This is a genomic window from Pigmentiphaga kullae (assembly GCF_004216695.1).
GTDB lineage: Bacteria > Pseudomonadota > Gammaproteobacteria > Burkholderiales > Burkholderiaceae_B > Pigmentiphaga > Pigmentiphaga kullae.
Genome location: NZ_SGXC01000001.1, coordinates 1,451,735 through 1,564,648, shown reverse-complemented (window position 1 = coordinate 1,564,648; position 112,914 = coordinate 1,451,735). Strand labels below are relative to the sequence as shown.

107 protein-coding genes and 4 tRNA genes (2 of these 111 only partly in view) are annotated in these 112,914 nt (G+C 68.0%); 58 read left to right on the top strand and 53 right to left on the bottom strand.

Annotated elements, in window-relative coordinates:
* On the top strand, positions 1-1,046 hold the 3' portion of the coding sequence (locus EV675_RS07695; RefSeq protein WP_165404489.1) for a class I adenylate-forming enzyme family protein. Its footprint begins 547 nt before the window's first position; the window shows 1,046 of its 1,593 coding nt (coding positions 548-1,593); its start codon lies off the left edge, out of view; it ends in the stop codon at positions 1,044-1,046.
* A gap of 12 nt (positions 1,047-1,058) precedes the next feature.
* Here EV675_RS07695 and gcvA (EV675_RS07690) read toward each other — a convergent pair whose 3' ends face one another.
* The 6 genes from gcvA (EV675_RS07690) to EV675_RS07665 form a co-directional block, all read right to left on the bottom strand.
* On the bottom strand, positions 1,059-1,988 hold the full coding sequence (gene gcvA / locus EV675_RS07690) for a transcriptional regulator GcvA (protein ID WP_278044757.1): 930 nt from the start codon (positions 1,986-1,988) through the stop codon (positions 1,059-1,061).
* A gap of 64 nt (positions 1,989-2,052) precedes the next feature.
* The gene (locus tag EV675_RS07685) at positions 2,053-3,030 is read right to left on the bottom strand and encodes a Bug family tripartite tricarboxylate transporter substrate binding protein (RefSeq protein ID WP_130356711.1); all 978 of its coding nucleotides are present in this window, start codon (positions 3,028-3,030) and stop codon (positions 2,053-2,055) included.
* Between the two features lie 70 nt (positions 3,031-3,100).
* Positions 3,101-3,871: an SDR family NAD(P)-dependent oxidoreductase gene (locus EV675_RS07680; RefSeq protein ID WP_165404487.1), complete on the bottom strand. Its 771-nt coding sequence runs from the start codon at positions 3,869-3,871 to the stop codon at positions 3,101-3,103.
* A gap of 40 nt (positions 3,872-3,911) precedes the next feature.
* Positions 3,912-4,724, bottom strand: coding sequence for an SDR family NAD(P)-dependent oxidoreductase (locus tag EV675_RS07675; RefSeq protein ID WP_130356709.1), 813 nt, complete (start codon positions 4,722-4,724; stop codon positions 3,912-3,914).
* Positions 4,725-4,749: 25 nt separating this feature from the next.
* A complete protein-coding gene (locus EV675_RS07670) occupies positions 4,750-5,859 on the bottom strand; it encodes a nitrilase-related carbon-nitrogen hydrolase (RefSeq protein ID WP_165404486.1) in 1,110 nt (369 codons plus the stop codon).
* A 144-nt stretch (positions 5,860-6,003) separates the two neighbouring features.
* Complete coding sequence (locus EV675_RS07665) at positions 6,004-7,020, bottom strand: isopenicillin N synthase family dioxygenase (protein ID WP_130356707.1); 1,017 nt, start codon at positions 7,018-7,020, stop codon at positions 6,004-6,006.
* Between the two features lie 583 nt (positions 7,021-7,603).
* On the opposite strand from EV675_RS07665, the gene EV675_RS07660 reads away from it, so the two are divergent.
* Positions 7,604-8,632 carry an ABC transporter substrate-binding protein gene (locus tag EV675_RS07660; RefSeq protein ID WP_130356706.1) on the top strand — a complete coding sequence of 343 codons (1,029 nt, stop codon included), beginning with the start codon at positions 7,604-7,606 and terminating at the stop codon, positions 8,630-8,632.
* Positions 8,629-9,135: a nucleoside deaminase gene (locus tag EV675_RS07655; protein WP_130356705.1), complete on the top strand. Its 507-nt coding sequence runs from the start codon at positions 8,629-8,631 to the stop codon at positions 9,133-9,135. The genes EV675_RS07660 and EV675_RS07655 overlap by 4 nt, the downstream gene beginning before the upstream one ends.
* Before the next feature lie 114 nt (positions 9,136-9,249).
* On the opposite strand, the gene rpoC is transcribed toward EV675_RS07655, so the two are convergent.
* From rpoC to EV675_RS07590, 13 genes are all read right to left on the bottom strand, one after another.
* Positions 9,250-13,509 (bottom strand): DNA-directed RNA polymerase subunit beta', encoded by a 4,260-nt coding sequence (gene rpoC / locus EV675_RS07650; RefSeq protein ID WP_242621356.1) that lies wholly within the window; start codon positions 13,507-13,509, stop codon positions 9,250-9,252.
* Positions 13,510-13,520: 11 nt separating this feature from the next.
* Positions 13,521-17,633, bottom strand: a complete 4,113-nt coding sequence (gene rpoB / locus EV675_RS07645; protein WP_130356704.1) for a DNA-directed RNA polymerase subunit beta — start codon at positions 17,631-17,633, stop codon at positions 13,521-13,523.
* 305 nt (positions 17,634-17,938) lie between these two features.
* Positions 17,939-18,322 carry a 50S ribosomal protein L7/L12 gene (gene rplL / locus EV675_RS07640; protein ID WP_087838384.1) on the bottom strand — a complete coding sequence of 128 codons (384 nt, stop codon included), beginning with the start codon at positions 18,320-18,322 and terminating at the stop codon, positions 17,939-17,941.
* A gap of 87 nt (positions 18,323-18,409) precedes the next feature.
* Positions 18,410-18,931: a 50S ribosomal protein L10 gene (rplJ, locus tag EV675_RS07635; RefSeq protein ID WP_130356703.1), complete on the bottom strand. Its 522-nt coding sequence runs from the start codon at positions 18,929-18,931 to the stop codon at positions 18,410-18,412.
* Between the two features lie 292 nt (positions 18,932-19,223).
* Positions 19,224-19,928 carry a 50S ribosomal protein L1 gene (gene rplA, locus EV675_RS07630; protein ID WP_130356702.1) on the bottom strand — a complete coding sequence of 235 codons (705 nt, stop codon included), beginning with the start codon at positions 19,926-19,928 and terminating at the stop codon, positions 19,224-19,226.
* 2 nt (positions 19,929-19,930) lie between these two features.
* Positions 19,931-20,362, bottom strand: coding sequence for a 50S ribosomal protein L11 (gene rplK / locus EV675_RS07625; RefSeq protein WP_124687572.1), 432 nt, complete (start codon positions 20,360-20,362; stop codon positions 19,931-19,933).
* Between the two features lie 134 nt (positions 20,363-20,496).
* Positions 20,497-21,030: a transcription termination/antitermination protein NusG gene (gene nusG, locus EV675_RS07620; RefSeq protein WP_087838388.1), complete on the bottom strand. Its 534-nt coding sequence runs from the start codon at positions 21,028-21,030 to the stop codon at positions 20,497-20,499.
* A gap of 18 nt (positions 21,031-21,048) precedes the next feature.
* Positions 21,049-21,429: a preprotein translocase subunit SecE gene (gene secE / locus EV675_RS07615; protein WP_130356701.1), complete on the bottom strand. Its 381-nt coding sequence runs from the start codon at positions 21,427-21,429 to the stop codon at positions 21,049-21,051.
* Positions 21,430-21,552: 123 nt separating this feature from the next.
* Positions 21,553-21,628: transfer RNA gene (locus tag EV675_RS07610), tRNA-Trp, on the bottom strand.
* Positions 21,629-21,734: 106 nt separating this feature from the next.
* Positions 21,735-22,925, bottom strand: a complete 1,191-nt coding sequence (tuf, locus tag EV675_RS07605; protein ID WP_130356700.1) for an elongation factor Tu — start codon at positions 22,923-22,925, stop codon at positions 21,735-21,737.
* A 52-nt stretch (positions 22,926-22,977) separates the two neighbouring features.
* A tRNA-Thr gene (locus tag EV675_RS07600) sits at positions 22,978-23,052 on the bottom strand.
* 69 nt (positions 23,053-23,121) lie between these two features.
* Positions 23,122-23,195 (bottom strand) — tRNA-Gly (locus tag EV675_RS07595).
* Between the two features lie 128 nt (positions 23,196-23,323).
* Positions 23,324-23,410, bottom strand: a tRNA-Tyr gene (locus EV675_RS07590).
* Between the two features lie 169 nt (positions 23,411-23,579).
* On the opposite strand from EV675_RS07590, the gene EV675_RS07585 reads away from it, so the two are divergent.
* The 6 genes from EV675_RS07585 to EV675_RS07560 are packed head-to-tail and all read left to right on the top strand — an operon-like array spanning position 23,580 to position 29,083.
* The gene (locus EV675_RS07585) at positions 23,580-24,545 is read left to right on the top strand and encodes a Bug family tripartite tricarboxylate transporter substrate binding protein (protein WP_165404485.1); all 966 of its coding nucleotides are present in this window, start codon (positions 23,580-23,582) and stop codon (positions 24,543-24,545) included.
* 13 nt (positions 24,546-24,558) lie between these two features.
* On the top strand, positions 24,559-25,335 hold the full coding sequence (locus EV675_RS07580; RefSeq protein ID WP_130356698.1) for an enoyl-CoA hydratase/isomerase family protein: 777 nt from the start codon (positions 24,559-24,561) through the stop codon (positions 25,333-25,335).
* A gap of 16 nt (positions 25,336-25,351) precedes the next feature.
* Positions 25,352-26,482: a thiolase C-terminal domain-containing protein gene (locus EV675_RS07575; RefSeq protein ID WP_130356697.1), complete on the top strand. Its 1,131-nt coding sequence runs from the start codon at positions 25,352-25,354 to the stop codon at positions 26,480-26,482.
* The gene (locus tag EV675_RS07570; protein WP_130356696.1) at positions 26,479-26,889 is read left to right on the top strand and encodes a Zn-ribbon domain-containing OB-fold protein; all 411 of its coding nucleotides are present in this window, start codon (positions 26,479-26,481) and stop codon (positions 26,887-26,889) included. The genes EV675_RS07575 and EV675_RS07570 overlap by 4 nt, the downstream gene beginning before the upstream one ends.
* Positions 26,886-28,085: a CaiB/BaiF CoA transferase family protein gene (locus EV675_RS07565; RefSeq protein WP_130356695.1), complete on the top strand. Its 1,200-nt coding sequence runs from the start codon at positions 26,886-26,888 to the stop codon at positions 28,083-28,085. The genes EV675_RS07570 and EV675_RS07565 overlap by 4 nt, the downstream gene beginning before the upstream one ends.
* 23 nt (positions 28,086-28,108) lie before the next feature.
* Entirely contained in the window at positions 28,109-29,083 is a 975-nt protein-coding gene (locus EV675_RS07560) for an NAD(P)H-quinone oxidoreductase (protein WP_130356694.1), read from the top strand.
* Between the two features lie 7 nt (positions 29,084-29,090).
* Here the strand turns inward: EV675_RS07560 and EV675_RS07555 are convergent, their stop codons facing one another.
* Both EV675_RS07555 and EV675_RS07550 read right to left on the bottom strand, forming a co-directional pair.
* Entirely contained in the window at positions 29,091-29,879 is a 789-nt protein-coding gene (locus tag EV675_RS07555; protein WP_130356693.1) for a GntR family transcriptional regulator, read from the bottom strand.
* Between the two features lie 21 nt (positions 29,880-29,900).
* Complete coding sequence (locus EV675_RS07550; RefSeq protein ID WP_130356692.1) at positions 29,901-30,392, bottom strand: Lrp/AsnC family transcriptional regulator; 492 nt, start codon at positions 30,390-30,392, stop codon at positions 29,901-29,903.
* Between the two features lie 152 nt (positions 30,393-30,544).
* Here EV675_RS07550 and hppD point away from each other — a divergent pair, with 152 nt between their 5' ends.
* A complete protein-coding gene (gene hppD / locus EV675_RS07545) occupies positions 30,545-31,648 on the top strand; it encodes a 4-hydroxyphenylpyruvate dioxygenase (RefSeq protein ID WP_130356691.1) in 1,104 nt (367 codons plus the stop codon).
* A gap of 181 nt (positions 31,649-31,829) precedes the next feature.
* Here hppD and EV675_RS07540 read toward each other — a convergent pair whose 3' ends face one another.
* Positions 31,830-32,267 carry a hypothetical protein gene (locus EV675_RS07540; protein ID WP_165404484.1) on the bottom strand — a complete coding sequence of 146 codons (438 nt, stop codon included), beginning with the start codon at positions 32,265-32,267 and terminating at the stop codon, positions 31,830-31,832.
* Positions 32,268-32,414: 147 nt separating this feature from the next.
* Between EV675_RS07540 and gspG the strand changes: the two genes are divergently transcribed.
* From gspG to EV675_RS07455, 17 genes are all read left to right on the top strand, one after another.
* The gene (gene gspG / locus EV675_RS07535; protein ID WP_165404483.1) at positions 32,415-32,858 is read left to right on the top strand and encodes a type II secretion system major pseudopilin GspG; all 444 of its coding nucleotides are present in this window, start codon (positions 32,415-32,417) and stop codon (positions 32,856-32,858) included.
* Positions 32,830-33,381 carry a prepilin-type N-terminal cleavage/methylation domain-containing protein gene (locus tag EV675_RS07530; RefSeq protein WP_130356690.1) on the top strand — a complete coding sequence of 184 codons (552 nt, stop codon included), beginning with the start codon at positions 32,830-32,832 and terminating at the stop codon, positions 33,379-33,381. Before gspG ends, EV675_RS07530 begins: the two co-directional genes overlap by 29 nt.
* Positions 33,368-33,739 (top strand): type II secretion system minor pseudopilin GspI, encoded by a 372-nt coding sequence (gene gspI / locus EV675_RS07525; RefSeq protein WP_130356689.1) that lies wholly within the window; start codon positions 33,368-33,370, stop codon positions 33,737-33,739. Before EV675_RS07530 ends, gspI begins: the two co-directional genes overlap by 14 nt.
* The gene (locus tag EV675_RS07520) at positions 33,736-34,350 is read left to right on the top strand and encodes a PulJ/GspJ family protein (protein ID WP_130356688.1); all 615 of its coding nucleotides are present in this window, start codon (positions 33,736-33,738) and stop codon (positions 34,348-34,350) included. The genes gspI and EV675_RS07520 overlap by 4 nt, the downstream gene beginning before the upstream one ends.
* Positions 34,347-35,375 (top strand): type II secretion system minor pseudopilin GspK, encoded by a 1,029-nt coding sequence (gene gspK / locus EV675_RS07515; RefSeq protein ID WP_130356687.1) that lies wholly within the window; start codon positions 34,347-34,349, stop codon positions 35,373-35,375. Before EV675_RS07520 ends, gspK begins: the two co-directional genes overlap by 4 nt.
* Positions 35,372-36,769, top strand: coding sequence for a type II secretion system protein GspL (gene gspL, locus EV675_RS07510; RefSeq protein ID WP_130356686.1), 1,398 nt, complete (start codon positions 35,372-35,374; stop codon positions 36,767-36,769). Before gspK ends, gspL begins: the two co-directional genes overlap by 4 nt.
* Positions 36,766-37,347 (top strand): type II secretion system protein GspM, encoded by a 582-nt coding sequence (gene gspM, locus EV675_RS07505; RefSeq protein ID WP_130356685.1) that lies wholly within the window; start codon positions 36,766-36,768, stop codon positions 37,345-37,347. Before gspL ends, gspM begins: the two co-directional genes overlap by 4 nt.
* Complete coding sequence (gene gspN, locus EV675_RS07500) at positions 37,347-38,090, top strand: type II secretion system protein N (RefSeq protein ID WP_130356684.1); 744 nt, start codon at positions 37,347-37,349, stop codon at positions 38,088-38,090. Before gspM ends, gspN begins: the two co-directional genes overlap by 1 nt.
* 10 nt (positions 38,091-38,100) lie before the next feature.
* Positions 38,101-40,599: a type II secretion system secretin GspD gene (gene gspD / locus EV675_RS07495; RefSeq protein WP_130356683.1), complete on the top strand. Its 2,499-nt coding sequence runs from the start codon at positions 38,101-38,103 to the stop codon at positions 40,597-40,599.
* Positions 40,596-42,020, top strand: a complete 1,425-nt coding sequence (gene gspE / locus EV675_RS07490; protein ID WP_130356682.1) for a type II secretion system ATPase GspE — start codon at positions 40,596-40,598, stop codon at positions 42,018-42,020. Before gspD ends, gspE begins: the two co-directional genes overlap by 4 nt.
* A gap of 14 nt (positions 42,021-42,034) precedes the next feature.
* Positions 42,035-43,249, top strand: a complete 1,215-nt coding sequence (gene gspF, locus EV675_RS07485; protein ID WP_130356681.1) for a type II secretion system inner membrane protein GspF — start codon at positions 42,035-42,037, stop codon at positions 43,247-43,249.
* A gap of 52 nt (positions 43,250-43,301) precedes the next feature.
* Positions 43,302-43,838, top strand: a complete 537-nt coding sequence (locus tag EV675_RS07480; RefSeq protein ID WP_130356680.1) for a MarR family winged helix-turn-helix transcriptional regulator — start codon at positions 43,302-43,304, stop codon at positions 43,836-43,838.
* 112 nt (positions 43,839-43,950) lie between these two features.
* The gene (locus EV675_RS07475; RefSeq protein ID WP_130356679.1) at positions 43,951-44,907 is read left to right on the top strand and encodes a fumarylacetoacetate hydrolase family protein; all 957 of its coding nucleotides are present in this window, start codon (positions 43,951-43,953) and stop codon (positions 44,905-44,907) included.
* Between the two features lie 29 nt (positions 44,908-44,936).
* Complete coding sequence (locus EV675_RS07470; RefSeq protein WP_130356678.1) at positions 44,937-45,464, top strand: VOC family protein; 528 nt, start codon at positions 44,937-44,939, stop codon at positions 45,462-45,464.
* Positions 45,465-45,504: 40 nt separating this feature from the next.
* A complete protein-coding gene (locus EV675_RS07465; RefSeq protein WP_242621355.1) occupies positions 45,505-46,566 on the top strand; it encodes an amidohydrolase family protein in 1,062 nt (353 codons plus the stop codon).
* 1 nt (position 46,567) lies between these two features.
* The gene (locus tag EV675_RS07460; RefSeq protein ID WP_130356677.1) at positions 46,568-47,530 is read left to right on the top strand and encodes a Bug family tripartite tricarboxylate transporter substrate binding protein; all 963 of its coding nucleotides are present in this window, start codon (positions 46,568-46,570) and stop codon (positions 47,528-47,530) included.
* A 116-nt stretch (positions 47,531-47,646) separates the two neighbouring features.
* Positions 47,647-48,141 carry a glutathione peroxidase gene (locus EV675_RS07455; RefSeq protein WP_130356676.1) on the top strand — a complete coding sequence of 165 codons (495 nt, stop codon included), beginning with the start codon at positions 47,647-47,649 and terminating at the stop codon, positions 48,139-48,141.
* On the opposite strand, the gene EV675_RS07450 is transcribed toward EV675_RS07455, so the two are convergent.
* Genes EV675_RS07450 through EV675_RS07425 form a run of 6 tightly spaced genes read right to left on the bottom strand, consistent with a single transcriptional unit; the run spans position 48,127 to position 54,140 of the window.
* Positions 48,127-49,041, bottom strand: a complete 915-nt coding sequence (locus EV675_RS07450; protein WP_130356675.1) for a LysR family transcriptional regulator — start codon at positions 49,039-49,041, stop codon at positions 48,127-48,129. The genes EV675_RS07455 and EV675_RS07450 overlap by 15 nt on opposite strands.
* 51 nt (positions 49,042-49,092) lie before the next feature.
* Positions 49,093-49,995, bottom strand: coding sequence for a polysaccharide deacetylase family protein (locus EV675_RS07445; RefSeq protein WP_130356674.1), 903 nt, complete (start codon positions 49,993-49,995; stop codon positions 49,093-49,095).
* On the bottom strand, positions 49,992-50,696 hold the full coding sequence (locus EV675_RS07440; protein ID WP_130356673.1) for an isochorismatase family protein: 705 nt from the start codon (positions 50,694-50,696) through the stop codon (positions 49,992-49,994). Before EV675_RS07440 ends, EV675_RS07445 begins: the two co-directional genes overlap by 4 nt.
* A 13-nt stretch (positions 50,697-50,709) precedes the next feature.
* Positions 50,710-52,332, bottom strand: coding sequence for an FAD-dependent monooxygenase (locus EV675_RS07435; protein WP_130356672.1), 1,623 nt, complete (start codon positions 52,330-52,332; stop codon positions 50,710-50,712).
* A gap of 4 nt (positions 52,333-52,336) precedes the next feature.
* On the bottom strand, positions 52,337-53,329 hold the full coding sequence (locus EV675_RS07430) for a Bug family tripartite tricarboxylate transporter substrate binding protein (RefSeq protein ID WP_130356671.1): 993 nt from the start codon (positions 53,327-53,329) through the stop codon (positions 52,337-52,339).
* Positions 53,330-53,372: 43 nt separating this feature from the next.
* A complete protein-coding gene (locus EV675_RS07425; RefSeq protein WP_130356670.1) occupies positions 53,373-54,140 on the bottom strand; it encodes a maleate cis-trans isomerase family protein in 768 nt (255 codons plus the stop codon).
* 160 nt (positions 54,141-54,300) lie between these two features.
* On the opposite strand from EV675_RS07425, the gene EV675_RS07420 reads away from it, so the two are divergent.
* Positions 54,301-54,678 carry a RidA family protein gene (locus EV675_RS07420; protein ID WP_130356669.1) on the top strand — a complete coding sequence of 126 codons (378 nt, stop codon included), beginning with the start codon at positions 54,301-54,303 and terminating at the stop codon, positions 54,676-54,678.
* A gap of 6 nt (positions 54,679-54,684) precedes the next feature.
* Here EV675_RS07420 and EV675_RS07415 read toward each other — a convergent pair whose 3' ends face one another.
* Positions 54,685-55,158: an Lrp/AsnC family transcriptional regulator gene (locus tag EV675_RS07415; RefSeq protein ID WP_130357943.1), complete on the bottom strand. Its 474-nt coding sequence runs from the start codon at positions 55,156-55,158 to the stop codon at positions 54,685-54,687.
* Positions 55,159-55,289: 131 nt separating this feature from the next.
* Between EV675_RS07415 and kynB the strand changes: the two genes are divergently transcribed.
* The 3 genes from kynB to EV675_RS07400 all read left to right on the top strand — a co-directional run bounded on the left by kynB (position 55,290) and on the right by EV675_RS07400 (position 58,070).
* Positions 55,290-55,916 carry an arylformamidase gene (gene kynB, locus EV675_RS07410; RefSeq protein ID WP_130356668.1) on the top strand — a complete coding sequence of 209 codons (627 nt, stop codon included), beginning with the start codon at positions 55,290-55,292 and terminating at the stop codon, positions 55,914-55,916.
* Between the two features lie 42 nt (positions 55,917-55,958).
* Complete coding sequence (kynA, locus tag EV675_RS07405) at positions 55,959-56,813, top strand: tryptophan 2,3-dioxygenase (protein WP_130356667.1); 855 nt, start codon at positions 55,959-55,961, stop codon at positions 56,811-56,813.
* Between the two features lie 66 nt (positions 56,814-56,879).
* Positions 56,880-58,070 carry an amino acid aminotransferase gene (locus EV675_RS07400; protein ID WP_130356666.1) on the top strand — a complete coding sequence of 397 codons (1,191 nt, stop codon included), beginning with the start codon at positions 56,880-56,882 and terminating at the stop codon, positions 58,068-58,070.
* Positions 58,071-58,202: 132 nt separating this feature from the next.
* Here EV675_RS07400 and EV675_RS07395 read toward each other — a convergent pair whose 3' ends face one another.
* The 5 genes from EV675_RS07395 to EV675_RS07375 form a co-directional block, all read right to left on the bottom strand.
* Entirely contained in the window at positions 58,203-58,835 is a 633-nt protein-coding gene (locus EV675_RS07395; protein WP_130356665.1) for a tripartite tricarboxylate transporter substrate-binding protein, read from the bottom strand.
* On the bottom strand, positions 58,804-59,619 hold the full coding sequence (locus EV675_RS07390; RefSeq protein WP_130356664.1) for an alpha/beta fold hydrolase: 816 nt from the start codon (positions 59,617-59,619) through the stop codon (positions 58,804-58,806). Before EV675_RS07390 ends, EV675_RS07395 begins: the two co-directional genes overlap by 32 nt.
* A 105-nt stretch (positions 59,620-59,724) precedes the next feature.
* The gene (locus tag EV675_RS07385; RefSeq protein WP_130356663.1) at positions 59,725-61,065 is read right to left on the bottom strand and encodes a protoporphyrinogen/coproporphyrinogen oxidase; all 1,341 of its coding nucleotides are present in this window, start codon (positions 61,063-61,065) and stop codon (positions 59,725-59,727) included.
* Entirely contained in the window at positions 61,062-62,714 is a 1,653-nt protein-coding gene (locus tag EV675_RS07380) for a thiamine pyrophosphate-dependent enzyme (RefSeq protein WP_165404482.1), read from the bottom strand. The genes EV675_RS07385 and EV675_RS07380 overlap by 4 nt, the downstream gene beginning before the upstream one ends.
* Before the next feature lie 46 nt (positions 62,715-62,760).
* On the bottom strand, positions 62,761-63,897 hold the full coding sequence (locus EV675_RS07375) for a porin (RefSeq protein ID WP_130356661.1): 1,137 nt from the start codon (positions 63,895-63,897) through the stop codon (positions 62,761-62,763).
* Positions 63,898-64,247: 350 nt separating this feature from the next.
* Here EV675_RS07375 and EV675_RS07370 point away from each other — a divergent pair, with 350 nt between their 5' ends.
* The 3 genes from EV675_RS07370 to EV675_RS07360 are packed head-to-tail and all read left to right on the top strand — an operon-like array spanning position 64,248 to position 66,956.
* The gene (locus EV675_RS07370) at positions 64,248-65,237 is read left to right on the top strand and encodes an ABC transporter substrate-binding protein (protein ID WP_130356660.1); all 990 of its coding nucleotides are present in this window, start codon (positions 64,248-64,250) and stop codon (positions 65,235-65,237) included.
* A 26-nt stretch (positions 65,238-65,263) separates the two neighbouring features.
* Positions 65,264-66,040: an ABC transporter ATP-binding protein gene (locus EV675_RS07365; RefSeq protein ID WP_130356659.1), complete on the top strand. Its 777-nt coding sequence runs from the start codon at positions 65,264-65,266 to the stop codon at positions 66,038-66,040.
* Positions 66,041-66,044: 4 nt separating this feature from the next.
* Entirely contained in the window at positions 66,045-66,956 is a 912-nt protein-coding gene (locus tag EV675_RS07360) for an ABC transporter permease (protein ID WP_130356658.1), read from the top strand.
* Between the two features lie 106 nt (positions 66,957-67,062).
* On the opposite strand, the gene EV675_RS07355 is transcribed toward EV675_RS07360, so the two are convergent.
* The 7 genes from EV675_RS07355 to EV675_RS07325 all read right to left on the bottom strand — a co-directional run bounded on the left by EV675_RS07355 (position 67,063) and on the right by EV675_RS07325 (position 77,114).
* Positions 67,063-68,394, bottom strand: a complete 1,332-nt coding sequence (locus EV675_RS07355; RefSeq protein WP_130356657.1) for a UbiD family decarboxylase — start codon at positions 68,392-68,394, stop codon at positions 67,063-67,065.
* 24 nt (positions 68,395-68,418) lie between these two features.
* Positions 68,419-69,708, bottom strand: coding sequence for a TRAP transporter large permease (locus EV675_RS07350; RefSeq protein ID WP_130356656.1), 1,290 nt, complete (start codon positions 69,706-69,708; stop codon positions 68,419-68,421).
* 8 nt (positions 69,709-69,716) lie between these two features.
* Complete coding sequence (locus tag EV675_RS07345) at positions 69,717-70,244, bottom strand: TRAP transporter small permease subunit (RefSeq protein WP_130356655.1); 528 nt, start codon at positions 70,242-70,244, stop codon at positions 69,717-69,719.
* Positions 70,241-71,245: a TRAP transporter substrate-binding protein gene (locus tag EV675_RS07340; protein ID WP_130356654.1), complete on the bottom strand. Its 1,005-nt coding sequence runs from the start codon at positions 71,243-71,245 to the stop codon at positions 70,241-70,243. The genes EV675_RS07345 and EV675_RS07340 overlap by 4 nt, the downstream gene beginning before the upstream one ends.
* A gap of 27 nt (positions 71,246-71,272) precedes the next feature.
* Positions 71,273-75,004 carry a hydantoinase B/oxoprolinase family protein gene (locus EV675_RS29960; protein WP_130356653.1) on the bottom strand — a complete coding sequence of 1,244 codons (3,732 nt, stop codon included), beginning with the start codon at positions 75,002-75,004 and terminating at the stop codon, positions 71,273-71,275.
* A gap of 14 nt (positions 75,005-75,018) precedes the next feature.
* Positions 75,019-75,699: a GntR family transcriptional regulator gene (locus EV675_RS07330; protein WP_165404481.1), complete on the bottom strand. Its 681-nt coding sequence runs from the start codon at positions 75,697-75,699 to the stop codon at positions 75,019-75,021.
* A 74-nt stretch (positions 75,700-75,773) separates the two neighbouring features.
* A complete protein-coding gene (locus EV675_RS07325) occupies positions 75,774-77,114 on the bottom strand; it encodes a UbiD family decarboxylase (protein WP_130356651.1) in 1,341 nt (446 codons plus the stop codon).
* A gap of 204 nt (positions 77,115-77,318) precedes the next feature.
* Between EV675_RS07325 and EV675_RS07320 the strand changes: the two genes are divergently transcribed.
* The 4 genes from EV675_RS07320 to EV675_RS07305 all read left to right on the top strand — a co-directional run bounded on the left by EV675_RS07320 (position 77,319) and on the right by EV675_RS07305 (position 81,774).
* Complete coding sequence (locus tag EV675_RS07320) at positions 77,319-78,437, top strand: helix-turn-helix transcriptional regulator (RefSeq protein WP_130356650.1); 1,119 nt, start codon at positions 77,319-77,321, stop codon at positions 78,435-78,437.
* Positions 78,438-78,582: 145 nt separating this feature from the next.
* Positions 78,583-80,001, top strand: coding sequence for an aldehyde dehydrogenase family protein (locus EV675_RS07315; RefSeq protein ID WP_242621354.1), 1,419 nt, complete (start codon positions 78,583-78,585; stop codon positions 79,999-80,001).
* A 64-nt stretch (positions 80,002-80,065) separates the two neighbouring features.
* Entirely contained in the window at positions 80,066-81,040 is a 975-nt protein-coding gene (locus tag EV675_RS07310; protein ID WP_130356648.1) for an ABC transporter substrate-binding protein, read from the top strand.
* 5 nt (positions 81,041-81,045) lie between these two features.
* Positions 81,046-81,774 carry an aspartate/glutamate racemase family protein gene (locus tag EV675_RS07305; protein ID WP_130356647.1) on the top strand — a complete coding sequence of 243 codons (729 nt, stop codon included), beginning with the start codon at positions 81,046-81,048 and terminating at the stop codon, positions 81,772-81,774.
* On the opposite strand, the gene EV675_RS07300 is transcribed toward EV675_RS07305, so the two are convergent.
* The 3 genes from EV675_RS07300 to EV675_RS07290 form a co-directional block, all read right to left on the bottom strand.
* On the bottom strand, positions 81,746-83,332 hold the full coding sequence (locus tag EV675_RS07300) for a CYTH and CHAD domain-containing protein (protein WP_130356646.1): 1,587 nt from the start codon (positions 83,330-83,332) through the stop codon (positions 81,746-81,748). The genes EV675_RS07305 and EV675_RS07300 overlap by 29 nt on opposite strands.
* Before the next feature lie 123 nt (positions 83,333-83,455).
* A complete protein-coding gene (locus tag EV675_RS07295; protein WP_130356645.1) occupies positions 83,456-84,361 on the bottom strand; it encodes a cell division protein FtsX in 906 nt (301 codons plus the stop codon).
* The gene (locus tag EV675_RS07290; RefSeq protein WP_130357942.1) at positions 84,358-85,053 is read right to left on the bottom strand and encodes a cell division ATP-binding protein FtsE; all 696 of its coding nucleotides are present in this window, start codon (positions 85,051-85,053) and stop codon (positions 84,358-84,360) included. The genes EV675_RS07295 and EV675_RS07290 overlap by 4 nt, the downstream gene beginning before the upstream one ends.
* A gap of 145 nt (positions 85,054-85,198) precedes the next feature.
* On the opposite strand from EV675_RS07290, the gene EV675_RS07285 reads away from it, so the two are divergent.
* From EV675_RS07285 to EV675_RS07245, 9 genes are all read left to right on the top strand, one after another.
* Positions 85,199-86,218 carry an amino acid ABC transporter substrate-binding protein gene (locus tag EV675_RS07285; RefSeq protein WP_130356644.1) on the top strand — a complete coding sequence of 340 codons (1,020 nt, stop codon included), beginning with the start codon at positions 85,199-85,201 and terminating at the stop codon, positions 86,216-86,218.
* Positions 86,219-86,225: 7 nt separating this feature from the next.
* Complete coding sequence (locus EV675_RS07280) at positions 86,226-87,380, top strand: amino acid ABC transporter permease (protein WP_130356643.1); 1,155 nt, start codon at positions 86,226-86,228, stop codon at positions 87,378-87,380.
* A 17-nt stretch (positions 87,381-87,397) separates the two neighbouring features.
* Positions 87,398-88,510 carry an amino acid ABC transporter permease gene (locus EV675_RS07275; RefSeq protein ID WP_423213218.1) on the top strand — a complete coding sequence of 371 codons (1,113 nt, stop codon included), beginning with the start codon at positions 87,398-87,400 and terminating at the stop codon, positions 88,508-88,510.
* A gap of 44 nt (positions 88,511-88,554) precedes the next feature.
* Entirely contained in the window at positions 88,555-89,301 is a 747-nt protein-coding gene (locus tag EV675_RS07270; RefSeq protein ID WP_130356641.1) for an amino acid ABC transporter ATP-binding protein, read from the top strand.
* Positions 89,302-89,401: 100 nt separating this feature from the next.
* On the top strand, positions 89,402-90,313 hold the full coding sequence (locus EV675_RS07265) for a LysR family transcriptional regulator (RefSeq protein WP_124687505.1): 912 nt from the start codon (positions 89,402-89,404) through the stop codon (positions 90,311-90,313).
* A gap of 202 nt (positions 90,314-90,515) precedes the next feature.
* Positions 90,516-91,499: a Bug family tripartite tricarboxylate transporter substrate binding protein gene (locus EV675_RS07260; protein ID WP_130356640.1), complete on the top strand. Its 984-nt coding sequence runs from the start codon at positions 90,516-90,518 to the stop codon at positions 91,497-91,499.
* A 2-nt stretch (positions 91,500-91,501) separates the two neighbouring features.
* A complete protein-coding gene (locus tag EV675_RS07255; RefSeq protein ID WP_130356639.1) occupies positions 91,502-92,452 on the top strand; it encodes a M14 family metallopeptidase in 951 nt (316 codons plus the stop codon).
* 207 nt (positions 92,453-92,659) lie between these two features.
* Complete coding sequence (locus EV675_RS07250; RefSeq protein WP_130356638.1) at positions 92,660-93,199, top strand: cupin domain-containing protein; 540 nt, start codon at positions 92,660-92,662, stop codon at positions 93,197-93,199.
* Between the two features lie 75 nt (positions 93,200-93,274).
* The gene (locus EV675_RS07245) at positions 93,275-94,231 is read left to right on the top strand and encodes a tripartite tricarboxylate transporter substrate binding protein (protein WP_130357941.1); all 957 of its coding nucleotides are present in this window, start codon (positions 93,275-93,277) and stop codon (positions 94,229-94,231) included.
* Positions 94,232-94,282: 51 nt separating this feature from the next.
* Here the strand turns inward: EV675_RS07245 and EV675_RS07240 are convergent, their stop codons facing one another.
* On the bottom strand, positions 94,283-95,707 hold the full coding sequence (locus EV675_RS07240; protein ID WP_165404480.1) for an aldehyde dehydrogenase family protein: 1,425 nt from the start codon (positions 95,705-95,707) through the stop codon (positions 94,283-94,285).
* Between the two features lie 180 nt (positions 95,708-95,887).
* On the opposite strand from EV675_RS07240, the gene EV675_RS07235 reads away from it, so the two are divergent.
* The 3 genes from EV675_RS07235 to EV675_RS07225 all read left to right on the top strand — a co-directional run bounded on the left by EV675_RS07235 (position 95,888) and on the right by EV675_RS07225 (position 97,792).
* Positions 95,888-96,574, top strand: a complete 687-nt coding sequence (locus tag EV675_RS07235) for a TetR/AcrR family transcriptional regulator (RefSeq protein WP_130356636.1) — start codon at positions 95,888-95,890, stop codon at positions 96,572-96,574.
* 126 nt (positions 96,575-96,700) lie between these two features.
* A complete protein-coding gene (locus EV675_RS07230) occupies positions 96,701-97,240 on the top strand; it encodes a cupin domain-containing protein (protein WP_130356635.1) in 540 nt (179 codons plus the stop codon).
* Positions 97,241-97,264: 24 nt separating this feature from the next.
* Entirely contained in the window at positions 97,265-97,792 is a 528-nt protein-coding gene (locus EV675_RS07225) for an SRPBCC family protein (protein WP_130356634.1), read from the top strand.
* Positions 97,793-97,843: 51 nt separating this feature from the next.
* Here EV675_RS07225 and EV675_RS07220 read toward each other — a convergent pair whose 3' ends face one another.
* The 6 genes from EV675_RS07220 to gcvA (EV675_RS07195) form a co-directional block, all read right to left on the bottom strand.
* Positions 97,844-98,839, bottom strand: a complete 996-nt coding sequence (locus tag EV675_RS07220) for a Bug family tripartite tricarboxylate transporter substrate binding protein (protein WP_130356633.1) — start codon at positions 98,837-98,839, stop codon at positions 97,844-97,846.
* A 79-nt stretch (positions 98,840-98,918) separates the two neighbouring features.
* A complete protein-coding gene (locus EV675_RS07215; protein ID WP_130356632.1) occupies positions 98,919-101,276 on the bottom strand; it encodes a xanthine dehydrogenase family protein molybdopterin-binding subunit in 2,358 nt (785 codons plus the stop codon).
* Positions 101,263-101,769 (bottom strand): (2Fe-2S)-binding protein, encoded by a 507-nt coding sequence (locus EV675_RS07210; RefSeq protein WP_130356631.1) that lies wholly within the window; start codon positions 101,767-101,769, stop codon positions 101,263-101,265. Before EV675_RS07210 ends, EV675_RS07215 begins: the two co-directional genes overlap by 14 nt.
* Complete coding sequence (locus EV675_RS07205; protein WP_130356630.1) at positions 101,766-102,650, bottom strand: FAD binding domain-containing protein; 885 nt, start codon at positions 102,648-102,650, stop codon at positions 101,766-101,768. Before EV675_RS07205 ends, EV675_RS07210 begins: the two co-directional genes overlap by 4 nt.
* Positions 102,651-102,661: 11 nt before the next feature.
* On the bottom strand, positions 102,662-103,654 hold the full coding sequence (locus EV675_RS07200) for a substrate-binding domain-containing protein (protein ID WP_130356629.1): 993 nt from the start codon (positions 103,652-103,654) through the stop codon (positions 102,662-102,664).
* A 173-nt stretch (positions 103,655-103,827) separates the two neighbouring features.
* Positions 103,828-104,709, bottom strand: a complete 882-nt coding sequence (gene gcvA / locus EV675_RS07195) for a transcriptional regulator GcvA (protein ID WP_130356628.1) — start codon at positions 104,707-104,709, stop codon at positions 103,828-103,830.
* A gap of 105 nt (positions 104,710-104,814) precedes the next feature.
* On the opposite strand from gcvA (EV675_RS07195), the gene EV675_RS07190 reads away from it, so the two are divergent.
* From EV675_RS07190 to EV675_RS07180, 3 genes are read left to right on the top strand one after another with little or no spacing between them, the layout of a single operon-like run.
* Positions 104,815-105,612 (top strand): aspartate dehydrogenase, encoded by a 798-nt coding sequence (locus EV675_RS07190; RefSeq protein WP_130356627.1) that lies wholly within the window; start codon positions 104,815-104,817, stop codon positions 105,610-105,612.
* Positions 105,613-105,672: 60 nt separating this feature from the next.
* Positions 105,673-106,641, top strand: a complete 969-nt coding sequence (locus EV675_RS07185) for a tripartite tricarboxylate transporter substrate binding protein (RefSeq protein WP_130356626.1) — start codon at positions 105,673-105,675, stop codon at positions 106,639-106,641.
* A gap of 1 nt (position 106,642) precedes the next feature.
* A complete protein-coding gene (locus tag EV675_RS07180) occupies positions 106,643-107,551 on the top strand; it encodes an alpha/beta hydrolase (protein ID WP_130356625.1) in 909 nt (302 codons plus the stop codon).
* Between the two features lie 19 nt (positions 107,552-107,570).
* Here EV675_RS07180 and ftsY read toward each other — a convergent pair whose 3' ends face one another.
* Positions 107,571-108,767 carry a signal recognition particle-docking protein FtsY gene (gene ftsY / locus EV675_RS07175; RefSeq protein ID WP_130356624.1) on the bottom strand — a complete coding sequence of 399 codons (1,197 nt, stop codon included), beginning with the start codon at positions 108,765-108,767 and terminating at the stop codon, positions 107,571-107,573.
* A gap of 114 nt (positions 108,768-108,881) precedes the next feature.
* On the opposite strand from ftsY, the gene rsmD reads away from it, so the two are divergent.
* The 3 genes from rsmD to EV675_RS07160 all read left to right on the top strand — a co-directional run bounded on the left by rsmD (position 108,882) and on the right by EV675_RS07160 (position 110,448).
* The gene (rsmD, locus tag EV675_RS07170; RefSeq protein WP_130356623.1) at positions 108,882-109,484 is read left to right on the top strand and encodes a 16S rRNA (guanine(966)-N(2))-methyltransferase RsmD; all 603 of its coding nucleotides are present in this window, start codon (positions 108,882-108,884) and stop codon (positions 109,482-109,484) included.
* A 176-nt stretch (positions 109,485-109,660) separates the two neighbouring features.
* Positions 109,661-110,161, top strand: coding sequence for a pantetheine-phosphate adenylyltransferase (gene coaD, locus EV675_RS07165; RefSeq protein ID WP_087838434.1), 501 nt, complete (start codon positions 109,661-109,663; stop codon positions 110,159-110,161).
* 26 nt (positions 110,162-110,187) lie between these two features.
* Positions 110,188-110,448 carry a YfhL family 4Fe-4S dicluster ferredoxin gene (locus EV675_RS07160; protein WP_124687476.1) on the top strand — a complete coding sequence of 87 codons (261 nt, stop codon included), beginning with the start codon at positions 110,188-110,190 and terminating at the stop codon, positions 110,446-110,448.
* 16 nt (positions 110,449-110,464) lie between these two features.
* Here the strand turns inward: EV675_RS07160 and EV675_RS07155 are convergent, their stop codons facing one another.
* Positions 110,465-111,562 carry a maleylacetate reductase gene (locus tag EV675_RS07155; protein WP_242621353.1) on the bottom strand — a complete coding sequence of 366 codons (1,098 nt, stop codon included), beginning with the start codon at positions 111,560-111,562 and terminating at the stop codon, positions 110,465-110,467.
* Positions 111,563-111,800: 238 nt separating this feature from the next.
* Here EV675_RS07155 and EV675_RS07150 point away from each other — a divergent pair, with 238 nt between their 5' ends.
* Positions 111,801-112,763: a VOC family protein gene (locus EV675_RS07150; protein WP_130356622.1), complete on the top strand. Its 963-nt coding sequence runs from the start codon at positions 111,801-111,803 to the stop codon at positions 112,761-112,763.
* Positions 112,764-112,804: 41 nt separating this feature from the next.
* Positions 112,805-112,914 carry the 5' portion of an alpha/beta fold hydrolase gene (locus EV675_RS07145; RefSeq protein WP_130356621.1) on the top strand. 679 nt of this gene lie beyond the right edge of the window, so the window shows 110 of its 789 coding nt (coding positions 1-110); its start codon is at positions 112,805-112,807; its stop codon lies off the right edge, out of view.

Sequence of the window (112,914 nt, the reverse complement as noted above, 5' to 3'; positions counted from 1 at the left end):
TCGTCGCCAACGCGCTGCAGCTCGCCCGCGTGATGGCCCCCGCACCGGAGGACATCTATCTCCATGTCTCGCCCATGTATCACTCGACGGATCTCAAGGCGACCGTGGTCAGCATGTTCGGGGGCTCGCACGTCTACCTGAAGGATGCCTCGCCCGAGGACGTGCTCGATGCCATCGAGCGTCATCGCGTCACCATCGCGAGCCTGCTGCCTGACATGATCGCCCGCATCCTCAAGGAAACCTCGGTCAGCCGCTACGATCTGCGCAGCCTGCGCCTGATCAGCTATGGCACCTCGCCGCTGGACGAGTCCACCCTGCGGGCCGCGATGGCCGCCTTCCCTCGCGCCGGTTTCCACCAGTGCTACGGCCTGACCGAAACCTCGCCCTACATTGCCATCCTGGACGAAGAGGCGCACCGCCGAGCCGTGACGGATCGCCCCGAACTGCTCAAGGCGGCTGGACGGGTCCTGCCCGGCACGCGGCTCGCGCTGCTCGACGACGCCGGCAGCGAAGTGCCGGCGGGGGGGACTGGCGAAATCGTCGTATCGGGGCCGCAGGTCACCGATGGCTATCTCGGCCTTCCCGAGGAAGAGGCCCGGGTTTTCCGCCAGGGAGCATTCCATACCGGCGATATCGGCCGCATCGACGACGACGGCTTTCTCTACATCCTGGACCGCAAGGTGGAAGTGGTCGCGGCGCGCGGCGCGAACGTCTATACCAAGACGGTCGAGGACATCCTGCGCCAGTGCCCCGGCATTGCCGAGGCCGCGGTGGTAGGCGTGCCCGACCCGTTCTCGGGAGAAGCGCTGCTCGCCGTGCTTGTCCCCGACGGCCCCGCTCCACCCCTGGCCGCCATCGTCGAGTTCTGCCACGGCCGCCTGCCGGCCGGCCAGATCCCGGGCCAGTTCATGTTCGTGGACGGTCTGCCCCGCACGCCGCTGGGGAAGGTAAAGAAGCAGGAACTTCAGGAAGCCTACCGCTCGCAGCTGGAAGCCCACGGCGCTGGCGGGCGGGCCCGGCGTCGCGCGCGCCCGGGAAGAGCCTGACCGCGGCGCCGGTCAGGCGCTCCAGCCTCGCGACCGCATCCACGCCGCCAGCGATTGCTCGGTATCGGCTCCCTCGCTGGCCAGCCACTCGCAAAAGGTACGCACCGCCCGGCTCTCCGCGGGAGGATGGGGATGGCTGGCATAGTAAGTCCGCCGCTTGACCGGCGGCGTATCGAGCGGCACCGCCAGCCTGCCCGCGATGATGTCGTCGATGACGAGGAATAGCGGCACCAGCATGACGCCCAGGCCTTCCATAGTCGCCTGCAGCGAGAAGTACATCTGCTCGAAACTCAGGATGCTCGCGGGCCGGATGTGGTCGCACCCCACTCCATGGAGCCATTCCGACCAGGAGTACGACTCCGTGGCATAGCTCAGCAGGGTATGCCGCGCCAGGTCTTCCGGCCGTTCCAGCCCCGGCCATTCCAGCAGGTCGACGTGGCAGACGGGCACGACCATCTCGCTCACCACGGGGATCGAATTGCAGTTGGGCAGCGGCGCATGGGCGCTGCGTATGGCGAGATCGTAGCCGTGCTCCTGGAAGTTGACCGGCGCGATCGACGTGGTCAGGCGCACGTCGATTTCCGGCCGCCGCCGCTGGAAGCGCGAGAGCCTGGGGATCAGCCAGCGCATCATGAAGGTAGGCGGCGCATTGATGCGCAAGCCGGCCCTGGCCGACCGCTGCCGGGCCTGCATCGAGGCAACGGCGATCAGGTCCAGCCCCATCGTCACCTGCTCGAGATAGTCCCGGCCGGCCTCGGTCAATGCCAGTTGGGACGCCGATCGCAAGAAAAGCGGCACGCCCAGCCAGGCTTCGAGCAGCGCCACCTGCCGGCTGACCGCGCCATGCGTGACGTGCAACTCTTCGGCCGCCTTGGTGAAATTGACATGCCGCGCGGCAACCTCGAACACCCTGACGGCATTCATCGGAGGCAATTTTCTCATGGTCGCCGGATATTGCCATGAGCGGCCGCCGCAGCCAATCCGCGTCATCGCCTATCCCGGCGCCTCAATTGCCTATTCGCAGGTTCAGGTCATTGATCACTTTGGTCCAGCGGGACAGCTCGTCGCGCTGGAATGCGGCGAACTCGGCCGGCGGCATGAGCGGACTCATTTCGTAGCCGACCGCCACGCAGCCCTCCTTGAACTTCTCCGAGGCCAGCACCCTGGAGGCGGCGCGATACAGCTTGTCGGCAATCGCGGAAGGCGTTCCGGCGGGAGCGTAGAGACCGATCCACGAAGCGCTTTCGAAATCCACGCCTTGCTCGATCACCGTTGGAACGTCCTTGACGAAACCGCTGCGCTCCTTGCCCGTCACCGCCAACGGGCGCAGCTTGCCGGCCCGGATCTGCGGCAACGCATCCGACACCGAGGACACCAGGACCTGGACCTCGCCCGAGACCGCGGCCAGGATGGCCGGACCAGAGCCCTTGTACGGCACCTGCTGGATGTCGATTCCGGTCTTCTGCTTGAAAGCTTCGAACGCCACCTGGTGCGGCGACGACGGCGACGCGTAGAAAAGGCGGCCCGGCCTGGACTTGGCGAGCTTGACCAGATCGGTCAGCGAATGGACGGGCAGGCTCCGGGGCACCGAGAACAGCAGTTGGCTGTACCCGATCATCGTGATCGGCACGAAGTCCTTCGCCGGGTCGTAGGTGAGTGCCGGCTTCAGGCCCGGGTTGTAGGCCATCATGCCGCTGGACCCGCTCAACAACGTGTAGCCGTCGGGAACCGATTTGGCCACGAACTGCGCCGCAATGGCGCCGTCGGCACCCGCCTTGTTCTCGACCACCACGGGCTGGCCCAGTTCGGCCCGCAGGTGCTCGGCAAGCAGTCTGCCCATGACGTCGTTGCCGCCGCCGGGCGCGAAACCTATCACGAGCGTCACGGGCTTGCTTGGGTAGTCCTGTCCGGCGGCCCAAGCCGCCGTCGTCACGCAAAGCGCCAGCACCCCGCAAGCGCCTGTCCATCGCCGGTTGCCATTCATGATCGTCTCCAACGGTGTAGTTATGCGTCCGGCCCCGGTCGTCGTCCGGGTCGTGCCGGCCGTGGCCGGATCAACTCATCGCGCCTCCGCCGTCGACGGGCAGCGCCACGCCGGTTATGTACGAATTCTCGGGCGCCACCAGAAACAGGGCCGCCCGCGCCATTTCCTCGGGGATCCCGAGCCGCTTGATCGGCCGTACCTGCCGGTTCATCTCGGCATACGAATCGGCGACGATGTCGGGATTGCGCGCCAGCACGCCCTGCCAGAGAGGGGTGCTGTCGATCGGACCGGGACAGATCGCGTTCACCCGGATGCCATCCCGGGCATGCTCGACGGCCAGCGCCCGCGCCAGCATCAGCAGGCCCGCCTTCGACGCCGAGTAGGCCGGAGATTGCCGGGACGGCCGCAACCCCAGTCCGGACGCCGTGAAGAGAATGGAGCCGCCTCCCGCGCGCCGCAGGTGCGGCAGCGCGTACTTGGCACCGAAGAACCCTGCCTTCAGATGTATGTCCATGACTTGGTCATATTGCGCCTCGGTCGTGTGCTCGAGCAGGCCAGGCCCGGCCACGCCGGCATTGTGGAAGAATACGTCCAGGCAGCCATGGCGGCGGACGGTCTCGTCCACGGCATCGGCGATCCGCGCGGTCCGGCGCAGGTCGCACTCCACGAAGAATGCCTGGCCCCCCTCCTTTTCTATGTCCTCCACGGTGCGTTCGGCATCGGGCCGGTTGATGTCGGCAATGGCGATCCGGGCTCCCTCGCGCGCGAAAAGCAACGCGCTGGCCCGTCCGATGCCGGTGGCGGCACCGGTGATAAGGGCGACCTTCGAATGCAGCAGCATCAGTGGCTCCATTCCGTCATAAAACGGCTCGCGCGGCGCATCAGCCGGCTATGTCCCGAAAGGCGGGCCGGCCATCCCGCGTCATCCACATCTGGCCGCCGGCGCAGTCCATCACCGTTCCATTGACGAAGGCGGCGGCATCCGAGGCCAGGTAAAGCGCCATGTCGGCCACCTCGTCGACGGTTCCCATGCGCGCCAGCGGCACGTTGGACAGCAACTGATCCAGTTGCTCGGGTCGCCGGTTCAACGAAGTGCGAGGCGTCTCTATCAAGCCCGGGGCCAGCGCATTGACCCGTACGTGAGGCGCCAGCTCCATGGCGAGCGACCGGGTCAGGCTGATGACGGCCGCCTTGGCCGCCGAATACGCCGGCATCCCGGGGAACGGAAACTGCCCCGTCAGCGAAGCCATGTTGACGATGCAGCCATGCCGCTGCTCGAGCATCAGCGGCGCCACCGCTCGCGTGCACAGGAAGACGCTCTTCACGTTGGCCGCGAAGGTATCGTCCCAATCCCGCTCGCTCAGCTTGCAGACGCGTCCTATCCTGAATGCCGGTCCACTCGCACCGCCGGCGTTGTTGACCAGCACGTCGATACGACCGAAGGCATCGCGCGCGGCCAACGCCATGCGTTCGACCGCCTCGGGGCGCGTGACATCGGCCTGTACGGCCACCGCCTCCCCCCCGAGAGCCCGGATCTCGGCGCCGACCGACTCCGCGCGGTCCACGCCCATGTCCGCGACGCAGACCTTGCCGCCCAGCCTGCCCAGGCCCAGGGCGATCGCCCGGCCTATGCCGCTGCCCCCGCCCGTCACGACGGCCGTCCTGCCGCGAAATGACAGTTCCGACAATCTCATCTGCGTCTCCTTGGCCCCTGCGCCGTCAGGCGGCGTCGCCGCGCGGACGGATGTAGATGCCCTCGTCGACGAAGCGCTGGATGGGCTGCGCGCGCGAGCGGTCCGCCTGGTCGGTGGGAAGCCGGTCCGCGTACATGTTGACCGGATACAGCGGCTTGTCGTACATATGGCGGAAAGCCTCGCTGCGCACCTGCGTCAGCCAGTTGTGGCGCGGATCCATGCGCCGGCGGCGCAGCGCCTCGAGGCTGATCTGCGCGGCGGTCACGGTCTCGCCCGGGTAGTTCACGTGCTGCACGATCGCGCCGTGGTAATCGATCACCATCGACCCGCCGGGATAGGAATTGGCCGGATTGCCGCGCACGATCAGGTTGCCCGGCGCGCAGGCGGCCACGTACATGGTGTTGAACGCGGCGTGGGCGCGATTGGTGACTTCCCACAGGTCCTGCGGCGGCGAGCCGTCCGGCTCGGCCATGCCGCTGGACCTGATCATGACCTCGCAGCCCTGCAGGGCCATGGCTCGCGAGTGCTCCGGGTAGAACGCCTCGTTGCAGATCAGGTAGCCCAGCTTGCCGATGTCGGTCTCGACGACGGGGAACATACAGCTCAGCACGTCCCCCTTCTTGCGGCCGTACTTGCCGTCCATGGCCTCGATGTAGCGGTCCCATACGTCGTGCGGGCTGACGTCGTCGCGCCCGCTGTAGGGCAGGTAGGGACAATATTTGTGGCGCTTGTAGATCACCTCGCCGCTGGGATCGATGATGAACGCGGCGTTGAACGCGAACTCCGTGCTGATCTCCGGGATCACCTCGTGCGCGCTGCCGGCGATGTAGGTCTTGTACTTGCGCGCCTGCTCGGCCAGGAGTTCGATTTCGTCGCCGGGAATCCGTATCGCCATGTCCTTGGCGACCTTGGTGAACAGGTTCGAGTAGGGTTCCGGATTGTTGTTCCAGCCCTGCATGAAAACCTCCGGCAGCACCACCAGCTTGAGCGGCGCGTACTCGCGGAACGCCAGCCGCGTCGGCCCATAGCCGAAGATCTCGATGATGCGGTCGAGGTTGGCCTTGCGGATATCGCGCCGATGGTCGATGCCCACACGGTTGGTCTGCATCAGGACGATGGAATACAGGTCGCTCACTGTCGCTCCTTTGGATGCTCCGGGAGCCCGGTCCATGCCGGCTCCGCGGTTTCTCTTCTGTAGACGCAGTGTGCATGGCCGGCCTTGGGCCGGCCAATCGAGATATTTTTAGGGACCTTCAGGAAAACTCACAGCGCGCGTCCGTCAGTACCGGTTCGAAAAGTTCGCCGATATGCGCTGCTTCAGATATTCGGCGGCGGTGACGGGCGGATACTTGCGGGCGGGCCCTTCGATCACCACGTCCTCGTTGGCCTGGCAGAAGAACGCAAGGCTGTAGCGGGCGCCCTGGTACTCGTGCGGCTGCGGGTTGCGCACGCGGTGGAAGTTCGACGGCAGCGCGTCGTCGCTCCAGCGCATCAGCATGTCGCCGATATTGCAGGTAATCACTCCCTCGACCGGCGCGACCGGCGTCCAGGCGCGGCTCTCGGCGTCCTTGCCCGGCAGCACCTGCAAGCCCGCCTGGCCCGCGCGCTGGAACAGCAGTGTCAGGCAGTCGTAATCGGTGTGGGCGCCGGCGCGCCACAGGCCCAGCTCGTCCTCGAGGGCGGGATCGACGGCGAAGTAGTGCAACATGCGCAAGGTGCTCTGGTAGGCAGCGGGAGCGGGATCATGGGCCTGGGTGAAGAAGTCGGGCGCGAAGCCCAGCTTCAGCGCAAAGCAGGACAGCAGCCGCATCCCGACCTCCCAGCACTGGCGCTCGAACCGCAGGGTGGCCTCCTTGAAGCCCGGCAGTTCGGCCTCGGCCGGCCACAGGCCGTCCATGCGCGGACGCGTCACCTGGTAGGACTCCTTCTGGTCCGGCGTACGGGTGGAGGGCCGGATCTGGGCCTTGTGCTCCCAACCGGCGTTGCGGGTCAACGGCCATTGCGCCTTGGTCTCGCGCGGCAGGGCGAAGAAGCGCTCGGCGCGCACGAATGCGGCCTCGATATCCGACGGCGGGATGCCATGGTTCTTGACCTGGAAGAAGCCGATCTCGGTCGCGGCGCGCCAGATCTCGTCGGCGATCTCGGCATGCCTGCGTTCGAAATCGGCCACGTCGACGATGCGGATCTCGCGCTGGGTCTCTTGCCCCATGCCCCCCATGCGGGATTCTTTCTCGAGTTCTCCCAGGCCATAGCCGGAAGGAGTCTGGGGGGACGGCGTGGCACGCGTGGCTTTCATGATGACATCCTCGTCGAAGAACAAGGGACACCGACCACTACCGGGCATCGAGCGGGGCGGTCGTGTCGCACTTGAAGGTTGGCATGGCCGGCCGCGGCGCGATGTCCGCGACGGCCTCTTCAAGAGCAATGACCCGCCAATCGCCCCCGGGACGATTGCGCTGAACGCTTCTACTCTTTCGGTAGGCGGCCATGCAAGAACCGCACCAGGCGCATCGACCCGCGCGCCGCCCTGGAACGTCTTACCTCGTGGCCACCGCGTTCACCAACTTTGTGCAGGGACACCGCACCAGGAAGCCTCTTTGCACCAATCGAAAGCAGCGGCATGACGACCGGCCCGTTGCGTGCCGGCCTGCCGCCCCTGGTGTCCCGTCCCGAAGAAAAGGCACGATGCCGGGTCCGCGCCCGAAGTCTTTCCGACCGATGGCACACCCCTTGCTTGATCGCTTGCAGAGTAGAAGCGTTCAGCGTCGGCGCGCGGCATTCCGCGCGCCGACGCCCGGAAATTGCTCGAGTCGCGCCGGACAGGCTTGCCACAGGCATGTCCGGGAATTCTCCATTCCACGACACGGGATCTCCATCAGATGAACCGCCGCCAGTTCCTCGCCACGCTGTCCGCTTCCGCCCTTGCCGGGGCATATGCCCACCCGATTTCCGCCCAGCCGCGCAGCCTCACTCCGATCAAGTTCACGCTCGATTTCCGCGTCACCAGCCAGACCTCGCCCTTCTTCCTGGCGCTGGCCAAGGGCTACTACAAGGAAGCCGGGCTCGACGTGAGCATCGACGTCGGTTCCGGGTCGGTTGCCTCGATCACCCGCGTCGCCAGCGGCGCCTACGATCTGGGCCTGGGCGACATCAGCTCGCTGGTCGAATTCCACGCACAGAACGTCGGCGCGCCGGTCCAGGGCGTCTACCAGTACTACAACCGCGCACCCTTCGTCATCATCGGCCGCAAGGACCGCGGCATCACGACAGACTTCGCCAGCCTCCGGGGCAAGCGCGTCGCCGCCGCGGCGGTCGAGTCCACGCGCCGATGCTGGCCCATGGCGGCGCGCCAACTGGGCATCGCGCCCGACCTGTTCCAGTGGATCACCACCGATTTCAGCACCCGCGACAACGTCATGGTCCGCGGCGACGTGGACGCGGCCACCTATTTCCACGACTCCGCCGTCTCGCTGTTCGCCCGCATCCCGCAGCAGGAACTCGCGGTGCTCGAATACGCCAGGACCGGGCTGAGCCTGTACGGCAACGCGGTGTTGGCCAGCCGCCGGCTCATCGCCGAGAAGCCCGAGGCGATCAAGGCCTTCCTGGCCGCAAGCAATCGGGCGCTGGTCGAAACGCTGGCCGACCCGAACCCCGCCCTGGCCGCCATCAAGTCTCGCGAAGCCATCATCGACCTGAAGGTCGAGCGCGAGCGCTGGGACATCACGCGCCGCTACCTCGCCACCGACGAGACGCGCGCCCACGGCCTGGGCAGCGTGCGGACCGACGTGCTGCAACGGCAGATCGACGAAGTGGTGGCCGTCTTCGACCTGCCGGCCAAGCCCTCGATCGGCCAGATTTTCGATGACGGCCTGCTACCGCCCGCCCCGCAGCGCAAGGTGCCGGCGTGACACCCACGCTGCCCGCCGAACAGGCGCTCGATGAAACGGACGGCATCCATCTGCGCCGCGCCATCGAACTGGCGAACGTCGCCCGGTCGCGCGGCAACCGCCCATTCGGCTCGGTGATCGTCGGCGCCGATGGCGCGGTGCTGGCCGAAGCCTGGAATCGCAACGGCGAAACCGGGGATTGCACCGCGCATGCGGAAACCGAGGCCCTCCGTATCGCCAGCCCCCGCCATTCGCGCGACGAACTGGCGGGCGCGACGATCTACGCTTCGGGCGAGCCGTGCGTGATGTGCGCGGGCGCGATCTACTGGTCCAACATCCGGCGCGTGGTGTTCGGCATCGACGCGGAGCGGCTGCGCGTTTTCCGCGGCGACCGGCTGGACCAGCGCGACGCGGAACTGTCGTGCCGCGACGTGTTCGACGCCTCGCCGACAGGCATCGAATGCATCGGTCCGGCGTTGCTGGAGGAAGCCGCGGCCTCTCACGAAGGCGGCTGGAAGACCTGAGCGGAAAACCGCCCGCGGCGGAAAAATAAAAAGGCCTGGGCCCGGTGCAATACCGGACCCAGGCCTTCAACGCTTCGGACGGGCGAGGTCCCGAGGGCCCTCGCCGTACGCCGCCTACTCCTGGCTGCCGCCTTCCGGCTCGTCTCCCGACGGCGTCGAGGTGACGCTTTCGGCCGGCGTATTGAAGATTTCGCTCTCGTCGAAGGTGTTGCCCACGTCGGCGAATACCACTTCGCGCTCGGCGGCCTCCTGGGCTTCCTTCTCCTTGCGGGCGCCATGGTAGGCCATGCCGGTACCCGCGGGGATCAGGCGACCCACGATGACGTTTTCCTTCAAGCCGCGCAGGTCGTCGCGCTTGCCCATGATGGCGGCTTCGGTCAGGACACGCGTGGTTTCCTGGAACGAAGCGGCCGAGATGAACGAGTCGGTCGACAGCGAAGCCTTCGTGATACCCAGCAGCACGTTCTCGTACGAGGCCGGACGCTGGTTGTCGGCGTTGACGCGGTCGTTCTCGTTCAGCATCTCGGCGCGTTCGACCTGCTCGCCCGGGATGAACGAAGTGTCGCCCGGGTCCACGATGTTCACGCGGCGCAGCATCTGGCGCACGATCACTTCGATGTGCTTGTCGTTGATCTTCACGCCTTGCAGACGGTAGACGTCCTGCACTTCGTCGACGATGTAGATCGCCAGCTTCTCGATGCCTTGCAGGCGCAGGATGTCATGGGGATCGGCCGGGCCGTCCACGATCATTTCGCCCTTGTTCACCACCTGGCCGTCGTGCACCAGCACCTGCTTTTCCTTCGGAATCAGGAACTCGTGGCTGACGCCGTCCAGGTCAGTGATGACCAGGCGCTGCTTGCCCTTGGTGTCCTTGCCGAACGAGACCGTGCCGGTGACGTCGGCGAGCATGCCGGCATCCTTGGGCGAACGGGCTTCGAACAGCTCGGCCACGCGCGGCAGACCGCCGGTAATGTCGCGGGTCTTCTGCGATTCCTGCGGAATACGCGCCAGCACCTCGCCCACGCCGACCTGCTGGCCGTCGCGAACGGTGATCAGCGCGCCCACCGGGAAGGAGATGCTGACCGAGTGATCGGTACCGGCGATCTTGACTTCCTCGTTGGCGGCGTCGAGCAGCTTGACCTGCGGACGCACGGTCTGCTTGGCGCTGCCGCGCGTCTTGGGCGTGATCGCGACCAGGGTCGACAGGCCGGTGACTTCGTCGAGCTGACGGGCCACCGTGACGCCTTCTTCCACGTTCTCGAACTTGATCGTGCCACCGTACTCGGTGATGATCGGACGAGTCAGCGGATCCCAGCTGGCCAGTTGCGCACCGGCCTTGACCGCCGCGCCGTCGCCGTGCAGCAGGATCGCGCCGTACGGCACCTTGTGGCGCTCGCGCTCGCGGCCGTTGTCGTCGACGATCAGGATTTCTCCCGAACGCGAGATGGCGACCTGCTCGCCCTTGCCGTTGGTCACATAGCGCATGGCGCTGGTGAAGCGCACCGTGCCGTTGGACTTGGTTTCCACGCCCGAGGCCAGCGCCGCGCGCGAGGCCGCGCCACCGATGTGGAACGTACGCATCGTCAGCTGCGTGCCGGGTTCGCCGATGGACTGGGCGGCGATGACGCCGACCGCCTCGCCCACGTTGACCAGCGAGCCGCGGCCCAGGTCGCGGCCGTAGCACGCGGCGCACAGGCCATGGCGGGTCTCGCAGGTCAGGGCCGAGCGGACCTTCACTTCGTCGATGCCCAGGCGCTCGATCGCGTCCACCGCGTCTTCGTCCAGCAGCGTGCCGGCCTCGAACACGGTTTCCTGCGTGTCGGGATCGACCACGTCGGCGGCCGCGGTACGGCCGAGGATACGGTCGCGCAGCGGTTCGATCACTTCACCGCCCTCGACCAGCGCCTTCATGGCGAAGCCGAAGGTCGTGCCGCAATCGTCCTCGGTGATGACCAGGTCCTGCGTCACGTCCACCAGGCGGCGGGTCAGGTAACCCGAGTTCGCCGTCTTCAGCGCCGTGTCGGCCAGGCCCTTACGCGCACCGTGGGTCGAGATGAAGTACTGCAGTACGTTCAGGCCCTCGCGGAAGTTCGCGGTAATGGGCGTCTCGATGATGGAGCCGTCGGGCTTGGCCATCAGGCCCCGCATGCCGGCCAGCTGGCGGATCTGGGCCGCGGAACCGCGGGCGCCGGAGTCGGCCATCATGTAGATCGAGTTGAACGATTCCTGGCGGGTGGCGGTGCCGTGGCGGTCGACGACGGGCTCGGTCGAGAGCTGTTCCATCATCGCCTTGCCCACGCGATCGCCGGCCTTGCCCCAGATGTCCACCACGTTGTTGTAGCGTTCCTGGGACGTGACCAGACCCGACGAGTACTGCTTGTCGATTTCCTTGACCTCTTTGCTGGCCTCGGCCAGGATGCCTTCCTTGGCGGACGGGATCAGCATGTCGTCCATGCAGATCGAGATACCGCCGCGGGTGGCCAGGCGGAAGCCCGACTGCATCAGCTGGTCGGCGAAGATCACCGTGTCGCGCAGGCCGCAGCGGCGGAACGACTGGTTGATCAGGCGCGAGATTTCCTTCTTCTTCAGGGGCTTGTTCAGCACCGAGAAGGGCAGGCCCTTGGGCAGGATTTCCGACAGGATGGCGCGGCCGACGGTGGTCTCGAAGCGGCGCAGCACCGGCTGGTATTCGCCGTTCTCGTCACGCTCGTACTCGTTCAGGCGCACGGTGATGCGCGACTGCAGCTCGACCGCCTTGTTCTCGTAGGCGCGCATCACTTCGGACACGTCCACGAAGTGCAGGCCTTCGCCGGCACCGTTCACGCGTTCGCGCGTGGCGTAGTACAGGCCCAGCACGATGTCCTGCGAGGGAACGATCGAGGGCTCGCCGTTGGCCGGGAACAGCACGTTGTTGGAGGCCAGCATCAGCGTGCGGGCTTCCAGCTGGGCTTCCAGCGACAGCGGAACGTGGACGGCCATCTGGTCGCCGTCGAAGTCGGCGTTGAACGCCGCGCAAACCAGCGGGTGCAGCTGGATGGCCTTGCCTTCGATCAGCACCGGCTCGAACGCCTGGATACCCAGGCGGTGCAGCGTCGGGGCGCGGTTCAGCATGACCGGATGCTCGCGGATCACCTCTTCGAGGATGTCCCACACCACCGGTTCCTGCGTTTCCACCAGCTTCTTGGCCGCCTTGATGGTCGTGGCCAGACCCATCATTTCCAGGCGGTTGAAGATGAAGGGCTTGAACAGTTCCAGCGCCATCAGCTTGGGCAGGCCGCACTGGTGCAGCTTGAGCTGCGGGCCCACCACGATGACCGAACGGCCCGAGTAGTCGACGCGCTTGCCCAGGAGGTTCTGGCGGAAGCGGCCGCTCTTGCCCTTGATCATGTCGGCCAGCGACTTGAGCGGACGCTTGTTGGCGCCGGTCATGGCCTTGCCCCGGCGGCCGTTGTCCAGCAGCGAGTCGACGGCTTCCTGCAGCATGCGCTTTTCGTTGCGCACGATGATCTCGGGAGCCTTCAGTTCGAGCAGGCGCTTCAGGCGGTTGTTGCGGTTGATGACCCGGCGATACAGGTCGTTCAGGTCGGACGTGGCGAAGCGGCCGCCGTCCAGCGGCACCAGCGGGCGCAGCTCGGGCGGCAGCACGGGCAGCACTTCCAGGATCATCCAGTCGGGCTTGATGCCGGACTTCTGGAAGCCCTCCAGCACCTTCAGGCGCTTGGAGATCTTCTTGATCTTGGCGTCCGAGCTGGTGGCCTGGAGGTCGGCGCGCAGCGTCTCGATCTCGCGGTTGATGTCGATCGTGCGCAGCAGTTCGCGCACGGCCTCGGCACCCATCACCGCCCGGAAATCGTCACCGTACTCTTCGGTCTTGGCCAGGAAGTCGTCTTCCGACATGATCTGGGCGCGCTTGAGCGGCGTCATGCCCGGATCGATGACGCAGTAGGCTTCGAAGTACAGCACGCGTTCGATGTCGCGCAGCGTCATGTCCAGGACCATGCCCAGGCGCGACGGCAGCGACTTCAGGAACCAGATATGAGCGACCGGGCTGGCCAGCTCGATATGGCCCATGCGCTCGCGGCGAACCTTGGCCAGCGTGACTTCCACGCCGCACTTCTCGCAGATCACGCCGCGGTGCTTCAGGCGCTTGTACTTGCCGCACAAGCACTCGTAGTCCTTGATCGGCCCGAAGATCTTGGCGCAGAACAGCCCGTCGCGTTCGGGCTTGAACGTGCGATAGTTGATCGTCTCCGGCTTCTTGACTTCGCCGAACGACCACGACCGGATCTTCTCCGGCGACGCGATGCCAATGCGAATGGCGTCGAACTGTTCTTCCTGCGTAACCTGCTTGAACAGATCCAATAGCGCTTTCATGGCGACTCCTATCAGTTACGCTCGAGGTCCATGTCGATCCCGAGCGACCGGATTTCCTTGACCAGCACGTTGAACGACTCGGGCATGCCGGCGTCGATCACGTGGTCGCCCTTGACGATGTTCTCGTACACCTTGGTACGGCCATTCACGTCGTCGGACTTCACGGTCAGCATTTCTTGCAGCACGTACGAAGCACCATAGGCCTCCAGCGCCCACACTTCCATTTCCCCGAAGCGCTGGCCACCGAACTGCGCCTTGCCGCCCAGCGGCTGCTGGGTCACCAGCGAGTACGGGCCGGTCGAACGGGCGTGCATCTTGTCGTCGACCAGGTGGTGCAGCTTCAGCATGTGCATGTAGCCGACCGTGACCGGACGCTCGAACATCTCGCCGGTGCGGCCGTCGTACAGGTAGGCCTGGGTCTTGGAGTTGGTCAGCTTCAGGCTCTCGGCCAGTTCGTCCGGATAGGCCAGGTCGAGCATCGCGCGGATGTCGTTTTCCGAAGCGCCGTCGAACACCGGCGTCGCGAACGGCACGCCGTTGCGCAGATTCTGCGCCAGTTCGATCACCGCGTCGTCATCCAGCTCTTCCAGGCGGGCGGCCGTGCCGGTGGTGTTGTAGACCTTGCCGACGAACTCGCGCACCTTGGCCACTTCGACCTTGCGCGCTTCGGCCAGCATTTCGTTGAAGCGCTGGCCCAGGCCCTTGGCGGCCCAGCCCAGGTGCACTTCCAGAACCTGGCCCACGTTCATCCGCGAGGGCACGCCCAGCGGGTTCAGCACGATGTCGACGGGGGTGCCGTCGGCCATGTGCGGCATGTCTTCCACCGGGGTGATCTTCGAGACCACGCCCTTGTTGCCGTGACGGCCAGCCATCTTGTCGCCGGGCTGCAGGCGGCGCTTGACGGCCAGGTAGACCTTGACCATCTTGAGCACGCCCGGGGGCAGCTCGTCGCCCTGGGTCAGCTTCTTGCGCTTCTCTTCGAAGGCGAGGTCGAACTGGTGGCGCTTCTGCTCGATCGACTCCTTGGCCTGCTCGAGCGCGGTAGCGGCGCCCTCGTCGGCCAGGCGGATGTCGAACCACTGCCAGCGGTCCAGCTCGGCCAGGTAGGACTTGGCGATCGCCGCGCCCTTGGCCAGCTTGCGCGGGCCGCCGTTGACGACCTTGCCGACCAGCGACTTCTCGATACGGTCGAAGGTATCGTTTTCCACGATACGCAGCTGGTCGTTCAGGTCCTGGCGATAGCGCTTGAGTTCATCGTCGATGATGGACTGGGCGCGCTTGTCGCGCACGATGCCTTCGCGCGTGAACACCTGCACGTCGATGACGGTGCCGACCATGCCCGAGGGCACGCGCAGCGAGGTGTCCTTCACGTCGGAGGCTTTTTCGCCGAAGATCGCGCGCAGCAGCTTCTCTTCCGGGGTCAGCTGGGTCTCGCCCTTGGGCGTGACCTTGCCGACCAGCACGTCGCCCGCCTCGACTTCGGCGCCGATGTAGACGATGCCGGATTCGTCCAGGCGGTTCAGCTGGCCTTCGGACAGGTTGCTGATGTCGCGCGTGATTTCTTCCGAGCCCAGCTTGGTGTCGCGGGCGACGACCGTCAGTTCCTCGATGTGGATCGAGGTGTAGCGGTCATTGGCGACCACACGCTCGGACATCAGGATCGAGTCCTCGAAGTTGTAGCCGTTCCAGGGCATGAACGCGACCAGCATGTTCTGGCCCAGGGCGAGTTCGCCCAGGTCGCTGGAGGCGCCATCGGCGAGCACGTCGCCCCGGGCGATGATGTCGCCGCGGCGCACGATGGGGCGCTGGTTGATGTTGGTGTTCTGGTTGGAACGGGTGTACTTGATCAGGTTGTAGATGTCGACGCCGACTTCACCCGCGGCGTTTTCATCGTCGTTGACCCGGATCACGACGCGTTCGGCGTCGACGTAGTCGACCAGGCCGCCGCGCAGCGCCTGCACGGTGGTGCCGGAGTCGACCGCCACGGTGCGTTCGATGCCGGTGCCGACCACGGGCTTCTCGGGACGCAGGCAGGGCACGGCCTGGCGCTGCATGTTCGAGCCCATCAGCGCGCGGTTCGCGTCGTCATGCTCGAGGAACGGGATCAGCGAAGCGGCCACGGACACGATCTGCGACGGCGCCACGTCCATGTAGTGGACGTTCTCGGCGGCGGTCAGCATCGTTTCGCCGGCCTGGCGGCACGCCACCAGGTCGTCCACGAAATGGCCTTCGGCGTCGAGCGTGGCGTTCGCCTGCGCGATCACGTAGCGGCTTTCCTCGATGGCCGACAGGTACTCGATCTGGTCGCTGACCTTGCTGTCCACGACCTTGCGGTACGGCGTCTCGAGGAAGCCGTACTCGTTCAGGCGGGCATACAGGGCCATCGAGTTGATCAGGCCGATGTTCGGACCTTCGGGCGTCTCGATCGGGCAGACGCGGCCGTAGTGGGTCGGGTGCACGTCGCGCACCTCGAAGCCGGCGCGCTCGCGGGTCAGACCGCCGGGGCCCAGGGCCGAGACGCGGCGCTTGTGCGTGATCTCGGACAGCGGGTTGGTCTGGTCCATGAACAGCGACAGCTGGCTCGAACCGAAGAACTCCTTGATGGCGGCCGAGATCGGCTTGGAGTTGATCAGGTCGTGCGGCATCAGGTTCTCGGCCTCGGCCTGGCCCAGGCGCTCCTTGACGGCGCGCTCGACGCGCACCAGGCCCGCGCGGAACTGGTTCTCGGCCAGTTCGCCCACGCAGCGCACGCGGCGGTTGCCCAGGTGGTCGATGTCGTCGATCTCGCCACGGCCGTTGCGCAGCTCGACCAGCACCTTGATGGTGTCGAGGATGTCCTCGTTGCTGAGCGTCATCGCGCCGGTGATGTCGTTGCCGCGACCCAGGCGGCTGTTGACCTTCATGCGGCCCACGCGCGACAGATCGTAGGTTTCCTCGCTGAAGAACAGGCGCTGGAACAGGGCTTCGACGGCTTCCTCGGTGGGAGGCTCGCCGGGGCGCATCATGCGGTAGATCGCCACGCGCGCGGCGGTCTGGTCGGTGGTCTCGTCCACGCGCAGCGTCTGCGAGATGTACGGGCCCTGGTCCAGATCGTTCGTGTAGAGCGTCTGGATCTCGCGCACGTTGTTCTCGCGCAGCTTGTTCAGCAGCGACTCGGTCAGCTCTTCGTTGGCATGCGCCACGATCTCGCCGGTTTCCGGATCGACGACGTTGCGGGCCAGCGCGCGGCCCAGCAGGAAGTCTTCCGGCACCGAGATGCGCTTGGTCTCCGCGGCCACCAGGTCGCGGATGTGCTTGGCGTTGATGCGCTTGTCCTTGGCGACGATGACGTTGCCGGACTTGTCATTGATGTCGAAGCGCGCGACTTCGCCCTTCCAGCGCTCGGGCACGAACTCCATCAGGCCGCCTTCGCTCGCCAGCTCGAAGCTGTCGAACGCGAAGAAGTGCGCCAGGATGCTCTCGGGCGTCATCCCGATGGCCTTGAGCAGGATGGTCACGGGCATCTTGCGGCGGCGGTCGACGCGGAAGAACAGGATGTCCTTGGGGTCGAACTCGAAGTCCAGCCACGAGCCACGGTAGGGAATCACGCGGGCCGAGAACAGCAGCTTGCCGGAGCTGTGGGTCTTGCCGCGGTCGTGCTCGAAGAACACGCCGGGCGAACGGTGCAGCTGCGAGACGATGACCCGCTCGGTACCGTTGATGACGAACGATCCGGTGGAAGTCATGAGCGGGATCTCGCCCATGTAGACTTCCTGCTCCTTCACTTCCTTGACGGTGGGTTTGCTGGCCTCGCGATCGAGCAGGACCAGGCGCACCTTGGCGCGCAGGGGCGATGCGAAGGTCAGCCCACGCTGCTGGCATTCGCGCACGTCGAAGGCGGGTTCGCCCAGCACGTAGCTGACGAATTCCAGCCTGGCCATCTGGTTATGGCTGACGATGGGGAAGATCGAGGAGAATGCGGCTTGCAGCCCTTCTTCCTTGCGCTGCAGGGGTGCGGTATCCGACTGCAGGAAGGTACGATAGGACTCGAGCTGGGTTGCCAGCAGGAAAGGAACGGTTTGCACGTCCTCACGCTTGGCGAAGCTCTTGCGGATGCGCTTCTTTTCGGTGAACGAGTAGGGCATGAGCACTCCGACTCAGGTTGCACGAACCACGGGTAATGGTCCTAAAATACGACTTCGAAATCTCAATGGGGCCACCCGCCGGCTGGGCCGGTGCCCCTCTTCCGGGCTCGCCCGGCACGGGTTTCGGGTCCGAAGGCGGCATCATCCCCACCTGCGCACCGGAAATCCGTCGGCCGATCCGTGCGCGCAAAGCCACGCGAACCGGCGGTACTGCCACGGAAAACAGGCTTTAAAAGCCCTTTTCCAAAAACGCAAAAACCCGGAGGCCGTTTTTTAGCGGCCACCGGGTACCGGCAAGGATCGAATTACTTGACTTCGACCTTGGCACCGGCTTCTTCGAGCTTCTTCTTGGCGGCTTCGGCATCGGCCTTGGCAACGCCTTCCTTGACGGGCTTCGGAGCGCCGTCGACCAGGTCCTTGGCTTCCTTCAGGCCCAGGCCGGTCAGTTCGCGCACGGCCTTGATGACGTTGACCTTGTTGGCGCCGACTTCGGCCAGGATCACGTTGAACTCGGTCTGCTCTTCAGCAGCGGCGGCAGCGCCACCAGCAGCGGCGGGAGCGGCGACAGCCACGGCGGCGGCAGCAGCCGACACGCCGAACTTCTCTTCCAGGTCCTTGATCAGTTCCGACAGTTCCAGGACGGTCAGGCCGGCGATGGCGTCGATGATTTCAGCTTTGCTAAGTGCCATTTTGTTTAAAACTCCAATGAATTTGATACCAGGTATTGGGTGTCGCTTCGTGTCACGAGATTCCGGGGGAAAACACCCCCAAGCGGCTTAGGCAGCCTGCTTATCGCGCACGGCCGCGAGGCCACGCACGAACTTGGTCGGAACTTCGTTGAGCGTACGCACAAACTGTGCAACGGGTGCCTGCATGGTGCCCAGCAACTTCGCCAGCAACTCTTCGCGCGACGGCAGCGAGGCCAGAGCCTTGACGCCTTCGACGGACATGACGCCGTTCGGCAGGGCACCGCCCTTCAGAACGAGCTTGTCGTTGGATTTGGCAAAGTCGGACAGGACCTTGGCGGCCGCGACCGGATCGGCGCTGATGGCGTACATCAGCGGACCGGTCAACTGCGACGACAGGCCCTCGAAGGGGGTGCCGGTCACAGCGCGGCGAGCCAGCGTGTTCTTCAGAACACGCAGGTAAACGCCCGATTCACGTGCTTGCTTGCGCAGTACGGTGACGGAAGCGACGTCCAGACCACGATATTCGGCGATAACGATCGATTGAGCCTTGGCGACTTGGGCCGAGATCTCTTCGACGACCACCGTTTTCTCTTGACGATTGAGACTCACGGTTTGAACACTCCATCATAAGACGCTCGGGATACCACCCCTTGCGTCAACCGAATGCGGCGAACCTGGTCGACTTCTTTGGATAAAGAATTCTTCCTGGGAGCGCCGTCTGCGCTGGATCCGTGCTTGGGCGGGCAGCATTGCATGCCTGCCCGCGAGTCGCGGTTTTAAGATTCGCCGGGTACCTGGCGGACCAGGGATTCCGGTTTCACTCCAGCGGTCTTTGACAGCAGCACCGCGCGTCCGGCTTTCGCCTCGCACCCGGTGCAGCCCAAAGTCTGTTGCCCTGCGATTACTGCTGGCTGGCCGTCAGAGAGGCCTGGTCCACACGGACACCGCCACCCATGGTGGACGACACCGCCAGCTTGCGCAGGTAAATACCCTTGGCCGTCGCCGGACGGGCCTTGTTCAGCGCATCGACCAGCGCGAGCAGGTTGCTCTGCAGCTGTTCGACGTTGAACGAGGCACGGCCGATCGTGGCGTGAATGATCCCGGCCTTGTCGGTACGGTACTGGACCTGACCGGCCTTGGCGTTCTTGACGGCGGTGGCGACATCGGGCGTCACGGTGCCGACCTTGGGGTTCGGCATCAGGCCGCGCGGACCCAGGATCTGACCCAGCGCGCCGACGACACGCATCGTGTCGGGCGAGGCGATGACCACGTCGAAGTCGATCTGGCCAGCCTTGATGCGCTCGGCCAGGTCTTCCATGCCGACGATGTCGGCGCCGGCGGCCTTCGCAGCCTCGGCCTTGTCGCCCTGGGCGAACACGGCCACGCGCACCGACTTGCCGGTACCGGCGGGCAGCACCACCGAGCCACGGACCAGCTGGTCGGACTTCTTGGCGTCGATGCCCAGTTGCACGGCCAGGTCGATGGACTCATCGAACTTGGCGGTCGCGGTTTCCTTCACCAGCGCCAGCGCTTCGGCGACGGGATACAGCTTGCTGCGGTCGATCTTGGCGCGCAGCGCGGCTACACGTTTGGTCATGCGTGCCATGATTACAGGCCCTCCACCGTGATGCCCATGCTACGGGCGCTGCCAGCGATCGTACGGACCGCGGCGTCCATGTCGGCAGCCGTCAGATCGGCTTGCTTGGTCTTGACGATTTCTTCGACCTGGGCGCGCGTCAGCGTGCCGACCTTGTCGGTATGGGGCTTGGGCGAACCCTTCTGGATGCCGGCAGCCTTCTTGATGAGGATGGTCGCGGGGGGCGACTTCATCACGAAGGTGAAGCTCTTGTCGGCAAAGGCGGTGATCACCACGGGAATCGGCAGACCGGGCTCCAGGCCCTGGGTCTTGGCGTTGAACGCCTTGCAGAATTCCATGATGTTCAGGCCGCGCTGACCCAGCGCCGGACCGATCGGGGGAGAGGGATTGGCTTTACCAGCTGGCACTTGCAGCTTGATGAAGCCGACGATTTTCTTCGCCATGCTTGACTCCTTGCGGGTACGTACGCAGGCCGATCAGGCCTGCTCCCCGGGGTTGACGGTCGGAGTTGTTCGCGGCGCGGACGCCGCGAGCCGGATGGCGCTGACCGTAGCGCCCCATCCGGCCGTATGCTTGATCAGGACTTCTCGACCTGACTGAAATCGAGTTCCACGGGAGTCGATCGGCCGAAAATCGTGACCGACACGCGCAGCTTGCTCTTTTCGTAGTTCACGTCTTCGACGTTGCCGTTGAAGTCGGTGAACGGACCTTCCTTGATGCGGACCATCTCGCCCACTTCGAAGAGGATCTTGGGACGCGGCTTTTCCACGCCCTCTTCCATCTGCGACAGGATCTCGTCGACCTCGCGCTGGGGGATGGGCGTGGGGCGGTTGCCCGACCCGCCCACGAATCCCGTCACCTTGTTGGTGTTCTTCACCAGGTGCCAGGTCTCGTCGGTCAGGTCCATCTCGACCAGCACGTAGCCGGGGAAGAAACGGCGCTCGGTGATGGATTTCTGGCCACCCTTGACCTCGATGACCTCTTCCGTGGGCACCAGGATGCGACCGAAGGATGTCTGCAGCGCGGCCCGCTCGATGCGTTCCGTCAGCGCCTTCTGGACGCTTTTTTCCATGCCGGAATAGACATGGACAACGTACCAACGTTTGCTCATCGTCTTGTTTCCGCCGTGTTATTTCCAACCAAGAATGAGGTCGTACAGCACCCATTCGATGGTTTTGTCTGTAACCCACAGGAACAGCGCCATGACCACCACGAAAGCGAACACCGCGACGGTGGTCTGGATGGTTTCCTTGCGGGAAGGCCATACGACCTTGCGCGTTTCCTGGGCCGAATCCTGGCCGAACGCGACCAGGCGCCTCCCGGGCTCGCTGAACCAGCCGATTACCAGGGCAACGACCACACCGGCGACGATGGCGCCGATCCGGGCGATCGTGGGGCTGCCCGCCAAGGCGTAGAACCCCACCAGCCCAGCGACGAACGCCGCGATGGCCAGGCCCAGCTTGATGCGGTCGGCAGTGCTAGTTACGGTTTCTACGTTTGGATTCGACATCTTTTCGTCCGGGCAGCGCCAGACATTGCTGGCGGCGACGGTGCTTGCAAAACACCCGGGGCAGAAGCCGCGCCGGGCTTTTTGTCAGAAGCCGCGGCTAGACCCCGCAGGCTCCGGGAGAAGTGGCAGGGGAAGAGGGAATCGAACCCACAACCTTCGGTTTTGGAGACCGACGCTCTGCCAATTGAGCTATTCCCCTATGGATGAAGCCCCCCCGGTTCTTTGGGGAGGCTTTCAAACTTTTACCGCCAACTACTGTACTTTGGCACTACGTCTTATCCCGCGACCAGCGCGGGATAAGGGTCTTACTTGATGATCTTGGCCACGACGCCGGCGCCGACGGTACGACCGCCTTCACGGATGGCGAAACGCAGGCCTTCTTCCATGGCGATCGGCGCCAGCAGCTTGACCGTGATCGACACGTTGTCGCCCGGCAGCACCATTTCCTTGTCCTTCGGCAGCTCGATCGTGCCCGTCACGTCCGTCGTACGGAAGTAGAACTGGGGACGATAGCCGTTGAAGAACGGCGTATGACGGCCGCCTTCTTCCTTCGACAGCACGTACACCTCGGCCGAGAACTCCGTGTGCGGCGTGATCGAACCGGGCTTGGCCAGAACCTGGCCGCGCTCGACGTCTTCACGCTTGGTGCCGCGCAGCAGAATACCGACGTTGTCGCCAGCCTGGCCCTGGTCCAGCAGCTTGCGGAACATTTCCACGCCCGTGCACGTCGTCTTGACCGTGTCCTTGATACCGACGATTTCGATTTCCTCGCCGACCTTGATGATGCCGCGCTCGATACGGCCCGTCACCACCGTGCCGCGACCCGAGATCGAGAACACGTCTTCCACCGGCATCAGGAACGCGCCGTCGACCGCGCGCTCGGGCGTCGGGATGTACGAGTCCAGCGCCGCCGCCAGTTGCAGAATGGCCGCTTCGCCCAGCTCGCCCTTGTCGCCTTCCAGCGCCATGCGGGCCGAACCCTTCACGATCGGCGTATCGTCGCCCGGGAAGTCGTACTTCGACAGCAGTTCCCGAACTTCCATTTCCACCAGTTCCAGCAGCTCGGCGTCGTCAACCAGGTCCGCCTTGTTCAGGAACACGATGATGTACGGCACGCCAACCTGGCGCGACAGCAGGATGTGCTCGCGCGTCTGCGGCATCGGGCCGTCAGCGGCCGACACCACCAGGATTGCGCCGTCCATCTGCGCCGCGCCCGTGATCATGTTCTTCACGTAGTCCGCGTGGCCCGGGCAGTCGACGTGCGCGTAGTGCCGCGTCTGCGTCTCGTATTCCACGTGCGCCGTGTTGATCGTGATGCCACGCGCCTTTTCTTCCGGCGCCGCGTCGATCTGGTCGTACGCCTTGGCCTCGCCGCCGAACTGCTTCGACAGCACCGTCGTGATCGCCGCCGTCAGCGTCGTCTTGCCGTGGTCAACGTGACCGATCGTGCCCACGTTCACGTGCGGCTTGGTACGCTCAAACTTGCCTTTTGCCATGGCTGACTCCCGCCTCTGGATGCCTGCTATAACGGATGGAACCGCAAAAATCTGGTGCCCATGACGCGGATCGAACGCGTGACCTCTCCCTTACCAAGGGAGTGCTCTACCACTGAGCCACATGGGCGAATTCTGTACTGCATCTACCGGATCGCCCGGCAATCGCCGGAAACCCGGGCGCCTGCGACGACCTCGTTGGAGCGGGTGAAGGGAATCGAACCCTCGTCGTAAGCTTGGAAGGCTTCTGCTCTACCATTGAGCTACACCCGCCTACCTGGTACTGCAACTAGCGCGGACCCCACCGCCGCCAAACCTTCCGGCCAAAATTTTGACCAGCCGCTTGAGTTACAGCACGCTTCAAGCCACTGGCCACGATCCCTACCGAAAAGCAAAGCCGTTGGTGGAGGGGATTGGATTCGAACCAATGTAGGCGCAAGGCCAACAGATTTACAGTCTGCCCCCTTTAACCACTCGGGCACCCCTCCGCCGGGGAACGAAAGATTATGAAGGAGCCAAAAAGGAAAGTCAACTCGGCCCGGCCCGCACTCCCTACCCCCTCCATAGACCAAGGGTTTCCACTAGATCTTCGATTAACAAAAAGTCTAAAAGACCATATATAGTCTTTTAGACTTTTTAAAAGATCAGGAGACCACCGTGAGAATACGCCAGGGCTTGTTCGCAGGCATTGCCGCCCTTTTCGCGCTTGCCGGCACCGCGGCACACGCCGCCGATTTTCCCCAACGCCAGATCCGCATCCTGGTGCCCTTCCCTCCGGGCAGCGGCACCGACGGCTCGGCCCGCGTGCTGGCGCAGGAGATCACCAAGGCCACCGGACAGACCGTGGTCGTGGAGAACAAGGCGGGGGCCAACGGCTTCATCGCCACCGAAGAGGTCATGCGCGCTCCGGCCGACGGCTACACCCTGCTGCTGACCAGCAATACCCACGTGGCCAACAAATTCCTGTTCAAACGCACGCCCTACGACCCCATCCAGGACTTCAAGGGCATCACCCTGCTCAAGGAAGGCCCCCTGGTGCTGCTGGTGCGGGCCGATTCGCCCATCCGCAATGCCGCCGACCTGACCCGCGCGGCGGGCGCGGCCAAGACGCCGCTGGCCTTCGGCAGCGGCAACTCGTCCTCGCGGGTGGCCGCCGAGCTCTATAAGCAGCTCGAACACGTCGACATGCTGTATGTGCCCTACAAGGGCAATCCCCTGGCCATCGGCGACCTGATCGGCGGACGGATCGACCTGATCTTCGCCGACTCGACCTCGGCCACGCCCCTGATCCGCGGCGGCAAGGTCCGGGCGATCGCGACCACCGGCCGGGCCCGCACGCCCAATCTGCAGGACGTCCCCACCCTGATAGAGAGCGGGCTGGCCGATTTCAACCTGGGCTCGTGGCTGGTGGTGCTGGCGCCGCGCGACACGCCCGACCCCGTGGTCGACCGCCTGAACCAGCTCTTCCGCGCCGCTCTGCAGACCGAAACCGTCAAGCGCAACTTCCTGGAGTCCGACGCCGTGCCGCTGGGCACCAGCCGCCAGGAACTGGCCGACTTCATGGCCTCGGAGAACCGCCGCTGGGGCTCCATCATCCAGAAAGCCGGCATCCAACCCGAGTAACCCCGGAGCATCCATGTCCATCGACACTCAGAAGACCGACCGCGGGGTCGGCATCATCACCATCAATCGCCCCGAAAAACTCAACGCCATGGACGCGGAGCACTACCAGGGCCTGTCCGACGCCTGGGCGCAGATGCGCGACGACACCGCCGTGCGGGCCATCGTCATCACCGGCGCCGGCGAGAAATCCTTCAGCACGGGCGCCGACCTCAAGACCTTCATCGGTAATCCGCCGCAATTGTCGGAGTTCTGGCTGACCCAACAGGGCATGCTGCTCAACCGCGGGCTGGAGATGTGGAAGCCGGTGATCGCCGCGGTCAACGGCTATTGCCTGGGCGGCGGCATGACCTTGCTGCTGGCCACCGACATCCGCCTGGCCGCGCCCCACGCCACCTTCGGCCTGTCCGAGGTGAAGCGCGGCGTGATCGCCGCCAACGGCGGCACGCAGCGCGTGATCGAACAACTGCCGCGCGCCATCGCCATGGAGTTCCTGCTGACCGGCGACGCCTTCGACGCCGCCACTGCCGAGCGCTGGGGCCTGATCAACCGCCAGGTCGAGCCCGCGCAACTGATGCCCGAGGCGATGAAGATCGCCGAGCGCATCGCCGCCAATGCGCCGCTGGCCGTGCAGGCCGCCAAGGAACTCGCGCTGCGCGCCGGCAGCATGGACCTGAGCGTGGGACTGCGCATGGAGCAGTTGTACAACCGCATGCTCTCCGCCACGGAAGACGCCGCCGAGGGCCGCCAGGCCTTCAAGGAAAAGCGCGCGGCCCGGTTCAACGCACGCTGACGCCACAGGAAGCCCCATGAGAGGAAAGTACGTCATTGCCGGTATCGGGCATACCCGCTACGGCAAACTGCCCGGCCGCTCGACCGTCAGCCTGAACGTCGAAGCCTGCCGCAACGCGCTGGCCGATGCCAACATCGGCAAGGACATCATCGACGCCCTGTTCGTCAAGGTGCCGACCTCGGCGCGCGAATTCATGTACGGCCAGAAGCTGGCCGAGGCCATGGGCCTGCGCCCGCGCCTGGGCGGCGCCTGGGACCAGGGCGGCGCGGCCAACATCGCGCTGATCTCCCAGGCCGTCATGGCGATCGAGGCCGGCCAGTGCGAGGCCGCCCTGGTCTGCTACGCGGACAACCCCCGCACCGGCAATCGCGCCGTCTACGCCCGGCCGCGCGGCGACGATGCCGTCTACGGATGGTTCTCCACCGCCGCTGGCTACGCCATGATCCAGCGCCGGCACATGATCGAGCACGGCACCCGCCCCGAAGACCTCGGCGCCATCGCCAAGGCCTGCCGGCGCCACGGCGCGGCCAATCCCGGCGCGCAATTGCGCGCCGCCATTTCCCTGGACGACTACATGGCCTCGCCCATGCAGATCGATCCGCTGCGCCGCGACGATTGCTGCCTGGTGTCCGACGGCGGCGCGGCGGTGGTCGTGATGAGCGCGGCGCGCGCCCGCGCGCTGGGCGTGCCGAACGCCGTCCCCATCCTGGGCTTCGGCCAGGGCCAGACCTCGTGGGAAGTGGCGCAGCGGCCCACGCTCACCTCGACCGAGGCGGCCGTCTCCGGCCGCACCGCCTTCGCCATGGCCGGGCTCGCGCCCAAGGATATCGACGTCGCGCAGTTGTACGACTGCTTCACCATCACGGCGCTGATGACGCTCGAGGACTACGGTTTCTGCAAGAAGGGCGAGGGGGGCCGGTTCGTGGCCGACGGCCGCATCGAGATCGGCGGCGACCTGCCCCTGAACACCAGTGGCGGCCTGCTGTCCGAGACCGGCATGCCGGGCATGCAGCTGGTCATCGAGGCCGTGCGGCAGATCCGCGGGCAGGCCGCGCTGCAGGTGCCCGGCGCCGATACCTGTCTCGTCAGCAACCAGGGCGGCACCATGCATACCCACAGCACGCTCATTCTAGGCAGCCAGCCATGACCGAATTTCCCCAGCCCGACATCACCGAGACCAGCCGCCCGTTCTGGGATGGCCTGAAGGCCGGCACGCTGCTGTTCCAGCAATGCGGACAAGGCCACCGCTGGCTGCCGGCGCGCGATCATTGCCCGCACTGCCTGAGCGGCGACGTCCGCTTCGTGCCCGCGGCCGGCGGCGCCCGCCTCGTCAGTTGGGTGCTGTATCGCAGCGCCCACCATCCGGCCTTCGAATCGCGCGTGCCCTACAACGTGGCGATCGTGGAACTGGACGAAGGACCGCGCATGATCTCCAACATCCTCTGCGACGAATCGGCCCTGCGCGCCGACATGCCGCTGCGCCTGCGGATCGAGGCCCAGGACGACTACTCGGTGGCGCGCTTCGAGCCCGCGGGGCGGGAGAAGCTCTCATGAGTACTCCGCAGCCCCTGGCCGGCATCACGGTGCTGGACCTGACCCAGATCTACAACGGCCCCTACGCCACCTTCCTGATGGCGCGGGCCGGCGCGGACATCGTCAAGATCGAGCCGCCCGGCGGCGAACACCTGCGCAAACGCGAAACGCTGCCCGACGACGTGGTGACGGTGCCGTTCGCCATGTTCAACGCCAACAAGCGTTCGCTGTGCCTGGACCTGAAGACCGAGACGGGCCGCGCGGTACTGCGGCGCCTGGCCGCCCGCGCCGACGTGCTGGTCGAGAACTTCACGCCCAGCGCCATGGAGCGGCTGGGCCTGGGCGCCGATTCGCTGATGGCGGCCAACCCCCGGCTCATCTACGCCTCGAGTTCCGGCTACGGCAGCAGCGGCCCCTACCGCGACTATCCCGCGATGGACCTCGCGGTGCAGGCGATGTCGGGCGTCCTGAGCAGCACCGGCCAGCCGGACGGCGACCCGGTCAAGGCCGGCCCGGCCGTCTGCGACTTCATGGCCGGCATCCACCTGTACGGCGCCATCGTCACGGCCTTGCTGCGGCGCGAGCGCACCGGCGCGGGCGGGCGCGTGGAGGTGTCGATGATGGAGGCGGTCTATCCGTCGCTGGCGTCCAACCTGGGCGGCCTGCGCCGCGGCAACCGCAGGCCGCAGCGCACCGGCAACCGGCACGGCGGCATGGGGCTGGCGCCCTACAACGTCTATCCCTCGGCCGACGGCCACGTCGCCATCATCACCACCAACGAGAAGCACTGGCGCGCGCTGGTGGCCGCGCTGGGGCTGGACGAACTGGCCGCCGACCCGCGCTACGCCACGCGCGAGGCGCGCGCGCGCCACATGGACGAGCTGGACGAGGCGCTGGGCGCCGTTACCCGGCGCCTGGACAATGCCGCGCTGCTGTCCCGGCTGCGCGCGCAGACCGTACCCTGCGCGCCGGTACAGGAACTGCTGGACGTGGTCGACGACCCGCACCTGCATGCGCGCGGCGCCCTGCGCCACATCGACCATCCCGCCTACGGCCGCATCCTCGTTCCCGAAACGCCGCTGCGGTTCCTCGACCAGGAGCCGCCCCCCTACCAACCCAGTCCCGGCCTGGGCGCCCAGGCGCGCGAGATCCTGGCGGACCTGCTGCAATGCGGGGACGACGAACTTGATAGACTGCAAGCCGAGCTGTCCCCCTGATACCCCCATACGAGAATCCCATCATGCAACAAGACGCGATCATCATTTCGCGGGCCGGCGGCCCCGAGGTCCTGGTTCCCGCCCGGTGCGACATCCCCCAGCCGGCCGCCGACGAAGTGGTGGTCAAGGTTGCATGGGCCGGCGTCAACCGCCACGACTGCGGCCAGCGCTCGCGCGGCCCCAACGAGCATGAATCCGACATTCCCGGCCTGGAGGTATCCGGCACGGTGCACGCCGTGGGACCGCTGGCGCGCGGGCTCGAGGTCGGCATGCAGGTATGCGCGCTGGTCAACGGCGGCGGCTATGCCGAGTACGTCGCCACCCACTGGCAGCAGGTGCTGCCGGTTCCCGCCGGACTGACGCTGCAGCAGGCCGCCTGCCTGCCCGAAGCGGCCTTCACCACCTGGTACAACTTCTTTTCCCTGGCGGCGCTGCAGGTGGGCGAATCGGTGCTCATCCACGGCGCGACCAGCGGCGTCGGCGTGTTCGCCGTCCAATTGCTGTCGGCACTGGGCCATCCGGTCTACGCCACCAGCGGCAGCGCCGAAAAGTGCGCCCTGGCGCTGAGCCTGGGGGCGCGCCGGGCCTTCAACTACAAGACCGAGCCCTTCGCCCAGCTGTTGCAGGAAGCCGGCACCCCGGTGGACGTGATCCTCGACATGTCGGGCGGGCGGCACATGGAGCAGAACCTGGCCGCCCTGGCCTATGGCGGCCGCATCCTGCACCTGTCCTCGGGCGCCGCGCCGGTGTCCTTGTCGCTGCGCGCGGTCATGCAGAAGGAGGCTCGCGTGACCGGCGCCATGATGCGTCCCCTTCCGGCCGCCAAAAAGGCGCTGGTGGCGCAGGCGCTGAAGAAGGTCGTCTGGCCGCTGGTGGGTAGCCGCATCCAGACCCGGGTGCACCAGACCTATCCGCTGGCCCAGGCCAGCCAGGCCCACCGCGACATGGAACAGGGCGACCACAGCGGCAAGCTGCTGCTGCAGGTGGGCGCCGCCTGAACCGCCGCTAGCCGGGCGCCAGCACCGCGGCCGGCCGGTGGGCGACCAGCACGTCCTTGGGAATGACGATGTCCATCAGGAACACATCGCCCGGGTAATAGGAAATGCCGGCCGTCAGCACCCGCGAATCCGTGGTCATCAGCTTGCGGACCAGCTTGGCCACCGGAGCGCCATAGGGACAGTCGAGCTTCCTGGCCAGCACCATGTCGGCCGTCTCGATGCTGATGGTCTGGTAGGAATGATCGATCTCTTCCTCGGCATGCTGCAGGGCAAGCTGCAGCAGCAGCTCGGAGGCCGCGGCCCCGTCGGGGAAGCGTTCGTACAGGTGGCGGGCCACGAACATGTTGTAGACACCGATGGGCTTGCCTTCCCGCACGTGCGTCTTGATCACTTCCACATAGGAATCGTAGAAGTTGCCGCTGGCGACCAGTTCCGGCGGCAGGACGGCGTCGTGCACCACCTCGTGCACGACGATGGAAAAACCGCCGGCGCGCGGCGACAGGCCCGCGATGGGCGTGCGCAGATGGCCCGGCGCGGCGCCCGGAACCTCGCACACGAACGTGCCGCGGCCACGGTTCGAGACCAGCACGTTTTCCTGGACCAGCACATTCACCGCCTGGCGGACGGTGATGCGCGCGACCTGGTACTGCTCGGCCAGCACCTCGTAGCGGGGAAGCTGGTAGCCGACCGGCCATTCGCCGGCCGTGATCTTGTTGCGCAGCGCATCCGCCAACTGCACATATAGCGAAATCCGGCTCTTGGGGTCGAGCTTGAACTGGTTGCCCTCGGTACTCATGCTTTCATCCTATCGTACTTTTCAGCGCGGATTCGCCGGACCGATGGCTTGCGGCACGTCCTTGATCTTCTTGAGCGCGAAGCTGGAGCGCATATCCACGACCGCTGGATGTTTCATCAGGGTATCCATGGAAAAACGCGAGAAATGCGCCAGGTCGACGACCTGCACGCGCAGCAGGTAATCCATGTCGCCCGTCATCGCATAGCAGGCCACGACCTCGGGCCAGCCCAGGACGTCGCGGGCGAATTGCTCGATGGGCGCGTGGCCGCCGTCCATGTGCTTCTGGAGCCGCACGCTGACGTAAGCCAGGAGGCCCAGCCCCACTTTCTCGGCATCGACGATGGCGACGTACTGGCGGATCACGCCGGTGGCCTCCAGGCGCCGCACCCGCCGCAGGCAGGGGCTGGGCGACAGCGCCACGCGCTCGGCCAGTTCCTGATTGGTCAGCCGACCGTCGCGCTGCAATTCCTCCAGAATCCGTCTATCCGTGCGGTCCAATTCGACTTCAGGCATGATTGACCAATAACAAATCACTTTGAGCAATTTTATTTCAAAATCATCGGCTACATGAGCAATTTTGGAATTATTCGCCCGGCGATCCTTCCTACAATTCCGTCTGGGATTCCTTTCGATCAGAGGCGCGCGGCGCCACAGCGGAGACAGCCATGACCACCCCCTTCCAGCCCTGGGACAACCCCATGGGCACCGCCGGATTCGAATTCGTCGAATACGCCGCCCCCGATCCCGCAGCCCTGGGCAAGGTGTTCGAAGGCCTGGGCTTCAAGGCCATCGCGCGCCACCGCCACAAGAACGTGCTGCTCTACCGCCAGGGCGGCATCAACTTCGTCGTCAATGCCGAGCCCGACTCGTTCGCGCAGCGTTTCGCGCGCCAGCACGGCCCCTCGATCTGTGCGATCGCCTTCCGGGTGAACGACGCGGCGGCGGCCTACAAGCGCGCGCTGGAGCTGGGCGCCTGGGGCTTCGACGGGCACAGCGGCCCCATGGAACTGAACATCCCGGCCATCAAGGGCATCGGCGATTCGCTGATCTATTTCGTCGACCGGTGGCGCGGCAAGAACGGCCGCAACGGCGGGATCGGCGACATCGACATCTACGACGTGGACTTCGAGCCGCTGGAGCCGGCCCGGGCCAGCCAGGACGCCAGCCACCGGGGCGCCGGCCTGACCCTGATCGACCACCTGACGCACAACGTGCATCGGGGCCGCATGGGCGAATGGGCCGACTTCTACGAGCGGCTGTTCAACTTCCGCGAGATCCGCTACTTCGACATCGAAGGCAAGGTCACCGGGGTCAAGTCCAAGGCCATGACCTCGCCCTGCGGGCGCATCCGCATTCCCATCAACGAGGAAGGCAACGACGAGAAGGGCCAGATCCAGGAATACCTGGACCTCTATCACGGCGAAGGCATCCAGCACATCGCGCTGGGCACGGACGACATCTACGCCACCGTCGAGGCGCTGCGGACCTCGGGCGTGGTCTTCCTGGACACTCCGGACACGTACTATGAGCTGCTGGACAAGCGCCTGCCGGGCCACGGCGAGGACGTCGCGCGGCTGACGAAGAACCGCATCCTGCTGGACGGCGCCCCCGGCGGCGGCCTGCTGCTGCAGATCTTCACGCAGACGGTAATCGGCCCGATCTTCTTCGAGATCATCCAGCGCAAGGGCGACGAAGGCTTCGGCGAGGGCAATTTCAAGGCCTTGTTCGAATCGATCGAGCTGGATCAGATGCGGCGAGGGGTGTTGTAACCCCCCTACGCGCTGACGCGCGCCCCCCAGGGGGCGATGCGGGTGGACCGGCGGAGCCGGATCCACCGCATCCTGGGTCTAGTGCCGCTGTCTTGGGGCGTAGCATCGTTGCTCGCTGGCTGCCAACTGTGCGGCATGCCGAGAGGCGGGGCGGAAACTTGCGTTTTGCCCTCCGGCCGTCTCACGGCCGGGCGGAGCCTACCGTCCGGATGCCGTCCACGGGGGGGAGCTTGGTGGCCTGGACTTCGACGCGTTCGCCGCCCTGGTCCAGCACCACGCCGCCGCCCAGGACCTCGGCCAGCGTGACGCCTTCGGCCAGCTGGGTGCCGACCGCATAGGCGCGGGCGGGGCGGCCGTCTATGGCCAGGACCGCCGAGCCGCTGGGTCCGGCGGCGATGAGGCCGGCCACGACCACCTGGATCTTCGCCCCCGCGCCCGTGCCGAACCAGCCGGCCACCGGGCCGGTGTCGGTCTGCAGGGCGCCGTCGCCGACCGCTGTGGGCGGGGCCGGCGGGGGAGAAGGCGCGAGCAGGATGGCTCCCCATACGCCTATGCCCGCCGCGAGCGCCAGCAGCGCGACGAAGGTGCTCGATCGGGGGAGGCTGGGGATTACCCGCATCACTGACTCCGGCAGGGGCCGCCTTGGCGCGGCCGGTCAAAACGGTCCATTTTGCGGGAGGAATGTGACAGGGATACCCGCATCATGAATTGTCATCTAAAGCAGCGATAATAGGTGCCGCGAAAATTACGACACGGAGTTTACGCTGTGACACGGTCACGCTCTATCCGCGCCCGGCGCCAGGCCGGCTTTACCCTGATCGAGATCATGGTCGTCGTGGTCATCCTGGGCATCCTGGCGGCGCTGGTCGTGCCGCGGGTGCTCGACCGGCCCGACCAGGCCCGGGCCGTTGCCGCCCGGCAGGACATCTCCGGCATCATGCAGGCGCTGAAACTGTACCGCCTGGACAATGGCCGCTACCCGACGACCGAACAAGGCCTGCGCGCCCTGGTCGAACGGCCCGCGACCGGCCAGGTGCCTGCCAACTGGAAGCAGTACCTGGACCGCCTCCCCGCCGATCCCTGGGGCAATCCGTACCAGTACCTGAACCCGGGCGTACACGGCGCCGACGTCGACGTGTTCTCGCTGGGTGCCGACGGCCAGCCCGGCGGCGAAAGCGCCAATGCCGACGTCGGTTCCTGGGACCTCTGATCCCCGGCTCCGCCCCGCTGCCCGCGGCGTCGGCGCAGGCCCCCGGCGTGCCCGGGGGTTCACGCTGATCGAACTGATGGTGGTGGTCGTGATCGTCGGCATCGCCGCCGCGGCCGTCACCATCCGGGCCTTCCCCGACCGCCGCAAGCTGCTCCGGGACGACGCCGAACGGCTGGCCCAGCTGTTCTCGGTGGCCCAGGGCGAGGTCCGGGCCGACGGCCGCCGCATCACCTGGCAGGCGGACGAACAAGGCTATCGCTTCGTCCGGCGGGCGCGCGCGCTGACGCCGGGCGCGGTCATGGCCGCCGGTACCTCCACCACCACGCTGGACACCTTCGGCCGCGACGAACTGCTGCGCCCGCGGCGCTGGGCCGACGGTCCGGTCAGCGTGCAGGTGGAGCCGCCCGGCCCGCCCGTGTTCACGTCGGAATGGATTCCGGGTCCGCTCATCGTCCGGCTGCGCAACGCCGATGCGATCGTGACCATCCTGCGCGACGAGGCGGGACGCTATGCGGTCCAATGACGCCGGCTTCACCCTGGTCGAAGTGCTGGTCGCCCTTGCCATCGTGGGCGTGGCGCTGGCCGCCTCGGTGCGGGCGGTCGGCCTGATCGCGCAGAACAATGCCGCGCTGCGCGCCAAGTCGCTGGCGCTGGTCGAGGCCGAGAACCAGCTGGCCGAACTGCGCCTGGCCCGTCTCATGCCGAGCCCCGGCCGCCAACTGGTCGCCTGCCCCCAGGGCGGCCAGGCCATGCAGTGCGAACAGGTCTTCACCAACTCCGACAACACCAACATCCGCCAGGTGATGATCCGCGTCCATCCCGAGGGCGATCCCGACCGCGTGCTGGCGCAGGTCAACGGCTTCCTGAGCGCGCTGCCATGACCCGACGCGCGCAGGCCGGCTTCACGCTGATCGAGGTGCTGGTCGCCATCTCCCTGATGGCGGTGGTGGCCATCATCTCGTGGCGCGGGCTGGAAAACGTCAGCGCCCTGCAGCGCCGGCTGGCGGGCGATGCCGACGAGGTCGAGAACGTCACGCGCATGCTGGGTCAGATGGAACGCGACCTGGCCATGCGCGCCCCGGACGCGCTGCTGGACACCGGCACCGCCACGGCCACCGGCGCTCGCCTGCCGCAAAGCCTGCGCATCACGATCAAGGAAACGCCCGACGCCTCCGCCACGCTGGAGATCATCCGCGCCGACGCCGCCGATCCGGCCGGCTGGCAGCGCGTCGTCTGGTTCCTGGACGGCACGGTGCTGCGCCGCGCGGCGGGCGCCGCCGCCCGCCTCTACCCCCTGCCCGCCGCGGGCGGCGGCGCGGCGATCCTGGGGGGCGTGACGCGCTTCGCCATACGCGCCTGGGTGCCCGGCCAGGGCTGGATCAGCACCCCGTTCCCCGCCACCGGCACTCCCTTCACCGGCCTGGAGCTGTCGGCCGAACGCCGCAGCGGCGAACGGGTGGAACGCTATCGCCGCGTGGTGGTGCTCGAATGACGCGGCGCCCGCATCCCCGCGCCGCGCGCCGGCAGCGCGGCATGGCGGTGATCAGCGCGCTGCTGATCGTGGCCGCCGTGGCCGTGCTCGTGACCGGCCTGTTCCAGCGCCAGGCGGCGTCGGTGCGGGCCGTCGAGAACGAACAGGCCCGCATCCAGGCCCGCTGGCTGCTGCTGGGCGGCCTGGACTGGGCGCGGCTGGTCCTGCGCGAGGACGCCCGCCGCAACAACACGACGCGCCTGGGCGAGCTGTGGGCCACGCCCGTGGCCGATACCCGCATCACCCGGCCCGGGGACGACCGGGTGGCCTTGTTCTCGGGCCGCATCGAGGACGAACAGGGCAAATACAACCTGCGCAACCTGGCCAAGGCCGGCGTGCCGCAGCCCCTCGAGATCGCGGCGCTGGACCGGCTGTGCTCGATGCTGGGACTGCCCGGCAGCCTGGCGCCGCGGATCGCCGTACGGATCGCCAGCGCCCAGGCCGTGCCCGGCAGCTCCGGGGAAACCGGCACGGGGACCGGAACGAACACCGGCACAGGAACCGGCACCGACACCGGGACCGGCGCGGGAGGCGGCCAGAACGGCTCGGCCACGCAAGGCCGCGGCCCCTCGGCTCCGATGATACGGACGGTGGACGACCTGGAAGGCATCACCGACGTGGACGAGAAGACGATCGAGGCCCTGCGCCCCTACGTCACGGTGCTGCCCGAAACCACCGCGGTCAACGCCAACACCGCCCCCGCCGAAGTGCTGTCGGCGGTGGTGCCGGGACTGTCGCTGGCGCAGGCCCGCGCGCTGACCGAACAGCGCAACGCCGGCACCTGGTTCAACGACCGCGCCGATTTCGGCAACCGCCTGGCCAATCCTGACATTACTATCAGCGACTCGCAGATCGTCACCGCCAGCAAGTGGTTCATGGTTTCCGGCACCGTGACGCTGGAGCGCGCAGCCGTCACAATGCAGGCGCTCGTCTCGCGGGCCAATGCCAATTCACCCACCGTGGTCTGGAAGAGGGAGACCAATTGAAGACAACGTTGCGGCTAGAGCTGCCCGCCCTATCCATGCTGCATGCCGACTCGCGGGTGGCGTTCGCGCTGCTCGACCGGCAGCATGCCGTCCAGCGGACGGGCGAACTGCCGCTGGCCGAACTGGCCGCGGCCGTGCCGACCAGCCGCGTCGAAGGCATCCTGCACCCGTCCGACAGCGTGCTGACCACCGTCACCGTGCCGCCGCTGCCCACGCATCGGCTGCAGGCGGCCGTCGCGGGGGCGGTCGAACCCATGCTGCTGGGCGACATCGAAAACCTGGCCGTCGCCCACGGCGCCCGCGCCGGCGACGGTTCCGTCGCCGTGGCGTGGGCGGCCCGCGAGCCCCTGGCGCGCGCCCTGCGGCTGCTGGCCGACAGCGGCCTGCCCGCCGACGCCCTGGTGCCGGCCCCGCTGGCGCTGCCGCTGACCGACACCGGATGGACCGTGCTGGTGCGCGACGACCACGTGGTGGTGCGCACCGGCGCCCAGACCGGCCAGGTCTGGGCCATCGACCCCTTCGCCACCACCGATGCCGATCCGGCGGTGGCGGCGCTGCTGCCGACGCTCGAACAGGATGCGCCCGGCGCCGTCGGCTGGATCGACCCGCAGCCCGCGGGCTGGCCCGAGCTGACGGGCACCGAACGGCGCGCGCTGCCCGCCGCGGCGCGCTGGCAGGGTGTGCTGCCGGGCTGGTCGCTGGCGCTGGCCGACCTGCAACCCCACCGCTCCGGCCGTTCGCCATGGCGCCAGCCGGCCGCCTGGGCGGCGGGCGCGGCCGCCGTCTGGCTGCTGGGCCTGAACGTCCACGCCTGGCAACTGGGCCGCGAGGAAGTCGCGCTGCGCCAGCGCATGGCCACCCAGGTCAAGACGGCGTTCCCGGACATTCCCGTCGTGCTGGACCCGCTGCGCCAGGCCGAACAGCGGCGCGACGCGCTGCGGGCCGCGGGCGGCGAATTCGGTTCGTCCGATTTCCTGCCGCTGGCGCTGGCCACCACGCAATTGCTGCCGGCCGCCACCAACAACGTCGTCGCGCTGCGCTACGCCCAGGGCGAACTGAAGCTGGAACTGGTGGACGACGGCATAGGCATGGTCGCCAAGGCCGGCGCCGCGCCGGCACCGGCGCCGCAGCAACAGGCCACGCGCGGCCTGCGGCGCTTCGCGCCGCGCCGGGAACAGGCCGCGGCCCCCGCGCCCACCCCGGCACCGGCGGCCAGCCGGATGGAAATCGATCCGGCCATCATGCAGCGCGCCGAGGGCCTGGGCCTGCACGTCACGCACGACGACGGAGTCTGGACCATCCGCTCCGCCGCCAGCGCAGGCCAGGACGGGGGCGCGCGCCCGGCGTCCCAGGGCGGCGGCGTGCGTATTCAACAGGACAATCCGCGACGATGAATCTCCCCGCTTTCAAGCTTTCCATGCCGCCGGCGTTCACCCGGTTCGGCGAAGACGCCGGGCGGCGCTGGGCCCGGCTCGCGCCGCGCGAGCGCCGCCTGCTGGGCATCGCCGGCGCGGTGGCCGGCATCGCCCTGGTGTACCTGCTGTTCGTCGAACCCGCCTGGACCCGTGCCAGCCGCCTGGAAACGCAACTGCCGCTGCTGCGCACGCAGGCGGCCCGCGTCGACGCGCTGACTGCCGAAGCTCGCAGCCTGCAACGCGTGACCAGCGGCCGGATGACGGCCGACGAAACCCGCCAGGCCCTGGCGCAGAGCCTGGAGCGCGCCGGCATCGCCGCCGAGGTCGAGCCCGCCGACGCCCCGGCGGGCACCACCGGCGAGGCCTGGCAGGTCACCGTCGACCAGGTGCAGGCCGCCGGCCTGATGCAATGGCTGGCCTCGGTGCCCGGCCGCACCCGCCTGCAACTGGCGCAAGCCGATCTCGAACGACCCACGGACGACAACGGCCGCCTGCTGACGGGCAAGGCCTCGGGCGTCCTGGTGTTCACGCCGGCCACGACCGGGCAGGGCCGCTGATGCGTACCTGGTCCAAGATCCTCCTGTGCGCGCTGGTGGCCCTGGCCGCCGCCCTGGCGGTACTGCCGGCCCGGTGGCTGATCGCGATCCTGCCGGCCCAGTGGCCGGTGGCGGTGGTCGACGCCTCCGGCACCCTCTGGCGCGGCAACGCGCTGATCGCGCTCGGCTTCCCCGAGGCGCGCAGCACCCTGCCCACCCCCGTCGAATGGCGGACGAAATGGGACGGCGGCCCGCTGGTCGAGATCCGCCATCCCTGGCTGGACGGCCCGCTGGGCCTGCGCCTGCAGACCAACGGCTTCCTGCTGTCGGGCCGCACCCTGAAGCTGCCCGCCTCGACGCTGGCGCAACTGGGCGCGCCCTTCAACACCCTGCGCCCCGCCGGCGACCTGCGGCTCAAGTGGCCGTCCCTGCGGCTCAACGGCGGCATTCCGCCCGGCGAGCTGCTGGACGCGGAATGGAGCGACGCCGGCACCGCGCTGTCGCTGCTGCGGCCCATCGGCCACTACCGCGCGCGCCTGACCGGCGAAGCCGGCAGCGCCGTCGCGCTCGCGCTGTCCACGCTGTCCGGCCCCCTGACCATGGAAGGAACCGGACGCTGGACCGCGCGCACCGGCTTCAGTTTCAAAGGGGTCGCCCGCCCCGCCCCCAATGCCTCGCCCGAGGCCCGCGCCGCGCTGCAAAGCACGCTATCGGCGCTGGGCCGCCGCTCGGGCGACGACTCCATCCTGCAAATCGGCCGCTAACATCATGCCCATGCTCAACCTAGCCCCTTTCCGCAACCGACCCGCTCCGGCGCCCTTCGCCCGGACGCTGGCCGTGGCGGTCTCCTCGGCCCTGCTGGCGCTGGCCGTACCGCCGGCCGCAGCGGCGGCGGCCGCCGCCGGCGCCAATGCCTCGGCGGCCGACGGCGTGGTGCTCAACTTCGTCAACACCGAGCTCGAAGCGGTGGTGCGCGCGCTGGGGCAGTTCACCGGCAAGACCTTCCTGGTCGACCCCCGCGTGAAGGGCCAGCTCACGCTTGTCTCCGAGAACCCGGTCAACCGCGACACGGCCTATCGCATGCTGCTGGGCGCGCTACGCATGCAGGGCTTCGCGGTGGTCGAAGTGGATGGCGTCAGCAAGGTGGTCCCCGAGGCCGACGCCAAGCTGCAGGGCAGCCCGGTCACCAGCGGCGCCGGCGCCAACAGCGGCCAGCTCGTCACCCAGGTGTTCAAGCTGAACTACGAAAGCGCGACCAACCTGGTGCCCGTGCTGCGGCCCATGATCGCGCCGAACAACCCGATCAACGCCTACCCGGGCAACAACACGCTGGTCATCACCGACTACGCCGACAACCTCAAGCGCATCGCCAACGTCATCGCCAGCGTCGATACGCCCTCGGCCATCGCCACCGACCTGATCGAGATCAAGTACGGCATCGCCACCGACGTCGCCGCGCTGGTCACCAAGCTGCTCGACCCGGGCACCGGCGGCGACGCCACGCAGCGGATCACCGCGGTGGCCGACCCGCGCACCAACAGCGTCCTGCTGCGCGCCAGCAGCCCGGCGCGCAACAAGCTTGCGCGCGACCTGATCGCCAAGCTCGACAACCCCGCGGCCCGCGCCACGAACATGCACGTGGTCTACCTGCGCAACGCCGAGGCGGTCAAGCTGGCCGAGGTGCTGCGCGGCGTGCTGACCGGGCAGTCGGGCACCGGCACGATGGGCGGCACCGGCAGCCTGGGCGGCGGGATGAGCGGCGGGCTGGGCACCGGACTGGGCGGCTCGACCGGCCTGTCGGGCAACAGCACCTCGTCCCTGAGCAATAACTCCAATACGTCCAGCACCTCCGGCGCCCTGGGCGGCACGACGGGGCTGGGAGGTTCCGGCGCGCTGGGCGGCGGCACCACGCAGGCCGGCTCGACCGTGTTCACCGGGGGCGGCGCGACGGTGCAGGCCGACGCCACCACCAACACGCTGATCATCACCGCGCCCGAGCCGCTCTACCGCAGCCTGCGCGAGATCATCGACCAGCTCGACGTGCGCCGCGCGCAGATCTTCGTCGAAAGCCTGATCGTCGAAGTCTCGGCCGAGACCGCCGCCGAATTCGGCATCCAGTGGCTGACCGGGCTGGGCAACCTGAACGCGGGCAACGGCACCGCCGTGGTCGGCGGCACCAGCTTCGGCGGCACGGGCTCGAACATCATCGGGGCGGCGCAGAACATCGGCTCCATCGGCAAGGGCCTGAGCATCGGCATCGCCAAGGGCTCGGTCAACATCCCGGGCATCGGCCAGGTCACCAACCTGGGCTTCCTGGCCCGCGCCCTGGAAACGCAGGCCGGCGGCAACATCCTGTCGACGCCCAACCTGCTGACCCTGGACAACGAACAGGCCAGCATCATCATCGGCCAGAACGTCCCCTTCATCACCGGCCAGTACGCGCAGACCGGCAGCACCTCCACCGTCAGCCCGTTCCAGACCATCGAGCGCAAGGACGTGGGCCTGACGCTGAAGGTCAAGCCGCAGGTGTCCGAGGGCGGCACGGTCAAGATGACCATCTACCAGGAAGTCAGCAGCGTCGACGAGAGCAAGTCCAACAGCGCGGGCATCATCACCAACAAGCGCGCCATCGAGTCCAACGTGCTGGTGGACGACGGCCAGATCATCGTCATCGGCGGCCTGATCCAGGACCAGGTCACCGGCAGCGTCGAGAAAGTGCCGGGGCTGGGCGACATTCCCGTACTGGGCAACCTGTTCCGCTACGACAACCGCAAGCGCACCAAGACCAACCTCATGGTGTTCCTGCGTCCTTACGTGGTGCGCGAGGGCGGTTCGCAAAGCAGCCTGATGATCGACCGCTACGAATACATGCGCGCCCAGCAGGCCCAGGCGCAGCCCGGCTCGCACTGGCTGCTGCCCGACATGCAGGCGCCCCAGCTGCCGCCGCGCGTGCCCGGCGTGGGCGACCCCGTGCAGAGCGGTCCCGCCGGCGCCGGCCACGTGCCGCCCACGACCATCCCGCGCGACGTCTCGGCGCTGCAATCGACCGACCCGACCATCGTTCTCCAGGTGTTCGGCGCGCCGTCCGAAAGCGAAGCCCAGCTTGCCGCGCGCCGGATCGCGGACTCCGGCATGAGCGCCTACGTGGTCCACGACGACGCGCAGCGCTGGGACGTGCGCATGCGCGTGGCGCGCGACCGCGTCACGGTGGACACCACCCTGGCGGCCCTGCGTGACCTGGGCTACGCCGCCGAGATCGTGACGCGGCCATGAACCCGCTGCCTTATTCGTGGGCCCGCGCCCAGCGGGCACTGCTCAGCATGCGGCCCGACGGCAACCTGCTGACGGTCAGCCCCCGCACGCCGGCCTGGGCCATAGCCGAGGTCCAGCGCCGCCACGGCGCGGTGCGCATCGCGCGGATCTCCGACGCCGAACTGGAGACCCGCCTGACCGCGGCCTACGCCGACACCGGGGATGCCGCAGCGGTGGTGGGCGCGGCCGAGAACGAGATCGACCTGGCGCGCCTGATGCAGGACATTCCCGAAGTGGAAGACCTGCTCGAGACGCAGGACGACGCGCCCGTCATCCGGATGATCAACGCGCTGTTCACCCAGGCCGCGCGCGACGGGGCAAGCGACATCCACATCGAGCCCTTCGAGACCCACTCGGTGGTGCGCTACCGGGTGGACGGGACGCTGCGCGACGTGGTCAGCCCGCGCAAGGCGCTGCACGCGGCGCTGATCTCGCGCATCAAGATCATGGCCAACCTCGACATCTCGGAGAAGCGCCTGCCGCAGGACGGCCGCATCGCGCTGCGCGTGGGCGGCCGCCCCATCGACGTGCGGGTGTCCACGCTGCCCACGGGCCACGGCGAACGCGCGGTGCTGCGCCTGCTGGACAAGGAGGCGGGCCGGCTCGAACTGTCGCGCCTGGGCATGGACGCCGGGCTGCTCAAGCAGCTGGACCGGCTCATCCACCAGCCCCACGGCATCGTCCTGGTCACCGGCCCCACCGGCAGCGGCAAGACCACCACGCTATACGCCGCGCTGGGCCGGCTCGATGCCTCCACCACCAACATCCTGACGGTGGAAGACCCGATCGAATACGACCTGCCCGGCATCAGCCAGACCCAGGTCAACGCCAAGATCAGCATGAGCTTCGCGCTCGCGCTGCGCGCCATCCTGCGCCAGGATCCGGACGTGATCATGATCGGCGAAATCCGCGATCTGGAAACCGCGCAGATCGCGGTGCAGGCCTCGCTGACCGGCCATCTGGTGCTGGCCACGCTGCACACCAACGACTCCGTGTCGGCGGTGACGCGCCTGACCGACATGGGGGTGGAACCCTTCCTGCTGTCGTCCTCGCTGCTGGGCGTGCTGGCGCAGCGCCTCGTCCGGCGCCTGTGTCCCGACTGCAAGGAAGCGCACACCGAGCCGGACGGCCGCACCGTGTACCGGCCGGTGGGCTGCGCCACGTGCAGCCATACCGGCTACGTCGGCCGCACCGGCATCCACGAGCTCTACACCGTGGACGACGCGCAGCGGCAACTGATCCATGAAGGCGCGGGCGAGCAGGAACTGCGCAATGCCGCGCAGGCGGCGGGCATGCGCACCATGCGGCAGGACGGCGACCGCTGGATCGACTCCGGCACGACCTCCCCCGAGGAAGTCGTGCGGGTGACACGGGATGTGTAGGAGGAAAGGCTGACATGCCTTCGTATCGCTTCGAAGCCGCCGACGCACTGGGCAAGCTCGATCGCGGACTGATCGACGCGGACAGCCCGCGCGCGGCGCGCGCCCAGTTGCGGGCGCGCGGACTGACGCCGCTCGCGGTGGAGGAAGCCGGCGCCCAGCGCAGCAGCGGCGGGAACCGCGGCTGGTTCAGCGCGCGCATGTCCGACTCGGAACTGGCCTGGGCCACGCGGCAACTGGCCAGCCTGCTGGCGGCCCGCCTGCCGCTGGACGCGGCGCTGACGGCAACGGCCGAGCAGTCCGAGAAAAAGCACGTCTCGGAGGTCCTGTCCGCCGTGCGCGCCGACGTGCGGGCCGGACACCGGCTGGCCGACGCGCTGGCGACGCGGCCGCGCGACTTTCCCGAGATCTACCGCGCGCTGGTGGCGGCGGGTGAGGAGTCCGGCGACCTGGCGCACGTCATGGAAAAGCTGGCCGACTACATCGAGGAACGCAACGCCCTGCGCATCAAGGTCCTGACCGCCTTCATCTATCCCGCGGTGGTCGCCCTGGTCTCGGTCGGCATCGTCATCTTCCTGCTGGGCTACGTCGTGCCCCAGGTAGTCAGTGCCTTTTCGCAGGCGCGCCAGGAACTGCCCATGCTGACCCGCGTCATGCTGGCCCTGAGCGACTTCGTGCGCAGTTGGGGGTGGCTGGTCGCCCTGGTCCTTGCCGCCGCGCTGACCGGCTGGCGCATGATGCTGCGCGCGCCCGCCACGCGGCTGGCCTGGCATTCCCGGCTGCTGAAGATGCCGCTTGCCGGCCGCTTCATCCTGGGCCTGGATGCCGCCCGCTTCGCCTCCACCCTGGCCATCCTGACCGGCAGCGGCGTGCCGCTGCTGCGGGCGCTGGATGCGTCGCGCCAGACGCTGGGCAACGACCGCCTGCGGGTCAGCGTGGACGATGCCACCTCGCGCGTGCGCGAAGGCGTGTCGCTGGCGTCGGCCTTGCAGGTGCAGAAGACCTTTCCGCCCCTGCTGGTGCACCTGACCGCCAGCGGCGAGAAGACCGGCACCCTGCCCGAGCTGCTCGAACGCGCGGCCCAGACGCTGTCGCGCGAGGTCGAGCGGCGCGCCATGGCGTTGACGGCACTGCTCGAACCGCTGATGATCCTGCTGATGGGCGGCTTCGTGCTGCTGATCGTGCTGGCGGTGCTGATGCCCATTATCGAAATCAACCAGCTCGTGCGCTAAGACACGTTGCACCGGCGGCGGCCAGCGCCGCCGGGTCCGCGGCATCCCACTCATGACCAAACCAGACGGCCATTCCAACGATCACCTCGAAAACTCGTTGGGATACCTGCTGCACCGCGCGGCCCACATCATCGCCGCGACCTTCGGCGACGAACTGAAGGCCGACGACATCCCGCTGTCCGTCTGGCGGGTACTGGCCACGCTGAACGACCGCGACCACCAGTCGCTGAGCGAACTGGCCAGCCATACCGGCGCCGAACTGTCGTACCTGTCGCGCACGGTCGCGCAGGCCGAGGAGCGCGGCTTCGTCGTCCGCTCGGCGCAGCCCGGCGACAAGCGTGCCACCAGCGTCTGCGTCACCCCCGCCGGACGGGCCATCGTCCGCAAGTTCTCGCCGCTGACGCAGACCCTGCAAAAGCAGTGGCTGGCCGGCATTCCCGACGCCGACGTCGAGGCCACCTTCCGGACGCTGCGCATCGTCTACCAGAACGCGGTCGCCGGTGCCTCATCCTCTTCTCCGGCCAGCCGCAAGATCACCGTGGCCCGCCGGGTCAGCCAGCGCTCCACGTCCAAGTCCGGCTCCCGCTGACGGCGCCGTCCCCCAGGGGAATTCCCTAGGAGTTTTTGCGCCCTTAAAAGGTTGTTTAAGCTACCTTTTAGTGCTCCAATAGCCCCATGCCATTGCCTGTCCGAGGCCCACGATGAAGCTCGTCACGATCGACACGATTTCCGGCGGAGTCGCCGGCGCCCTGCTGCAATCCGGTGAAATCCTGCACCTGGGCCGCGCCGCGGCGCCCGGCACGATCGAGGCCTGGCTGCCCGCCAGCGTGCGCGGCATCCTGATGGCGGGCCCGGAAGGGCTGGCCGCCGTGCGCCGCATGGTCCGGCGCGTGGAAGACCTGGAAGCGGGCGAGCGGGACCGGCTGCGCCACGCCGGCGCCCTGACCGACGCATCCGCGACCCCGCTGCTGGCGCCCGTGCCGGATCCCCGCTTGATCCTGGCGGCGGGCCGCGCCTACGGCGCCCACGTCCGCGAGATGGGCGGCGGCCCGCCGCCCCATCCGACCGCTTTCCTCAAGAGCCCCGACAGCGTGGCCGGCCCCGGCGCCGTCATTCCCATCCCCGCCGGCATTGAGCAGGTCGACTACGAAGGCGAACTGGCCGTCGTCTTCGGCCGCGCCTGCCACCGCGTGCAGCCGGCGCAGGCACTCGACCACGTTGCCGGCTACACGGCGGCCAACGACGTCTCGGCGCGCGACTGGATGCCGGGCGTCCAGGCCGCCCGCACTCCCGTCGAGGGCCGCCAGAGCTGGGAACTCAACATCATGGGCAAGCAGTTCCCCGGCTTCACCCCCATGGGGCCGGTGCTGGCGACCAGCGACGAAATCTCCGATCCCTCGTCGCTGCAACTGGCCACCCGGCTCAACGGCCGCGTCATGCAATCGACCAGCGTCGGCGACCTGATCCATCCCATCGCCGAGACCATCGCGTACTTCTCGCAGTGGTACCGGTTCCAGCCCGGCGACGTCCTGCTGACCGGCACCCCCGCCGGCGTCGGCTTCGGCCGCGACCCGCAGGTCTTCATGCGACCGGGCGACCGGGTCGACGTCGAGATCGGCGGTATCGGCACCTTGAGCAACGGCATCTCGGCAGCCTGACGCATCAACGACAAGAAAGGAGACCAGACATGAACATCGCAAGCATCGTTCCGGCGCCGGCGCATGCCGGCTCGGTCATCAAGCCCTACGTACTGTCCCACGGCACCCTGGAGTGCTACGACATCGAGAAATCCCGGCGCTTCTACGAAGAATTCCTGGGCCTGGAATGCGTGCACCATGCCTCGCGCGGGCTGTCCATCCGCTGCGGTGTGAAGTTCCACATCGTCTGCCTGGAAGTGGGCGAACGCCTGAAACCCGTCAGCGTCTTCAACCACTGGGGCCTGGACGTCGCCACGCCGGCGCAGGTCGACGCCGCCTGGGAAGCGGCCAAGACGCTCCAGCAGAAATACGAGATCCGGCAGGTCCTGTCGGTCAAGAGCCAGCACGGCGTGTACTCGTTCTACCTGGAAGACCTCGACCACAACTGGTGGGAGATCCAGCACTACGACGGTTTCCAGCACGACGACGTCTTCGCCGCCGGCGATCGCCACAGCATGGCCGACCGGCCATCCCAGCGCAGGCTGCGCCAGGGCCTGGGCGCCGGGCGCGCCGACTGAGGGCCGGCCGGCCTGCACAACAACCACAAGCGAGACACCGATGAACGACGACCTGCCCGTCCTGGACGCCTTCACCCACCTCATGCCGCCCGCCTACCTGCGCGAGGTGGAGCGGCTTTCGACCAACCGCGACATCGCCAAGCGCCTGGGCACCGTGCCCATGCTGTACGACGTTCCCCGCCGCATCGAGATGATGAAAGGCTTCGGCAATTACCAGCAGGTGATCTCGCTGTCCCAGCCCTCGGCCGACAACGTCCTGGGGCCGGATGCCTCGCCCGCCCTCGCCCGGCTGGGCAACGACGGCCTGGCAGAGATCGTCGATCGCCATCGCACCCACTTCCCCGCCTTCGTCGCCAGCCTGCCCCTGAACGACATCGAGGCGGCGCTGCAAGAATTCGACCGCGCCGTGCTCGAACTGGGCGCCGCCGGCATCCAGGTGGAAACCAACATACAGGGCGTGCCGCTGGACCATCCGCGCTTCGTGCCCCTGTTCGAACGGGCCGTCCACCACGACGTGCCGATCTGGATGCATCCCCACCGCGGCGCGGGATACGCGGACTATCCGACGGAAGGCAAGTCCCGCTTCGAGATCTGGCAGGTCCTGGGCTGGCCCTACGAAACCAGCGTGGCCATGGCGCGCCTGGTGTTCTCGGGACTGATGACCCGCCTGCCCACGCTGAAGATCATCACCCATCACCTAGGCGGCATGATTCCCTACTTCGAAGGCCGCGTCGGCACGCTGTGGGACCAGATCGGCGTGCGCACCGCCGATGAGGACCTGGGCTACATCAAGGACATGCTGGGCGGGCGGCCGGTCGACTGCTTCCGCCGGTTCTACGGCGACACGGCCGTGGGCGGCTCGGCTTCGTCCATCCGCTGCGGACTGGACTTCTTCGGCAGCGACCAGGTCATGTTCGCCAGCGACTGCCCGTTCGATCCCGAGGGAGGCCCGGGCTTCATCCGCGACACGCTGCAAGCCATCCAGTCCCTGGCGCTGCCCGCCGACGTCCATCGCAAGGTCTGCCACGACAACCTCGCCGGGCTGATCGGCCTGGCGCCCGCGGCCACGCTCGCGGCCGCCCCCAGCGCGCAGGAGGCCTGACATGACACTCCTCCGTATCATGCTCACCGCCGCGCTCGCCGCCCTGGCCGCCGGAGCGGGCGCGCAGACCTTTCCCACCCGTCCCGTCACCGTCGTCGTGCCCTACACCCCGGGCGCCGGCGGCGACTTCATCGCCCGCAAGCTGGCCCCGGAAATGGCGCGCGTCCTGGGCCAGCCCGTGGTGGTCGAGAACCGCGTCGGCGCCAGCGGCACCATCGGAACGTCCGGCGTGGCCAAGGCGCCTCCCGACGGGCACACCCTGCTCTCGACCGCCGACACCATCACCATGCTGCCCTACCTGTACAAAAGCGCCACGTTCTCGCCTTCGAAGGACTTCGCGCCGGTAGCCATGGTCGCGACCGGCACCTGGGCGCTGGCCGTCACGCCCTCGCTGCCCGCGCAGTCGCTGGCCGAACTCGTCGAATTGGCCAAGAAGCGGCCCGGCGGCCTGTCCTACGCCTCGCCCGGACTCGGGACGCCGCACTACTTCCTGATGGAATTGTTCAAGCAGACCGCCAGGATCGACATGCTGCACGTTCCGTACAAAGGCATGTCGGGACTCGTCACCGACCTGATCGGCGGACAGGTGCAGGCCGCGCTGCTGTCCCTGAACGTGGCGCTGCCCCACGTGGCCGCGGGCAAACTACGGCTCGTCGCCGTCATCGCCGACCATCGCTCGCCGCTGGCGCCGTCCGTCCCCACGCTGCAGGAAGCCGGCTACGCCAACTTCCCGTTCGCGCCCTGGATAGGCCTGCTCGCTCCCGCGGGCACGCCGCGCCCCGTCATCGAGCGCCTGCACCGCGCCGTCGGACAGGCCCTTGCCTCCGCCGAGATCCGCGAATCGCTGCACCAACAGGGCCTGGAAGTGGCGCTGAGCTCCCCCGAAGAACTCGGCACGCGTATCCGCGCCGACATGGAACGGTGGAAGGACTTGGTCGAGCGCTCCGGCGTCGAACCCGAATGAACTCCCTCCCTGGTCCTGTCGGAGTTGACGGCGGGGCGGCAGGAGCCCGATGATGCGTGGTGAAGCGGCGCGCCGACCCGTCCGGCGCGCGCCCGCCTCTCAGCCAGGGACACGCCATGACCACCATCTACGATTTTTCCGCCACCGACATCGAAGGCCGCGACGTACCGCTCGACCGCTTCCAAGGCAAGGTGCTGCTGGTGGTGAACGTGGCGTCCCAGTGCGGATTCACGCCCCAGTACGCGGGCCTCGAAGCCCTGTACCGCGCTTACCGCGAGCGCGGCCTGGAAATCCTGGGCTTCCCGTGCGACCAGTTCGGCCACCAGGAACCCGGCAGCAACGAAAGCATCCGGGACTTCTGCAAGCTCAACTACGACGTGACCTTTCCGATGTTCGCCAAGATCGACGTCAATGGCGACGGGGCCCATCCGCTGTACCGCTGGCTGAAAAGCACCAAGCCCGGCCTGCTGGGCACCGGCGCCATCAAATGGAATTTCACCAAGTTCCTGGTCGACCGCGCGGGCGCGCCCATCGCCCGCTATGCGCCCACGGACAAACCGGAATCGATCGGGCCGGATGTCGAGGCGGCATTGGGCTCAGGGCCTGCCTGATATCTCCACCCCGGGAATACCGGCCAGGATTTCCGACAGGATGTCGATGAACCCGTGGACCGGCGCCGACAGCGCCTTGTGGCGCGGCCAGGCCACGACCACCTTGCGCCGGATGACCGGCTCGACCAGGGCCACGCTGCGCAGGGCGCCGCCGAACAACTCCGACGACAAGGCCATGGGGGGAATGATGGACAGCCACCCCGGCCTGAGCGTGACGTGCAGCAGGCTCTGCAAGGAGTCGATTTCCAGTTGCGGCCGCAGGACCAGTCCTTGCAGGCCGAACTGGGCATCGATCAGGTTGCGCATGGACTTGTGGCGCGACGGCAGCACGAGCTGGAACCCGGCCAGTTCATTTCCGCGCACCAGGTCCCGGTCCGCCAGCGTATCCCGGTGGCCGACCGCCACCAGCGCTTCGGTGGAAATATCCCGGGTCTGCATGTTGAGCAGGTCTTGCGTCGTGCTCAGCAGCGCGCACTCCAGGTCTCCCGAGATCAGCCAACTGATCAGGTCGCTGCGATATCCGTCGCGGGACAGGAACTCCACGGCGGGATAGCGCTCGCGGAACGTCTCCAGCGCCCGCGCCATCACGAACTGGTGGAACGACGCCTGCGCACCGATCCGGATCTTGCCGCTGAACCGGTCCGCGCCGCTCGCCAGCACCGCCCCGGCGCGCTCGAGCTCGGTCAGCACGCGGATGCAATGCCGGTAGAACTCGTGCGCCAGGGGGGTGGGCGTCACGCCATGCGGATCGCGGCTGAACAACTGCACGTCGTGATGCGCCTCCAGCCGCTTGATCTGCTGGCTGATCGCGGGCTGGACGACATGCAGCCGCCGGGCTGCCCGCGTGATGCTGCCCTCTTCATAAAGCGCGACGAAGCAGCGTATCTGGCGTATGTCCATGCTGGGCACCGGGACGGGGAGTGATACGCGCCTGGGGCCAGGGCGTCCCGTTCAACGGATGGGAACGATGCCCGGCGGCAGGCCCGCGACATGCTCGGCGATCGCTCCAGGTGTCGTCAGCCAGACCCGGTGGCGCTGCGAAGCGATATGGGACAGGATCCGCCGCAACTGCCTGATGCGATGGGGCTGTCCGGTCAGGAACGTATGCAGCGACAGGCAATATACCATCGGGTATTGCGCCGATTCCTGGAGCTGTTCGTCGAACGCATCGATGGCCATGCGCGTGAATTCCTCGTCGCTCGCGCCGCGGTTCACGTAGGCCGGCAGGTCGTTGAGCTCCATCGACGGATAGGGCACGGCAAGAATGGGTCCCTGCCGGGTGCGGAACCACATCGGCTGGTCGTCGAACCACCAGTCCAGCATGTACTTCCACCCAAGTTCCTTGAGCAGTTCCGGCGTGTTCGGACTCTGCGAGATGAACGGCCCCAGCCATCCGGCCGGCGCCTTGCCCTCATGCCGCTCGAACAGCGACTTGACCTCGACCAGCATGGTCCGCTCGGCATCCGGCGACATGTCGGCCTGGCGCTCGGAGTTCGTGCGCCCGTGCCCGACCATCTCGTCGCCGCGCTGGCGGCAGGCCTCCAGGACCTCCGGGCAGACGTCGTAGACCGACCCGTTGGCCAGCACGGCCAACGGAAATCCGAACGATTCGAACTCCCGCAGGATGCGCCATACGCCCACGCGATTGCCGTAGTCGCGATAGGCGTAGCCGCGATGGTAGGGGGCGGAAGGCATGGAGGTGAAATCGTTGCCGGGATTGCGCCCGAACTCGAAGCCTTCGATATTCAGGGCGAAATAGACCGCCAACCGCCGCCCCTGCGGCCAGTCGTAGACCGGCCGGGTAACGATGGCGCTGTAGTCGTAGCGGTCATTGCCGTGTTCGAACTTCTTCACTTCGCTTCCTCCTGTGCTGCCGGCGCCAATGCCTCGAGCGCCGCCAGCAATGTCCTGGTATCCATCACGTCCGCGTACTTCTCCGCCATGTCGTACAGGTTGACGGCATGCGAAGCCTGGTTCCGGTCATAGACCGCGTCCGAAGGCACGGCCACCCGGTAGTTATAGGAAAATGCGTCCACCACGCTGCTGCGCACGCAGCCCGACGTCGCGCATCCGGTCACCACCAGCGTGTCGGCGCCGGTATTGACCAGATAGCTGGCCAGCGGGGTGCCGAAGAATGCGCTGGGATGCTTCTTGGGCAACAGCACGTCGCCCGGGCGCGGCGCGATGCACTCCACGAATTCGTAGCCCTTGGCCGGGATCCGCATCATGGTCGGCACTTTCTCCGTCAAGCGCCCCTGGTCGAAATCGAACTTGGGCGCGACATGGGGATACAGCACCGGCCAGTTCCTTGCGCGAAACAAGGCCAGCAATCCGGCGATGTGTTCGATGGCCCGCCAGGCGGTATCGCCGCAGGACGTGGCGAACTCCTGCACGGCCTGCGCGAACGGCATGGGCCTCGTCCCGGCCGTGCGGTACTGCACGTCGATGATCAGCAGCGCCGGCCGACGGCCCAAGCCCGACGGCCGGCCAAAGCCGGCCAGGCGGGAAGCGGCCCGGTCTCGCTCCGGAATCAGGTGATCCCATATTTCCGACATGTCGTTTTCCTCCTTAGCGCGCGCCGCGCGCGATATCCACGATCCGGGCCGCGTCGCGGCCCCCGGTTCCCCGCCACGCCACGTGGCCATCGGGACGCACCAGCACCAGCGGCGCGCCATACGCCTCGGCCGCCTGCCCCGATTCGATCCGGTGCACCGCCAGCGGCACTCCCCTGCGATCCGCTGCGCGTGCGAAGCTGGCCGTCTCGGCCATGGCCGCGTCGCCGAATGCCAGCAGCGCGAACCCCTTGCCGAACAGGTCCAGCGTCGACCTCCCCGGTTCAAGCCAGACGTGCGGCGCGCGCGCGCCCGGGCGTGCTGTCTGCACATAGCGCGAATATTCGTCGGGGACCGGCGGCGTGCCGTCCGCCACGCACAGCGGCGATTCGTCGTAGCGGTATCCCATCTGCAACCCCCACGACTGCCATTCGTACTGCGTGGCGCGCTTCATCTGCGCGCCGATCTCGCGGCGCGCGGCTGCCGCCCGTTCCGTTTCCTCCAACAGGTAGTCGCAGCGGGGCGGCGACACCCAGGTCTTGTAGTTGTGGGTTGAGTAGGCGGCATTGCGCACGGCCACCGGCTTGCGCTCCTGCGTGTAGGCCGGCAGCAGGGCCGGTCCGCCCCATCCCTCGGTCATCGCCTGCAGCTTCCACCCCAGATCGGCCACGTCGCCCAGGCCGGTGTTCATGCCCATGCCGCCCGTGGGCGACATCGTGTGCACGGCGTCGCCGGCCAGCAGTACCCGTCCCTGCCCATAACTCCCGGCCACCAGCTCCGCCCGCTTCCACGGCAGGATGGACACCACGTCGAACGCGATCCGGTCCGTGCCCAGCGCGCGCAGCACCCAGGCCCTGGCGTCGAAGGCGTCCATGTCGAACTTCGATGCCGTGCCATACACGGTCAGCCGCCACACGTCGCGCCCGTCTATCACCGTGACGTTGCCCCACGTTCCTTCCGGCCCGATCAGCAGGAAGCGCTCGGCGGCCTGCTTGCCGCACTGCTCCAGCAACCCCGGGCAGGAGAACAGCACGCTCATCGAATAGTTCAGATGGCCTCTGCCTTCCATGTCTATGCCCAGGCCGGTGCGGATCGTGCTGCCCGCGCCGTCGCAACCGACCAGATAGCCGGCCCGGATCGTCAGCGGCGCATTCCGGCGCAGGTCCGTGGCGCGGACCAGGACACACTCCTCATCCTGCTCGAAGCCATCGACCCGCGTCTCGACCCGAAGCGCGCCGCGGCCGCAATCCCGCAAGGCCGCCTTCAGGACCGGATCGAGCCAATGCTGCGGGCAGCGCTGCTTCTTCTCCGGCGACCACTCGGGCAGCGGCATGGCCGCCAGCGCGGGGTATTCGTCCCTGGCCAGCGTATGGCCGGCCAGGCTGGTGCAGAATTCGATGGAAAGCGCGAAATCGTCGGGAAAGCCGCTTTCCCGGACCGCCTGCGCGATCCCCCAGCGCCGGAAAAGCTCCATGGTCCGCACGGAAACAAATCCGGCCCGGGGATGGGTCACGTGCCCATCCTCCTTTTCCAGCACCAACGCATCGATACCCCGCCACGCGAGATCCAGCGCCAGGGACAAGCCCACCGGACCGGCGCCCACGATCGCGACCGGGGTGGACAACACTTCTTCAGTCATACACTCACTCCACCGAAACCTTTGCATCCGTCACCACCTGCTTCCATTTCCTGCCTTCGGCCACCACCGCCGCCGCGAACTGGTCCGGCGTCTCGTCCACGGGCATGTAGCCCAGCTTGGCGATTTCCGCGCGCACCGACGGATGCTGGCTGGCGTGGCGGAATGCGGTGTTCAGCCTGGCCAGCGCGTCGGCGGGAATCCCCTTGGGCGCCACCAGCCCGAACCATTCGAGCGACTCGAACCCGGGATAGCCGCTTTCGGCCAGTGTCGGCAGATCGGGGACCAGCGGATTACGCTCCAGGCTGGAAATGGCGATGGCGCGCAGGCCTCCGTCCTGCATGTGAGGCAGCATGTGGCCCAGGGCGATGAACGCCATGTCCAGGTGATCGCCGGCCAGGTCCGTCAAGACCTGCGCGTTGCCCTTGTAGGGGACATGGATCATGTCGATTCCGGCGCGCGCCTTGAACAGCTCGCCGGTCAGGTGGATGATCGATCCCACGCCCGCCGAGCCGAAGCTCAACCTGCCGGGCCTGGCCTTGGCCAGGGCCACGAGGTCCGCGACCGTGCGCACCGGCAGCTTGCTGTTGACCGCCAGCACCAGCGGCCCGCGTACGGCCCGGCTGACCGGCTGGAACGAGCGAAGCGGGTCGTAGGGCAGCGAGGCATACAGCGATGGCGCGACCGCCAGCGTGCTCGTGCCGCCCCACAGCAGCGTATAGCCGTCGGCCGCGGCGCGGGCCGCCTGCCCGCCTCCCAAGGTGCCGCCGGCCCCCGGCCGGTTGTCCACCACGATGGTCTGGCCCAGTTCGGGAGCGATGGCCCGAGCGAAGATGCGAGCGGTGACGTCGGTGGGTCCCCCCGCCGCGAACGGCACGATCAGCGTGACGGGACGGCTGGGATAGTCCGCCGCCCAGGCCGCGGACAACGCGGCCACGGACAGGGTCCAGGCCAGCAGGATTCGGGCGTGACGATGCCACGCTTGTCTGGAAGCGTTCATGCATTTCTCCTGAAATTGCGCGGTCGCCGCCGCGCCGGGAAAACTAGACGGGAATGCGGGCGGCCCATCCGCCGTAGAGCGGTTCGCCCACACGCTCGGGGGCCAGGTAGGCCGCGCCGCCGGCCTCCCTCACCATGGCCCAGGCCAGGCACAGGTTGGAAGACAGGACCGGCTTGCCGGTCATGGACGAGACCTCGACCAGGGCCCTGAGCGTGGGCATGCCGGTTCCGGTGAACATGATGGCGTCGGCGTCCTGCCAGCGCAGCCGGCTGAACGAAGACATCACCAGGGGAGTCGTGATGCCGTAGATGTCGCGCGTGTCGCTGGTATCCAGCGACACCGAGGCGCAATCGGCGACGTCCAGGCCCACGGCTTCCCAATAGCGCCTGCTGGCCTCGACCAGAAACGGCGGATAGGGCGCGAACAGGGCGACCCGCTTCGCGCCCAGGTGATCCAGGGCCCGGCGCAGCGCCTGCGCCGAGGAAACGATGGGATAACCGAAGCGCGTCGATGCGGCATCCAGCGCGCGCCGTTCCTCATCGGCGCCCACCAGGTACGAACTGCCGGTGCAGGCATAGCCCAGCACGTCCAGCCTGGCGCTGTCGTAGCTCTCCAGGCTGGCCGGCAGGTTGCGCAGGTAGTCGATCAGCCGTTGGCGCGAGTCCGTGCGGCTGCCTTGCAAGCGGGTGACGAGCATCGAGAATCCGGCAGGCAGCAGGGCCGCCAGCTCGGGTTCGACCACGGGATTCGCCTGCGGAACCGCCACGCCCAGCACCGCACCGTTGCCATACTCGCGTACCACGTCGCTCATGACATTCCTTCGTTCGAGAGTCGAAGAAATTATCTGCAGGCGGCGCCATCGCGACAATTAACTTTGGTTGATGGGGGGTATCACGCGGCGCCCTCGCCCTGGGCAAAGCCCCCCTTTTCATGGGAGCATCTGCGCTTTCCGTCAGAAAGCGAGCAACAGCATGAAAGAAGTCATCGACGTCGGCCTGCCCGATGTGGGCCAGCCTTTTTCCTGGGCGGTGCGCAGCGGCGGGATCCTGTTCACCTCGCAAGGACCGGTGCGCAAGGACGGCAGCATCGATACCGGCCCCATCGAGGACCAGGCCCGCCTGACCTTCCGCAACCTGCAATCGGCGGTGGAAGCCGCCGGCGGCACGCTGGACGACGTCACGCAGGTGTTGATCTACATGACCGACGTCAACGACATGAAGGCCATCGACGCCGTCTACCGCGAGTTCTTCGCCGCGCCCTACCCCAGCCGCTCCAGCGCGGCCGTCGCCGCCCTGGTCGTGCCGGGCATGAAGGTGGAGATCGTGGCGTTCGGGGTGGTCAACAAGTAGCGGGGGTCAATCCGGGTCCAGCACCTCGAAGGGCGAGGCCGAGCGCTTGATGTAGCCCAGCACGATGTTGGACTCGATGTCGCGCACACCCGGCGCGCGATACAGGCGGTTGACGATGAAGTCGGAGTAGTGGCTGACGTCCCGCGCCCGCACCACCAGCATGTAGTTGGCCCCGCCCGTGACGATGCGGGCGGACAGCACCTCCGGCCAGTCCTTGATGGCGGCCACGAAGGCCTCGTGCCATCCTTCGACCTCGTGGCGCATGGACACGTGCACCACGGCCTCGACTTCCAGGCCCAGCTTGGCGTAGTCCAGCACGCAGCTGTAGCCCTGGATGATGCCGGCCTCTTCCAGCAGCTTGACCCGCCGCAGGCAGGCCGACGGCGACAGCGAGACCCGGGCCGCCAGGTCCTGGTTGCTGATGCGGCCGTCGCGCCGCAGGCACTCGACGATGCGCATGTCGAGGCGGTCGAGTTTTATTCGCATGGAATTTCGCTAAATTATTTGATTTTCGAATTTTATTCGAATTCAACCACTACGAACCATCGAAAATGCCAGCACATTCGATGGCCGCTTCGATAAGATTCCGTCTGACACTAGCCCGCCACGCCATGCCCCTGATCGACATCAGCCCCCCGCTTTCCCCCGCCACTCCGGTCTGGCCGGGCGACACGCCGTTCCAGCAGGCCGAGGTATGGCGCATGGAAGGCGCCTGTCCCGTCAACGTGGGCCGCGTCACGCTGTCGCCGCACACGGGCGCCCACGCCGATGCGCCGCTGCACTACGCGCGCGACGGCGCCGCCATCGGCGCCGTGCCGCTCGATACCTACCTCGGTCCGGCCCGGGTCATCCACTGCCTGGATGCCGGGCCGCTGGTGGAACCGCGCCATATCGAACATGCCCTGGCTGACGTGCCGCCGCGCGTCCTCCTGCGCACCTACGCCCGCAATCCGGTCGAGCGCTGGGACAGCGGCTTTTGCGCGATCTCGCCCGCTACCATCGCGCTGCTGGCGCGGCATGGCGTGCGGCTGGTCGGCATCGACACGCCCTCGATCGATCCGCAGGAATCCAAGACCATGGATGCGCACCGCGCGGTGCACGCCGCGGGCATGGCCATCCTCGAAGGCCTGGTGCTGGACCCCGCCCCCGCGGGCGACTACGAACTGATTGCCCTGCCGCTGCGCTTCGCCACGCTGGACGCGAGTCCCGTGCGCGCGGTGCTGCGGCCGCTGCGCTGACCCCTCTCCGTTTCAACGACCCCTCGTCCAGGACGTTCTTCCATGACTGCCTCCCGGCAAGACAGCGACGCATCCCCCTCCGCGTGGCACAACGCGCAGATGGATTTCTCCAAATCCATGAGCTATGGCGACTACCTCGGTCTCGACCAGTTGCTGGGCGCCCAGCATCCGCTCTCGCCCGACCACAACGAGATGCTGTTCATCATCCAGCACCAGACCAGCGAGCTCTGGATGAAGCTGATGCTGCACGAGCTGTTCGCGGCCCGCGCCTGCATCCAGCGCAACGAGGTGGAGCCGGCCCTGAAGATGCTGGCGCGCGTCTCGCGCATCATGGAGCAGCTGGTCCATGCCTGGACGGTGCTGTCGACCATGACGCCTTCGGAATACACCAAGTTCCGCCCCTATCTGGGTAGTTCGTCCGGCTTCCAGTCCTTCCAATACCGGCAGATCGAGTTCGTTCTGGGTAACAAGAACGCCGCGATGGTCGCGCCGCATGCGCATCACCCCGAGCGCAAGGCGCTGGTGGAAGCCGCGCTGGCGGCGCCTTCGCTGTACGACGAAAGCCTGATGCTGATGGCCCGGCGCGGCTTCGCCATCGCACCGGAGCGCCTCGCGCGGGACTGGACCCAGCCCACGCAATACGATGCCTCGGTCGAGGCCGCCTGGCTGAAGGTCTACGCCGACCCGGATGCCTGCTGGGACCTGTACGCGCTGGCCGAGAAACTCGTCGACCTGGAAGACGCCTTCCGCCAATGGCGCTTCCGCCACGTGACGACAGTGGAACGCGTGATCGGATTCAAGCGCGGAACCGGCGGCACGGCCGGCGTGAGCTACCTGCGCAAGATGCTGGAGGTCGTGCTCTTTCCCGAGCTCTGGCAGATGAGAACGAGTCTCTGACCCGCCGAAAACGCCGCCCCCGCGCCGCCCTATAATCGATCGATAGTTCCAAGGAAAATCGTTCCCATGTTCGAGCACGTTCCCCGCTATGCCGGCGACCCCATCCTGTCGCTGGTGCAGACCTTCCTGAAAGACCCGCGCGAGCACAAGGTCAACCTCAGCATCGGCTTCTACTACGACGGCGCCGGCAAGGTGCCCGTGCTCGGCAGCGTGAGCCAGGCCCGCGACCGCATCGATACCTCGGTCCCCGCGGTCTACCTGCCGATGGAAGGCGATGCCCAATACCGCAAGGCGATCCAGGAAACCGTGCTGGGCGCCGGGCACCGCGCGGTGGCCGAGGGCCGGGTGGCGACCATCCATACCCTGGGCGGCTCGGGCGCGCTCAAGGTGGGCGCCGATTTCCTGAAGGCGCATTTCCCCGGCAGCGAGATCTGGATCAGCGACCCCACCTGGGAGAACCACTACAACATCCTGGGCGGCGCGGGTTTCCCCATGCACGCCTTCCCGTACTACGACGCGGCCACCAACGGCATCCGCTTCGACGAGATGCTGGCCACGTTCGAAACGCTGCCCGAGCGCAGCATCGTGCTGCTCCAGCCCTGCTGCCACAACCCGACGGGCATCGACCCGTCGCGCGAGCAGTGGCTCAAGATCATCGACGTGCTGGTCGCCCGCAACGCCATCCCGTTCTTCGACATGGCCTACCAGGGCTTCGGCGACGGCCTGGAAGAGGACGCCTGGGTCGTGCGCGAGACGGCCGACCGCGGCATCGCCATGCTGGTGGGCAATTCGTTCTCGAAGAACATGTCGCTGTACGGCGAACGCGTGGGCGGCCTGTCGGTGGTCTGCCCGACCGCCGACGAGGCCGGCCGCGTGCTGGGCCAGCTCCAGGCCACGGTGCGCAAGAACTACTCCAGCCCGGCGCTGTTCGGCAGCCGCGTGGTCAGCACCCTGTTGAACGACCCCGCGCTGCGCGAGGAATGGAAGGGCGAAGTGGCGCAGATGCGCACGCGCATCCATGCCATGCGCAAGGGCCTGCGCGACCGCCTGCACGCCCTGCGTCCGGACCTGGACGTGGACTACTTCGTCAACCAGCGCGGCATGTTCAGCTACACCGGCCTGAACCCGGCGCAGGTCGACCGGCTGCGCGACGAGTTCGGCGTCTACCTGATCCAGTCCGGCCGCATGTGCGTGGCCGGACTGTTCGAGGCCAACCTGGACTACGTGGCCGCGTCCATGGCCAAGGTCCTGGCCTGATCCGGGCTGGCGCGGCTCAATCGAGCCGGATGTTCGCCTTGTCGATGACCTGGCGGTACAGGCCGCGCTCTTCCTCGATCCGCCGGGCCAGCATCGCGGCATCGACGACGGGCACGTCGAAGCCGCGCTCGTTCAACTGCCTGACGAAGGCCGGATCGCGCAGGATGTGGCCAGATGCGCGTCCAGCCTGGTCCTTGTCCGGGCATCCATGCCCGCGGGCGCGAGCAGGCCGATCCAGCTGTCCACGGCCGCCAGGGCCGGATAGCCGCTTTCGGCGAAGGTAGGCGTGTCGGGCAGCAGCGGACTGCGCTGGCGGCCGGTAACGGCCAGCGCGCGCAGCTTGCCCGCCTGCACCTGGGGCGCCACATTGGTGACGGTGTCGAAGGTGGCCGTGATGTTGCCATTGCCGAACGAACCGTATGAAACGCTCTTGGGCGTCCCGCGCGCCTTGCCCACCAGCGCCGCCAGGTCGTTCAGGCCGCTGCCGCTGCTCGTGGAAAACACCATCTGGTTGGTCCCCACCAGCGCCACCGCTTCCAGGCGCTTCACGTCGAACGGCAGCTTGGCGTAGAGCTGGGGAATGATGGTCAGCGTGGAATTGGGCGCCAGCATCAGCGTGTAGCCATCCGGCGCGGCCCCGGCCAGGGCGGTGGCGGCAATGACGACATGCCACCGAAAAGCGGTCTTGCGATGAACATGGGAAGGCTCCAGGTCCGGGAGTGGGACGGCGGGTTCAGGCGGATGGTGCGCGCTCGGCCACGGCATCCAGGAATGCGCGCAGGCGGGCGTTGAAGGCCGGGGCCTGCTCGATATTCAGGAAATGGCCGCAGTCCTCGAAGATGTCCAGCTCGCTGCCGGCGATGGCGCGGGCGATGGCCTGCATCTGCTCGACCGGCGCGAGCTGGTCCTGCCGCCCGCCCAGCACCAGCGTGGGCACGCGGATGTCGGCAAGCGCCAGGTAAGGCGGCAGCTGCGTGCGCACCGGCACGATCTGGCGGTACTGGTCCAGCCGCAGGCGCAGCAGGCTGTCGCGCAGCCGGGCCACGACGTCGGGCGCGGTGGCGGGCCCCATCAGCTTGGGCAGCAGGCTGTCGGCCAGCGCCTCCCGGGGCCGCTCGGACTCCAGAGGCGCTAGGCGGTCGCGGGCGAACTGTTCGCCATGGGCCACCGGGGCATCGGCCGGCCGGCAGGCCGCGAGCACCAGGGCGCTGACCCGCTCGGGGGCGCGCGCATAGACGGACTGGATCACCAGCCCCCCCATGGACAGCCCCACCAGCGGCGCGCGCGCCAGTCCCAGCGTGTCCATGACCGCCAGCACGTCGGCGGCGAAATCGTGGAAATCCAGGGCGCCGGGAATGTCGTCGCTATGGCCGTAGCCGCGCAGGTCCAGCGCCACGGCGCGGTGATCGCGGCCGAAGTGCTCCAGTTGGTCGCGCCAGTTGTCCAGGTTGCCGCCCACGCCGTGCACGAACACGACGGGCGCGCCCTGGCCGTGCGATTCGTAGGCGATGCGCGGTAAGCCGGAGGTGAGCTGATATCCTTGATGCATGGGTGTCGCCGCCCTCGAAAAGATGGGAAACCTTGATGGAAGCCCATTCTATGCATGCCTTGGCGTAGCCTGCCAGATGGTTCCGCCGCCACGGCATGGCGCGCCTTACCGCCAATGCCGCGCGATGGCGGCGGCCGCCTCGGCGCCGCTGCGGCAGGCGCCGTTCACCAGCGATTGCGACAGGTAGTCGCCGCAGTAATAGACGCTGCGGCGCTGCGCCGACTGCCATGCCAGGAAGCTCGCCACCTTGCGGCCATAGCCCGGATAGAACACCGGCAGCTTGCAGGCGATCCACTGATTGAAACGGTAGACCAGGCGCCGGTCGAAGCCCGGCAGGCGCGCGCGGATCTCGTCGCGCAGCAGGCTGTCCACGTCGTTCGTGCAGCCCTGCCGTTCGGCTTCCCGCACCGCCTCGGGCGTGAGCTGGCAGTACAGGATGGACTCGGCATCGCCGGCATCGGGCGGCGCCGCCATCTGCTGCCAGGTGGCGATGCGCGTGGGCCGGCTGCGCAGCGAGAACTCCAGCGCCGGCGCCAGCGGCCCGCGCAGCGCGTAGTGGACGATGCCCAGACTGTTGTAGCGTACGGCGCCCAGCAACTGGCGCTCGGCCCCCGACTGTCCGGCCACGAGCCGCCCCGCGTACGCGCCCTGGGTCGCGCAGACGACGATGTCGGCGGTCGCCTCGCCTTCCACCCCGTCCTTGCGGTATCGCACCGTGCAAGGCCCGTCGTCCGCGCGGACGATGGCCGTCGCCACGGTATCGCACTCGACCTCGAGGCGGTCCGCCAGCGCGACCGTCAGCGCGCCCATCCCGCCCCGGGGCACGTACACGGTGTCGTGGCCCAGCAGCCCCGGCGTGGTGCTCAGGTAGAACGATGCGGAGATGTCCTCGGGATTCCAGCTGCGCGTGCCGCGAAAGACAGGCTCGACCAGCCGCTCCAGCACACGGCTGCCGGCGGTGCGCCGGATGTAGTCGGCCAGCGTCTCGTCGTCGTGGGCCAGCGCCGAGACGGCATGGTCCGGGTCCGCACGGCCGCGCAGCCAGGCCAGGTGCAGCCCGGCGCGCAGCAGCCCCAGCTTGTCGCGCCAGCCCAGGCCCGGCGTATGCATCGCGGCGAAACCGGGCATCAGATCCACGCGGTAGGTGCCGTCGGCGGTCCTGCAGTCCGCACCCAGGTTCTTCAGAGGCACCAGGCCCTCGCGCAGGCCCAGTTCGTCGATCAGGGCCTGCAATTCCCGGCCGAAGGGATACAGCAGGCGCGCCCCGGTGTTGTACGGAATCGGACCCTCGCGCCCCTGCGCGACACGCCCGCCCGGCTGGCCGCCGGACTCCAGCACCCGCACGCGAAACCCCAGCGCCCGCAAACGATACGCGGCGGTCAGCCCGGCGATGCCGGCGCCGACCACGATCACGGAACGATGGCCCGGCATTGCTTGCGCGCTCATGCCGGCTTGCCCACGGACGCCGGCACGACGAGCTCGATCAGCGCCGGCCCGGCTGCCGCGCGGGCCCGTTCCAGCGCGGGCAGGAAACCGTCGGTCGTCTCGACCCGCTCGGCATGGGCGCCGAAGGCGCGGGCATAGTCGGCGAAGGAAGGATTGCGCAGGTCGGTCCCGACGGCGCGGCCGAACAGGCGCATCTGGCTGCCGCGTATGGCGCCGTAGCCCGCGTTGTTCACGACCAGGACCAGGATCTTCAATCCTTCCTGGACGGCGGTCGCCAGTTCCTCGGCATGCATCAGGAAGCAGCCGTCGCCGGCCACGGCCACCACCGGGCGCGAAGGATCGGCCAGCGCCACGCCCACGGCCGCGGGCAGGCCGTAGCCCATGGCGCCGCTCTTGGGCCCCAGCAATGCGTCGCCGCGCCGCAGCGCGAAATAGCGGTGCAGCCAGACGGCATAGGCGCCGGCGCCCACGGTCACGGCGGCGCGCGCCGGCAGGTGCGCGCGCAGTTGCTCGAAGGCCTCGCGCAGGTCCAGCGGGGCCTCGCAGGCGCCGGTTCCCACGTAGCGTTCCCGGGCGGCGCGCAGCCCGGTCAACCACGCCCCATCGGCAAGCGGCGGCACCGGCAGGCCATCCAGCGCCGCGGCGAACTCCCGGGGCCCCGCCTGGATGGCCAGGTCGGCCTGGAAGACGCGATTGAGTTCGCCGGCCTCGGCGTGCACGTGCACCAGCGTCTGGCTGGGCAGCGGCGCCTCCAGCAGCTTGAAGCCGCCGAAACCGCCCGCCCCGAAGGTATTGATCTCGCCCAGACGGACGTTCACCGCCAGGACCAGGTCGGCCTGCGCGACTCCTTCGGCTAGCGCCGGCGCGATGCCTATGCCGGTCTCGCCCACGAAGCGCGGGTCGGCATGGTCGATCAAGTCCGCGCGGCGATAGGCGGTCGCCACCGGCCAGCCGGCGCGCGCGGCGAAGGCCGACACGCGGTCCAGCGATGCCTCGTCCCAGCCGGTGCCGCCCAGTAGCAGCAAGGGCCGGCGCGCGGCGGCGCACAGGGCGCGCAATTGTTCCAGGTCGTGCGCGGCCGGCGCGGGATGGACGGGAGCCGGCGGCGGCAGGTCCGGAACGCGGGCCTCCTGATGCAGGGCATCCTCGGGCACGATCACGACCACCGGCCCCCTGCGCCCCGCCATCGCATCGCGCCAGGCGCGCGCCAGGACCTCGGGCAGGCGCTCGGCCTGGCCGGCGTACAGCACGGACTTGGCCACCGGCCGGAACACCTCGCCCAGATCCTGCCCCCCGAGCGGATCGCGGCCGGCCTGGCGGGCGTCGGCCTGGCCCACGATCAGCAGCATGGGCGCGGCGTCGGTCTCGGCCGTGTGCACGGCCAGCAGGGTGTTCAAGGCGCCCGGGGCGCGGGCGGCCAGGCAGACGCCCGGCATGTCGGCCATGCGGCCCAGCGCCTGCGCGGCATAGGCCATGCCGGCCTCGTGGCGGAAGGACGTCAGGCGCACGTCGGCGTGGCGACCGGCCAGGGCATCGACGATCTCGAGTATGCCTTCGCCGGGAATGTGCAGGACATGGCGCACGCCGAATCCGTGCAGGGTATCGGCCAGGATGGCGGCGCCGTTGCGCGCGGAAGGAAGAGGAATCATGGAATCAAGGCGTCCGCCCGCAAGCGGGCGGATCGTGCCGAACGAATCAGAACAGATGGAAGATACCCGCAAGCAGCATGGTCTGGCCGCGCGAAGAGGAAGCGCCGCCGGTGCTGCCGTACAGGATGTACGCGTTCTGCGCATCGCCCGCGGCGCGCTGGTGGATGGCCGCCAGTTGCAGGATGGTGCGCTTGGACAGGAAGTAGTTGGTCATCAGGTTGAACTGATGGTACTTGGGCTTGAAGCCGGTGGCATCCACCTTGCCGAAGGTATAGGTATATCCCGCGCCGAGCTGCCAGCTGGCGTTGACGGAATAGGCCACGTTCAGGTCGAGGTTGCTGTACTTCGCGTCGGTTACCGGCAGGCCCGCCACCGTGCCGCCCACCTTGTCGTAGCGCACCTGGGTATAGGCCGCGGCGTACTTGAAGCTGCCCGCCTGGTAGTCCGCCGCGACGCCGACGGTGGTCATCGCCTGCGGGCTGACCGTATAGGCGTTGCGCTGCGAGGTGGAGGTGAAGGCCGGCAGCAGGATGGTGTTCCAGTTGCCCTCGGACACGGCGGTGGCCGGATTGTTCACCCGCATGTAGGCGGCCGCGACCGAAAAGTCGCCCGACTTGTACTTCAGCCCCATGCTGTGGGCGCTGTTCTGCTTGCCGGATCCGGCCACTTCGCCGAAGCTGTACACCGCGCCGGCCTGGAAGCCGTTGATGACGGGCGTGACGTACTTCACCGAATTGTTCAGCCGGAACTGGAAGTTCAGGTTGTCGACGTCGCCGGGGTGCGCCATGTAGCCGTTCCACTTGCCGGCCGGCACATAGGGAGCAAGGAACGAGGCCACCATGTCGTACTGCCGGCCGAAGGTGACCGTGCCCAGGCCGTTGTCGTTCAGGCCCACGTAAGCCTGGCGGCCGAACAGCCGCCCGCCCTGGCGCGAGTTGCCCGACCCCATGTCGAAGCCGCTTTCCAGGGTGAACAGCGCGGAACGCCCATTGCCCAGGTCCTCGTTGCCGCGCATGCCCCAGCGCGAAGGTCCGGTGGCCAGGCCCGTCACGCTGTGGCCCCCGCTGTTGTTCACGTAGCGCAGGCCGCTATACAGGAAACCATACAGCGTCACGTTGGACTGCGCGTGCGCGGCACCCGCGCACGCGGCGGCCGCGGCCGCTCCGATCAACCATCTTTTCATGCCTTTCTCCCGCGCCAGGCGGCCCCATGTTCTCGATGAAGGTCACGGTTCTGTCGAACCGGCGAAAGACGAACCGATTCGCCTTCCTGCCACGCAGACTAGGGAGCCCGGACCGCCCCTACAAGAGCGTCTGCGTACACGGTGCGGATTTCCTAGCAATCCGGAATGGATCGCCACAATTTCACGCGCCGGTCCCGCCGCGCGCCGCGCACAGACAGGCCCGGCGCGCCCCATCTAGGAAATAGGCAAGAACATCTAGGCGATCGGGACTCGTCCGCGCAAGGGTGAGGACGGCTCGTGGTTCGGTGCTAAAAATTCGGCATTCGAAGCCCTCCAGCGAGTCCAACGCCATGCTTCCTTTCCGCCTGTCTTTCCCGCGCGCCCTCGTCCTTCACGCCGCGACGGCCGCCCTGCTCGGCTACGCCGGCGCGGCCACGTCCGAGACCGTGATCGGCATCGCCAACCTCGGCCCCCACCCCTCCATCGCGCAGACCATCGAAGGCTTCAAGGAAGAAATGGCCCGGCGCGGCTACGTGGACGGCAAGAACACCACCTACGTCTACAGCGACGCGAACTTCACCCAGGCCCTGATGCCGCAGATGTTCACGCAAATCTCGTCGAAGTCGCCCGAGCTGATCCTGACCATCACCACCTCGGTATCGCAGACGGCGCTGTCGGCGGTGTCCAACCGCAAGACACCCATGGTGTTCGCCATGGTGACGGACCCGGTCAAGGCCGGCCTGGTGCCCAACTGGCAGCAAGGCGGCGCGCGCTTCACCGGCGCATCGGACATGCAGGACTTCGATGCCGCGCTGGCCTTCGGCAAGAAGCTCTTCCCCCATGCGACGTCCGTCGGTTCGCTGTACAACCCCGGGGAAGTCAACGACGTGGTGACCACCCAGAAGCTGGAGGAGGCCGCCAGGCGGGCCGGCCTGAAATTCGTGCCGGTCAGCGTCGACGCCGTGGGCGACATCCCGCAGCGCGCCCAATTGCTGCGGGGCATAGGCTTTGCCTATATCACGGGCTCCAATCTGGTGCAGTCCGCCATTCCTGCCGTGGCGGCCGCGGCCAAGCAACTGAAGTTCCCCATCCTGAGCTCGGAAACCGAGTTCGTGAAAAGCGGCATGGCCGCCGCCAACTACGCGGTCTCGCTGAAATCCATAGGCACCAACGCCGCCGTCCTGGCCGACCGCATCCTCAAGGGCACGCCCACCTCGCAGCTCGCGCCGGCGCGCCCGGGACCGGACGACTACATCACCACCATCAACAAGACCAAGTTCAAGGAGCTGGGCCTCGCCATCCCCGCTTCGTTCGACGACTGCGCCTGCTTCGTCGAGTAGCCCGTTTCCGCATCAAGGCCTACCTCATGCTAGACGTCCACCAACTGCAGAAAATCTTCCACGCCGGCACGCCGGACGAACGCATCGCCATCGACGAGGTATCCCTCGGCTTGCGGCGCGGCGACTTCGCCGTCGTCGTCGGCGGCAACGGCGCCGGCAAATCGACGCTGCTCAACATGCTGGCCGGCGAGGTCCTGCCCGACGACGGCCATATCCGCATCGACGGCAACGACATCACGCGCCTGCCCACGCACAAGCGCGCGAAATACATCTCGCGCGTGTTCCAGGATCCCTCGGTGGGCACGGCGGCCGCGCTCAGCATCGAGGAGAACCTGGCCGTGGCCGCCCGGCGCGGAGCCCGCCGCACCTTCGGCCGCGGCCTGACCGGCACGATGATGGCCGAATTCCGGGCCCGCCTGGAAACCTTCGGACTGGGCCTGGAAAACCGCATGAAGGCCCAGGCCGGCCTGCTGTCCGGCGGCCAGCGCCAGGCGCTGTCGCTGCTGATGGCGGTGCTGCGCGAACCGCAGTTGCTGCTGCTGGACGAACACACCGCGGCGCTCGATCCCAAGACCGCCGAGAAGGTCATGCAGGTGACCTCGCGCGTGGTGTCCGAAACCGGACTGACCACGCTGATGGTGACCCACAACATGAGCCACGCCATCACCTATGGCAACCGGCTGATCATGATGCAGCAGGGACGCATCATCGCGGACCTGTCCGGCGAACAGAAGCGCGGCATGACCGTCGAACGTCTGGTCGCCGCCTTCGACGACGAATCCCATCTCCTAGCAGCGGCGTGAACCCATGAACTTCCTGTCCACCTTCCTGAACCTGGTCCCCATGGGGATGATGCAGGGCCTGATCTATGCCCTGATCGCCATCGCCGTGATGATTCCCTTCCGCATTCTCAGCTTCGCCGACATGACCGGCGAAGGCACGCTGGCCTTCGGCGCCTGTGTCACCGCCAAGTGCCTGGTGATCGGGCTCGAGCCGGTGTCCGCGCTGCTGATCGGCGCCCTGGCCGGCTTCCTGGGCGGCACCGCCACGGCCTACATCCATGAAAGGGTCAAGATCAACACGCTGCTGTGCGGCATCCTGGTGCTGTCCATGCTGTATTCCATCGACATCCGCGTCATGGGGCAGCCCAACACCGCCCTGTTCAACTTTCCCAACCTGTTCTCCTACCTGCCCGGCGACGACGGCAGCCTGGTCAACCGCATCGTGTTCCTGGCCGTGATCGACGTGGTGCTGATCGGCCTGATCTTCTGGTTCCTGGGCACGCAGCACGGCATGGCCATGCGCGCGCTGGGGTCGAGCCAGGCCATGGCCCGCGCCCAGGGCGTCAACGTGAAGGTCTACACGCTGGTCGGCCTGGGGCTGGCCAACCTGATCGCCGCGCTCGGCGGCGGGCTGCTGGCGCAGAACCAGGGTTTCGCCGACGTGAACATGGGTTTCGGCACGCTGATCAACGGCCTGGCCTCGCTGCTGCTGGGCGAGGCGATCATCGGCAACCGCACCATCTTCCGGCAGGTGGCCGCCCCGGTGCTGGGTTCGGTGGTGTATTTCCAGCTGATCTCGCTGGTGCTGGCCTTCGGCTTCCAGCCCTCGGACCTGAAGATGGTCACGGCGCTGTTCGTGCTCGTGACGCTGATCAGCCTGGTACGCCGCAAGCCCGGCCGCAGCCCCTCGCGAGCCATCCGGGCCAGCGCCGCCTGAGCCCGGCGCCGGCTCCTGCCGGCGCCCTTGCCAGGGCCGATAAAAAAACAGGGATACGTCGCCGTATCCCTGTTTGCTTTCTGGCGGACGACGGCCCGCGCCGGTACTAGAGTTGCTGCCCGGGTGCCAGATAATCGGCCAGCACCATGTCCGCGTCATCCCCCGGGATGCGCTTGCGTTCGAACTCGGCCTCGCGGCCCCAGGGCTTGGTCGCATCCAGCCCCAGCCGGCCCCAGTGGTCCTTGTGCGGATCGCGGTAGAAGCCGGGCACATCCTTGACGACCATGGTCCGGGTATCGGCCCGGCCGCGCGTCAGGAAGGCCCATATCACCTCTTCCATGTCGTAGATGTCCACGTCCTCGTCCACCACCACGCACAGCTTGTTGTAGTCCAGGTGCGACCCCATGGCGGCCAGCAGGACGTGCTGGGCGTGGCCTTCGTACTGCTTGCGGATCTTGACGATGGTATTCATGACCGTGGGGCGGCACGTCACGTCCAGCACGCCCGCGACCTGGCCCTTCAGGTGCTTGTAGATGCGGGCGGCCGTGGCGGCCTCCAGCGGCCGCAGGTCCTCGTGCGAGCCGCAGACCAGCCCGTGGTAGACCGCGCCCTCGCGCCACGAGACGTGGGTGACCTCGAACACGTGGTTCTCGCCCACCTCGACGTAGTAGCCCATGAATTCGCCGAACGGACCCTCGGGACGGCGCTCGTGCGGCAGGATGCGCCCCTCGATCACGATCTGGGCATCGGCCGGCACCGACAGGCCGATGGTCTTGCACGGGCGCATGGGCAGGGGCTCGCCGCGCATGGCCGAGGCCAGAGCCAGCTCGTTGCCTTCGGGCGGCAGCGACACGCAGGCCGCCATGAACACCTCGGGCGGCGCGCCGATCAGGATGGCGGCCTCCAGCGGCTGGTCGCGCGCTTCGGCGGCCTGCTGGTAGCGATACAGATCGTGTGAGCTGCCCAGGCGGATGCGCAGTTCTTGGTCGGACACGTACAGGGAACGATGGAACGACAGGTTGGGCACGCCCGTCTGCGGATCCTGGGCGACGAAGATGCCCGAGGTGATGTAGGCGCCGCCGTCCCGGCCGTGATGCGTCAGCAGCGGCAGGTCGCTCAGCTTGCCCTCGCGCCATGCTTGCGGACCGGCGTCGCGCTGCCACGCGGCGTTGCCGGCGGCGTCCTGGATCTGTTCGTCCAGCCGTTCGCAGAAATTCCTGTCGCCGCAGCGGATGATCTCGCACAGGCGATCGTGATTGCTGTAGACGTTGATGGCCACCGGCATGTCGCTGCCGCGCACCTTGTTGAACAGCACCGCCTTGCCGGACTTGCGCTGCAACTGCACCGCCACGGCCGCCAGTTCATGGACGGGATCGACCTCGCGGTCGATGACGATCAGGTCGCCGCGGGCCTCGAGCCTGGCCAGGTAGTCTTTCATGATGGATTCCAGCGGGCCGCCCGGCTATTTCAGGCCGGGCAGCCACATGACGATTTGCGGAAAGGCGATGATCAGGCCGGTAAAGACCACCATCGCGAAGAAGAAGGGCAAGGCCGAGCGCGCCACCCGCATGGCGGACACCTTGGTCAACCCCTGGATCACGAACAGGTTGAACCCCACGGGCGGCGTCACCTGCGCCATCTCCACGGTGACGACCAGGAAGATGCCGAACCAGACCGGGTCGTAGCCCGCGGCCGTCACCAGCGGCAGCACGATGGGCAGCGTCATGACGATGGCCGATATGCCATCCAGGAAGCAGCCCAGCACCAGGTAGACGAGCAGCAGCAGGACGACCAGCCCCACCGGCCCGAGGTGCAGCGGCGCGATCATTTCCGCCACGGCCCGGGGCACGCCCAGGTAGCCCATGGCAGTGGAAAGGAAGCCGGCCCCCATGACGATGAGGCCGATCATCGAGGACGTGAAGACGGTGCCCATCATGGCCTGGCGCAAGGCGGCAAGGCTCAGGTCGCGCGAGACGGCGGCGATGGCCAGCGCGCCCACCACGCCCACCGCCGCCGCCTCGTTGGGCGTGGCGATGCCGGCCATCATCGAGCCGATGATGGCGCCGATCAGCAGCAGGACCGGCAGCAGGTTCTTCAGCGCCGCCAGGCGCTGGCCCCAGGTGTAGCGTTCGCGCGCCTGCGGCACGAGGCCCGGCCGCGCCAGCGCCAGCAGCACGATGGTGGCGCTGAACATGGCCGACAACACGAGGCCGGGCACGATGCCCGCCATGAACAGGTCCAGCAGCGAGATCTGCGCCAGCACGCTGTAGACGATCATCACGATCGACGGAGGAATCAGAAAGCCGATGGTGCCGGCGCCAGCCAGCGACCCCATCGCCAGCGAACCGCCGTAGCCGCGGCGGGTCAGTTCAGGCAGCGTGATCCGGCCTATGGTCGCCGCGGTGGCGGCCGACGATCCGGACACGGCGGCGAAAACGGTGCAGGCCGCCACGTTCACGTGGGCCAGCCGTCCGGGCAGCCACGTCGTCCACGGCGCGAGCGCATCGAAGATCGCGGCCGCGATGCGGGTACGGAACAGGATCTCGGCCATCAGCACGAACAGCGGCAGGGCCGACAGCTCGGCCACGGTGGCCGAGTTCCAGGACAACTGGCCCAGCAGCACGTCCACCGGCGTCGAGCGGAACAGCATCAGGCCGAGCCCGCCCGTGGCCATCAGCCCCAGGCCCACCCATACGCCGGCCCCCAGCAGGAGTATGAGCAGCCCCGCGACGACGAGAGCGATTTCTATCATGGCGGCCCCTATTCCGTGGAGACGAGCGGCGCGTCGCTCGTGCCTTGCTCGGTCGGCTCGTCCAGCACGATGCGCGCCAGGCGCGCGGCGAACTGCAGCGCGAGGACGACGGCTCCCAGGGCGAACAGGGCCTGGAACGGCCACAGCAGGGAGTTGCTGGGCAGGAAGGAACGCGTCTGGTCCAGGTAGGAGATGTACGCCAGCCGCAACAGCGCGTACGCGAAGAAACCCGACACCAGGACCGTGAACGCGGTGACCACGCCATCCAGCAGGCGGGCGCGGCGCGGCGCCAGCGCGTTCAGCGCCAATTGCACCCGGACGTGGAATCCGGCCCGCAGGACGTGGCCGCTGCCGGCCAGGAAGGAAATGGCCAGCAGATAGCTGGCGTATTCCCAGGCGAACTCCAGGCTGATGCCCAGCAGCTTGCGCGAGGCGACCTCGGCCACGATCAGCGCCAGCATCGCGCCGATCAACCAGCAGGCGAGGCGCGCGCCCCAGAGCGCCAGGCGATCGATGCCGTCCAGCAATGCCCTCATCGGGCCTGCCCCGCGCGCTCGCGATACTGGCGAAGCAGCTCGGGCACGGGCGGCGTGCGCCGCGCATAGTCCTCGACCATGCCGGCGGCGGCCTGCTTCAGGTCCGCGGCGACGGGCGCGGGCAAGGGCTCGATCTGCATGCCGTGTTCGCGCAGGACTGCCAGCGACTTGGCGTCGTCCTCCTGGCTGGCCTTCCAGAAGGCCGGTTCGAGATCCCGCGCCACCTTCTCGATCGCGTCGCGCTGCGCGGCCGTCAGCTTCTTCCATGCGGCCAGGTTGATCGTCGCCACGTTCGACGACCACACGTGGTTCGTCTTGTAGGCGTGCTTCAGGAACTCCCAGAAGCGCGAGTCCACGGCGGTGCTGGCCGAGGTCGTCACGCCATCCAGGCCGCCCGAGGCCAGCGCCGGCATCATGTCGGCGAAGGTCATCTGCACCGGCGACATGCCCACCTGCTTGATCAGTTCGGACGTCACGCGGTCCGTGACCCGCACCTTCATGCCCTTCGCATCCGCCGCCGCCGCGACCGGCTTGCGGGTGAAGAGATACTGGTCCGGCCAGGGCGTCATGTACAGCCGCTTCTGCCCGAAGCGGGCCAGCACCTTGTCGTACTCGGGCAGCATGATGTCGTGCAGCACGCGCAGTTGGCGATAGTCGCCCACCAGATAGGGCTGCGCCTCGAGCGAGAACAGAGGTGCGTCGCCCACCTGCTGCGGCGCGTTGAACTCGGCCATGGGCACGATGCCGTCGCGCACGGCGCGCAGCGTCTCGGGTCCCTTCAACCCCAACACCCCACCCGCGTGCACGGTGATCTTCACCTGTCCGCCGGTGGCCTTGTCCACCGCCTCGGCGAAGGCCACGGCGTTCTTCGTGTGGAAATTGCCCGGCGGCCAGGCGATCGCCATGTCGAGCCGGGTCTGCGCCAGGGCGGAGCCGCCGAGCGCCAGCGCCGCGATGCCCAGCAGCGCGCGGATGCGAAGGGAAATGGAGTGTCGTTGCATGCTCGGACTTCCTTGGTGTGCGCGCGATCAGTCGATCGCACCGGGATGGAATCGCCGGGCGGCCCCCGGCGAGAGATAGCCCAGCCGCGTATCGCGGCGGACCGCCTCGGGCGCGCGGCGCGACGGATCGCCGTAGCCGGCGCCGCCCGGCACGTCGATGCGCAGGACTTCGCCGGCGGGCACGGTCTGCAGGCCCATGGAACGCATGGCCGATCCCGAGACGGTGCCCACCCACCCGGGCGCGCCGTCGGCGCCGCCCTCGCGCCCACGGGCGGGATTGAGCACCCGGTCGAAGATGCCGAACACCTGGAACGGCGCCCCGTCGCGGGAAGCGACCTCCACCCGTTGGCCGAGACCGCCTCGGTACTGGCCGGCGCCGCCGCTGTCGGGCAGCAGTTCCTTGCGCCAGATGACGATGGGCGCGGCCGTTTCGCAGATCTCGACGGGGATGGACCGGATGCCGCTGGGAAAAGCGGTGGCCGACAAGCCATCGCCTTCGGGACGCGCGCCCGAGCCGCCGGCGTTGAAGAACAGGATCTCGAAAGGCATGCCGCCCTCGGCGCCGCCGCGCAGTTGCAGCCCCCAATTGCAGGCGGCTCCCTCGGCCGGGATGCGGCCGGGCAGCGCCCCGGCCAGCGCGCCCAGCGCCACCTCGGGCAGGAACTGGCCGATGATGTGGCGCGCGCAGACCGGCGCCGGATGGCGCACGTTCAGGATGGAACCTTGGGGCGCGTCCACTTCCACCAGGGACAGCGATCCCGCGTTGTTGGGCACGCCGGGCGCGACCGCCGCGCGCACGCCGAACGCGGCGTAGGCGCGGGTGTAGTTCAGCACCAGGTTGATGCCCTTGGCGCTGGCCGCCGACGTGCCGTCGAACGATACCCGTATGCGCTCGCCGTCGATGGCGACCGCGCAATGGATGTCGACCGGACGGTCGTAGCCGTCCAGCCGCATGTGCGAGGTGTACCTGCCCCGGGGCAGCCGGGCGATGGCGGCGCGCATGCCGGCGGCCGAGCGTTCCAGCAGGAACGCCGAAATGGCGGCCAGCCCGTCCTGGCCGAACTCGTCCAGGGTGGCCGCCAGGCGGCGGGCGCTGACTTCGTTGGCCGTGACGTACGACAGGATGTCGCCCACCACCGGCTCGGGCTGGCGCACGTTGGCGCGCACGATGTCGAGCAGGTCCTCGTTGATGCGGCCCGCGCGCGCCAGGCGCAGGATGGGGATGTACAGGCCTTCTTCGTACACCGACCGCCCGTCCGGCCCCTGGCCCAGGCCGCCGATGTCGACCTGATGGCAGGTACAGGCGAAGAAGCCGACGACCTTGCCGCCCTGGAAGGCGGGCGACAACACGGTAACGTCGTGCAGGTGGCCCGACGTCAGCCAGGGGTCGTTGGTGATGAAGTGGTCGCCCTCGGACATGGAGGCCGGCGGGTGCTTGTCCAGGAAATGGCGGGCGCAGGCGGCCATGGAATTGACATGGCCGGGCGTGCCCGTGACCGCCTGGGCGATGAGCCGTCCTTCCAGGTCGAACAGCCCGGCCGACAGGTCGCCCGCTTCGCGGACGGTGGGAGAGAAGGCCGTGCGCATCAGCGTGCGCGCCTGCTCCTCGACCACGGCGATCAGGCGGCTCCACAGGACCTGGGCCTTGATCTCCTCGGGCATGCCGCGGCCCGCCGCGGCGGCCGGGGAAGCCGCCGCGCCGTCCAGCACGATGTCGCCCGCCGGGGTGGCCTGGACCGCCAGGCCCGCCGGCACCACGATGGTGGTCTCGTCCTCCACGAGCAGGGCCGGTCCGGCCAGCGGCGCGCCGGGCGCCACGGCGCGGGCAGGCAGTACCGGACCGGACACGAAATCGCGCAGGGTCTGGTCGTAGAACCGGCGCGCGCCGGCCGCGCGGGATGCGTCCATGCCGGCCGCGGCGGGCGCGACGTCCGGTACCGGCGCCTCCACCCTGACGGTCCAGCCCAGCACCTCGATCTGCGCGCCGGCAATCACGCGACCGTAAAGCGCCCGGTAGGCGGCCTCGAACGCGGTGGCCAGCATCTGCCCGGCCTCTTCGCCGAAGGGGCGGTCGGGTAGAAGCACCCGTATCTCGTGTCCTTGCCCCTGGTAGCGCATCCAGGCGGTCCGCTGCTCGCGAACCTCGGCGCCGGGAGCGGCCCGGCGGACCACTCGATGCATTTCGGCGGCCAGTTCCTGGACGATGGCGTTGGCCTGGCCCGCGTCGAACGACGACAACCTGGCCTGCACGCTGCGGGTCGTCTCGAACGCCACCGGCGCGCGCAGGAAACCCAGCGCCGACCCCACGCCCGCGCCTTGCGGAATGACCACCCGGTCCAGCCCCAGCTTGGCGGCCAGCCGCGCGGCATGCAGCGGCGCCATGCCGCCGATCGCGATCAGCGTGCGGCCATCCACGCCCTTGCCGACCTCGACCGCGTGCTCGTGAACGGCATTGGCCATGCTCTCGTCGACGATCTCGCAGATGCTCCACGCCGCGTCCTCGACCGACAGCCCCAGCGATCCGCCCAGCCCGCCCAGCGCTTCGCGCGCCGCGCCCAGGCCCAGCCTCATCCGGCCACCGGCGAAATGCTCCGCGTCCAGCCGGCCCAGCGCCAGGTGCGCGTCGGTGACGGTGGGCTGCGTGCCGCCCCGCATGTAGCAGGCCGGCCCCGGCACCGAACCGGCGCTCTCCGGCCCCACCTGCAGCCGCCCCAGCGCATCCAGGTGCGCGATGGAGCCGCCGCCGGCGCCGATCTCGGCCAGCTCGACCACGGGAAAGCGCAGCGGAATGCCGCTGCCCGCCTTGAAGCGGGCCAGGCGCGCCACTTCCATCGAGCGCGCGGTCTGCGGCGCGCCTTCGTCGATGAAGCACAGCTTGGCGGTGGTCCCCCCTATGTCCAGCAGCAGCGCGCGGTCTATGCCCAGGCGCCGTGCCACGTCGGCCGCCAGGATGGCGCCGCCGGCGGGTCCCGACTCCAGCAGCCGGACGGGAAAGCGCCGGGCGACCTCGACCTCGCACAGGCCGCCGTTGGACAGCATCAACAGCAGCGGCGCGCGCACGCCGCGCGCCGCCAGCGCCTCTTCCAGGCGGCGCAGATAGCCGGCCATCACCGGCTGCACGTAGGCATTGACGCAGGCGGTCGCGAAGCGCTCGAACTCGCGGATCTCGGGCGCGACCTCGGACGACAGCGACACGTCCAGATGCGGCCGCAGCCGCGCGAGCGCGGCCCCGGCCTGCCTCTCGTGCGCGGGATTCCGGTAGCTGTGCAGGAAACCAATGGCGACGGCCTCGACCCCGGCTTCGTCCAGGGCCGGCAACAGCGCTTCGATGGCGGCATCGTCCAGGGGGCGCAGCACCTGACCGTCCGCCGACATGCGCTCGTCCACCACCAGGCGCAGGTCGCGCGGAACCAGCGGGTCCGGCTTATCGACATAGAGGTCGTAGTGGTCGTAGCGGCTTTCGGTGCCCATCTCCAGGGTGTCGCGAAAGCCGTCGGTCGTGATGAACGCGATGCGCGCGCCGCGGCGCTCGATGACGGCATTGGTGGCCAGCGTGGTGCCATGCACCACCGCATCGAGGTCGGCGTGCCGGAAGCCGGCATCGGCAAGAACGCGGTCCAGCCCCTCGAGCACGCCGCGTTCCGGCGACTCCGGGGTCGTCAGCACTTTCAGGAACCATCGCCGCGTCGAGCCGCCGTCGCTGGCTTCCAGCGCGAAGTCGGTGAAAGTTCCCCCTATGTCGATACCCAGCCGTAGCAAGACCGTTGCTCCTTTCAGGACCTGCGCGCGGGAATCAGCGCCAGGATCGATTCGCGCGCCTGCAGCATCAGGTCGCGCATGATTTTCTCGGCCGCGCGGGCATCGCGCCGGCCCAGCGCCTCGACCAGCGCCCGGTGGTGCCGGACCACGATCTCGCGGTTGGACTTTTTCTCCAGCGTGGCCCGCCGCAGGGTCTGGATCTGGCTGTCGTGGCGGCTGGCCGCCTCGCCCAGCCGCTTGTTGCCGGCCAGCCGCACCAGCGCGACGCGAAAGTCATGGTTGGCCATGACGAATTTCTGCAGGGATGGCCGGGACAGCGCATCGACTTCCCGCTGGACGACCGCTTCGAGCGCGGCCAGGCCCTCGGGCGTGACCGACCGGGCGGCGCGGGCTGCCAGATAGGGCTCGATCAGCAGCCGCAGTTCCATGATTTCCTCGAGATCCTGGCGGGACAGCGATGCCACCGAGGTTCCCCTGCCAGCGGTCAGCAGCCCCTCGTGGCGCAGGCGCGTCAACGCCTCGCGCAGCGGCGTGCGCGAGACGCCCAGCATCGCGGCCAGCTGCGTCTCGGTCATGCGCACGGACGGATCGATCTCGCCGCTGGCGATCTTCTCGTGGATCTGGCGGTAGATACGTTCGGGAAGCAGGTCCGCGCGGGGCAACTGCTCCAGGGAAAGAGGCGGCAGTGTCTTCATGGTCGTGCCGCGTATCATCGGCCAGTCCCGGCAGAAAAACAATTGTTTTTTGCATACCGACTCCGCTCCAGCCCCTATGCCGACGGCCACTGCGAGCCCAGATACTCCGCCAGGTCCACCGTATCCTCGCCCGGAATCCGCTTGCGCTCGAACTCCGCCTCGCGCCCCCACGGTCGCGTCGCATCCAGCGCCAGGCGTCCCCAATGGTCCTTGTGCGGATCGCGATAAAAGCCCGGCACGTTGGGCACCACCATGGTGCGGGTGTCGGCGCGCCCGCGCGTCACGAACGCCCAGACCACCTCTTCCATGTCGTAAATGTCGACGTCCTCGTCCACCACCACGCAGAACTTGTTGTAGTCCAGGTGCGATCCCATCGCGGCCAGAAGCGCGTGGCCGCCGTGCCCTTCGTACTGCTTGCGGATCTTGATGATGGTGTTCATGACCGTGGGCCGGCACGAGACGTCCAGCACGCCCGGCACCTGGGTCTTGAGCGCCTGGTAGATGCGCGCGGCCGTGGCCGCCTCCAGCGGCCGCAGATCCTCCTTGGAACCGCAGATCAGTCCGTGGAAGACGGCGCCCTTGCGCCAGCCGACGTGCGTGACCTCGAACACGTGGTTCTCGCCCACCTCGACGTAGTAGCCCATGAATTCGCCGAAGGGGCCTTCGGGACGGCGCTCGTTGGGCAGGATGCGTCCCTCGATCACGATGTCGGCCGCGGCCGGCACCGACAGGTCGATGGTCCTGCACGGCCTCATGCGCAGCGGCCCGCCGCGTATGGCCGCGGCCAGGGCCAGTTCGCTGGCATCCGGCGGCAGCGACACGCAGGCCGCCATGAACAGCTCGGGCGCGGCGCTGACCAGGATCGCCGCCTCGAGCGGCTTGCCGTCGCGCTCGGCCGCCTGCTGGCAGCGTGCCAGGTCGTGCGTGCTGCCCAGGCGCACGCGCAGTTCGCCGTCCGAGACCTTCATCGACCGGTGGAACGACAGGTTGGGCACGCCGCTGTCGGGATGCTTCGCCAGAAAGATGCCCGAGGTGATGTAGGCACCGCCGTCGCGCTCGTGATAGGTCAGGATGGGCAGATCGGACAGCGTGCCCGAGCACCATTCGTCGCGCTCGTCCGGCTCATCGGTCCAGGCGCCCTGCCCCAGCGTGGCCGCCAGCGCGATCTCCTCGCCCAGGCGCTCGCAGAAGGTCTTGCGCCCGCAGCGGATGATCTCGCGCAGGCGTTCGTGCTCGCTGTAGACGTTCATGACCACGGGCAGCGCACTGCCCCGGACATGGGGAAACAGCACGGCCTGCTTCGATTCGGACTGCAGCCGGCGGGCGATCGCGGCGGCCTCGAAGCGCGGATCCACTTCCTTGTGGACGACGACCAGCTCGCCCCGGGACTGGAGCTTGTCGAGGTAGTGTCTCATCGTTGTGAAGAACCAGCTTTACGAAGAAAGCCCACGATAGCAACGGCCGTGGCCGCGCTTCTTTGCCCGGCGCGTCGAAAACCTAGGATTACGGAACAACTTGAGGGGCCGGGCGTCCGCATCCGCGTGTTAGCCCGGATTGCCCGGCCGGCCGCGCCACCGTACCGTATGCCACCGCCGAGTTTCCGACCGCAGGGAGTGCCGATGAATACCTTCCCCTTTCGTCCCGACCAGAGCGACGATGGATTGTTCAGGACCCGGCTGGCGGGCCGGCATGCCCGCACCACCGAAGCCTTCCACCAGTTGCGCGCCACGGCCGAACATGCCGCCTCGCCCCAGGCCAGGGGCCCGGGCCTTTACGGACAGCGCGTGGCCGTTTCCGAGGATCCGGCCGAAGGCTACTGGGAACTGATCAGCCTGCGCGACGAGATCTTCCTGGTCATCACCAGCTGCCGCTACACGAAGGAACGCACCGAAAGCGTGCTGCCCGAGGGCTTCGTCGAGTTCCATTTCGTGCTCAAGGGCCCGGCGCGCGTCGAGTTCTCGGAGTCGGGCGAGGTGCAGATCGGCTCGCCCAACCTGACCGTGGTGCAGCAGGGCGACGACATGCTCTACCAGGTGCACTGCGGCCCCGGATCGTGGCGCATGGTCAGCATGTACGTCACGCAGGCCTATTTCGATGCCTTCGTCCGCGCCTCGCTGGGCGCCGGCAACGCCTTCCAGAAGAAGCTGGACGCCGTGGGCAACGAGCAGGTCTTCTGCCACCAGATGCCGGTGGGCGTGGAAGTGCTGCACGCCATCGAGAAACTGCTGGCCAACCCCTACCAGGGCTATCGCCGCCTGCTGCTGGCCGAGGCCAAGGCCAGCGAGATCCTGTGCGCCTCGCTGGACCTGTGGCAGAACCACATAGAAAGCGAGAACGCCCCGGGCGTATTCTCGACCCGCGACCTGCGCCTGATCGAGAAAGCGCGCGACATCATGCTGTCGGACATGACGCGCGTACCCACCATCCCGGAGCTGGCGCGCGCGGTGGGCACCAACACCTCCAAGCTCAAGCGCGGCTTCAAGTTCCTGTACGGCATGACGGTGTTCGAGTTCGGCCACAGCCACCGCATGAACCGCGCGCTGAACCTGCTCATCCAGGACCGCCTGTCCGTCAACGAGGTGGCCTGCGCGGTGGGCTACCAGCACCAGACCAGCTTCACCGCCTCGTTCCGCGAACACTTCGGCTTCGCGCCCAAGGACGCCCGCCGCATGGGCAGCGCCGACGAAGTCCTGGCCCGCCACGCCGGCGATCCGCTGCATCCGCCGGGCGCGCACTGACCGCATCCGGCCTGGTTTCGGGAAACAGATGACTTTTCTAGGAAATCGGCATTGATGCGCGCCGCGGACTGATTGCCGCCCCATGCTTCGCATAGGATCGTCCCATCCCCGATGGGCACAACTAGCGAGGCACACAATGGCAGTCATGGAAGTACGGAATCCACGCAGCGGCGAACGGGATTACCGGTTCGAACCCACCAGCGCGGCGGACATCGCCGCCAAGGCCAGGGCGGCGCGCGACGCGCAGCGCGCCTGGTTCTCGGGCGGCCTGGAGCGCCGCATCGCCATCCTGAAGAAATGGGCCGAGTCCCTGGGCCGGCATGCCGCCGAGATCGCGGCGGCGCTCAGCGTGGACACCGGCCGCACGCGCATCTCGCACGAGGAACTCGGCGCCGTCGAGCACTTCATCCACGGCTACTGCGAGGCGGCGCCCCAGGTGCTGGCGCAGCCCTTCCGCAAGTTCTCGCACAACGACGAGATCATTTTCAAGACCACCCTGGTGCCCTATCCGCTGGTGGGCGTCATCAGCCCCTGGAATTTTCCGCTGGTGCTGTCCTTCATCGACGCGATTCCCGCGTTGGTCGCCGGCGCAGCCGTCATGATCAAGCCCAGCGAAGTCACGCCGCGCTTCGTCGAACCGTTGCAGCGCTCGATCGACGACGTGCCCGAACTCGCCCGCATCATCACGCTGGTGCGCGGCGGGGCCGAGACCGGGCAGGCCGTGGTGGCCAACAGCGACGCCATCGTCTTCACCGGCAGCATCAAGACCGGACGCAAGATCGCGCTTGCCGCCGCCGAGGCCTTCATCCCGGCCTTCCTGGAGCTTGGCGGCAAGGACCCGGCCGTGGTGCTGGCGGGCTCGGATCTCGCCCGCGCCGCCACCAGCATCCTGCGCAGCGCCATCTACAACACCGGGCAGGTCTGCTACGCGATCGAACGCGTGTACGTGGATGCCTCGGTGCATGACGAGTTCGTCGCCGAACTGCTGCGGCAGGCCGCCACGCTGCGGCGCAGCCACGCGGCGGGAGACGGCGGCCACTACGGCCCGTTCATCTTCGAGGCGCAGGGAGCCATCGTCCAAGCGCAGCTCCAGGACGCCGTGGCACGCGGCGCCCGCATCCTGTCGGGCGGCAAGGTCGAGAACGTGGGCGGCGCCATCTGGCTGGATCCCACCATCGTCACCGGCGTGGACCACGGCATGGCGGTCATGACCGAGGAAACCTTCGGTCCCGTCGTGCCGGTCATGAAGTTCGACTCCGTCGAGGAAGCCGCCCATCTGGTCAACGACACGGTCTTCGGCCTGTCGGGTGCGGTGTTCGGTCCCGACACGCACACCGCGGGCGACTTCGCCACGCTGATGGAGGCGGGCGGCGTCAGCATCAACGACACCGAACTGCAGCGCGGCATGATGTTCGATGGCGAGAAGACCGCCTTCAAGATGTCCGGCATGGGCGGGTCGCGCTATGGCGCGACCAGCATCCTGCGCTACGTCCGCAAGCGCGCGCTGATCGCCAACGAAGGCGGCATCAAGCCCCTGACCGAACTTTCCGAACTCGAAACCTGAGCTTCCCGCCCGCGCGCCGGCCAAGCGGCGCGCGGGCCTTTCGCGTTCTTGGCAGGAGAAAACCATGCTGGGCAAACTTCTCGGACGGCTGGTGGCCGGAACGGCCCTCGTGGCCAGTTGCGCGGCGGGCGCGCAGGAACCCGTGGTCGTGGGCATCGCCAACTTCGGTCCGCATCCGGCGCTGGACCAGAGCGTGTCGGGCTTCAAGCAAGAACTGGCCAGGCTGGGCTACGTGGACGGCAAGAACGTGCGCTTCGTCTACAGCGACGCCAACTTCACCCCGGCCATGATCCCCCAGATCCTGAACCAGATCGAAGCCAACAAACCCTCGGTCATCCTGACGGTGACCACGCCGGTGTCGCAGGCGGCCATCACCAGCGTCAGCGACAAGCGCATCCCGCTGGTGTTCGTGCTGATCAGCGATCCGGTGGCCGCCGGGCTGGTGCCCAACTGGAACCAGGGCGGGCCCCGCTTCGTGGGCTCGGCCAGCGCGATGGACTACGACGCGGTCCTGGAGTTCGCCCGCCAGATCTTCCCCGACGCGAAGAAGTTCGGCGTCCTGTACGCCCCCGGGGAAGCCAACGACGTGGTGGCCATGAAATCCATCGAAGGCGCCGCCAAGCGGGCCGGCCTGGCGTTGCAGGCGGTCAGCGTGGATTCGGCCATCGACGTGCAGCAGCGCACCCAGATGCTGTCCGGCGTCGACTTCGTCTATGCCATCGGCTCCAGCCTGGTGCAGTCCTCGATGCCGGCGCTGGCCTCGGTCACCGACCGCTACCGCATCCCCATCCTCAGCGCGGAAACCGAACTGATCAAGAAAGGCGTGGTCGCCGTATCCTACGCCGCGTCCTACCAGGTCCAGGGCGCGCACGCCGCCCGGCTGGCGGCGGAACTGCTGAAGGGCCGCAAGACCACCGACCTCGCGCCCATCAAGCCCGGCCGCAAAGACTACGCCGCGCTGATCAGCCGCAAGAAGTTCGCCCAGCTGGGCAAGCCCGTCCCGGCTGCCTTCGAGCACTGCAACTGCTTCGTGGATTGAGTTCGATGCCGCGCGCCCGTACCCTGCACGGCGTGTCCGTCGGCATCCTGCTGCTGGACACGGGCTTCCAGCGCGTCCCGGGCGACATCGGCCACGCGGCCACCTGGCCCTTCCCCGTCCAGTATGCGGTGGTCAAGGGCGCCACGGGCGCCCGCGTCGCCGGCCCCGAGGCCGGCGGCACGCTGGACCTGTTCGCGCGGGCAGCCGCCGACCTGGCGGCCATGGGGGTGGACGGCATCGTGACCAGTTGCGGCTTCCTGGCGGTGCTGCAACGCGAACTGGCCGCGCGCTGCCCCGTTCCCGTCGCCACCTCCAGCCTGCTGCAGATTCCCATGGCGCAGGCGCTGCTGCCGCCCGGCAGGACCGTGGGCGTGCTGACGCCCGTGGCCGAAGCCTTGACGTCCGCCCACTTCCAGGGCGTGGGCGTGGCCGGCACGCCGCCGGTCGAGGGACTGCCGCCCGATTCGCTGTTCAAGCGCGACCTGCTGGAGAACCGGACGGCGTTCGACGTCGCGGCACACCAGCGAGAGGTCGTCGCGGCGGCCCGCCGGCTGGTCGGCCGGCATCCCGAGGTCGGCGCCATCGTCAGCGAATGCGCGAACTTCCCGGTCCATTCGGCGGCCGTCGCAGCCGAACTGGGCCTGCCGGTATTCGACACCCATACCCTGGTGTCCTGGTTCCACGCGGGCCTGCGGCCCCGGCACTTCACCGCCGGGCCTTCCACGGCACCTTGACGTCGGCCAGCGCACCGAAGGCCGCCTCGGCCCGGACCTCCAGCTCGCGCAGCCGGGCGGCGATCCACCCCAGGGCGAACCAGGCCTGGGCATGCGCGTCGGCCAGCGAGGCATAGTGCGTGCGCGCCACGACCAGGTCGTTGATCTCGCCCAGGATGTCCTGCAGCGCCGCGAGTTTCTTGCGATAGGCGCGCACGCGCGCGGCGCGGTACAGGGGCGCCGACAGGGCCAACCCGTAGCGCAGGCGCTTGGCCAGCTTGCGCAGGGCGTGGCGGCGTTCGTCCTCCAGCCGCACGAAATGCCTGCCTTCGCGAACCAGCCGGTCGTGCCACTTGCCCAGGCGCGGCGTGATGGCGCGCGCGAGGCGGACGGGGCGCTCGGGCGCCGGCGCCACGGCCGGTTCGGCGGCCGGCAATCCGCCGGCCATCGGCAGGCTGGGAGCCGGCTCGCGTATGCCCACGTTCCAGGCCAGCAGGCCCAGCAGCCACGACTGGAAATCCGTGGACGACGCCAGGGTGGCCGCATCGGTTCCGGCCTCCGGCTGCCATGTCAAAGGCGGCATGCCGGCACCGACCAGCGCGGACAGGACCTCGCCGCCCATGACGTCCTGGTCGCGCACCCGGCCGAAATCGGCGAAATGCCTGCGCGCGCCGTCCTGCAACACCGCCGGCGGCAGCTCGGCATTGCCGTCCAGCAGCTTCCACGCCGAGCGCAGCCGGCGCATGCCGACACGCAACTGGTGCACGTGTTCGGCGCCTCCCAGCCGCACCCCGGGGGGGGCGTCGGCCGCCGCCAGCGGCGCGGCATTGCGGGCGATCTGCTCGAAGCATTCGGCGGTCATCGCGGCCAGCGCCCGGTCGGGCGTCTCGCCCTGGGCCAGATCGATGCCGGCGGCGAAGCGCGGCGCCCAGAACGCGGCGATCTCCGCTTCCCTGACCTGGGGCCGTTCGTCCAGCGGCGCGGCGGCGATGCGAACGGCGGCATTGGCCAACCCGTCGCCGCGCTCGGCCTTGCTGCGCAGGTCCAGCACCAGGCCGTGCCGGGCCAGCCAGCGGCCGGCCACGATGAACAGCGCCTGGGGCCGCCCGGACACCAGCTCGAACTCCAGTTCGCACACCGGCAGCTCCAGTCCCTGGGCCCGGATCGTGCCCTCGTCGTAGGCCGCTTCCACCATGCCCGCGCGGGTACGCACCGCGGCCGCCCTGCGCCAGACGTCGGTCTCGTAGCGCACGCCCAGCTCGGCGCTCAGCCCGGCCAGCACCGCTTCGGCCGGCGTGCCGGCATAGACGGACAGGTCCAGGGCCCGGCCGGGGCTGGGATGGTTCAGTTCCACGCGCGACATGGCATCGGCCCCCGCCATCTTGAAGGTCTGCACCCACCTGCGGCCCTCCTGGCGCAGCCGGATCGCCGCGCGCTGGCGGGCCAGTTGTCGGTCGGGGGTGTCGAAGTACAGCGCGCGCAGGCGCATGCGGGGCGGGGATGACAGGGAAGCGAACTGGCCGGCGACCGCCTTGCGCGCGGCCCAGGGGACGGAAAACTTGAGTTCTTGTTCTAGCATGAGGACGAAAGGCGAGCCATGACGGGAAATTCCCGACATGGTAGAGCTCGCCGCCCTCGAAAATGATGACAGGTCATCTGACCGTCACAATTCGCAACCGCGGCGGCCCATGCCGCCGCGAGATCAGAAGCGGGTGTTCCGGGTGACCGACCAGCGCGCGGACAGCGCCCCCAGCAGGGCCACCCCGACCACGAAGGCCGCCAGCCATTCCCACTGCGGCAGGCGCAGCGCGAACTCGGTCCCGTAGCTGCGGGCCAGGTCGGCCAGCGCGGCGTTCAGCGGATCCAGCACCACCGCCACCAGCCCGATGGCGGCCAGCGCCGCCACGCCGCAGCTGATGGCCCCCAGGTACAGGAAGGGCCGCCGCACGAAGGACTCGGTGGCGCCCACCAGCCGCGCGACGCCGATTTCCTCGCGCTGCGACAGGGCCTGCATGCGCACGGTGTTGAAGACCGCCGCCAGCACGGCCACCGCCACCACCAGGGCCAGGAACAGCAGGCTGGCGCGGGCGAACCGCAGGATGGCCTCCAGCCGCTGCACCCAGGCGCTGTCCACCTGCACCATGTCAACCTTGGCCCAGGTCTTCCACAGGGCGGCGAGCTTGGCCGACCGCTGGGCCAGGTCCTCGCCTTCCAGCGTGACCACGATGGCGTCGGGCAGGGGGTTGTCGGGCAGCACCGCCAGGGCCTGGGCATAGGCCGGATTGGCCTTGAGCTCGGACAGCGCGCGGTCGCGGCTGATCACCCGCAGGGCCTGGATCTCGCTGGCGTGGTCGCGCCGGATCCGGTCGGCCACCGCGCCGGTCTCGGCCGGGGTGGCGCTGACCTGCATGAAGACGGTCATCTCGGGATCGGCCGTCAGGTGGTTGGCCACCGGCCGCAGCGACATCAGCGCCGCCGCGCCCAGCAAGGGGATGGCCAGCGCCAGCGTGATGACGAGGATGTTGGCGATGGACGAGAACGGCTGCGACAGCAGCCGGCGCAGGGTCACGCCCAGCGCGTAGCGATGTTGGCGGATCAGGGGGCTCATGCGTGGACCTCCCCGCCCAGGCGCGGCGTGCGCTTGCCGCCGTCGGTGACCCGGCCTTCCTTGACCAGCAGCACGCGCGTGGCGTAGTCGGTGATCAGGCTTTCGTCGTGCGTGGCCAGAATGGTGGTCACCCCCACGCGGTTGAAGTCGCGGAAGACCTCGACGATGCGGCGGGCGCTCTCGCGGTCCAGATTGGCGGTGGGTTCGTCGGCGATCAACAGGCCGGGACGGTTGACGATGGCCCGCGCGATGGCCAGCCGCTGCTGGTCGCCGCCGGACAGCTCCTGCGGCCGCAGGCCGTCCTTGCCGGACAGGCCGACCCGCTCGATGGCGGCATGCGCCCGCTTGGCGGCGGCCGAGCGCGAATGGCCGGTCACGGTCAGGGGCAGCATCACGTTCTCGAAGGCGCTGCGGTCGCTCAGCAGGTGCACGTCCTGCAGGATGGTGCCGATGGCGCGCCGCAGGTAGGGGCGGAACCGGCCCGGCAGCTTGCCGACGTTCTTCCCGTTGACCAGGACCGTGCCCCGGTTGGGGACGTCCAGCCCCGCGATGAGTTTCAACAGGGTCGACTTGCCGGCCCCGGACGGCCCGGAGACGAAGACGAATTCGCCCTGGGCGATGCCGAAGGTCACATCGGCCAGCGTGTCGATGCCCCGGCCATAGGATTTGTAGACTTGCTGGAATTCGATCATGAGGTCGAAATAGTAACCTGGGCCGTCCGGAGACGACAGGCCCGAGGTTTTCATCATACCGAACACATGCTACGGTACGTTTCCCCAGGGAGGCCGTGGCCGGCGATGCTTTATAGTCCAGGGCCCCCCGCGCAAGGAGCCCGCCATGAAAGCATTGAAATCCTTCCTCGCCGCCGCCCTGATGCTGGGCGCCGCGCATGCTGCCCACGCCGGCCCCACGCTGGACGCCGTCAAGAAGAAAGGCTTCGTGCAGTGCGGCGTCTCGACCGGCGTGGCCGGCTTCAGCAACCCCGACAGCAAGGGCAACTGGACCGGCATCGACGTGGACCTGTGCAAGGCCGTCGCGGCCGCGCTGTTCGGCGACGCCACCAAGTTCAAGCTGACCCCGCTCAATACCCAGCAGCGCTTCACCGCGCTGCAATCGGGCGAGGTCGACGTCCTGCCGCGCAACACCTCCATCACCCTGCAGCGCGACGCCGCGCTGGGGCTGACCGGCGTGGGCGTGAACTTCTACGACGGCCAGGGCATCCTGGTATCGAAGAAACTGGGCGTCAAGAGCGCGAAGGAACTCAACCAGGCGGCCATCTGCCTGCAACCCGGCACCACCACCGAGCTGAACCTGGCCGACTGGTTCCGCGCCAACAGGATGACCTTCAAGCCCGTGGTCATCGACAAGTTCGACGAACTGGTCCGCGCCTTCGCCGCGGGCCGCTGCGACGCCTACACCACCGACATCTCGGCGCTGAACGTGATCCGTACCACCAAGCTGTCCAACCCGGACGACTACGTCGTGCTGCCCGAGATGATCTCGAAAGAGCCGCTGGGGCCCATGGTGCGCCGGGGCGACGAACAATGGGCGGCCATCGTCCGGTGGACGCTGAACGCGATGATCGAGGCCGAGGAATACGGCATCACGTCCAGGAACGTCGACGAAATGGCCAAGAGCGCCAATCCCAACGTGCAGCGCATCCTGGGGGTGACGCCCGGCGCCGGCAAGAACCTGGGCGTGGACGAGAAGTGGGCCTACAACATCGTCAAGCAGGTCGGCAACTACGGCGAGAGCTTCGAGCGCAACCTGGGCCAGGGCAGCCCCCTGAAGATGCAGCGCGGCGCCAACGCCCTCTGGACCAAGGGCGGCTTGATGTACGCGCTGCCCATCCGCTGACGCGCGCATGTCCCGGTTGAGCTGGAGCAATCCCTCCGTCCGCTCGGCGGTGTACCAGGCGGTGGCCCTGGCCGCCGTCGCCGGGCTGGCCTGGTTCCTGGTCTCGAACACGCTGGCCAACCTGGCCGCCCGCAACATCTCGTCGGGCTTCGGCTTCCTGGGACGCGAGGCGGGCTTCGCCATAGGCGAGGCCCCCATCCGCTACGACCCCCAGGACACCTACGCGCGGGCCATCCTGGTGGGCCTGCTGAACACGCTGCGCGTGGCGGCGGCCGGCATCGTGCTGGCGACGATCCTGGGTACGGTGGTGGGCATCGCGCGCCTGTCGCGCAACTGGCTGGTGGCGCGGCTGGCTTCGGTGTACGTCGAACTGATGCGCAACACGCCGCTGCTGCTGCAGCTCTTTCTCTGGTATGCGCTGATCACCGAGACCCTGCCCCCGGCCCGCCAGGCGCTGGAGCTCCTGCCCGGCGTATTCCTGTCCAACCGCGGCATCAAGCTGCCGCTGCCCGCCGACCACCCGGGCTTCGACCTGGCCGCGGCGGGCTTCGCCCTGGCGGTCGTGCTGGCGCTGGCACTGGCGCACTGGATGCGGCGGCGCCAGCAGCACAGCGGGGACGTGCGACCCATCGCCCACTGGGTCGTCGCGCTGCTGGTCGGCCTGCCGCTGGCGGGCTGGCTGGCGGGCGGCGCGCCCGTGCAGTTGGACGTACCCCACCTGCAAGGATTCGGCTTCATCGGCGGCGCCACCCTTACCCCCGAGTTCACGGCCCTGCTGTTCGGGCTGGTGATCTATACGGCGGCGTTCATCGCCGAGGTCGTGCGCGCGGGCATCCAGTCCGTGAACCGCGGCCAGTGGGAAGCCGCCGAATCCCTGGGACTGCGGCGCGGCAAGGTCCTGCGGCTGGTCGTGCTGCCCCAGGCGCTGCGCGTCATCATCCCGCCCGTCACCAGCCAGTACCTGAACCTGACCAAGAACAGCTCGCTGGCCGTCGCCATCGGCTACCCGGACATCGTCTCCATCGCCAACACGACGCTGAACCAGACCGGCCAGGCCATCGAGGGCGTGCTGATCATCATGGCGGCGTACCTCGCGGTCAGTTTGACGATCTCGGTATTGATGAACCTCTATAACCGCCGTATGGCATTGGTAGAACGCTAATGGAGGCGGCGTCCCTCATCGACGATGACTCTGCTCCAGGGCGCCGCGGATCCGGCTCCGCCGGTCCGCCAGCGCCGCCCCCTGGGGCGCGCGCGAAGCGCGTAGGGGGGGGTCTCTTCTCGTCTCCGTTGAACGTCGTACTGACGCTGCTGGTGGCGTGGCTGCTGCTGATGATCGTCCCCGCGCTGGTGGAATGGGGGCTGGTACGCGCGACCTTCGTCGCCTCGTCGGCGCAGGAATGCCGCGAGGCCGGCGGCGCGTGCTGGGCCTTCATCGCCGAAAAGCACCGGCTGATCCTGTTCGGCCTGTACCCCTATGACGAACAATGGCGCCCGCTGCTGGCCAGCGCGCTGCTGATCGGCGCGGTCGTGGCCAGTTGCCTGCGCCGCTTCTGGAACCGCTGGCTGGCGCTGGTCTGGGTCGTCGCGCTGACTGCCACCGGCATCCTGATGTGGGGCGGCGTGCTGGGCCTGCAATATGTCGAAAACACGCTATGGGGCGGCCTGCCGCTGACGCTGATCCTGGCGACCTTCGGCATGGGCCTGGCCTTTCCTCTGGGCGTGCTGCTGGCGCTGGGGCGCCGCTCGCGCCTGCCCGCCATCAAGGCCCTGTGCGTGGTCTACATCGAGCTGATACGCGGCGTGCCGCTGATCAGCCTGCTGTTCATGTCCTCGGTCATGCTGCCGCTGTTCCTGCCCGAAGGCATGAGCATAGACAAGCTGCTGCGCGCGCAGATCGCCATCATCCTGTTCGCCGCCGCCTACCTGGCCGAACTGGTGCGCGGCGGCCTGCAGGCCATCCCCAGGGGCCAGTACGAAGGCGCGGACTCGATCGGCCTGGGCTACTGGCAGCAGATGCGCCTGATCATCCTGCCGCAGGCGCTCAAGACCATCATCGCGCCGCTGGTCAGCATGTTCATCCTGGTGTTCAAGGACACCTCGCTGGTGGTGATCATCGGCATCTTCGACCTCACCCAGTCGGCCAAGGCCTCGCTGGCCGATGCCGCCTGGCCGGGCTTCTCGGTCGAGGCCTACCTGTTCATCGCCGCCATCTACTTCGTATTCTGCTTCGCGATGTCGCGCTACAGCCAATCGCTGGAGAAGCGCCTGCGCACGGACCGGGAACGATGAACCCGCCACCGGACCGGACGCAAGCCCCCGACAGGAAACCCGCCATGTCTTCATCCACGCAGCCGATCATCCAGATGGAAGGCGTCAGCAAATGGTTCGGCAAGTACCAGGTGCTGCGCGACATCGACCTGGCCGTGCAACGCGGCGAACGCATCGTCATCTGCGGCCCCTCCGGCTCCGGCAAATCGACGCTGATCCGTTGCATCAACCGCCTGGAGGAACACCAGCAGGGCCGCATCGCCGTGGGCGGCATCGAACTGACCGGCGACCTGAAGGACATCGAGGCGATCCGGCGGGAAGTCGGCATGGTATTCCAGCACTTCAACCTGTTCCCCCACCTGACCGTCCTGCAGAACCTGACGCTGGGCCCGATCTGGGTGCTCAAGCAGCCCAAGGCGCAGGCCGAAGCGGCCGCCATGCAGTACCTGGAGCGCGTGCGCATCCCGGAGCAGGCGCACAAGTATCCCGGACAGCTCTCGGGAGGGCAGCAGCAGCGGGTGGCCATCGCGCGGTCGCTATGCATGTCGCCCAGGATCATCCTGTTCGACGAGCCGACCTCGGCGCTCGATCCGGAGATGGTCAAGGAAGTGCTAGACGTGATGACCTCGCTGGCCGAGACCGGCATCACCATGCTGTGCGTGACGCACGAGATGGGCTTCGCCCGGCAGGTGGCGGACCGCGTGATCTTCATGGACCAGGGCCAGATCGTCGAACAGAACACGCCCGAGGCCTTCTTCTCGAACCCGCGCAACGAACGCACCCGCCTGTTCCTGAGCCAGATCCTGCACTGAACCGGCCCGGCGGCGGCGCCATGAGCCCGAAATGCCCGATTATTACGATTGAGCAAGCCTGTCGGGGATAGGCATCCCGAGGCATTAAAATCCGGAACTCATGGACCTCAAACTTTTCGAAGACCTCATCGCGCTCGCCCGGACGCAGAGCTTCGTGCGCGCCGCCGAAATGCGGCATGTCACCCACCCCGCCTTCGGCCGCCGCATCCGCGCACTGGAAGTCTGGGCCGGCTCGCCGCTGGTGGAGCGCAATCGCACGCCGGTCCAGCTCACCCCCGAGGGCGAGGTCATGCTCAAGACCGCCGAACGCACGGTCGAAAGCGTCGCCAACGCCCGCTCGCAAATCCAGCGCCACGGCACCAACCAGGGCATGAGCCTGCGCATAGGCACGGGCCGCACGCTGGCCCGCACCCTGGTGGCCGACTGGCTGGCCCGCATCACACACATGCCGCGCAGCCCGCTGCGCGGCAAGGCGCAGATCGACATCATCACCGGCGCCACGTCCGACCTTGCCGGCATGCTGGAACAAAGCAAGGTCGACATGCTGTGCTGCTACGAACACCGGGCGCTGTCGGTGCCGCTGAACGGCCACCGCTATCGGCACCTGACGCTGTCCACGGAAAAGCTGGTGCCGGTCAGCGTGGCCGATGCGCAGGGCAAGCCGCGCTACAGCCTGATCGGCGCCAGCCAGGCCACGCCGCTGATCGCCTACGGCATCGGCCTGTCCATGGAACGGCTGCTGAGCGAGCATTTCGAGCGCAATCCGCTGGCCGGCATGAACGTGTTCCTGCGCTGCGACTCGGCCGACGCCGTCTACGAATTCGTCAAGAAGGGCCTGGGCGTCGCGTGGCTGCCCTGGTCCATGGTGGCCGCCGACTGCCAGCGCCGCAACATGGTGGTTCTGGGCGGCCGCAGCGACGAAGTGCCGTTCGAGGTCCGGCTGTACCGCCCCCGCGCCCGCCAGGCCGATGTCGTCGAGGCGGTCTGGGCGGCCACGGAATTCGCGCGCTGATCCGCGCCGCGGGAAGCCCGGGCGGCTTCCCGCACCACCCTGGGGCGTCAAGCGTTTCGTATATCCGCCACTTTCCGCCCCCTCCTGGGGCAAACCTTGGCGCGGAGCCGAATCCGCACGCACATGTGCCTGATTCGCACCTTTGTGCCCATGCCGTGCGCAAGGATGGCGGCACGATAACTGCTCTGTACGGGGCCCCACCATGAACCAGCCTACCCTTACCCGCCGCGCGCTCACGCTGGCACTGGCCGCCTGTGCCGCCGGCGCGGCCGTCCCGGCCCACGCGCAGGGCGACTACCCCGCCCGCCCCATCACCCTGGTGGTGGGCTACCCTGCCGGCGGCAGCACCGACCTGACCGCCCGCCTGTTCGGCGAAGCGCTGTCCAAGCGCATCGGCGAACGCGTCATCGTCGAGAACGTGGGCGGCGCCGGCGGCGCGATCGGCGCCCAGCGCGTGGCCAAGGCCCGGCCCGACGGCTATACGCTGCTGCTGGGCGCCTCCAACGAGATGGCCATCGCCAGCCTCATCAACAAGGCGGTCAAGTACGACGGCCTGAAGGACTTCACGCCCATCGGCATGATCAGCACCCAGCCCATGGTGCTGGTGGCCTCGGCCAACTCCCCCGTCAAGAACATCTCCGACTTCCTGGCCCAGGCCCGCGCCAATCCCGGCAAGTTCAGCTTCGGCACCTCGGGCGTCGGCACCGCGCTGCACCTGTCCGCCGAAAGCGTGAAGGAAGCGGGCGGCCTGCAACTCGTGCACGTGCCCTATCGCGGCGTCGCGCCGCTGGCCAGCGACATCATGGGCGGCCAGTTGCAGTTCGGCGTGTTCGTGCTGTCGAGCGCGCTGGCCAACATCCGCGCCGGCAAGCTGGTGCCCATCGGCCTGATGCAGGCCACGCGCGCGCCGCTCGCTCCCGAGATCCCCACCTTCGCCGAAGCCGGCCTGAAGGACGTCAACATGGACATCTGGTTCGGCCTGTACGGCCCCGCCAACGTGCCCGAGCCCGTGGCCGCCAAACTGCGCGCCGCGCTGGACGACGTCCTGAAGATGCCGGAGTTCCGCAGCAAGATGCAGGAATCGGGATCGACGGTGGCCGCGCCGGGCGTCGACCTGGCCCAGTTCCAGCGCAAGGAAACCGAGAAGTACAAGCGCATCGTCGAATTCGCCAAGATCGAGGAATGACGATGGCGACTCACGATTTCCTGCTGCCCGTCCCCGACCTGTCGGCCGTCCGTGCCGGCAACACCGGCGTCGAAGGCGTCTGGCACTTCGACTCGGGCACGCCCGGCCGCCATGTGCTGGTCACCTCGCTGGTACACGGCAACGAGCTGTGCGGCGCCTGGGCGGTCAAGACCGCGCTGGAATCCGGCCTGCGGCCCCGGCGCGGCACGCTGACGCTGGCGTTCTGCAATCTGGCCGCGTTCGATACCTTCGATGCCGCCCGCCATGATGCCTCGCGCTACCTGGACGAGGACCTGAACCGGGTCTGGAGCGACGACAAGCTCGCCGCCCCCACCACCCGCGAACGCAAGCGCGCCGCCGCGCTGCTGCCCTGGGTGCGGCAGGCCGACTGGCTACTGGACCTGCACTCCATGCACGAACCGTGCGCGCCGCTGCTGCTGACTGGCATGCAACCGCGCAACCTGGACCTGGCCCGCGAACTGGGCGCGCCGCGCCACGTCATCGTCGACGCCGGCCACAAGGACGGCGTGCGCATGCGCGACTACGGCCGCTTCGGCCAGATGGCCGACAACGGCACGCGCTCGCTGCTGATCGAGTGCGGCTACCATGGCGCGGTCGAAAGCCGGACCGTGGCGCTGGACCAGGTGGCGCGCTTCCTGCGCGCCTCGGGCATCGTCGACGAGCACGACATTCCCGCCGAATGGATGGCCCCCACGCCGGACGCCCAGCAGGCGATCGAGGTCACGCAGCCGGTGGTCGCGCGCAGCATGGATTTCCGGTTCGCCCAGCCCTGGCAGGGACTGGAGGAGCTGGAGCGCGCCGGTACCGTCATCGGCTGGCAGGACGGCGAGCCCGTGACGACGCCGTACGACCATTGCACGCTGGTCATGCCTTCGCTGCGGCAGCTCGTGCCCGGCGTAACCGTGGTCAGGCTGGCGCGGCGGGTCGCCTGAGGTTCCGGGCCCGGTCGTTCCCGGGCCCTTTATGCTAACTATCTAGTCAATAAAAACAAGAAAAATCGACAATCCATCAATTTTTTAGCTGCAATAACCATCTACTCTTCTCAATATATTGACTATTTAGTCAACTAAAACTATCGTGCGGCTGGACGATGGCCGTCGCGCGCCATCGCCCTCCATTCCCTTCCAGAGGAACCCACGATGGCCACCGCACGCCACCCACGACCACCCGAACTCGAGCACGCTTCGCTCGAAGACATCGCGGCCCGCTACGTCGGCCGATTCCGCGACAAGACCCCCGACTGGGCCGCCTTCGAAGACGCAAAAATCGAAGGCTTCAAGCGCGCCCAGCACCGCTTCATCGGCGCCGGCGGCTCCGGCAAACACGACGACGCCTCCGCCATCCCCGCCCGCGGATTCACCCTGAGCATCATGTACGTCGAGCCCGGACAGGGAAACGCCGCCCACACCCACGAGGTCGAGGAAGTCTTCTTCGTGCTCCAGGGTTTCCTGGACGTCTTCTTCGAAGACGAAGCCGGCAACAAGGCCTGGCGCCGCCTGGCACCCTGGGAATGCGCCGCCTGCCCGCCCGGCGTCATCCACGGCTACGAAAACCGCAGCCTCGAACCCGTCTATTTCCAGGTCATGCTCGGCCGCGCTCAACCCGAACTCATGGGATACGCCAGCGACGACCTCTTCCAGAAGCGCGACGGACACCTCAAATCCATCCCCCGCGGTTGACCCGCCCCGCGCCCATGCCGGGCGTAGCGATGCCCGCACGGCGCCCCATTTGCAGGAGTACACGCTGTGAATCGAATGAAACTGGCATTCGTCTGCGCGACCGTTGCACTGGCGGCCCCGGCCGCCGCCGACACCTATCCCGCCAAGCCCGTTCGGATCGTCGTTACCGCGCCGCCTGGCGCCACCTCCGACATGCTGGCCCGCGTCATGGCCGAACAACTGGGCAAGGCGTTGAAAGTCGCGTTCGTCGTCGAGAACCGTCCAGGCGCCGGCGGCAACATCGCCGGCGAACACGTCGCCAAGTCGTCGCCCGACGGCTACACGCTGCTGCTGGCCTCGGTCAGCTCGCACGCCATCAATCCATCGCTGTACACGAAGATGCCCTACGATCCGGTCAAGGATTTCGCGCCCATCATCGTGCTGGCCTCGAACCCGAACGCGCTCGTGGTCTCTCCAGCCTCCGGCATCAAGTCCGTTGCCGACCTGGTCAAGGCCGCCCGCGCCAAGCCCGGCGAACTCAGCTTCAGCTCCGGCGGCAACGGGACCTCGCAGCACCTGGCGGGCGAACTCTTCAAGTCCATGACCGGCGTGCAGTTGATGCACGTTCCCTATAAAGGCTCGTCGGAAGCGTTGACGGCGGTCATGCGCAACGAGACCACCCTGATGTTCCCCAACATCCCCAACGCGCTCGCACTGGCCAAGAACGGCAACGTCAACCTGCTCGCGGTCACGACCCGCAACCGGCTGTCATGGCTGCCCGACGTTCCCACGCTGAATGAAAGCGGCCTGCCCGGCTTCGAGGCCGTGGCCTGGTTCGGACTGGTCGCGCCCGCCGGCACGCCTCGTTCCGTGGTCGACACCATCAACGCCGAATCGGCCAAGGTGCTGGCGCGGCCGGACGTGCAGCAGCAGCTGATCGGCCAGGGCTTCGACATCATGAGCGGCAGTCCGGAAGCGTTCCAGGCATTCCTGAAGGCCGAGATCGAGAAGTGGCGCGTGGTCGTCAAGCAGTCCGGCGCGACCGTCAACTAGCCGGAGGGACGGGACATCCCCCACGGCACGCGCCGCGGGGGATGGGCCGCGCTACAGCGGCCGGATGCCGATGAAGCGCAACTGCGACAGCTCGTCTATCGCGTAGCGCACGCCTTCGCGGCCGAAGCCCGACTGCTTGGCGCCGCCGAAGGGGTACATGTCCAGCCGGAAGCGGCTGGCCTCGTTGATCCACAGGGATCCCACCTCGAAGCCGTCGGCGAACAGGAAGGCATTGCCCAGGCCGCGGGTGAACACGGCCCCCTGCAGGCCGAACGGCGAATCGTTCGCCAGCTCCAGCGCCTCGTGCGCATCGGCGGCGCGCTGCACGACGGCCAGCGGACCGAAGGCCTCGTCCGCCCAGATGGGGCTGTCGGCGGGCGCATCGACCAGGATGCCGGGGCTGACGCGGCAGCCGTCCTGCTTCGGCTCCAGGGCATATCGGGCACCCCGCTCCACCGACCGGCGCGCCATGGCCATGACGCGATCGGCGGCCGCGCGCGAAACCATGGGGCCGACGTCGGTAGTCTCGTCATCCGCGCCGCCGACGCGCAAGGCGCGGGCCGCCTCCACGAACAGCGGCAGGAAGGCGTCGTATGCCGGCGCCTCCACGATCACCCGCTGCGCGGACACGCACTGCTGGCCGCTCGCCTCGAAGGCCGCGGCGGCGATGCGGCGGGCGGCATCGGCCAGGTCCGCGTCGGCCAACACCACGTTGGCGGCGTTCGAGCCCAGTTCCGCCACGAACTTCTTGGCGCCGGCCGCGCGCGCCAGCGCGTCGCCGGCCGCCGTGCCGCCCGTGAACGTCACGACCCGGACCCGCGCGTCCCGCACGAGGGCCTGCGCCGGGGACCGGTCGCCACACACCACGTTGAACAGGCCCGGCGCCAGCCCGGCCTCCACGAACAGCGCGGCAACGGCCAACGCGGCGCGCGTGCCGGCCGGATGCGGCTTGACCACGACGGCGTTGCCCGCCGCCAGGGCCGGCGCCACCTTCTGCACCAGCAGGTTGACCGGCGCATTGAACGGGGTGATCGCGGCCACGACACCGTACGGCACGCGCCGTACCAGGCCATGCCGCCCCACGCCCGCCGCGACGGCGTCCACCGGCAGCATCTCGCCGGTCAGGGTCTGGAGCTGCACCGCGCAGGCCCGAAGGAACTGGACGCCGCGAACGACCTCCACGCGCGCCACCCGGACAGGCTTGCCGACGTCGCTGACCAGCAGGTCCGCCACGGCGTCCACCCGCGTCTCCAGCAGATCGGCGGCCTTGTTCAGCAAGGCCGCCCGCTCCACCACCGGCGCCGCCGCGTGGCGGCGGAACGCGGCCAGGGCGGAGGCGACCGCCTGCGCGCACAGTTCGTCGGAGGCCTCGGCCAGGTGGATGCGGCGGTCGGCGTACTGGGGCGATTCCAGCGTGATCGTCGTCCCGGGGCCGGGCACGGACTGGCCATCGATGAAGCTGTGCAGGATATCCAAGGCAGGCTCGCTCGCAAGATCAGGAAAGAAGAGGTCGGACTTCATTCTACGTTTTGTTTGACTATTTAGTCAATTTAAAGAAAAAAGAACGGAAATCCCGGAGCCGCGCGGCCGGCCGGCGCGAGGGACGCGATTCCCGCTGCATGTACACTTGCACGGCCCCCTAGCATCCAGGCCCTCATGTCCGCCATGACTCCAAAAAAAGCAGACACCACCGTTCCCGAGACACCCCGGCGCCGAACCGGCGGCCCGCGCGAAAGCGCCGCCCGCACCCGCCTGTCCATCATCGAGGCCTCCATCCAGGAGTTCTCGCAGAAGGGCTTCGAAGGCGCGCGCGTGGACGAGATCGCGCTGCGTGCGGGCGTGAACAAGAACCTGCTCTACCACCATTTCGGCAACAAGGACGGCCTGTTCGTCGCGGTGCTGACCCATACCTACGAGAACATCCGTAGCCGGCAGCAGGACATCCAGCTGCGCACCGTGGATCCCGAGGCGGGCATGCGCCGCCTGGTCATCTCCACCGGCAAGATCTGGGTCCAGTTCCCCGAGTTCCAGCGCCTGCTGATGAGCGAGAACCTGGCCGGCGGCAGGCACGTCGCCAGCGACGCGGCCATCTCGGACCTGTACAACCCGCTGCTGGACACGATCGAACAACTGCTGGCCCGCGGCCGCGAGGCGGGCGTCTTCCGCGACGACATCGACCCCATCGATCTCTATATCTCCGTGACGTCGCTGACCGCCCACTACGTCAACAACCAGCACACCTTCGAGGCCATCTTCCGGCAGAAACTGATGACGCCGCAGCGGGTCCGGCAGCGCCTGGAACACGCCGCGGACATGGTGATCCGGTACCTGAAGAAGGATTGAACGGCGTTGCGCCGGAGCGGATTTCCGGCGCTTAACATTGACCATTTAGTCAATTTACCCTATCGTGTGGTCGTACGATGGCCGTCGCGCGCCATCGCCCTCCATTCCCTTCCAGAGGAACCCACGATGGCCACCGCACGCCACCCACGACCACCCGAACTCGAGCACGCTTCGCTCGAAGACATCGCCGCCCGCTACGTCGGCCGATTCCGCGACAAGACCCCCGACTGGGCCGCCTTCGAAGACGCAAAAATCGAAGGCTTCAAGCGCGCCCAGCACCGCTTCATCGGCGCCGGCGGCTCCGGCAAGCACGACGACGCCTCCGCCATCCCCGCCCGCGGATTCACCCTGAGCATCATGTACGTCGAGCCCGGACAGGGAAACGCCGCCCACACCCACGAGGTCGAGGAAGTCTTCTTCGTGCTCCAGGGTTTCCTGGACGTCTTCTTCGAAGACGAAGCCGGCAACAAGGCCTGGCGCCGCCTGGCGCCCTGGGAATGCGCCGCCTGCCCGCCCGGCGTCATCCACGGCTACGAAAACCGCAGCCTCGAACCCGTCTATTTCCAGGTCATGCTCGGCCGCGCTCAACCCGAACTCATGGGATACGCCAGCGACGACCTCTTCCAGAAACGCGACGGACACCTCAAATCCATCCCCCGCGCCTGAGCACGCATCCAAGGAGAATGAACGATGCAATTGGTTGGCGAACAACTGGTGCCGGCAGACCAGCGGACGACGTGGGAAGCGCTGAACGATCCCGAGGTGCTGCGGCAGTGCATCCCGGGCTGCGATGCCATCACCGAGGACGGCGAGCATGCCTACCGGGTCGACATGAGCGTGCGCATCGGCCCCGTCAGCGCGAAGTTCAAAGGCAGGCTGCGGCTGCTGGACATCCAGGCCCCGACCGCCTATAGCCTGGAATTCGAGGGCCAGGGCGGGGCTGCCGGATTCGGCAAGGGCACGGCCGCCGTCCGGCTCGAACCCGAGGCCGGCGCCACCCGGCTGAGCTACACCGTCGATGCCGCGATCGGCGGCAAGCTGGCGCAGGTGGGCGCGCGATTGATCGAGGCCGCGGCACGCAAACTGTCGGACGACTTCTTCGGCAAGTTCAATGCGCTCATGCAGCCCGGCGCCGGCGACACGGCGGCGGCCGAGCCCGCCGGCGACGCCGTACCGCGCTGGAAGCGGCTGTTCAGGAAAGAAGGCGCACCGTCGTAGGCAAGAGGAAAAGCGCCGGGGCGCGGCCTTCCCGCCACGGCGCGCCGCGGATCACTCCGCCTTGATGCCGGCCGTCCTGGCCGCCGCGCCATAGCTCGCCACGTCCCGCTTGATCAGGTCGGCCGACTGCGCCGAATCCAGGAAGAACACATCCAGCCCCGCGCCCAGCAGCTTGGCTCGGGTCTCCGGCGATTCCAGCGCCTGCCTGACGTCGCTTTCGATCCTGGCCACGACGTCCTTGGGCGTGCCCGCGGGCGCGGCCAGACCGTAGTAGTTCTCTACCGAGAAGTTCTTCAGCGCGGGAATGCCGGACTCGGCCACCGTGGGGATGTCCTTGGCCGACTCCGACCGCTTCGCCGACGTGACCGCGATGGGCACCAGCTTGCCGCTCTTGATGAAAGGCAGCACCGTGGGCATGGTCGCCACGACGGTGTCGACGTGCCCCGCGACCGCATCCACCACGGCCGGGCTGCAACCCCGATGCGGCACGTGCACGGCCTTGGTGTGGGTCTCGACCTTGATCAGCTCCATCGCGAAGTGGTGGGCCGTGGCCGCGCCGCAGGTCAGGTAGTTCATCTCGCCCTTTTCCCGCTCCATCTTCGCCAGCAGCTCCGGCATGGTCTTGACCTTGGCCTTGGGATTGACGGCGATCACGATGGCCGAGGACGTCATCATGCCCGCGAAGGCGAAGTCCTTGGTGATGTCGAACTCGGTCTCGGTATAAAGCACGCGGTTGATCGCGTGCGTGTTGCTGACCAGCAGCAGGGTGTGGCCGTCCGGCGCGGAACGATGGACGTTCAGCGCGCCGATATTGCCACCCGCGCCGATCACGTTCTCGACCACCACGGCGTGGGGTTTCCATTTCTCCGCGAGCTTCTCGGCCATGATGCGCGCGGTCTGGTCCGCCGCGCCCCCGGGCGTGAAGCCGACCACGATGCGCACCGCCTTGGTCGGAAACCGCGTTTCGGCGTGGCCCTGCTGCATAGCCGCCATGAATAGCGCCGCAACGACGCCTGCGCACACGCGCACCTTGTTCAAGCTGGACATTGTTCAACCCCTTCCCAGGAAGTAAGAACTGCTTGGATCGATGAATTTGCCGGCGGGATGCCGGCGGTATGGCAAGGCGTCAGCCCGCCGCCTGCTCGTGCGCGGCGATCTGCCGGACGAGCTCGACCGGCTCCACGGGCACCCGTGATACCCGGATCCTGAAATCCGCCAACGCGTCGTCGATGGCCGAGGCGATGGCCGAGGTGACGGGTATCGTCCCGGCCTCGCCCACGCCCTTCACGCCCAGCGGATTGCTGGGCGCCGGAGACTCGGTGAACGAGATCTCCAGCGGCGGCACTTCGGTGGCGGTCGTCAGCAGGTAGTCCGCGAAAGTCGTGCTGATGGGCTGGGCCTGATCGTCGTAGCGCATGCACTCGAACAAGGCGTTGCCGATGCCGTGCACGATGCCGCCGTGGATCTGGCCCTCGGCGGTCATGGGATTGATCAGCGTGCCGCTGTCGTGGGTCGCGACATAGCGCAGGATGCGCACCTCGCCCGTCACGATGTCCACCTCGACCTCGCAGGCGTGAAAGCCGTGCGCATAGGCCATGTCGGTGGGCTCCCAATGGATGGTGGCTTCCAGGCCCGCGCCCACCCCGGGCGGCAGGTCGTAGCCGGGTATGCCTCGCAGCAGGCGGGCGATCTCGCTGTAAGTCACCGCTCGGCCGGGATCGTCGGTCGCGCAGACCGTACCGTCGCGCAGGCGAACCGCCGACTCGTCCGTCTTCAGCATGATGGCGCCGACCTTGCGCAGCTTGGCCGCCACCGCCACCGCGGCGTAGTGCACGGACGAACCGGCGGTCACGGTCTGCCGGCTGGCGAAACCGCCCACCCCCATCGACGTATGAGCGGTGTCGCCGGAAATCACCTGCACCGATTCGACCGGCACGCACAGCTGTTCGGCCGCGATCTGTGCCATGGCGGTGTTCAGGCCCTGTCCCATCGCCATCGCGCCGGTGGCCACGGTGACGTGTCCGTTCGACGACACGCGCACGCTGCCGGACTCGAAGGGCCCGCGTCCCGTCCCCTTGACCGCGTGGGCGAAGCCCAGGCCGATGTAGCGCCCGTCGCGCCGCGCCGCCTGGCGCCGCGCCTCGAAGCCGGCATAGCCGATCTGCTCCAGCACGCGGCGCTGCGCATCCAGGTAGTCGCCGCTGTCGAGCACGATGGGCCGGCCCGACCGGGCAGTCAGCGGCTTGACGTAGGGCATCTTCTCCGCCAGCACCAGATTGCGCGCGCGCACCGTGGCGCGGTCCTCGCCCAGCTCGAAGGCGATCCGGTCCAGCAGGCGCTCCATGACGAAGGTACCTTGCGGATACCCCGCCCCACGCACCGGGATCACGTAGATCTTGTTGGTCTGCACCACCGTGACCCGCATCTCGTACGCGGGAATGGCGTAGGGGCCGGTCACCGCCGTGCTGGAGTTGTAGGCGCAGTTCACGCCCTGGGGCGTATAGGCGCCCTGGTCGTGCAGCATGGTCCCGCGTATGCCCCGGACCACGCCCCGCTCGTCGCAGGCCACCTCGACCTCCCAGAGCTGGTCGCGTTCCTGGATGGCTCCCAGGAAGTGTTCCATGCGGTCCTCGATCCACTTGACGGCGCGCTTGTGGTGCCAGGCAACGGCGGCCACCGCCAGTTCCTCGGGATAGACCACGAACTTGCAGCCGAAGCCGCCGCCCACGTCGGGCGCCACCACCCGGACCAGCGAGTCCGGCAGGCCCAGCGCCTTGGCGATGGTGAAAGCCAGTTCGTGCGGCATCTGGGTCGAGGCCCAGATCATCAGCGCGCCCTGGTGCTTGTCGTACTGCGCCACCATGCCCCGGCACTCCATGGGATGGGCGCCGCCGCGATGCTGCGAGATCGTTTCGCGGAAAACGTGCGGCGCATCCTGGAACGCCGCATCGCATTCGCCGTAGCCGACGCGGAATTCCCGCAGCACGTTGCCGGGCGCTTCGCGCCGCACCCTGGGTGCGTCGGGTTCGAGCGCGGCCTGCACGTCGGAGACGGCGGGCAGCGGATCGTAGTCCACCATCACCAGCGCCGCGCCGTCCTCCGCGATGTAGCGGGAAGTCGCCAGCACCATCGCCACCGCCTCGCCCACGAAGCAAACTTCGTCGGGACACAGCACATAAGGCGTGATGTCGGGCGGCAGGTCGCTGGTCGGCCAGCCCAGCGGCATGCGCAGGGCCTCGACGTAGGTCGCCATCTCGCGCGCGTCGATGACCGCGACCACGCCCGGGATTTCCAGCGCCGCCGAGCCGTCCACGCTGCGAATCAATGCATGGGCGTAGGGACTGCGAACGAAGGCGACATGCAGGGCGTCGGGCAGGTCGATATCGGCCACGTAGCGGCCCGCGCCCGTCAGCAGGCGGACGTCCTCGGCGCGCAGCGCGCGCCTGCCGATCTGGGAGGCCGGGACCCGGTCACGCGCGTTCATGGGCGGCCCTCCGCTTTTCCAGGGTATGCATGGCCGCGGCCACGATGTTCTGGTATCCGGTACAGCGGCAGATGTGGCCGGACAAGGCCAGCCTGATGTCGTCCTCGGTCGCCTCGGGCATGTCGCGCAGCAGTTCGGTCAGGGTCATCAGGATGCCCGGGGTACAGAAGCCGCACTGCAATCCATGCAGCTCCCGGAATGCCTGCTGCAGATCGTTGAGTTCGCCATCGCCGGCCAGCGATTCGACCGTATGGATCTCGTAGCGCTGCGCCTGCGCCGCCAGCATCAGGCAGCTGCGCGCGGTGGCCCCGTCCACGTGCACCGTGCAGGCGCCGCAGACGCCGTGCTCACAACCCAGGTGGGTGCCGGTCAGCCCCAGGTCGTTGCGCAGGCAATCGCCCAGCGTCGTGCGCGGTTCGACGCTGACCGCATGCGGGGTGCCGTTGACGCACAGGAATATCTTCGCCAGCTCGCCGACTTCGAGTTTCTTCATGATGTGTGTTCCTGGGAAAGAACGGCGGCGCGTTCGAGCGCCTTGAGCAGCGCGCGTTCGAGCAGGCGCTGGGCTAGCCGTTGTCGGTACCACGCGGGATAGGTCGGATCGCCGACCGCCTCGCACCGGGCGGCCTGCGCGCAGGCCTCGCGCACCACCTCCTGGGTGGGGGCATTTCCCTGGAGCACGCGCTCGGCCGCCTCGACGCGGAACGGCACCGACGCAACCCCCCCCAGGGTCAGCGAACAACGTTCGACCGCGCCGCCCGCATCCAGCAGGACCAGCGCGGCGGCCGACACGATGGCGAAATCGCCGTGCCTGCGTCCGTACTCCACGAACGCATGGCCGGCGCGCGCGGGCCAGGGCGTGAAGCGGACGGCAGCCAGGATTTCGTCGGGTTCCAGACACGAAGTCATCAGGTCCACGGCGAACTCCCGCATGGACACCATCCGTTCGCCGCGCACGCTGCGCAGGGAAAGCCGCGCGTCCATGGCGATCGCGACCGTGGGCTGTTCAGCGGAAGGATCCAGATGGCAGATGCTGCCGCCCAGGGTGCCACGGTTGCGCGTCTGCCGGTGCCCCACGTTCAGGATGGCTTCCTTGAGCAAGGGCAGGCGCTCGGAGACCAGGGGCGAGAACTCGATGTCGCGCTGGCGGGTCATCGCGCCGACGACGATGTCGCCGCCGTCCTCGCGCAGGCCCGCCAGCTCGGCGATGCCGTTCAGATCGATGACATCGTCGGGAAAGGCCAGCCGCAGGTTGAGCATGGGCATCAGGGACTGGCCGCCCGCGATCACGCGGGCATTGTCGCGGCTCGCCAGCAGCTCCAGCGCCTCGGGCAGCGACTCCGGCAGATGCAGGGAAAAGGGAGACGGTTTCATGGCGCCCCGCCTCAGATCCGGGTCAGGTCGAGCGTGGAGGGCCAGAACAGCTCTTCCGGCGCGACCTTGCGCGCCGACAGGCCCTGCTCGTGGTGATAGCGCACGAACGTCTCCAGCACGTGGCGATTGGCCTCGAACCCATAGCTCCAGTAGTCGTCGCCCATGTCGCGCCTGGCCTGTTCATAGGCCGCGACGCCCCAGGGCAGGCTGTGATAGAGGTGGCCGATCTGCCCCATCTCGGCGAAGGCCAGATCCTTGGCACGGGTGAACGCCTTGAGCACGTTGACCGCCAGCCACGGATGCCGCTCTGCCAGTTCCTTGCGGATGCCGATGGCATGCATGGTCGGAAAGATGCGCGTGCGCCGGAAGTAGTCCGCCTCGACACCGGGATAGTCCGGAAACATGCGGGCGACGTCCGGTTCGCCTCGCAGGAAACAGGACGGCGCCCGTGCGCTGATGACGGCATCCAGTTCGCCATCGGCCAGCATGCCGCTCAGCGTCTTGTCGCCGGCGATCTGCTCCAGCTCGATGCCCGGCGGCAGCTTGATCGGCGCGCGCTCCTCGCGCCCCGCCTGCTCGACGCCGCCGCGCCGCCACCGCACGGAAGCCGGGTCCAGGCCATAGTCATCCTGCAGGATGCCGCGTATCCACACGTTGGCCGTGATCTGGTACTCGGGCAGCCCCACCTTCTTGCCCGCCAGGTCCGACGGCGACCGGATGTCCCGGTCGGTGCGGATGTAGATGCCGGAGTGGCGGAACAGCCGCGAGACGAAGGCGGGAATCGCGACGTACGCGTTCTGGCCGCGGGACGTCATCATCGTATGGCTGCTGAGCGAGATCTCGCAGATGTCGAACTCCGCGTATTTGAAGGCGCGGTGGAACGATTCCTCGGGCTCGAGCTGCGAGGTGACCAGGTCCACGCCTTCGATACCGGCCCGGCCGTCCATCAGCGCGGACGTCCGGTCATAGTTCGCACAACTCATGCTCAATTGCAGGCTTTTCATAGGATGACGTCGAGATCATGGATGCGCGGCAACGAGGAACGATGAGTGCCTGCGCGGATTGATAATTGACTAAACGGTCAACATCTTATATCCGACATAAAGGTATATCAACGGATTTTTTTGGGCCAAGCTGACTATATAGTCAATACACCATGCCCCAAACAGGGGCACGGTCAATCCGCCCGCGCCTGCGCCATCACCCAGTCGCGAAAGTCGCGGACGTGGGCATCGTTCTGCAGGCGCTCGGGATAGACCAGGTAGAAAGCCGAGTCCAGCACGAGCCGGCCCGCGAAGGGCGCGACCAGCCGGCCGGCGGCCAGGTCCTCGGCCACCAGCGCGTACTGCCCCATCGCGACGCCCATGCCTTGCAGCGCCGCCTGGTAGGCCAGCGTGACGTTCTCGAAGGTCAGCCCGTGCGCCGGATCGACCCCCTCCACGCCATGGGCGTCCAGCCACCGTCCCCAGTAGTCGGGCCGGGCCGACGATTGCAACAAGGTATGGCGCGCCAGATCCGCGGGCTCGCGCAAGGGCACGGGACCGGCAAGCAAGGCCGGACTGCACACCGGCAGCAGTTCGATGTCCACCAGCCGGTGGGCGATCACGCCGGGCCAGTCGCCATGGCCGATGCAGATGGCGACGTCGGCATCGCTCAGATTGTCCAGTTGCTTGAGAGAGGTGGTGAATACGGCATCGCGGTCCGGGTGCCGCGCATGGAACTCGGCCATGCGCGGCAGCAGCCAGCGCATGGCGAACGTCATCTGGCACCACACGTGCAGCGGCTTGTCCCGGTTGCGGCTCAGGGCCTTGGTGGTTGCCTGCGAGATCCGCTCGAAGGCCCCGCTCAGGTCGTCGCGGTACTCCCTGCCCGCCGGCGTCAGGCGCACCTCGCCGCTGGCGCGCTCGAACAGGCGCATGCCCAGGAATTCTTCCAGCACGCGGATCTGCCGGCTGACCGCGCCCGTCGTTACATGCAGTTCGCGGGCGGTCTGCGTGAAACTCAGGGTGTGGGACGCGGACTCGAACACCCGCAGGGGGTTCAGGGGCGGCAGCTTCATCCGGAACGGTGTTGATGAAAAGTAAACCGGATTGACTATATATCGATTGCCTGCCGGCGCCCAGGCCCGCACGATTCAAGTCTGACGAACCGGAGGCATTCCCGCATGAAAACCATCTTGCTCGCAGGCTTCGGAGCCATGGGGCAGTCGATTTTTGATCAACTGAAGGACGATCCGCGCATCGGCAGGTGGATGGTGCTGGAACGCGCTGAACGGGCCGACGACGCCCGCCGCAAGCTGGGCACGCATGGCCAGGTCGTGCAATCCGTCGACGGCCTGGAAACCCGCCCCGACTTCGCCGTCGAATGCGCCGGCCACGAAGTGCTGGGTACCCTCGTGCCCCGGCTGCTGGAGCAGGGCATCGACACCATCGTCGCCTCGGTGGGCGCGCTGGCGCTGCCCGGCATGGTCGAGCGGCTGGACGCGGCCTGCCAGGCAGGCCAGGCGCAACTGACGCTGGTACCGGGGGCGCTGGCCGGCGTCGACGCGCTGGCCGCCGCGCGCGACAGCGGTCTGGCGTCAGTGCACTACACCGGGCGCAAGCCGCCCGGCAGTTGGCGCGGCACGGCGGCCGCCAGCCTGTGCGATCTGGAGCATCTGGCCGAGGCCACGGTGTTCTTCGAAGGCACCGCGCGCGAGGCGGCCGCGACCTTCCCGCAGAACGCCAACGTCGCCGCCATGGTCGGGCTGGCCGGCATGGGACTGGACCAGACCCGGGTCCGCCTGATCGCCGACCCCGCCGCCGGCGGCAACACGCACACCATTTCGGCGCGCGGCGCCTTCGGCAGGATGGAAGTCATGGTCGAGGCCGCGGCCTTCGCCGCCAACCCCAAGACCTCGGCGCTGGCCGGCATGTCCATCGTGCGCGCCGTGCGCAACCGCCTGAACGCCATCGTGATCTGAACCCCATTGTGCAGGCCGGCGCCCGGCGCGGCACCACCGACATTATTGCAAGGACCCTTCATGCTCAAGAAACTCATCCCCTGCCTGGCCGCGCTGGGCACCGTCGCCGGCCCCGCGCTGGCCGCCGCGCCCTTCCCGGCCGGACCCATCACGATCGTCGTGCCGAATGCGGCCGGCGGCCTGGCCGACAACATTGCACGCCCGCTGGCCGACGCCCTGGGCCATGAATTGAGACAGCCGGTCATCGTCGAGAACAAGGGCGGCGCCGGCGGTGTCGTGGGCACGGGCATGGTTGCGCGCGCCAAGCCCGACGGCTATACGCTGCTGCTCACGCTGTCGTCCATATCGGGGCTGCCCGAGGCCGACCGCCTGCTGGGCCGCAAGCCCGCCTTTCAATTGGACCAGTTCGTGCCCATTGCACGCATCACCGCCGACCCCAACCTGCTGGTGGTCCGGGCCGACGCGCCGTGGAAGTCGGTGGCCGAACTGGTCGCGGATGCCAAGAAGCACCCGCAGGCGCTGAACTACGGGTCGTCCGGCGTGTACGGCGCCATGCACATTCCCATGGAAATGCTGAAGGCCGCATCCGGTGCTCCCATCACCCACGTGCCGTTCTCGGGCGGCGGCCCGGCCCTGGTGTCGCTGCTGGCCGGGCAGATCCAGCTGGCGGCCAGCGGGCCCGCCAACGCCAGCACCTTCGTCAAGTCAGGCAAGATGCGGCCGCTCGCCCATTGGGGCACCAAGCCGCTGGCCTCGATGCCCGATGTCCCCAGCCTGAAGTCGCTGGGCTACGATGTCGAGTTCACCCAATGGTCGGCCCTGGTCGCCCCTGCCGCCACCCCCAGGCCCGTCATCGACGCGCTGCGCGAGGCCGTCCGCAAAGTCACCGCGCAAGCGGAGCTGCGGCAGGTTTTCGTCAACCTGGGCAGTCCCCTCGACTATATGGACGCGCCCGAATTCGCGCCCTACTGGAAGGCCGACGCCGAACGCGTGCAGGCTGCCGTTCGCCGCATCGGCAAGGTGGATTGACATGCCGAATCCTCCCGCAATCCCGCCGTCCCTGCGCCAGGCCATGGCGGAACTCGGTCCGCGCTGGGGCACCAGCGTGCAGGCCCACGTCCGCCAGATGGTGCTGGGATTCTCCGAGGTCCTGCGCGACGCCCCGAAACTGGCCACGGTCACGCGCGACATTCCCTATGGCGGCGATCCGCGCCAGTGCCTGGACGTCTTCCAGCCGCTGGGCCCGGCGGCCGCGCGCCGGCCGGTGCTGATGTTCGTGCACGGGGGCGCCTTCGTCGAAGGCGAGAAAGACCGCACGGCAGAGATCTACAGCAACGTGCTGTGGTACTTCGCCCGGCACGGCATCATCGGGGTCAACGTCGAATTCCGCCTGGCGCCCGCCCATCCCTATCCCAGCGGCACGCAGGACATCGCCGCCGCGGTGGCCTGGGTGCGCGCCCACGCCGACGAGCTGGGCGCCGACCCCGGCCGCATCTTCCTGATGGGACATTCGGCCGGGGGCACGCATGCGGCGCACTACGCCTACGATGCCCGCTTCCACCCGCTCGAAGGACACGGCCTGGCCGGCCTGGTGGTGGTGTCCGGCCGCGTGCGTGCCGAGAACTCGGCGGAGAACCCCAACGCCAGCCGGGTGGAGGCCTACTACGGCACCTCGCCCGCCACGATGGAGGACGGTTCGCCGGTCAACCACGTCACGGCGCAGGCGCTGCCCACCATGATCGCCGTCGCCGAGTACGAGAACCCGCTGATCGACGTGCACTGCGTGGAGCTGCTGGCCGCACTGACCCGCGTCCGGCGCCGCGCGCCGCGCTTCGTCTGGATGGCGGGCCACAACCATACGTCGATCGTGGCGCACTTCAACACCGCCGAGGACGACCTGGGCCGGCAGATCCTGGCGTTCATGGAGCGGCCGTCCTAGCAGGCCGCCCCGCCCGGAATCAATTGCCCAGCAACGCCCCGGCGAACTCGTCCGCCACGAAGGGCTGCAGGTCGTCGATCCCCTCGCCCACGCCTATCCAGTACACCGGCACCGGCCGCACGCCTTGCGCGCCGGCCGCCACCGCGGCCAGGATGCCGCCCTTGGCGGTGCCGTCCAGCTTGGTCACGATCAGGCCGGTCAGGCCCAGGGCCTGGTCGAAGGCCTTGATCTGCGCCAGCGCGTTCTGCCCCGTGTTGCCGTCTATCACCAGCAGCACCTCGTGCGGGGCCGAGGCGTCGGCCTTGGCGATCACGCGCTTGATCTTCTTGACCTCTTCCATCAAGTGCAGCTGCGTGGGCAGGCGGCCGGCGGTATCGACCATCACCACGCCCATGCCGCGCGCCTGGCCGGACTTGACCGCGTCGAAGGCGACGGCGGCCGGATCCCCGCCTTCCTGGGCGATGACCGTGACGTCGTTGCGGCGGCCCCACTCCACCAGTTGCTCGCGCGCGGCGGCGCGGAAGGTATCGCCCGCGGCCAGCAGCACGCGGCGGTCCTGCTGCTGGAAGGTGCGCGCCAGCTTGCCGATGGAGGTGGTCTTGCCGGCCCCGTTCACGCCCGCGATCATGGTCACGATGGGCGCGGGACGGTCCAGGTCGAAGCGGCGCTCCAGCGGCCGCAGGTGCTCGGCCAGCAGCTCGCGCAGGACCTGGCGCACGCGGTCGCCATCCTCGATGCGTTCCTGGCGCACGCGCTCGCGCAGCCCCTTGAGCAGCGACTGCGCCGCATCCACGCCGGTATCGGCCATGATCAGGGCGGTTTCCAGTTCCTCGAACAGGTCCTCGTCGACCTTCACGCCGACGAACAGCGTGGTCAGGCTCTGGCCGGTACGCGACAGGCCGGTCTTCAGGCGCGCCAGCCACGACGACTTGGCGGGCGCGGCCGCCTGGGGAGCCGGGGCCGGGGCCGGGGCCGGAGCGGGAACGGGTACCGGCTGGACCGGGGCGGATGCCTGGACGGGCGCCACCGGCGCGGCGGGTGCCACTACCTCGGATGGCGCTACCTCGGGAGCGGCTGGCTCCTGGGCAATGGGCTCCTGGGCCGGCGGCGGGGCGGAGGAACGGTCCGGCGCGGGAACGGGCGCGGCGGCCGGTTCCTGGGCACGGTCCTGCCCGGGGGAAGGCGGAGGGGTCTTCTTCTTGAAGAAACTGAACATGGAAACCTGTCTGCTGTAACGGCCCGCGCCATCATCGGAACGACGGGCGGCGGCCCACCCGGCGGACACGCGGCCGCCGGCATATAGAATCTGGGATTCTACCGGTCCGACGCCATGCCCTCATCCCGCCCTCCCGCCGCCCGCTCCCACCGCTCCGCTCCCCACAAGGTCCGCATCATCGGCGGCCGCTACAAGCGCACTCCGCTGCCGGTCCTGGACCTGCCTGGCCTGCGCCCCACACCCGACCGCGTCCGCGAGACGCTGTTCAACTGGCTCAACCACCTGTGGGGCGGCGAATTCGCGGACAAGACCGTGCTCGACGCCTTCGCCGGCTCGGGCGCGCTGGGCTTCGAGGCCGCCTCCCGCGGCGTGGCACAGGCCGTGCTGGTGGAAACCGACCGCCGCGCGACGGCCTCCCTGGAGGAATTGCGCTCGCGCCTGGGGGCCGAGAATGTCAGCATCGTGACCGGCGATGCCCGCACCTACCTGGCGCGCACGGCCGTCCGTTTCGATCTGGTGCTGCTGGATCCGCCCTTCGGCCAGGACTGGCTGGACCGTATCCTGCCATCTTCATTGCAAGCACTTACTGACGTCGGAATGCTTTATATTGAGGCCGAAGCGCCGATCCAGGCGCCGCCCGGCACGGAATTGCTGCGGCAGGACAAGGCCGGCGCGGTACATTTCCACCTGCTTCGCGCCCAGGCGGAAGGGGCGTAGCGCCTGGAAACGTCTGATACGCATCATTTCCAATTTGCTGCGCCGCGCAAATAAGGAAATAATCACATCATCCGGTAACCGGATGCCGGCCGCCGAAGGCGCCGGACGATTCGTCCCCGCCACCCGGCCGGGACCGAAGAGGCTGACGCCCATCAATAGAAATACGGAGCCTACGCATGATCATTGCCGTATACCCTGGCACCTTCGACCCGATGACCCGCGGCCACGAAGATCTCGTCCGCCGCGCGGCCGGGCTGTTCGACAAGGTGGTGGTCGGCGTGGCGGTCAGCCGCAACAAGGCCCCCTTCTTCACCGTCAGCGAACGGGTCGAGATCGCCCGCGAGATCCTGGGCCACTATCCCAACGTCCAGGTGGCCAGCTTCTCCGGCCTGCTCAAGGACTTCGTGCGCGAGCAGAACGCCCGCGTCATCGTGCGCGGCCTGCGCGCCGTCTCGGACTTCGAGTACGAGTTCCAGATGGCAGGAATGAACCGATACCTGCTGCCGGATGTCGAAACCATGTTCCTGACGCCGTCCGACCAGTACCAGTTCATCTCGGGCACCATCGTGCGCGAGATCGCCCAACTGGGCGGCGACGTCAGCAAGTTCGTGTTCCCGTCCGTCGAGCGTTGGCTGCACGCCAAGGTCACGCAGCTGGGCGGTCGCGACGGCGCCTGACCCCAAGCAGCAAGGAAGTTCCCACCATGGCTCTGCTGATTACCGACGAATGCATCAACTGCGACGTCTGTGAGCCCGAGTGCCCCAACGATGCCATCTACCTGGGCACGGAGATCTACGAGATCGATCCTGCCCGCTGCACCGAGTGCGTCGGCCATCACGACGAGCCGCAGTGCAAGGTCGTCTGTCCGGTCGAGTGCATCGAGCTGAATCCCGAGTGGCCGGAAGACCGGGACCAGTTGATGAGCAAGTACCGCAGGCTGACGGTGCATCCCGTCACGGAATGACCGCCGTCCGGCGCGTTCACGGCATCGGCGCCGGCGCCTCGCCCTCGTAGGCCTGCCGCAGCAGTTCCCGGATCGCCGCCCGCTCCAGCGGCCGCGGATTCGGATAAGGCCGGCTGACCGCCAGGTCCGCGACCCGGTCCAGTTGCGGCGCCTTGACACCCAGTTCCCGAAGCCCCTTGGGCACGCCAAGCTTCCGGCCCAGCGCATGCAGGCCGGTGGCCGCGTCCTGCGCGCCCAGCGCGCGGCGGATCGCCGCCATCGCAGCGGGGGCGGCCGGCGCGTTATAGGCAGCCGCATAGGGCAGCACGATGGCATGGGTCTGGGCATGGGGCAGATTCAGGCTGCCCCCCAATACGTGGCACAGCTTGTGATGCAAGGCCATCGACACCACGTTGAGCGCCATGCCCGCCAGCCAGGCGCCGTACAGGCAACGCTCGCGTCCCGGCAGCGCCCCGGGATCGCGCAGCACTTCGGGTAGCCCGCGCGCCAGCGCGCCGATCGCTTCCTCGGCCATGAGCGATACCACGGGGTTGCCGTCCTCCGCGTACAGCGCCTCGACGCAGTGCGCGATCGCGTTCAGGCCGCTGCTGGCCGACAGCGGCGCGGGCAGGCTGAGCGTCAGCGCGGGGTCGTACAGCACGGTGGCGGGCAATACCCGGTCGTCGCGGCCCGTGCGCTTTTCTCCTTCATCGGTCAGCCCGTAGATGGACGTCATCTCCGACCCGGCATAGGTGGTGGGAATGGCAAGGATGCGCAGCGGCAGTTCAAGCGCCATGGCCTTCGCCAGGCCGGTCGCCGAGCCGCCGCCCAGCGCGACCAGGCCGTCCGCGTCCGCTGCGCGGGCCCGGGCCACCGCCGCCCCGACGACCGCCACCGGCACGTGCATGACCGCGTCGGCGAACACCGCCGGCTGCGCGTCGCCCAGGCTTGCGGCCACGGCCCGCGCGTCGGCCGCCTGCTCCGGCGTGCACAGGATCAGCGGGCGCTTCATGCCCAACACCTCCAGCTCGCGCCCCAGATGGCGCAGGCTGCCCTCCCCGAACACCACGCGCGCCGGCGCGCTGCGATAAACGAAAGCGGCGATGCCTTCCGACGGATCCCTGCGGCCTTGCATGACGACTCTCCCTTGATGTCCGGCGGACATGGTAGGGATGCCGGCCGCCCCGGGTCGATAACGGAACCCTTATGCATCCAATGCGAAAAAGGCATGCGGCGCGCCATCGGGCGGCCCGGCCTTGTATGCCGATTTCGCATGCGGCGCATCGCGAAACCGGTATGGTGCCCCGCGATGCGCTGCCGGATACTGCCCCGGCGCCTGTCGTGAGGAGGCGCGGCACCACACAGGAGACGACATGACCGAACGCTCTAGCTCGATACAGGGCCTGCATCACATCACGCTGTGCACCGCCACGGCGCAAGGCGATGTGGATTTCTTCGTAAAGGTGATGGGGCAGCGCTTCATCAAGCAGACGCTGTTCTACGACGGCAAGATCCCCATCTATCACTTGTACTTCAGCGACGCCGACGGCACGCCGGGCACGGTCATGACGACCTTTCCCATGCGCCGCACCGGGCTCGTGGGCCGCAAGGGCTCGGGACAATTCACCGCGATCGCGTATTCGGTTCCGCCGGGTTCGCTCGATTTCTGGCGCGAGCATTTCCGCCGCAACGGCATCGCCATCGCCGGCGAATCGGAACGCTTTGGCGAAAAGTACCTGCGCGTGGCCCACGCCGGCATCGATTTCGAAGTGGTCGAGGACCCGACCGACCAGCGCAAGCCCTGGAAGTCCGACTACGTTCCGGAGCGGTATGCCGTGCGCGGCTTCCACAACTGGACCGTGACCGTGCGCGAGCAGGAGGACATGGATACCTTCATGCACGAGGCCTGGAGCTTCCGCCGCACGCTGACCGACGGGCTCTTCACGCGCTACGAGGTTGCCGAGGGCGGCGGCGGCAAGCGCATCGACATCCTGCATGCGCCCGACCTGCGGCAGGGAACGTGGACGGTGGCCGAGGGCATCGTCCACCACGGGGCCTTCGACGTGCCCGACTACGACACGCAGATGCGGGTCAAGCTCGAGACCGAGGGCATGGGCTTCACCGATTTCTCGGACCGCAAAAACCGCGGCTACTTCGAGTCCACGTACGTGCGGACCCCGGGCGGCGCGATGTTCGAGGCCACCAAGTCGCTGGGATTCAAGATGGACGAGACCGAGGAAGAACTCGGCACCGACCTGAAGATCTCCCCGCAATTCGACGTCTCGCACGAAGAGCTCAAGGCCTTCATGCAGAAGGAAGACCCCATCCACCTTTGAGTTCCATCGCGGACTCGATTCCCACCCTAGAAGACGCCGCCATGAATACATTCACCACCTTCGGCACCGGCCCCCGGAAAGTGCTGGTCCTGCCGGGACTGTTCGGCGCCCGGCCGCTCGAACCCATGCTCGCGATGGCCGACGGCGACGC

Excerpts from the sequence above, each read along its gene's own strand:
- EV675_RS07225 (WP_130356634.1), top strand. The coding sequence starts at position 97,265 with ATGCAATTGGTTGGCGAACAACTGGTGCCGGCAGACCAGCGGACGACG.
- EV675_RS07685 (WP_130356711.1), bottom strand. The coding sequence starts at position 3,030 with ATGAATGGCAACCGGCGATGGACAGGCGCTTGCGGGGTGCTGGCGCTT.
- kynB (WP_130356668.1), top strand. The coding sequence starts at position 55,290 with ATGCCCCTGATCGACATCAGCCCCCCGCTTTCCCCCGCCACTCCGGTC.
- EV675_RS07280 (WP_130356643.1), top strand. The coding sequence starts at position 86,226 with ATGTCCCGGTTGAGCTGGAGCAATCCCTCCGTCCGCTCGGCGGTGTAC.
- EV675_RS07420 (WP_130356669.1), top strand. The coding sequence starts at position 54,301 with ATGAAAGAAGTCATCGACGTCGGCCTGCCCGATGTGGGCCAGCCTTTT.
- EV675_RS07400 (WP_130356666.1), top strand. The coding sequence starts at position 56,880 with ATGTTCGAGCACGTTCCCCGCTATGCCGGCGACCCCATCCTGTCGCTG.
- EV675_RS07480 (WP_130356680.1), top strand. The coding sequence starts at position 43,302 with ATGACCAAACCAGACGGCCATTCCAACGATCACCTCGAAAACTCGTTG.
- EV675_RS07260 (WP_130356640.1), top strand. The coding sequence starts at position 90,516 with ATGAACCAGCCTACCCTTACCCGCCGCGCGCTCACGCTGGCACTGGCC.
- EV675_RS07555 (WP_130356693.1), bottom strand. The coding sequence starts at position 29,879 with ATGAGTACCGAGGGCAACCAGTTCAAGCTCGACCCCAAGAGCCGGATT.
- gspI (WP_130356689.1), top strand. The coding sequence starts at position 33,368 with ATGCGGTCCAATGACGCCGGCTTCACCCTGGTCGAAGTGCTGGTCGCC.
- gspM (WP_130356685.1), top strand. The coding sequence starts at position 36,766 with ATGAATCTCCCCGCTTTCAAGCTTTCCATGCCGCCGGCGTTCACCCGG.
- EV675_RS07180 (WP_130356625.1), top strand. The coding sequence starts at position 106,643 with ATGCCGAATCCTCCCGCAATCCCGCCGTCCCTGCGCCAGGCCATGGCG.
- EV675_RS07290 (WP_130357942.1), bottom strand. The coding sequence starts at position 85,053 with ATGATCGAATTCCAGCAAGTCTACAAATCCTATGGCCGGGGCATCGAC.
- gspN (WP_130356684.1), top strand. The coding sequence starts at position 37,347 with ATGCGTACCTGGTCCAAGATCCTCCTGTGCGCGCTGGTGGCCCTGGCC.
- gspE (WP_130356682.1), top strand. The coding sequence starts at position 40,596 with ATGAACCCGCTGCCTTATTCGTGGGCCCGCGCCCAGCGGGCACTGCTC.
- gspF (WP_130356681.1), top strand. The coding sequence starts at position 42,035 with ATGCCTTCGTATCGCTTCGAAGCCGCCGACGCACTGGGCAAGCTCGAT.
- tuf (WP_130356700.1), bottom strand. The coding sequence starts at position 22,925 with ATGGCAAAAGGCAAGTTTGAGCGTACCAAGCCGCACGTGAACGTGGGC.
- EV675_RS07190 (WP_130356627.1), top strand. The coding sequence starts at position 104,815 with ATGAAAACCATCTTGCTCGCAGGCTTCGGAGCCATGGGGCAGTCGATT.
- EV675_RS07320 (WP_130356650.1), top strand. The coding sequence starts at position 77,319 with ATGAATACCTTCCCCTTTCGTCCCGACCAGAGCGACGATGGATTGTTC.
- EV675_RS07540 (WP_165404484.1), bottom strand. The coding sequence starts at position 32,267 with ATGCGGGTAATCCCCAGCCTCCCCCGATCGAGCACCTTCGTCGCGCTG.
- EV675_RS07675 (WP_130356709.1), bottom strand. The coding sequence starts at position 4,724 with ATGAGATTGTCGGAACTGTCATTTCGCGGCAGGACGGCCGTCGTGACG.
- EV675_RS07160 (WP_124687476.1), top strand. The coding sequence starts at position 110,188 with ATGGCTCTGCTGATTACCGACGAATGCATCAACTGCGACGTCTGTGAG.
- EV675_RS07200 (WP_130356629.1), bottom strand. The coding sequence starts at position 103,654 with ATGAAAAGCCTGCAATTGAGCATGAGTTGTGCGAACTATGACCGGACG.
- EV675_RS07220 (WP_130356633.1), bottom strand. The coding sequence starts at position 98,839 with ATGTCCAGCTTGAACAAGGTGCGCGTGTGCGCAGGCGTCGTTGCGGCG.
- rplA (WP_130356702.1), bottom strand. The coding sequence starts at position 19,928 with ATGGCACGCATGACCAAACGTGTAGCCGCGCTGCGCGCCAAGATCGAC.
- EV675_RS07660 (WP_130356706.1), top strand. The coding sequence starts at position 7,604 with ATGAACCGCCGCCAGTTCCTCGCCACGCTGTCCGCTTCCGCCCTTGCC.
- EV675_RS07580 (WP_130356698.1), top strand. The coding sequence starts at position 24,559 with ATGTCCATCGACACTCAGAAGACCGACCGCGGGGTCGGCATCATCACC.
- EV675_RS07460 (WP_130356677.1), top strand. The coding sequence starts at position 46,568 with ATGACACTCCTCCGTATCATGCTCACCGCCGCGCTCGCCGCCCTGGCC.
- EV675_RS07450 (WP_130356675.1), bottom strand. The coding sequence starts at position 49,041 with ATGGACATACGCCAGATACGCTGCTTCGTCGCGCTTTATGAAGAGGGC.
- EV675_RS07395 (WP_130356665.1), bottom strand. The coding sequence starts at position 58,835 with ATGCCGTGGCCGAGCGCGCACCATCCGCCTGAACCCGCCGTCCCACTC.
- EV675_RS07375 (WP_130356661.1), bottom strand. The coding sequence starts at position 63,897 with ATGAAAAGATGGTTGATCGGAGCGGCCGCGGCCGCCGCGTGCGCGGGT.
- EV675_RS07185 (WP_130356626.1), top strand. The coding sequence starts at position 105,673 with ATGCTCAAGAAACTCATCCCCTGCCTGGCCGCGCTGGGCACCGTCGCC.
- rsmD (WP_130356623.1), top strand. The coding sequence starts at position 108,882 with ATGCCCTCATCCCGCCCTCCCGCCGCCCGCTCCCACCGCTCCGCTCCC.
- EV675_RS07390 (WP_130356664.1), bottom strand. The coding sequence starts at position 59,619 with ATGCATCAAGGATATCAGCTCACCTCCGGCTTACCGCGCATCGCCTAC.
- kynA (WP_130356667.1), top strand. The coding sequence starts at position 55,959 with ATGACTGCCTCCCGGCAAGACAGCGACGCATCCCCCTCCGCGTGGCAC.
- rplL (WP_087838384.1), bottom strand. The coding sequence starts at position 18,322 with ATGGCACTTAGCAAAGCTGAAATCATCGACGCCATCGCCGGCCTGACC.
- rpoC (WP_242621356.1), bottom strand. The coding sequence starts at position 13,509 with ATGAAAGCGCTATTGGATCTGTTCAAGCAGGTTACGCAGGAAGAACAG.
- EV675_RS07360 (WP_130356658.1), top strand. The coding sequence starts at position 66,045 with ATGAACTTCCTGTCCACCTTCCTGAACCTGGTCCCCATGGGGATGATG.
- coaD (WP_087838434.1), top strand. The coding sequence starts at position 109,661 with ATGATCATTGCCGTATACCCTGGCACCTTCGACCCGATGACCCGCGGC.
- EV675_RS07150 (WP_130356622.1), top strand. The coding sequence starts at position 111,801 with ATGACCGAACGCTCTAGCTCGATACAGGGCCTGCATCACATCACGCTG.
- EV675_RS07205 (WP_130356630.1), bottom strand. The coding sequence starts at position 102,650 with ATGAAACCGTCTCCCTTTTCCCTGCATCTGCCGGAGTCGCTGCCCGAG.
- EV675_RS07550 (WP_130356692.1), bottom strand. The coding sequence starts at position 30,392 with ATGCCTGAAGTCGAATTGGACCGCACGGATAGACGGATTCTGGAGGAA.
- EV675_RS07520 (WP_130356688.1), top strand. The coding sequence starts at position 33,736 with ATGACCCGACGCGCGCAGGCCGGCTTCACGCTGATCGAGGTGCTGGTC.
- EV675_RS07465 (WP_242621355.1), top strand. The coding sequence starts at position 45,505 with ATGAACGACGACCTGCCCGTCCTGGACGCCTTCACCCACCTCATGCCG.
- EV675_RS07425 (WP_130356670.1), bottom strand. The coding sequence starts at position 54,140 with ATGAGCGACGTGGTACGCGAGTATGGCAACGGTGCGGTGCTGGGCGTG.
- EV675_RS07325 (WP_130356651.1), bottom strand. The coding sequence starts at position 77,114 with ATGAGACACTACCTCGACAAGCTCCAGTCCCGGGGCGAGCTGGTCGTC.
- EV675_RS07370 (WP_130356660.1), top strand. The coding sequence starts at position 64,248 with ATGCTTCCTTTCCGCCTGTCTTTCCCGCGCGCCCTCGTCCTTCACGCC.
- EV675_RS07230 (WP_130356635.1), top strand. The coding sequence starts at position 96,701 with ATGGCCACCGCACGCCACCCACGACCACCCGAACTCGAGCACGCTTCG.
- EV675_RS07310 (WP_130356648.1), top strand. The coding sequence starts at position 80,066 with ATGCTGGGCAAACTTCTCGGACGGCTGGTGGCCGGAACGGCCCTCGTG.
- EV675_RS07470 (WP_130356678.1), top strand. The coding sequence starts at position 44,937 with ATGAACATCGCAAGCATCGTTCCGGCGCCGGCGCATGCCGGCTCGGTC.
- EV675_RS07355 (WP_130356657.1), bottom strand. The coding sequence starts at position 68,394 with ATGAAAGACTACCTGGCCAGGCTCGAGGCCCGCGGCGACCTGATCGTC.
- EV675_RS07155 (WP_242621353.1), bottom strand. The coding sequence starts at position 111,562 with ATGCAAGGCCGCAGGGATCCGTCGGAAGGCATCGCCGCTTTCGTTTAT.
- rplK (WP_124687572.1), bottom strand. The coding sequence starts at position 20,362 with ATGGCGAAGAAAATCGTCGGCTTCATCAAGCTGCAAGTGCCAGCTGGT.
- EV675_RS07475 (WP_130356679.1), top strand. The coding sequence starts at position 43,951 with ATGAAGCTCGTCACGATCGACACGATTTCCGGCGGAGTCGCCGGCGCC.
- EV675_RS07210 (WP_130356631.1), bottom strand. The coding sequence starts at position 101,769 with ATGAAGAAACTCGAAGTCGGCGAGCTGGCGAAGATATTCCTGTGCGTC.
- EV675_RS07350 (WP_130356656.1), bottom strand. The coding sequence starts at position 69,708 with ATGATAGAAATCGCTCTCGTCGTCGCGGGGCTGCTCATACTCCTGCTG.
- EV675_RS07380 (WP_165404482.1), bottom strand. The coding sequence starts at position 62,714 with ATGATTCCTCTTCCTTCCGCGCGCAACGGCGCCGCCATCCTGGCCGAT.
- EV675_RS07235 (WP_130356636.1), top strand. The coding sequence starts at position 95,888 with ATGTCCGCCATGACTCCAAAAAAAGCAGACACCACCGTTCCCGAGACA.
- EV675_RS07305 (WP_130356647.1), top strand. The coding sequence starts at position 81,046 with ATGCCGCGCGCCCGTACCCTGCACGGCGTGTCCGTCGGCATCCTGCTG.
- nusG (WP_087838388.1), bottom strand. The coding sequence starts at position 21,030 with ATGAGCAAACGTTGGTACGTTGTCCATGTCTATTCCGGCATGGAAAAA.
- EV675_RS07530 (WP_130356690.1), top strand. The coding sequence starts at position 32,830 with ATGCCGACGTCGGTTCCTGGGACCTCTGATCCCCGGCTCCGCCCCGCT.
- EV675_RS07385 (WP_130356663.1), bottom strand. The coding sequence starts at position 61,065 with ATGAGCGCGCAAGCAATGCCGGGCCATCGTTCCGTGATCGTGGTCGGC.
- EV675_RS07365 (WP_130356659.1), top strand. The coding sequence starts at position 65,264 with ATGCTAGACGTCCACCAACTGCAGAAAATCTTCCACGCCGGCACGCCG.
- EV675_RS07565 (WP_130356695.1), top strand. The coding sequence starts at position 26,886 with ATGAGTACTCCGCAGCCCCTGGCCGGCATCACGGTGCTGGACCTGACC.
- gcvA (WP_130356628.1), bottom strand. The coding sequence starts at position 104,709 with ATGAAGCTGCCGCCCCTGAACCCCCTGCGGGTGTTCGAGTCCGCGTCC.
- EV675_RS07265 (WP_124687505.1), top strand. The coding sequence starts at position 89,402 with ATGGACCTCAAACTTTTCGAAGACCTCATCGCGCTCGCCCGGACGCAG.
- EV675_RS07250 (WP_130356638.1), top strand. The coding sequence starts at position 92,660 with ATGGCCACCGCACGCCACCCACGACCACCCGAACTCGAGCACGCTTCG.
- EV675_RS07440 (WP_130356673.1), bottom strand. The coding sequence starts at position 50,696 with ATGTCGGAAATATGGGATCACCTGATTCCGGAGCGAGACCGGGCCGCT.
- EV675_RS07285 (WP_130356644.1), top strand. The coding sequence starts at position 85,199 with ATGAAAGCATTGAAATCCTTCCTCGCCGCCGCCCTGATGCTGGGCGCC.
- EV675_RS07345 (WP_130356655.1), bottom strand. The coding sequence starts at position 70,244 with ATGAGGGCATTGCTGGACGGCATCGATCGCCTGGCGCTCTGGGGCGCG.
- rpoB (WP_130356704.1), bottom strand. The coding sequence starts at position 17,633 with ATGCCCTACTCGTTCACCGAAAAGAAGCGCATCCGCAAGAGCTTCGCC.
- gspD (WP_130356683.1), top strand. The coding sequence starts at position 38,101 with ATGCTCAACCTAGCCCCTTTCCGCAACCGACCCGCTCCGGCGCCCTTC.
- EV675_RS07340 (WP_130356654.1), bottom strand. The coding sequence starts at position 71,245 with ATGCAACGACACTCCATTTCCCTTCGCATCCGCGCGCTGCTGGGCATC.
- EV675_RS07300 (WP_130356646.1), bottom strand. The coding sequence starts at position 83,332 with ATGCTAGAACAAGAACTCAAGTTTTCCGTCCCCTGGGCCGCGCGCAAG.
- EV675_RS07215 (WP_130356632.1), bottom strand. The coding sequence starts at position 101,276 with ATGAACGCGCGTGACCGGGTCCCGGCCTCCCAGATCGGCAGGCGCGCG.
- EV675_RS07680 (WP_165404487.1), bottom strand. The coding sequence starts at position 3,871 with ATGCTGCTGCATTCGAAGGTCGCCCTTATCACCGGTGCCGCCACCGGC.
- EV675_RS07245 (WP_130357941.1), top strand. The coding sequence starts at position 93,275 with ATGAAACTGGCATTCGTCTGCGCGACCGTTGCACTGGCGGCCCCGGCC.
- EV675_RS07315 (WP_242621354.1), top strand. The coding sequence starts at position 78,583 with ATGGAAGTACGGAATCCACGCAGCGGCGAACGGGATTACCGGTTCGAA.
- EV675_RS07570 (WP_130356696.1), top strand. The coding sequence starts at position 26,479 with ATGACCGAATTTCCCCAGCCCGACATCACCGAGACCAGCCGCCCGTTC.
- EV675_RS07255 (WP_130356639.1), top strand. The coding sequence starts at position 91,502 with ATGGCGACTCACGATTTCCTGCTGCCCGTCCCCGACCTGTCGGCCGTC.
- gcvA (WP_278044757.1), bottom strand. The coding sequence starts at position 1,988 with ATGAGAAAATTGCCTCCGATGAATGCCGTCAGGGTGTTCGAGGTTGCC.
- EV675_RS07455 (WP_130356676.1), top strand. The coding sequence starts at position 47,647 with ATGACCACCATCTACGATTTTTCCGCCACCGACATCGAAGGCCGCGAC.
- EV675_RS07330 (WP_165404481.1), bottom strand. The coding sequence starts at position 75,699 with ATGAAGACACTGCCGCCTCTTTCCCTGGAGCAGTTGCCCCGCGCGGAC.
- EV675_RS07575 (WP_130356697.1), top strand. The coding sequence starts at position 25,352 with ATGAGAGGAAAGTACGTCATTGCCGGTATCGGGCATACCCGCTACGGC.
- EV675_RS07270 (WP_130356641.1), top strand. The coding sequence starts at position 88,555 with ATGTCTTCATCCACGCAGCCGATCATCCAGATGGAAGGCGTCAGCAAA.
- EV675_RS07435 (WP_130356672.1), bottom strand. The coding sequence starts at position 52,332 with ATGACTGAAGAAGTGTTGTCCACCCCGGTCGCGATCGTGGGCGCCGGT.
- ftsY (WP_130356624.1), bottom strand. The coding sequence starts at position 108,767 with ATGTTCAGTTTCTTCAAGAAGAAGACCCCTCCGCCTTCCCCCGGGCAG.
- gspK (WP_130356687.1), top strand. The coding sequence starts at position 34,347 with ATGACGCGGCGCCCGCATCCCCGCGCCGCGCGCCGGCAGCGCGGCATG.
- EV675_RS07665 (WP_130356707.1), bottom strand. The coding sequence starts at position 7,020 with ATGAAAGCCACGCGTGCCACGCCGTCCCCCCAGACTCCTTCCGGCTAT.
- EV675_RS07560 (WP_130356694.1), top strand. The coding sequence starts at position 28,109 with ATGCAACAAGACGCGATCATCATTTCGCGGGCCGGCGGCCCCGAGGTC.
- EV675_RS07295 (WP_130356645.1), bottom strand. The coding sequence starts at position 84,361 with ATGAGCCCCCTGATCCGCCAACATCGCTACGCGCTGGGCGTGACCCTG.
- secE (WP_130356701.1), bottom strand. The coding sequence starts at position 21,429 with ATGTCGAATCCAAACGTAGAAACCGTAACTAGCACTGCCGACCGCATC.
- hppD (WP_130356691.1), top strand. The coding sequence starts at position 30,545 with ATGACCACCCCCTTCCAGCCCTGGGACAACCCCATGGGCACCGCCGGA.
- EV675_RS07430 (WP_130356671.1), bottom strand. The coding sequence starts at position 53,329 with ATGAACGCTTCCAGACAAGCGTGGCATCGTCACGCCCGAATCCTGCTG.